The 114,890-nt window shown below is 62.3% G+C and carries 113 protein-coding genes, 3 tRNA genes and 3 pseudogenes (2 of these 119 only partly in view); 62 read left to right on the forward strand and 57 right to left on the reverse strand.

The annotated features are described in order from the left end of the window. Positions 1–364: the 5' portion of an acyl-CoA thioesterase gene (locus FHG09_RS05525; protein WP_227492558.1), read on the reverse strand. 191 nt of this gene lie to the left of the window's left edge; 364 of the gene's 555 nt are visible here — the first part of the coding sequence; it begins with the start codon at positions 362–364; its stop codon lies off the left edge, out of view. Positions 365–447: 83 nt separating this feature from the next. On the opposite strand from FHG09_RS05525, the gene FHG09_RS05530 reads away from it, so the two are divergent. After that, entirely contained in the window at positions 448–1,356 is a 909-nt protein-coding gene (locus FHG09_RS05530; RefSeq protein WP_152346676.1) for an acyl-CoA thioesterase, read from the forward strand. Further along, positions 1,353–1,598: a hypothetical protein gene (locus tag FHG09_RS05535; RefSeq protein ID WP_227492559.1), complete on the forward strand. Its 246-nt coding sequence runs from the start codon at positions 1,353–1,355 to the stop codon at positions 1,596–1,598. Before FHG09_RS05530 ends, FHG09_RS05535 begins: the two co-directional genes overlap by 4 nt. Before the next feature lie 183 nt (positions 1,599–1,781). Here FHG09_RS05535 and ettA read toward each other — a convergent pair whose 3' ends face one another. The 9 genes from ettA to FHG09_RS05580 all read right to left on the reverse strand — a co-directional run bounded on the left by ettA (position 1,782) and on the right by FHG09_RS05580 (position 10,747). Then, positions 1,782–3,464, reverse strand: coding sequence for an energy-dependent translational throttle protein EttA (gene ettA, locus FHG09_RS05540; protein WP_152346677.1), 1,683 nt, complete (start codon positions 3,462–3,464; stop codon positions 1,782–1,784). A gap of 108 nt (positions 3,465–3,572) precedes the next feature. After that, positions 3,573–4,295 (reverse strand): DUF6993 domain-containing protein, encoded by a 723-nt coding sequence (locus FHG09_RS05545; RefSeq protein ID WP_152346678.1) that lies wholly within the window; start codon positions 4,293–4,295, stop codon positions 3,573–3,575. Between the two features lie 104 nt (positions 4,296–4,399). Further along, positions 4,400–5,077, reverse strand: coding sequence for a single-stranded DNA-binding protein (locus FHG09_RS05550; RefSeq protein WP_193627288.1), 678 nt, complete (start codon positions 5,075–5,077; stop codon positions 4,400–4,402). Positions 5,078–5,267: 190 nt separating this feature from the next. Next, the gene (locus FHG09_RS05555; RefSeq protein ID WP_152346680.1) at positions 5,268–6,848 is read right to left on the reverse strand and encodes a GTPase; all 1,581 of its coding nucleotides are present in this window, start codon (positions 6,846–6,848) and stop codon (positions 5,268–5,270) included. Then, a complete protein-coding gene (locus FHG09_RS05560; protein ID WP_152346681.1) occupies positions 6,845–8,542 on the reverse strand; it encodes a dynamin family protein in 1,698 nt (565 codons plus the stop codon). The genes FHG09_RS05555 and FHG09_RS05560 overlap by 4 nt, the downstream gene beginning before the upstream one ends. 124 nt (positions 8,543–8,666) lie before the next feature. Next, positions 8,667–8,740: transfer RNA gene (locus FHG09_RS05565), tRNA-Arg, on the reverse strand. A gap of 120 nt (positions 8,741–8,860) precedes the next feature. Beyond that, complete coding sequence (locus FHG09_RS05570) at positions 8,861–9,067, reverse strand: hypothetical protein (protein ID WP_152346682.1); 207 nt, start codon at positions 9,065–9,067, stop codon at positions 8,861–8,863. A gap of 88 nt (positions 9,068–9,155) precedes the next feature. After that, entirely contained in the window at positions 9,156–9,470 is a 315-nt protein-coding gene (locus FHG09_RS05575; RefSeq protein ID WP_152346683.1) for an MTH1187 family thiamine-binding protein, read from the reverse strand. A gap of 86 nt (positions 9,471–9,556) precedes the next feature. After that, positions 9,557–10,747 (reverse strand): acetyl-CoA C-acetyltransferase, encoded by a 1,191-nt coding sequence (locus tag FHG09_RS05580; protein ID WP_152346684.1) that lies wholly within the window; start codon positions 10,745–10,747, stop codon positions 9,557–9,559. A gap of 232 nt (positions 10,748–10,979) precedes the next feature. Between FHG09_RS05580 and FHG09_RS05585 the strand changes: the two genes are divergently transcribed. Next, positions 10,980–12,620, forward strand: a complete 1,641-nt coding sequence (locus FHG09_RS05585) for a cell division protein (RefSeq protein ID WP_152346685.1) — start codon at positions 10,980–10,982, stop codon at positions 12,618–12,620. Positions 12,621–12,737: 117 nt separating this feature from the next. On the opposite strand, the gene FHG09_RS05590 is transcribed toward FHG09_RS05585, so the two are convergent. Next, positions 12,738–13,034 carry a hypothetical protein gene (locus FHG09_RS05590; RefSeq protein ID WP_227492560.1) on the reverse strand — a complete coding sequence of 99 codons (297 nt, stop codon included), beginning with the start codon at positions 13,032–13,034 and terminating at the stop codon, positions 12,738–12,740. Positions 13,035–13,064: 30 nt separating this feature from the next. On the opposite strand from FHG09_RS05590, the gene nucS reads away from it, so the two are divergent. Then, positions 13,065–13,760, forward strand: a complete 696-nt coding sequence (nucS, locus tag FHG09_RS05595) for an endonuclease NucS (protein ID WP_152346686.1) — start codon at positions 13,065–13,067, stop codon at positions 13,758–13,760. Positions 13,761–13,932: 172 nt separating this feature from the next. Here the strand turns inward: nucS and FHG09_RS05600 are convergent, their stop codons facing one another. From FHG09_RS05600 to FHG09_RS05745, 30 genes are all read right to left on the reverse strand, one after another. Beyond that, positions 13,933–14,625, reverse strand: a complete 693-nt coding sequence (locus FHG09_RS05600) for a hypothetical protein (protein ID WP_152346687.1) — start codon at positions 14,623–14,625, stop codon at positions 13,933–13,935. Between the two features lie 753 nt (positions 14,626–15,378). Continuing rightward, a complete protein-coding gene (murA, locus tag FHG09_RS05605) occupies positions 15,379–16,692 on the reverse strand; it encodes a UDP-N-acetylglucosamine 1-carboxyvinyltransferase (RefSeq protein WP_152346688.1) in 1,314 nt (437 codons plus the stop codon). Continuing rightward, on the reverse strand, positions 16,692–17,159 hold the full coding sequence (locus tag FHG09_RS05610) for a DUF2550 domain-containing protein (protein WP_139466987.1): 468 nt from the start codon (positions 17,157–17,159) through the stop codon (positions 16,692–16,694). Before FHG09_RS05610 ends, murA begins: the two co-directional genes overlap by 1 nt. A 22-nt stretch (positions 17,160–17,181) precedes the next feature. Next, a complete protein-coding gene (locus FHG09_RS05615; protein ID WP_101545515.1) occupies positions 17,182–17,442 on the reverse strand; it encodes a F0F1 ATP synthase subunit epsilon in 261 nt (86 codons plus the stop codon). A 3-nt stretch (positions 17,443–17,445) separates the two neighbouring features. Then, on the reverse strand, positions 17,446–18,894 hold the full coding sequence (gene atpD / locus FHG09_RS05620) for a F0F1 ATP synthase subunit beta (protein WP_152346689.1): 1,449 nt from the start codon (positions 18,892–18,894) through the stop codon (positions 17,446–17,448). Between the two features lie 26 nt (positions 18,895–18,920). Then, on the reverse strand, positions 18,921–19,853 hold the full coding sequence (locus FHG09_RS05625) for a F0F1 ATP synthase subunit gamma (protein ID WP_152346690.1): 933 nt from the start codon (positions 19,851–19,853) through the stop codon (positions 18,921–18,923). A gap of 31 nt (positions 19,854–19,884) precedes the next feature. Then, positions 19,885–21,519 carry a F0F1 ATP synthase subunit alpha gene (atpA, locus tag FHG09_RS05630; protein WP_152346691.1) on the reverse strand — a complete coding sequence of 545 codons (1,635 nt, stop codon included), beginning with the start codon at positions 21,517–21,519 and terminating at the stop codon, positions 19,885–19,887. Between the two features lie 81 nt (positions 21,520–21,600). Continuing rightward, complete coding sequence (locus tag FHG09_RS05635) at positions 21,601–22,407, reverse strand: F0F1 ATP synthase subunit delta (protein ID WP_152346692.1); 807 nt, start codon at positions 22,405–22,407, stop codon at positions 21,601–21,603. Next, positions 22,407–22,958 carry a F0F1 ATP synthase subunit B gene (locus tag FHG09_RS05640; RefSeq protein WP_152346693.1) on the reverse strand — a complete coding sequence of 184 codons (552 nt, stop codon included), beginning with the start codon at positions 22,956–22,958 and terminating at the stop codon, positions 22,407–22,409. The genes FHG09_RS05635 and FHG09_RS05640 overlap by 1 nt, the downstream gene beginning before the upstream one ends. 19 nt (positions 22,959–22,977) lie before the next feature. Continuing rightward, entirely contained in the window at positions 22,978–23,202 is a 225-nt protein-coding gene (gene atpE / locus FHG09_RS05645) for a F0F1 ATP synthase subunit C (protein ID WP_101572413.1), read from the reverse strand. A gap of 79 nt (positions 23,203–23,281) precedes the next feature. Further along, the gene (gene atpB, locus FHG09_RS05650) at positions 23,282–24,094 is read right to left on the reverse strand and encodes a F0F1 ATP synthase subunit A (RefSeq protein ID WP_227492561.1); all 813 of its coding nucleotides are present in this window, start codon (positions 24,092–24,094) and stop codon (positions 23,282–23,284) included. Between the two features lie 263 nt (positions 24,095–24,357). Then, complete coding sequence (locus FHG09_RS05655; protein WP_152346694.1) at positions 24,358–24,804, reverse strand: hypothetical protein; 447 nt, start codon at positions 24,802–24,804, stop codon at positions 24,358–24,360. Next, positions 24,801–25,910 (reverse strand): MraY family glycosyltransferase, encoded by a 1,110-nt coding sequence (locus tag FHG09_RS05660; protein ID WP_152346695.1) that lies wholly within the window; start codon positions 25,908–25,910, stop codon positions 24,801–24,803. The genes FHG09_RS05655 and FHG09_RS05660 overlap by 4 nt, the downstream gene beginning before the upstream one ends. After that, entirely contained in the window at positions 25,911–26,561 is a 651-nt protein-coding gene (locus FHG09_RS05665; RefSeq protein WP_152346696.1) for an L-threonylcarbamoyladenylate synthase, read from the reverse strand. Positions 26,562–26,631: 70 nt separating this feature from the next. Then, complete coding sequence (prmC, locus tag FHG09_RS05670) at positions 26,632–27,567, reverse strand: peptide chain release factor N(5)-glutamine methyltransferase (RefSeq protein WP_152346697.1); 936 nt, start codon at positions 27,565–27,567, stop codon at positions 26,632–26,634. Between the two features lies 1 nt (position 27,568). Then, the gene (gene prfA, locus FHG09_RS05675) at positions 27,569–28,645 is read right to left on the reverse strand and encodes a peptide chain release factor 1 (RefSeq protein ID WP_152346698.1); all 1,077 of its coding nucleotides are present in this window, start codon (positions 28,643–28,645) and stop codon (positions 27,569–27,571) included. 1 nt (position 28,646) lies between these two features. Further along, complete coding sequence (gene rho, locus FHG09_RS05680) at positions 28,647–30,653, reverse strand: transcription termination factor Rho (RefSeq protein WP_152346699.1); 2,007 nt, start codon at positions 30,651–30,653, stop codon at positions 28,647–28,649. 224 nt (positions 30,654–30,877) lie between these two features. After that, positions 30,878–31,780 (reverse strand): homoserine kinase, encoded by a 903-nt coding sequence (thrB, locus tag FHG09_RS05685; protein WP_152346700.1) that lies wholly within the window; start codon positions 31,778–31,780, stop codon positions 30,878–30,880. 2 nt (positions 31,781–31,782) lie between these two features. Beyond that, entirely contained in the window at positions 31,783–32,868 is a 1,086-nt protein-coding gene (gene thrC, locus FHG09_RS05690) for a threonine synthase (protein ID WP_152346701.1), read from the reverse strand. A 2-nt stretch (positions 32,869–32,870) separates the two neighbouring features. Continuing rightward, the gene (locus tag FHG09_RS05695; RefSeq protein ID WP_152346702.1) at positions 32,871–34,178 is read right to left on the reverse strand and encodes a homoserine dehydrogenase; all 1,308 of its coding nucleotides are present in this window, start codon (positions 34,176–34,178) and stop codon (positions 32,871–32,873) included. A 35-nt stretch (positions 34,179–34,213) separates the two neighbouring features. Beyond that, the gene (gene lysA / locus FHG09_RS05700; protein WP_152346703.1) at positions 34,214–35,653 is read right to left on the reverse strand and encodes a diaminopimelate decarboxylase; all 1,440 of its coding nucleotides are present in this window, start codon (positions 35,651–35,653) and stop codon (positions 34,214–34,216) included. Next, on the reverse strand, positions 35,653–36,483 hold the full coding sequence (locus FHG09_RS05705; protein WP_193627289.1) for a DALR anticodon-binding domain-containing protein: 831 nt from the start codon (positions 36,481–36,483) through the stop codon (positions 35,653–35,655). The genes lysA and FHG09_RS05705 overlap by 1 nt, the downstream gene beginning before the upstream one ends. Before the next feature lie 83 nt (positions 36,484–36,566). Next, a complete protein-coding gene (locus tag FHG09_RS05710; protein ID WP_152346705.1) occupies positions 36,567–37,742 on the reverse strand; it encodes a CynX/NimT family MFS transporter in 1,176 nt (391 codons plus the stop codon). Between the two features lie 49 nt (positions 37,743–37,791). Further along, complete coding sequence (locus FHG09_RS05715; protein ID WP_152346706.1) at positions 37,792–40,341, reverse strand: ABC transporter permease; 2,550 nt, start codon at positions 40,339–40,341, stop codon at positions 37,792–37,794. Next, positions 40,338–41,111 carry an ABC transporter ATP-binding protein gene (locus FHG09_RS05720; RefSeq protein ID WP_152346707.1) on the reverse strand — a complete coding sequence of 258 codons (774 nt, stop codon included), beginning with the start codon at positions 41,109–41,111 and terminating at the stop codon, positions 40,338–40,340. The genes FHG09_RS05715 and FHG09_RS05720 overlap by 4 nt, the downstream gene beginning before the upstream one ends. A gap of 120 nt (positions 41,112–41,231) precedes the next feature. After that, positions 41,232–41,307: transfer RNA gene (locus tag FHG09_RS05725), tRNA-Arg, on the reverse strand. Positions 41,308–41,421: 114 nt separating this feature from the next. Beyond that, the gene (locus FHG09_RS05730) at positions 41,422–42,459 is read right to left on the reverse strand and encodes a D-alanyl-D-alanine carboxypeptidase family protein (protein WP_152346708.1); all 1,038 of its coding nucleotides are present in this window, start codon (positions 42,457–42,459) and stop codon (positions 41,422–41,424) included. A 365-nt stretch (positions 42,460–42,824) separates the two neighbouring features. Continuing rightward, positions 42,825–43,886, reverse strand: coding sequence for a hemolysin family protein (locus FHG09_RS05735; protein ID WP_152346709.1), 1,062 nt, complete (start codon positions 43,884–43,886; stop codon positions 42,825–42,827). Beyond that, positions 43,883–45,214, reverse strand: coding sequence for a hemolysin family protein (locus FHG09_RS05740; protein ID WP_152346710.1), 1,332 nt, complete (start codon positions 45,212–45,214; stop codon positions 43,883–43,885). The genes FHG09_RS05735 and FHG09_RS05740 overlap by 4 nt, the downstream gene beginning before the upstream one ends. A 131-nt stretch (positions 45,215–45,345) precedes the next feature. Then, positions 45,346–46,803, reverse strand: coding sequence for a GuaB1 family IMP dehydrogenase-related protein (locus tag FHG09_RS05745; RefSeq protein WP_152346711.1), 1,458 nt, complete (start codon positions 46,801–46,803; stop codon positions 45,346–45,348). A 102-nt stretch (positions 46,804–46,905) separates the two neighbouring features. Here FHG09_RS05745 and FHG09_RS05750 point away from each other — a divergent pair, with 102 nt between their 5' ends. The 3 genes from FHG09_RS05750 to FHG09_RS20330 all read left to right on the forward strand — a co-directional run bounded on the left by FHG09_RS05750 (position 46,906) and on the right by FHG09_RS20330 (position 51,451). Next, positions 46,906–50,616, forward strand: a complete 3,711-nt coding sequence (locus FHG09_RS05750) for a multifunctional oxoglutarate decarboxylase/oxoglutarate dehydrogenase thiamine pyrophosphate-binding subunit/dihydrolipoyllysine-residue succinyltransferase subunit (protein ID WP_152346712.1) — start codon at positions 46,906–46,908, stop codon at positions 50,614–50,616. Beyond that, positions 50,613–51,227: a GDSL-type esterase/lipase family protein gene (locus FHG09_RS05755; protein WP_152346713.1), complete on the forward strand. Its 615-nt coding sequence runs from the start codon at positions 50,613–50,615 to the stop codon at positions 51,225–51,227. The genes FHG09_RS05750 and FHG09_RS05755 overlap by 4 nt, the downstream gene beginning before the upstream one ends. 149 nt (positions 51,228–51,376) lie before the next feature. Then, on the forward strand, positions 51,377–51,451 hold the full coding sequence (locus FHG09_RS20330) for a 50S ribosomal protein bL37 (RefSeq protein WP_098731028.1): 75 nt from the start codon (positions 51,377–51,379) through the stop codon (positions 51,449–51,451). Positions 51,452–51,551: 100 nt separating this feature from the next. Here FHG09_RS20330 and rsrA read toward each other — a convergent pair whose 3' ends face one another. Together rsrA and FHG09_RS05770 are read right to left on the reverse strand one after the other, a co-directional pair. Then, positions 51,552–51,809 (reverse strand): mycothiol system anti-sigma-R factor, encoded by a 258-nt coding sequence (rsrA, locus tag FHG09_RS05765; protein ID WP_152346714.1) that lies wholly within the window; start codon positions 51,807–51,809, stop codon positions 51,552–51,554. Further along, positions 51,806–52,462, reverse strand: a complete 657-nt coding sequence (locus FHG09_RS05770) for a sigma-70 family RNA polymerase sigma factor (protein ID WP_413773141.1) — start codon at positions 52,460–52,462, stop codon at positions 51,806–51,808. Before FHG09_RS05770 ends, rsrA begins: the two co-directional genes overlap by 4 nt. Before the next feature lie 155 nt (positions 52,463–52,617). On the opposite strand from FHG09_RS05770, the gene FHG09_RS05775 reads away from it, so the two are divergent. Genes FHG09_RS05775 through FHG09_RS05795 form a run of 5 tightly spaced genes read left to right on the forward strand, consistent with a single transcriptional unit; the run spans position 52,618 to position 57,622 of the window. Beyond that, positions 52,618–53,115 carry a DoxX family protein gene (locus FHG09_RS05775; RefSeq protein ID WP_152346716.1) on the forward strand — a complete coding sequence of 166 codons (498 nt, stop codon included), beginning with the start codon at positions 52,618–52,620 and terminating at the stop codon, positions 53,113–53,115. Continuing rightward, positions 53,108–54,451, forward strand: coding sequence for a 3-phosphoshikimate 1-carboxyvinyltransferase (gene aroA / locus FHG09_RS05780; protein ID WP_319803245.1), 1,344 nt, complete (start codon positions 53,108–53,110; stop codon positions 54,449–54,451). The genes FHG09_RS05775 and aroA overlap by 8 nt, the downstream gene beginning before the upstream one ends. A 1-nt stretch (position 54,452) precedes the next feature. Beyond that, positions 54,453–55,556: a ribosome small subunit-dependent GTPase A gene (gene rsgA, locus FHG09_RS05785; RefSeq protein ID WP_152346717.1), complete on the forward strand. Its 1,104-nt coding sequence runs from the start codon at positions 54,453–54,455 to the stop codon at positions 55,554–55,556. 9 nt (positions 55,557–55,565) lie between these two features. After that, entirely contained in the window at positions 55,566–56,357 is a 792-nt protein-coding gene (gene hisN, locus FHG09_RS05790) for a histidinol-phosphatase (protein WP_152346718.1), read from the forward strand. Continuing rightward, entirely contained in the window at positions 56,357–57,622 is a 1,266-nt protein-coding gene (locus FHG09_RS05795; RefSeq protein WP_152346719.1) for an aminotransferase class I/II-fold pyridoxal phosphate-dependent enzyme, read from the forward strand. Before hisN ends, FHG09_RS05795 begins: the two co-directional genes overlap by 1 nt. 196 nt (positions 57,623–57,818) lie before the next feature. Here FHG09_RS05795 and FHG09_RS05800 read toward each other — a convergent pair whose 3' ends face one another. Next, positions 57,819–58,367, reverse strand: a complete 549-nt coding sequence (locus FHG09_RS05800; RefSeq protein WP_152346720.1) for a YceI family protein — start codon at positions 58,365–58,367, stop codon at positions 57,819–57,821. 161 nt (positions 58,368–58,528) lie between these two features. On the opposite strand from FHG09_RS05800, the gene FHG09_RS05805 reads away from it, so the two are divergent. Continuing rightward, positions 58,529–58,605, forward strand: a tRNA-Met gene (locus FHG09_RS05805). On the opposite strand, the gene FHG09_RS20335 is transcribed toward FHG09_RS05805, so the two are convergent. Further along, complete coding sequence (locus tag FHG09_RS20335) at positions 58,562–58,888, reverse strand: helix-turn-helix domain-containing protein (RefSeq protein WP_098731027.1); 327 nt, start codon at positions 58,886–58,888, stop codon at positions 58,562–58,564. The genes FHG09_RS05805 and FHG09_RS20335 overlap by 44 nt on opposite strands. Positions 58,889–59,029: 141 nt before the next feature. Between FHG09_RS20335 and FHG09_RS05815 the strand changes: the two genes are divergently transcribed. The 28 genes from FHG09_RS05815 to FHG09_RS05945 all read left to right on the forward strand — a co-directional run bounded on the left by FHG09_RS05815 (position 59,030) and on the right by FHG09_RS05945 (position 89,537). After that, complete coding sequence (locus tag FHG09_RS05815) at positions 59,030–59,257, forward strand: helix-turn-helix domain-containing protein (protein ID WP_193338286.1); 228 nt, start codon at positions 59,030–59,032, stop codon at positions 59,255–59,257. Beyond that, positions 59,257–60,174: a hypothetical protein gene (locus FHG09_RS05820; RefSeq protein ID WP_152346721.1), complete on the forward strand. Its 918-nt coding sequence runs from the start codon at positions 59,257–59,259 to the stop codon at positions 60,172–60,174. The genes FHG09_RS05815 and FHG09_RS05820 overlap by 1 nt, the downstream gene beginning before the upstream one ends. Further along, on the forward strand, positions 60,174–61,274 hold the full coding sequence (locus FHG09_RS05825) for a DUF2637 domain-containing protein (protein ID WP_152346722.1): 1,101 nt from the start codon (positions 60,174–60,176) through the stop codon (positions 61,272–61,274). Before FHG09_RS05820 ends, FHG09_RS05825 begins: the two co-directional genes overlap by 1 nt. Then, a complete protein-coding gene (locus FHG09_RS05830; RefSeq protein WP_152346723.1) occupies positions 61,271–61,741 on the forward strand; it encodes a hypothetical protein in 471 nt (156 codons plus the stop codon). Before FHG09_RS05825 ends, FHG09_RS05830 begins: the two co-directional genes overlap by 4 nt. Beyond that, positions 61,738–61,944: a hypothetical protein gene (locus FHG09_RS05835; protein ID WP_098730973.1), complete on the forward strand. Its 207-nt coding sequence runs from the start codon at positions 61,738–61,740 to the stop codon at positions 61,942–61,944. Before FHG09_RS05830 ends, FHG09_RS05835 begins: the two co-directional genes overlap by 4 nt. 163 nt (positions 61,945–62,107) lie before the next feature. Continuing rightward, positions 62,108–62,470, forward strand: a complete 363-nt coding sequence (locus FHG09_RS05840) for a hypothetical protein (RefSeq protein ID WP_152346724.1) — start codon at positions 62,108–62,110, stop codon at positions 62,468–62,470. After that, positions 62,455–62,964, forward strand: a complete 510-nt coding sequence (locus FHG09_RS05845) for a helix-turn-helix domain-containing protein (protein ID WP_152346725.1) — start codon at positions 62,455–62,457, stop codon at positions 62,962–62,964. Before FHG09_RS05840 ends, FHG09_RS05845 begins: the two co-directional genes overlap by 16 nt. 519 nt (positions 62,965–63,483) lie before the next feature. Then, complete coding sequence (locus tag FHG09_RS05850) at positions 63,484–63,963, forward strand: hypothetical protein (RefSeq protein WP_152346726.1); 480 nt, start codon at positions 63,484–63,486, stop codon at positions 63,961–63,963. Positions 63,964–63,971: 8 nt separating this feature from the next. Beyond that, positions 63,972–64,838 carry an RNA polymerase sigma factor gene (locus FHG09_RS05855; RefSeq protein ID WP_180957446.1) on the forward strand — a complete coding sequence of 289 codons (867 nt, stop codon included), beginning with the start codon at positions 63,972–63,974 and terminating at the stop codon, positions 64,836–64,838. 395 nt (positions 64,839–65,233) lie between these two features. Beyond that, positions 65,234–65,791 (forward strand): hypothetical protein, encoded by a 558-nt coding sequence (locus FHG09_RS05860; RefSeq protein WP_152346727.1) that lies wholly within the window; start codon positions 65,234–65,236, stop codon positions 65,789–65,791. A 134-nt stretch (positions 65,792–65,925) separates the two neighbouring features. Beyond that, the gene (locus tag FHG09_RS05865; RefSeq protein ID WP_152346728.1) at positions 65,926–66,699 is read left to right on the forward strand and encodes a hypothetical protein; all 774 of its coding nucleotides are present in this window, start codon (positions 65,926–65,928) and stop codon (positions 66,697–66,699) included. Between the two features lie 69 nt (positions 66,700–66,768). Continuing rightward, entirely contained in the window at positions 66,769–67,095 is a 327-nt protein-coding gene (locus FHG09_RS05870) for a hypothetical protein (RefSeq protein ID WP_152346729.1), read from the forward strand. A gap of 239 nt (positions 67,096–67,334) precedes the next feature. Continuing rightward, positions 67,335–68,282 carry a hypothetical protein gene (locus FHG09_RS05875; RefSeq protein WP_152346730.1) on the forward strand — a complete coding sequence of 316 codons (948 nt, stop codon included), beginning with the start codon at positions 67,335–67,337 and terminating at the stop codon, positions 68,280–68,282. Between the two features lie 82 nt (positions 68,283–68,364). Beyond that, on the forward strand, positions 68,365–69,927 hold the full coding sequence (locus FHG09_RS05880; RefSeq protein WP_152346731.1) for an SCO6880 family protein: 1,563 nt from the start codon (positions 68,365–68,367) through the stop codon (positions 69,925–69,927). A 3-nt stretch (positions 69,928–69,930) separates the two neighbouring features. Continuing rightward, entirely contained in the window at positions 69,931–71,469 is a 1,539-nt protein-coding gene (locus tag FHG09_RS05885) for a conjugal transfer protein TraC (protein ID WP_152346732.1), read from the forward strand. Further along, entirely contained in the window at positions 71,469–73,400 is a 1,932-nt protein-coding gene (locus FHG09_RS05890; RefSeq protein WP_227492576.1) for a type IV secretory system conjugative DNA transfer family protein, read from the forward strand. The genes FHG09_RS05885 and FHG09_RS05890 overlap by 1 nt, the downstream gene beginning before the upstream one ends. Before the next feature lie 204 nt (positions 73,401–73,604). Continuing rightward, positions 73,605–73,802: a hypothetical protein gene (locus tag FHG09_RS19960; protein WP_227492562.1), complete on the forward strand. Its 198-nt coding sequence runs from the start codon at positions 73,605–73,607 to the stop codon at positions 73,800–73,802. 162 nt (positions 73,803–73,964) lie between these two features. Next, positions 73,965–75,023, forward strand: coding sequence for a hypothetical protein (locus FHG09_RS05900; RefSeq protein WP_152346735.1), 1,059 nt, complete (start codon positions 73,965–73,967; stop codon positions 75,021–75,023). A 27-nt stretch (positions 75,024–75,050) separates the two neighbouring features. Further along, complete coding sequence (locus FHG09_RS05905; RefSeq protein ID WP_152346736.1) at positions 75,051–75,350, forward strand: hypothetical protein; 300 nt, start codon at positions 75,051–75,053, stop codon at positions 75,348–75,350. A 33-nt stretch (positions 75,351–75,383) separates the two neighbouring features. Beyond that, a complete protein-coding gene (locus FHG09_RS05910; RefSeq protein ID WP_152346737.1) occupies positions 75,384–75,743 on the forward strand; it encodes a hypothetical protein in 360 nt (119 codons plus the stop codon). 170 nt (positions 75,744–75,913) lie between these two features. Further along, a complete protein-coding gene (locus FHG09_RS05915; protein ID WP_193627290.1) occupies positions 75,914–76,477 on the forward strand; it encodes a single-stranded DNA-binding protein in 564 nt (187 codons plus the stop codon). 125 nt (positions 76,478–76,602) lie between these two features. Next, positions 76,603–77,922: a hypothetical protein gene (locus FHG09_RS05920; protein WP_152346739.1), complete on the forward strand. Its 1,320-nt coding sequence runs from the start codon at positions 76,603–76,605 to the stop codon at positions 77,920–77,922. A 931-nt stretch (positions 77,923–78,853) separates the two neighbouring features. Further along, complete coding sequence (locus tag FHG09_RS05925) at positions 78,854–80,257, forward strand: hypothetical protein (RefSeq protein ID WP_152346740.1); 1,404 nt, start codon at positions 78,854–78,856, stop codon at positions 80,255–80,257. Positions 80,258–80,382: 125 nt separating this feature from the next. Continuing rightward, complete coding sequence (locus tag FHG09_RS05930) at positions 80,383–81,069, forward strand: hypothetical protein (protein ID WP_152346741.1); 687 nt, start codon at positions 80,383–80,385, stop codon at positions 81,067–81,069. Between the two features lie 18 nt (positions 81,070–81,087). Beyond that, positions 81,088–81,996: a hypothetical protein gene (locus FHG09_RS05935; RefSeq protein ID WP_152346742.1), complete on the forward strand. Its 909-nt coding sequence runs from the start codon at positions 81,088–81,090 to the stop codon at positions 81,994–81,996. A 210-nt stretch (positions 81,997–82,206) separates the two neighbouring features. Further along, positions 82,207–82,524 carry a hypothetical protein gene (locus FHG09_RS19760; protein WP_193627291.1) on the forward strand — a complete coding sequence of 106 codons (318 nt, stop codon included), beginning with the start codon at positions 82,207–82,209 and terminating at the stop codon, positions 82,522–82,524. Positions 82,525–82,745: 221 nt separating this feature from the next. Beyond that, positions 82,746–88,196 carry a helicase-related protein gene (locus FHG09_RS05940; protein WP_193627292.1) on the forward strand — a complete coding sequence of 1,817 codons (5,451 nt, stop codon included), beginning with the start codon at positions 82,746–82,748 and terminating at the stop codon, positions 88,194–88,196. A gap of 456 nt (positions 88,197–88,652) precedes the next feature. After that, the gene (locus FHG09_RS05945) at positions 88,653–89,537 is read left to right on the forward strand and encodes a hypothetical protein (RefSeq protein WP_152346744.1); all 885 of its coding nucleotides are present in this window, start codon (positions 88,653–88,655) and stop codon (positions 89,535–89,537) included. 21 nt (positions 89,538–89,558) lie between these two features. Here the strand turns inward: FHG09_RS05945 and FHG09_RS05950 are convergent, their stop codons facing one another. Then, the gene (locus tag FHG09_RS05950) at positions 89,559–90,215 is read right to left on the reverse strand and encodes a recombinase family protein (protein ID WP_152346745.1); all 657 of its coding nucleotides are present in this window, start codon (positions 90,213–90,215) and stop codon (positions 89,559–89,561) included. 595 nt (positions 90,216–90,810) lie between these two features. On the opposite strand from FHG09_RS05950, the gene FHG09_RS05955 reads away from it, so the two are divergent. The 8 genes from FHG09_RS05955 (at position 90,811) to FHG09_RS05990 (ending at position 97,000) form a co-directional block, all read left to right on the forward strand. Beyond that, positions 90,811–91,299 carry an SRPBCC domain-containing protein gene (locus FHG09_RS05955; RefSeq protein WP_152346746.1) on the forward strand — a complete coding sequence of 163 codons (489 nt, stop codon included), beginning with the start codon at positions 90,811–90,813 and terminating at the stop codon, positions 91,297–91,299. A 483-nt stretch (positions 91,300–91,782) separates the two neighbouring features. After that, positions 91,783–92,022 carry a DUF2180 family protein gene (locus tag FHG09_RS20340; RefSeq protein ID WP_165770810.1) on the forward strand — a complete coding sequence of 80 codons (240 nt, stop codon included), beginning with the start codon at positions 91,783–91,785 and terminating at the stop codon, positions 92,020–92,022. Between the two features lie 101 nt (positions 92,023–92,123). Then, positions 92,124–93,092: a thioredoxin-disulfide reductase gene (gene trxB / locus FHG09_RS05965; RefSeq protein WP_152346747.1), complete on the forward strand. Its 969-nt coding sequence runs from the start codon at positions 92,124–92,126 to the stop codon at positions 93,090–93,092. Further along, entirely contained in the window at positions 93,089–93,412 is a 324-nt protein-coding gene (gene trxA, locus FHG09_RS05970) for a thioredoxin (RefSeq protein WP_009885351.1), read from the forward strand. Before trxB ends, trxA begins: the two co-directional genes overlap by 4 nt. Beyond that, entirely contained in the window at positions 93,409–94,503 is a 1,095-nt protein-coding gene (gene arsB, locus FHG09_RS05975; protein WP_009885352.1) for an ACR3 family arsenite efflux transporter, read from the forward strand. The genes trxA and arsB overlap by 4 nt, the downstream gene beginning before the upstream one ends. Continuing rightward, positions 94,500–95,501 carry a metalloregulator ArsR/SmtB family transcription factor gene (locus FHG09_RS05980; RefSeq protein WP_029417800.1) on the forward strand — a complete coding sequence of 334 codons (1,002 nt, stop codon included), beginning with the start codon at positions 94,500–94,502 and terminating at the stop codon, positions 95,499–95,501. The genes arsB and FHG09_RS05980 overlap by 4 nt, the downstream gene beginning before the upstream one ends. A 20-nt stretch (positions 95,502–95,521) precedes the next feature. Then, positions 95,522–95,932, forward strand: a complete 411-nt coding sequence (locus FHG09_RS05985) for an arsenate reductase ArsC (protein WP_009885354.1) — start codon at positions 95,522–95,524, stop codon at positions 95,930–95,932. Between the two features lie 9 nt (positions 95,933–95,941). Then, entirely contained in the window at positions 95,942–97,000 is a 1,059-nt protein-coding gene (locus FHG09_RS05990) for an ArsO family NAD(P)H-dependent flavin-containing monooxygenase (protein WP_227492563.1), read from the forward strand. Between the two features lie 73 nt (positions 97,001–97,073). On the opposite strand, the gene FHG09_RS05995 is transcribed toward FHG09_RS05990, so the two are convergent. Continuing rightward, positions 97,074–98,249, reverse strand: coding sequence for an MFS transporter (locus tag FHG09_RS05995; protein WP_319803246.1), 1,176 nt, complete (start codon positions 98,247–98,249; stop codon positions 97,074–97,076). After that, positions 98,246–98,596, reverse strand: coding sequence for an ArsR/SmtB family transcription factor (locus tag FHG09_RS06000; RefSeq protein ID WP_413773142.1), 351 nt, complete (start codon positions 98,594–98,596; stop codon positions 98,246–98,248). Before FHG09_RS06000 ends, FHG09_RS05995 begins: the two co-directional genes overlap by 4 nt. Positions 98,597–98,800: 204 nt before the next feature. Between FHG09_RS06000 and FHG09_RS06005 the strand changes: the two genes are divergently transcribed. From FHG09_RS06005 to FHG09_RS06015, 3 genes are read left to right on the forward strand one after another with little or no spacing between them, the layout of a single operon-like run. Continuing rightward, entirely contained in the window at positions 98,801–100,204 is a 1,404-nt protein-coding gene (locus FHG09_RS06005; RefSeq protein WP_152346749.1) for an FAD-dependent oxidoreductase, read from the forward strand. Continuing rightward, positions 100,201–100,611 carry a low molecular weight phosphatase family protein gene (locus FHG09_RS06010; protein WP_152346750.1) on the forward strand — a complete coding sequence of 137 codons (411 nt, stop codon included), beginning with the start codon at positions 100,201–100,203 and terminating at the stop codon, positions 100,609–100,611. The genes FHG09_RS06005 and FHG09_RS06010 overlap by 4 nt, the downstream gene beginning before the upstream one ends. Continuing rightward, complete coding sequence (locus FHG09_RS06015) at positions 100,608–101,114, forward strand: GNAT family N-acetyltransferase (RefSeq protein ID WP_152346751.1); 507 nt, start codon at positions 100,608–100,610, stop codon at positions 101,112–101,114. Before FHG09_RS06010 ends, FHG09_RS06015 begins: the two co-directional genes overlap by 4 nt. A gap of 10 nt (positions 101,115–101,124) precedes the next feature. Here FHG09_RS06015 and FHG09_RS06020 read toward each other — a convergent pair whose 3' ends face one another. From FHG09_RS06020 to cmtR, 7 genes are all read right to left on the reverse strand, one after another. Continuing rightward, positions 101,125–101,745, reverse strand: a complete 621-nt coding sequence (locus tag FHG09_RS06020) for a recombinase family protein (protein WP_152346752.1) — start codon at positions 101,743–101,745, stop codon at positions 101,125–101,127. A 411-nt stretch (positions 101,746–102,156) separates the two neighbouring features. Further along, positions 102,157–102,783, reverse strand: coding sequence for a vitamin K epoxide reductase family protein (locus FHG09_RS06025; RefSeq protein ID WP_062862468.1), 627 nt, complete (start codon positions 102,781–102,783; stop codon positions 102,157–102,159). Continuing rightward, positions 102,764–103,384: a DsbA family protein gene (locus FHG09_RS06030; RefSeq protein WP_062862467.1), complete on the reverse strand. Its 621-nt coding sequence runs from the start codon at positions 103,382–103,384 to the stop codon at positions 102,764–102,766. The genes FHG09_RS06025 and FHG09_RS06030 overlap by 20 nt, the downstream gene beginning before the upstream one ends. A 492-nt stretch (positions 103,385–103,876) precedes the next feature. Continuing rightward, positions 103,877–104,401: a signal peptidase II gene (locus FHG09_RS06035; RefSeq protein ID WP_009885364.1), complete on the reverse strand. Its 525-nt coding sequence runs from the start codon at positions 104,399–104,401 to the stop codon at positions 103,877–103,879. Further along, entirely contained in the window at positions 104,398–104,997 is a 600-nt protein-coding gene (locus FHG09_RS06040; RefSeq protein WP_009885365.1) for a cadmium resistance transporter, read from the reverse strand. The genes FHG09_RS06035 and FHG09_RS06040 overlap by 4 nt, the downstream gene beginning before the upstream one ends. Then, on the reverse strand, positions 104,997–106,913 hold the full coding sequence (locus FHG09_RS06045) for a heavy metal translocating P-type ATPase (RefSeq protein ID WP_227492564.1): 1,917 nt from the start codon (positions 106,911–106,913) through the stop codon (positions 104,997–104,999). The genes FHG09_RS06040 and FHG09_RS06045 overlap by 1 nt, the downstream gene beginning before the upstream one ends. Beyond that, positions 106,910–107,269 (reverse strand): Cd(II)/Pb(II)-sensing metalloregulatory transcriptional regulator CmtR, encoded by a 360-nt coding sequence (gene cmtR, locus FHG09_RS06050; RefSeq protein WP_009885367.1) that lies wholly within the window; start codon positions 107,267–107,269, stop codon positions 106,910–106,912. The genes FHG09_RS06045 and cmtR overlap by 4 nt, the downstream gene beginning before the upstream one ends. A gap of 293 nt (positions 107,270–107,562) precedes the next feature. On the opposite strand from cmtR, the gene FHG09_RS06055 reads away from it, so the two are divergent. Both FHG09_RS06055 and FHG09_RS06060 read left to right on the forward strand, forming a co-directional pair. Continuing rightward, positions 107,563–108,192 (forward strand): TlpA family protein disulfide reductase, encoded by a 630-nt coding sequence (locus tag FHG09_RS06055; protein ID WP_152346753.1) that lies wholly within the window; start codon positions 107,563–107,565, stop codon positions 108,190–108,192. Then, positions 108,189–108,968 carry a cytochrome c biogenesis CcdA family protein gene (locus FHG09_RS06060; protein WP_152346754.1) on the forward strand — a complete coding sequence of 260 codons (780 nt, stop codon included), beginning with the start codon at positions 108,189–108,191 and terminating at the stop codon, positions 108,966–108,968. The genes FHG09_RS06055 and FHG09_RS06060 overlap by 4 nt, the downstream gene beginning before the upstream one ends. 221 nt (positions 108,969–109,189) lie before the next feature. Here FHG09_RS06060 and FHG09_RS19965 read toward each other — a convergent pair whose 3' ends face one another. After that, positions 109,190–109,630, reverse strand: coding sequence for a hypothetical protein (locus FHG09_RS19965; protein WP_227492565.1), 441 nt, complete (start codon positions 109,628–109,630; stop codon positions 109,190–109,192). Positions 109,631–109,632: 2 nt separating this feature from the next. Between FHG09_RS19965 and FHG09_RS06070 the strand changes: the two are divergent. The 3 pseudogenes from FHG09_RS06070 to FHG09_RS20210 form a co-directional block, all read left to right on the forward strand. Continuing rightward, a pseudogene (locus FHG09_RS06070) lies at positions 109,633–109,830 on the forward strand (arsenic resistance protein); the annotation flags it as partial. An 817-nt stretch (positions 109,831–110,647) separates the two neighbouring features. Beyond that, positions 110,648–110,803: pseudogene (locus FHG09_RS20345) on the forward strand (recombinase family protein); the annotation flags it as partial. A 103-nt stretch (positions 110,804–110,906) separates the two neighbouring features. Beyond that, a pseudogene (locus FHG09_RS20210) lies at positions 110,907–111,362 on the forward strand (recombinase family protein); the annotation flags it as partial. A gap of 79 nt (positions 111,363–111,441) precedes the next feature. Here the strand turns inward: FHG09_RS20210 and FHG09_RS06085 are convergent. After that, positions 111,442–112,020, reverse strand: a complete 579-nt coding sequence (locus FHG09_RS06085) for a CueP family metal-binding protein (RefSeq protein WP_152346755.1) — start codon at positions 112,018–112,020, stop codon at positions 111,442–111,444. 199 nt (positions 112,021–112,219) lie between these two features. On the opposite strand from FHG09_RS06085, the gene FHG09_RS06090 reads away from it, so the two are divergent. The 5 genes from FHG09_RS06090 to FHG09_RS06110 form a co-directional block, all read left to right on the forward strand. Then, on the forward strand, positions 112,220–112,432 hold the full coding sequence (locus FHG09_RS06090; RefSeq protein ID WP_152346756.1) for a heavy-metal-associated domain-containing protein: 213 nt from the start codon (positions 112,220–112,222) through the stop codon (positions 112,430–112,432). Positions 112,433–112,549: 117 nt separating this feature from the next. After that, a complete protein-coding gene (locus FHG09_RS06095; protein WP_152346757.1) occupies positions 112,550–112,918 on the forward strand; it encodes a metal-sensitive transcriptional regulator in 369 nt (122 codons plus the stop codon). A 75-nt stretch (positions 112,919–112,993) separates the two neighbouring features. After that, positions 112,994–113,335, forward strand: a complete 342-nt coding sequence (locus tag FHG09_RS06100) for an NADH-quinone oxidoreductase subunit A (protein ID WP_152346758.1) — start codon at positions 112,994–112,996, stop codon at positions 113,333–113,335. Further along, positions 113,326–114,543, forward strand: a complete 1,218-nt coding sequence (locus tag FHG09_RS06105; protein ID WP_152346759.1) for a hypothetical protein — start codon at positions 113,326–113,328, stop codon at positions 114,541–114,543. The genes FHG09_RS06100 and FHG09_RS06105 overlap by 10 nt, the downstream gene beginning before the upstream one ends. Continuing rightward, positions 114,536–114,890 carry the 5' portion of a complex I subunit 1 family protein gene (locus tag FHG09_RS06110; RefSeq protein ID WP_152346760.1) on the forward strand. 578 nt of this gene lie beyond the right edge of the window, so only the first 355 of its 933 coding nucleotides appear in the window; the start codon lies at positions 114,536–114,538; its stop codon lies beyond the right edge, outside the window. The genes FHG09_RS06105 and FHG09_RS06110 overlap by 8 nt, the downstream gene beginning before the upstream one ends.

A 114,890-nucleotide genomic window follows, 5' to 3' on the forward strand; every position in this document is an offset into this window, starting at 1 on the left:
TGACCTCGCTGATGACGAGATCGACGGCGATGGGTCCGGTGCGATAGGGAATCGGGGCACGGTATTCGATCGCATGGGAGGCCACGAGCAGCTCGGTCGACGCCGATGCGGCGGCGAAGATCGTCGGAATCTCCACCCCGCTGACCGTTTCGGTCACCCCGTGCGCTCCGGGAGTGGTCGGTGCATCCGAGCTGTGTGTGGGAGAGCCGAGGGCACGGACGCGCGCTTCTTCCAGAAGTTTGAGCTGGGTGACGTTGTTGACGTGGCCGTACGCGTCCATATCACCCCATCTCAGTTCCAGCAGCACACGGGTGAATTCTTCGAGAAGGGGGTTGGTGGCGCCTGAATGCATGTTTCCCATCATGCCACCTTCATCTTGCCGATGCCGCACGCGATAGGATCGTGACTCGTACGCATCATTGGCACAGTCATCCGAGGGAGAAACCCATGACCGACGAAGCATCCACCGAAGCGGAGGCGAACGTAGCACGGTTGCACGAGATCCTCGATCTGCGCAAGCTCGAATTCACCGCGGCTTCCAGCGAAACGGACTTCTTCATCGGGCACAGCCAGTACAAACCGGACGGTCGGGTCTTCGGCGGGCAGGTGCTCGCGCAGTGTGTCGTTGCGGCTGCGGCAACGCTTCCCAGCGACCGGCTGATCCATTCCCTTCATGGGTACTTCCTTCGCGCCGGCGATGTCAGCGAACCCATCGAATTCGGAGTCGAGCGGCTGCGGGATGGTCGTTCGTTCTCGGCGCGCCGAGTGCATGCGTATCAGAAGGGAGCGCCGATCCTGTCGTTGAGCGCTTCCTTCCAGGACGACCAGCCCGGACTCAGCCACGCCGAACAGATGCCGACAGATCTGCCGGCTCCCGAGGACTGCCCGGAGCTGCTCGACTACATCGGCGACGAGGATTCTCCGCTCGTCAGCGATTGGCTGAGGAAGCGTCCTTTCGAAGTCCGTCCTGTCGAGCCGTCTCTGCACACGTCCGGCATCTCCGATCCTTCGGTCACCGAGCAGCATTCCTGGTTCAGGGCCAGTGCTGCCTTCGGAGACGATCCGGTGCTCAATGCCGCTGCGCTGGCCTATGCCAGCGATTTCAATCTGCTCGAGCCGGTTCTGCGTCACCACGAACTGACGTGGCGCACGCCAGGGCTGCGGGTGGCGAGCCTCGACCACGCCATGTGGTGGCACCACCGGGTGCGAGTCGACGACTGGATGCTCTATGTGCAGGAGTCCCCTGCCGCGCAGGGCGGACGCGGACTCGGCTATGGACGCATCTTCGCTCAGGACGGGACCCTGCTGGCGACCGTGGCCCAGGAAGGCATGGTCCGGGTCAAGGAGGGCCAGTGACGCGTAAGGATCCGACGATGATGGATATCATCGGCAGTATCCTCAGTCGGCTGGTGAACGTGGCGCTGTTCCTCGTCATCGGGCTCCTCGCCCTCGTCGCATTCATGGGACGCACCGATCTGCATGTCGCGGTCTGCGGGCTGCTTGCCGTCGTGTGCGGAATCATCGGCACGTTCCTCCTCCGACTCCTGTTCAGAGGGATCGCGACCCTCGGCGGTCACAACAGCCGCTCAGGAGACTGACTCCTGTCGCACCTGGGGTGCGGCGCAGGCGAACTCAATTGCGCAGGCGAAGGCGCCTGCAGCTACTGACCGACTCCGAAGAATCGAATCAGCACAGACGCAGTGATGCCCCGGTCGATCTGACCGGGGCATCACTGTCTGGAGCGAAGAGTCGGAACCGAATCGGCTCAGACCGGACGAAGATCAGTCGCGGGTGAGACGGCGGTGCGTGACTCGATGCGGACGGGCCGCATCTTCGCCGAGGCGTTCGACCTTGTTCTTCTCGTAGGCTTCGAAGTTGCCTTCGAACCAGTACCAGCTCGCCGGGTTCTCCTCGGTGCCCTCCCAAGCGAGGATGTGGGTGGCCACACGGTCGAGGAACCAGCGATCGTGCGAGACGACCACGGCGCAGCCGGGGAACTCGAGGAGAGCGTTCTCCAGGGAGCCCAGGGTCTCGACGTCGAGGTCGTTCGTCGGCTCATCGAGCAGGAGGAGGTTTCCGCCCTGTTTGAGCGTGAGGGCGAGGTTGAGTCGGTTGCGTTCGCCGCCGGAGAGGATTCCGGCTTTCTTCTGCTGGTCGGGGCCCTTGAATCCGAACGCGGAGACATAGGCGCGCGACGGCATCTCGACCGAACCGACCTGGATGAAGTCGAGTCCGTCGGACACGACCTCCCACAGCGTCTTGTCCGGATCGATGCCTCCACGCGACTGGTCGACGTAGGAGATCTTCACGGTGTCGCCGACCTTGAGCTCGCCGCCGTCGAGTTCTTCGAGGCCGACGATGGTCTTGAACAGCGTCGACTTTCCGACGCCGTTGGGGCCGATGACGCCGACGATGCCGTTGCGCGGCAGCGAGAAGCTCAGACCATCGATGAGCAGGCGATCGTCGAATCCCTTCTGCAGGTTGTCCGCTTCGATGACGATGTCGCCCAGACGCGGTCCGGCCGGGATCTGGATCTCTTCGAAGTCGAGCTTCCGAGTCTTCTCCGCTTCGGCGGCCATCTCCTCATAGCGGGCCAGACGAGCCTTCGACTTCGTCTGCTTCGCCTTCGGGTTCGAACGCACCCAGTCGAGTTCGTCCTTGAGGCGCTTGGCGAGCTTCGCGTCCTTCTTGCCCTGCACCTGCAGGCGTTCGCGCTTCTTCTCGAGGTATGTCGAGTAGTTGCCCTCATAGGGGTAGAGGTGACCGCGGTCGACTTCGGCGATCCATTCGGCCACGTGATCGAGGAAGTACCTGTCGTGCGTAATCGCGATGACTGCGCCGGGGTAGGTCTTCAGGTGCTGCTCGAGCCACAGCACCGATTCTGCATCGAGGTGGTTGGTCGGCTCATCGAGGAGCAGCAGGTCGGGCTTCTCAAGCAGCAGCTTGCACAGTGCCACACGGCGGCGTTCACCGCCGGAGAGCACGGAGACGTCCGCGTCCGGCGGCGGACAGCGCAGTGCGTCCATCGCCTGCTCGAGCTGGGAGTCGAGATCCCAGGCGTCGGCGGCGTCGATGGCTTCCTGCAGTTTGCCCATCTCTTCCATGAGGGCGTCGAAGTCCGCGTCGGGGTCGGCCATCTCCTCGGAGATGGCGTTGAAGCGGTCGACCTTAGCCTTGATCTCGCCGACGCCTTCTTCGACGTTGCCGAGCACGGTCTTCTCTTCGTTCAGTGGCGGTTCCTGCATGAGGATGCCCACCGAGTATCCGGGGCTGAGTCGAGCTTCACCGTTGGACGGCTGCTCGAGTCCCGCCATGATCTTCAGAATCGTTGATTTGCCGGCGCCGTTGGGGCCGACCATACCGATCTTCGCTCCCGGATAGAACGACATCGATACATCGTCGAGGATGACTTTGTCACCGTGCGCTTTGCGCGCCTTGTGCATGGTGTAGATGAATTCGGCCATAGTGGACTCAGGCTATCGGTTCGGCGCCCTCCAGCGCTACTTGACGCTCTGGCCCCACCGGGGATGTCGAACTTCCACCGAGGTTGCACAGCCTCCGCCGAGGAACGCTCAGCCTCCGCCGAGTGACGGGGCCTCTCCTGAGGTGTCGCCTTCGTTCGAGGTCTCTCCCGATCCGCCGTCCCCTGACGTGCCTTCGGTGTCAGAGCCGTCAGTGCCTTCAGAGCCGTCGGTGCCTTCAGAGCCCGAGGTCCCTTCGGGTCCCCCGGTGCTTGATGATTCGGCGTCGTCTCCGCTCGGCGCGGGGCTCTCGGTCTCGCCGTCTTTGCCGTTGATGTCCTCGCCCGGCAGATGACCGGCACCGTTGGAATCGCCGTCTTCGTCGCGCTTCTCACCCTTCGGCGCCTTGACGCCCTTCGGCCGTTCGACCTCGCCGAACAGGCAGGAACCCGTCGACTCCGTGGGCTGGACGAGGTCGGCACTGGCTTTGCCCGCCCGGATCTCTCCGACGACGCAGCCTTTGTCGGTCTTGACTCCGAACATCTTCGAGGGAACCTCGTTGCCCAGCGGCGATTCGTCGATCGTGGCCTCGAGCTGCTCGGGCTCGTATCCGGCGTCGAGCATCGTGGTGAAGAACTTCTTCGTCGACGGCACCGATTCCTTGTCTCCCGTCAGCGGTTTGAGCGCCTTGAGCACCTTGTCGACTTCAGCGACGGGCTTCGCCTGTGTCTGCTTCGGCTGGGGCTGCGGATCATCGGAGCCGAAGCCCAGAAGTGAACAGCCCGACAAAGCCAGTGTCAGTGCTGCGGCACCCAGCACAGGAACGAGACGCATCTACAACCTCGGCGAGAGGGGACGATTGACAGTCTCACTCTAGCGGATCAGTTGTGCCGAGCGCGGCATCGAGACGAGCTCGAAGCGAGGAATCCAGGCGATGATCAGAACGGTGCTGCCGCGTTCGCGGTCTCGCGTGCGATCGGATCGTCTTCGCCTCCCGCGGCCCTGTCGGCGCCGGTGCTGCTTTCGGAGGAGACGCTGGTGTCGGCATCGGCGCCGCCCTCGGAACCGGCGCGGCCATCATCATCCGAATCCTTCTGGGCGAAGCTGCCTGTTCCAGTCGCACTGGCGACATCGCCGTGCCCGCCGCCGGGCACCGCGGCAGGCGTTTCGGCAGGGCCCAAAGTGTCCCAGACCCCATCATTCGTTCCGGAGGACTCCGTGTCCGCCTGTCCGGCAGTGGACTGTGAGCGTTCGGATGCTTTCGCTCGCCGGTAGTGTGCGGTGCCGTATCTCAGATCGGGGCCGATATGCTCGGCGACCACCGTCGGCGAGATTCCGCTTCGCTCTTCAGTGGCCCATTCCCGGTTCCTCAGGTTGCCCGTCACGATCACCGCGGCTCCGGTGCTCAGCGACATTGCGGAATTGCTGGCCAGTTCGCCATAGCAGTCGATGCCGAACCATGAGGTGCCGTCGGTGACGAACTCCCCGGTGTTCTTGTCGACTCGCCAATGGTTCACGGCGAGCCGGAACGAGGCGCAGGCGCGCCCGGACGGCAGCGTGCGCGCGGTGGGGTCTGTGGCGATTGTGCCGGTGACGGTGATCGGGATTGCGGACATCGGAGTCTCCAAATCGGTGCGATGAAACCATACGGTCGTCTGCGTCCGCATGGACCTCCAGTCAGCCCGATGCTGCGGTCCGGTGTCGAGGCATGCGAAATGCCCTGTGGACAGAGGTTCTGCCTCCACAGGGCATCACAGCCTCAGTGGCCGGCGCGGTGTGTTTGAGTCGAAGGTGCGCGCCGGCGTCTCAGCCGAGCATCTCATAAGCCTGTCGATGCTCCCCGATGACAGTCTTCACCGGGTTGAGGTATGAGCTCTGGGCGACGCGACCGACCGCGTCTCGCAGCCTTCCGTCGACCTCAGCGGCCGCCTCTTCGGCACCCCTGGTCCGCGCCGACTTCGCCATCAGCGAGGTCACAGCAGATCCGATGACGCCGATCACGAGCAGTCCGATGCTGACGATCCAGCACCAGGTCGGCAGAGCACCGGAACCGATCGCGGCGACGAGTGCGGAGGCGATGAGGCCGAGGACCCCGATGATCGAGGCGACGAAGAAGATGATCTGCAGTGCGTGCGCCAACGACCACCAGCTCGGGGCCTGTCGGGTGATCTCCACAGCTGTGACGGCCGAGTCGAGGTTCTCGGACAGTTCGTCCGTGCTCTTCTTCTCTGCTTCTGCGGCCTCGTTCTGCCAGGCCTGTGGCATGGTCGACACGGATTCTGCGATGAGTTCGTGAGCCATGAGCCGCACATGCGAGCTCTGTGCCCTGGTCGTCGCCGGCACCGAGGCACGGACGAGTTCGTCCCGGTCCTGACCGTGTTTGGCGCCCAAGGGGTCGGGCGCATTGCGCTGTGCCCACGCGAGGACGGGATACCCGGTCTTGCCGTAGGCCCGGCGGATGTAGTCGTCGTGAACGGTCTGTGCCACGGCTTCGACACCGGCCGCTTCCGACATCGTCTCGACGAGTCGGGACGCGCCAGCCAGTTCGTCGGGTGAGGCGACCGGTTCACCGAGCTCCTTGCGGATCCGTTTGGCCATGGCCTGCATATCGGCCAGCAGCCTTTCGGCGGCGGCGTCGTTCGAATCGACGGTGTCAGCGAGGATGCTGCGGATCTCTGGGATGCCTTCTCGGGTCGCTGCCGAGGAGATGCGCACATTCGTCTCGCTCAGCCCGTCCTCGTTGAGCAGCTGGCGCAGATGGTCAGCTGCGGCCTTCTGCTCCTCCGGGCTGAGTTTGTCGATCTGGTTGAGGACGACGACCATGTTCGCGCTGTTCTCGGCGAGTTTGGTCAGGTACTCGGAGTGGAGGGAGAAGTCGGCGTACTTCTGCGGGTCGACGACCCAGAAGACGACGTCGACGAGTCCCACCAGCCGGTCGGATTCGACGCGGTGTTCGACTGCCGTGGAGTCGTGGTCGGGCAGATCGAGGAGGATCAGCCCGTGCAGGCGCCGCTGGTCGTCACCGTCGAGTGCCGATTCGCGCCAGGTGCGGCTGCGTTCGGGCACGTGCAGCCAGTCGAGGACATCATTTCCGCCCTCTCCCCAGACACAGGCGGTCGGGCGTGAGGTCGTCGGTCGGCGCACACCGACTCGGGCGATCTCGAGACCGGCCACCGCGTTGAACAGCGAGGACTTGCCTGAGCCGGTGGAGCCGGCGAAGGCCACAACGGTGAAGTCCTCCCCCAGGCCCAGGCGATCTTCTGCCCGATCGAGCAGATTCTGGGCATCGGTGCGGACGTCTCCGGCGAGTTTGTCATCGCTCAGCGACAGCGCATGTCGGATGCCTTCGGCCAGATTCCGGATCTCGGTCTGTGCAGAACTGTTCACAATGCCACCTCAAGTCGTTCACCGGAGGCGCGCAGGGCGCCCGCTTGCCGCGCCGGTACCGCGGATAGTCTCAGAGCGTTGTCGAAAGGGGTCCGGCAGCTCGCGACGATTCCCACAGCTGCATCGAGGAAGCGCTGGCGGATCGAGGAAATGAGCCCGGCTGCCTCGTCCTCTCCGAAGATCGTCTCTGCGAGGTTGAGTGCGACTCCGGCTCCCTGCCGGTTGCCCTGCCCCACATCGCGGCTTTGCTGCGGATCCCAGAAGGCGGCGTATTCGGCGACTGCGCAGACGCCGGCGACACCGAAGGAGAGGATTCGGGCCTTGGACTTCTTGCCCTGACCGATATCGCGCACGAGCGCATTGACTTCGTCGGACCAGGTGCTCACGGCCGACTTCACCGCGTCCTCGAGACCTGCCCCGACAGTTCGCAGTTCAGGCTGGTCCTCGATGAGGGCGGCTCCGGCGGCCGTATTGCGCCATTCGGCGTTGACCTCATCGACCACGTCGATGGCCTGTTCGCGCAGTGAGACCGCGGCACTGCGCAGAATCGCCACGTGCAGAGGAGTGGCCGCATCATGTTTGCCGGTGACCGCCGCCGAGATGCGATCGCGCATTCGGGCCATGGTCGGCTCCAGTCCGCGGAACAGCTGCCCGGTGCCCACGAAGTCCTGCCAGCGGGCATTGACCTCCCCGTGCAGGACGCGACCGTCAGAGAACACCTCGACGAGTCCCGACTGCGCGGATCGGAAGCTCTTCTCCAACGAACCGGCCAGAGCGGAGTGCGCCTGTTCCTGAGTCTCGGCGAAGTCCGCGAGTTCGCGGACCCGCAGCGGCAGGGCCGCGACGGCGCCGGTGAGCGTGCGGTTGCGGATGCGTTCGAGGGAGGTTCCCTCTGTGCCGACCTGGGAGATCCATGAGCGTATCGGATAGATCGCCGAATGCGGGAGCAGTCCGTCCTCGAGTTCGAGCTCGGCGACGGAGAAGATCGGTGAGTTCGCCAGTCCCGCTTCAGAGAGCAGACTCGACAGATGATGCCTGACTTCGCGGTTGGCTTCGGGCGGAACCCGGTCGAGGACGATGGCCACGGAGGTGCTTCGCGCCGCCGCTGTCTTCAGCAGCGCCCAGGGAGCGGCATCGGCATACCGGTTCGCCGTGGTCACGAAGAGCCACAGATCTGCGCTGAGCAGCACCCTGTGCGACAGCGCACGGTTCGTCTCTGAGATGGAGTCGATATCGGGGCAGTCGAGGATGGCCGTGCCCGGTTCGATGTTCTCATCGGCGATGAGAACGACTCCGGGCACGCTCGACTGCGGATCGGAGCTGCGGGGCAGGTCCGGCAGGTAGTGTTCTGATTCGAAGAATTTGGAATCGGCCGGGTTGAAGATGACGACCGGGTTGCCTGTCGTCGGTCGACGCACTCCGGCAGGACTCACGTTCCGGCCCACGAGCGAGTTGACCAGTGTCGATTTGCCGGCACCGGTCGATCCGCCCACAGCGATGAGGAACGGCGTCCGTGAACTGTTGATCCGCGGCAGCAGGTAGTCGTTGAGTTCTGCGGTCAGCGTCGAGTGTGCTGTGCGAGCGTCGGCGAAGTCTTCGCTGCGCAGGGTGAAGCGCGTCTCCGAGACTCGCTTGACGATATCGTTCAACGCTTGGCCGACCGGCGGCGTCACGGCGCTCTTGCTCTCAGTCATCACGCCTCCACTCTCTATGTTTTCCCAGCTCGGCACCAACTGCCACGCCGTATCGGCGCGGATTTGCTCACGGTCAGCACGGCTCAGGCATTCGCGTCTCAACGGCGCGTCCGGACATGAGAAGCGCCCCCGGCGGGGCTCGAACCCGCGACCTACCGCTTAGAAGGCGGTTGCTCTATCCGACTGAGCTACGGAGGCTCAAATATCGTAACCGATGCTCGGATGAGAACAGAAAGCGGCCCCGGTTCAGGCTGGCTGTCTCAGTCGCCGCCTCGAACCGGGGCCGGTTCGCTGCCGTGGAATACCGGCAGGGACATCTCAGTAGTGACGGGCCGCGTTCTCCATCGACTTGCGTACTGTCACAAAGGACACGACGACCACTCCCGTCATCGCAAGGATGACAGCCACAGCTTCGATGCCGAAGGCGAAGTCGACGATGATCGGGAAGAACCCCGCGAGCATGAAGCCCAGCAACGCGACCAGCGTGAGTGCCGTGGCAATTGAGAAGAGCTTTGCACCATTCATTGTCCATCTCCTTCGATCGGCGCATCCGATGGAAAAAGACTAACGCCAGACACGGCTCACGTCACTGAAAATTTGAGAAGAATTCGCCTCAGTCGTCTCCGCGGGCGTCGATCGCCTTCTCCAGGCGCTCGAGTTTGCCGTCGATCTCGCCGGAGTAGCCGGGCCTGATATCGGCCTTGACCACCAGCGACACCCGGGTGCCGAACTGGCCGACGGCCTCGGTGGCGTCTCTGATGACCGCGAAGACTTCGTCCCATTCGCCTTCGATGGTCGTGAACATCGAGTCCGTGCGGTGCGGCAGACCGGAGTTGCGGACGATCTCGACGGCCGCTGCCACGGCGTCGTGGACCGAAGCATCGGCCCCTTCTCCCCCGCTGGGGGCGACTGAGAAAGCTGCGAGCATGGTGGTGATCCCTTCTTTCCGATGCGGTGGGGAACCGATCGGCTCCCCACCGCTCTTTCTGTCTGACTCGGGTCGGTCGGCTCTGCTCAGGCCTGAGCAGGCACTGTCACGATGAGCGAATCGCCCTGCCCGCCGCCGCCGCAGAGGGCGGCGATTCCCGTGCCGCCGCCTCGGCGCTGGAGTTCGAGGGCAAGGGTGAGGACGACTCGTGCTCCCGAGGCGCCGATCGGGTGGCCCAGTGCGACGGCCCCTCCGTTGACGTTGACCTTGTCCTCGTCGACGCCGAGGTCCTTGGCACTGGCCAGGCCGACGGCGGCGAAGGCCTCGTTGATCTCGTAGAGATCGAAGGAATCGGCTGCGACGCCTTCGCGTTCGGCAGCGGCCCTGATGGCCTGTGACGGCTGGTGCTGGAGAGTCGAATCGGGCCCAGCGGTCCATGCGTGGGACCGGACTTCGGCGAGGATCGGAGCGCCCAGCTCTTCGGCCTTCTCACGCGACATGACGACGACAGCGCAAGCCCCGTCGGAGATCTGGGAGGCATTGCCGGCGGTGATCGTTCCGTCTTTGCGGAAGGAGGGGCGCAGCTTGGACAGGGACTCGACGGTCGTATTCGACCGCACTCCCTCATCGACGGAGACGGTGACATCGCCCTTACGCGAGCTGATGGTCACGGGAACGATTTCGTTCTCGAACGCCCCGGACTCCTGCGCCGCGGCGGCTCGCTGGTGCGAACGAGCAGAGAACGCGTCCTGCTCGGCGCGGGAGAATTCGCGGTCACCGGCGTTGGCCTCTTCGGTCAGTCCGCCCATGGCCTGATCGGTGAATGCGTCCCAGAGACCGTCGTAGTCCATATGGTCCTTGACGACGACGTCGCCGTACTTGTAACCCGAACGCGACTTCGTGAGCATGTGCGGAGCCTGGCTCATCGACTCCTGCCCGCCGGCCACCACGATGTCGTACTCGCCGGCCCGGATCAGCTGAGCGGCCTGGGTGATCGTATTGATCCCCGACAGGCACAGCTTATTCACCGACACAGCCGGAACGGACATGGGAATACCGGCCTTGACCGCCGCCTGACGACCGGGACCCTGACTGTTTCCGGCCTGCAGAACCTGGCCCATGATCACGTAGTCGACGTCAGAGCCCTGAATTCCGGCGCGATCGAGTGCACCGGCGATGGCTTCGGCGCCGAGCTCGACGGCGCTGAGTTTCGACAGCTCTCCCTGCAGTCGCCCGAACGGTGTGCGCGCTCCGGCGACGATCACTGCATCAGCCATATTTCCTCCTCGGATTTCCGCGCCCGGACTCTGTCCGCGACACGTAAGCATTTCGACATCCACCAGCCTAGTCGAGGCCCATGTGGCCTGCATCACGGGGTCCGCTCGGCCCTGCCGGCGGAGCCTCGTCCACACTCTCGCATTCGCACCCAACACTCATGGAGTCTCCGTTAGAGTAGGACGAGGACAGCCTAAGAACACCCCCTTTCCAAGATGACAGGAGTTCGCTTCAGTGACGCCCACCGAAGAATTCCGCACAGCGATGCGCGGCTACGAGAAGAGTGAAGTCGATTCGCGTCTGCAGCAGCTGCGCACCGAGGTCGAGTCGGTTCGCAAGGCGTTGGCCGATGCGCGCAGTCAGGTCATCAATGCAGATCGGGCGAAGCTGCAGATCGCCGGAGAGCTCTCTGAAGCCAAGGCACAGCTGAAGAAGGCTGCCAACGACAACGCAGAGGCCGCCGGTCCTCCCGGCAGCCGCATCGACCATCTCCTCAAAATCGCCGAATCGCAGGCCCGCGAGACCCTGGCTCAGGCCAATTCCGATGCTGAGACGATCCGGAACAAGGCCCGCGCCGAGGCGGCTTCCGCTCGCGCTCGGATGCACACCGAGAGCAATGACACCCTGTCCAATGCCCGCTCCGAAGCCGACGCGATCACATCCTCGGCAGAGCTGCGCGCCGAAGAGACGATCAAGGCCGCTGAGAAGCGCGCAGCGGAGCTCAGCGCGACCACCGAACGAGAGACCAATCAGGCCAAGGAAGCGAATGCCGCTTCCGCGAAGGAAGCTCGCGAGAGCCTCGATCTCGAACTCTCCGAACTGCGGGCGACTGCGGAGAAGGAAGCTGCAGATCTGCGCGCAGAAGCCAAGGCCGAGGCCGAGGAGACCGTGGCTGCCGCACAGGCACAGGCCGATGAGCTGCTCAAGGCCGCGAAGGCCCGCGATGAGGCGTCGAAGAAGGCCGGAAACGAATTCGACGTCGAACTCGCGAACAAGCGCAAAGAAGCCGAAACCGAACGCAAGAAGCGCTACGAAGAGGCTCAGGCTGAGAACAAGAAGCTCATCGACGAGGCTCAGGCACGCGCGGCGAAGGCCGACACCGAGGCGAAGGAGGCTGCCGAGCGCGCGGAGCAGACCCGCACCGACGCGGTGAAGAAGGCTGACGAGATCATCGCCGATGGAAAGTCTCGCGCCCAGACGCTCATCGCCGAAGCTCGGGCCACCGCAGAGGCGACCATCGAGGAATCCGCGGCGGAAGCAAAGCGCAATGTCGCCTCGGCACAGTCGCAGGTCGATCTGCTCACGAAGCAGCGCAAGACGATCACCGCTCAGCTCGATCAGCTCCGCTCCCTGTTTGCGATGCCCGGAGTCATGGGCGGCGACTCGGTGGATCCGGCGAAGGCCGAATCGGCTTCTCACGCCACTGAGCAGATCGCCGACGGTCAGGAACTCGAAGATCTGCTGGCCGACGATGACTCATCGGATGCGGCGAAGGACGACGATTCCGCGGAGTCGACTGGGACTGCGAAGTCGACCGACGCCGAGGCTGATTCGGCCGGGGCCGCCGAGTCCGAGGATTCGAAGGCGACTGGAGCTTCGAAGGCGACCGGAGCTTCCAAGAGCGACGGCGCCGGAGCCGAGGAGAACGGCTCCGCGAAGTCCGGCGCCGAGTCGACTGATGATTCGCAGGCGACTCCTGATTCGAACACTGCTGCAGAGTCGGCTGCTGACTCCGCCGACGATGATGAGGACACGAAGGGCGAAGACCTGCCCAACGGCGCCACTGACGAGGACACCATCTCGATCGACGCTCAGGTCTCCGGCTCGAAGAAGAACAGCTCGAAGACGTCACGCTCGCGCAACTCGCTTCGCTGAGACCGACTGAGACGAATATGAGGAAGGGGCCCGCTGCTGCGGGTCCCTTCCTCATTGACGGCCTCGGAGCTCGGTCGACCGAAGACATTCAGCCGACGGACCTCCGACCGTCCGAACTCACCTGAAGCGGTCGAAGCAGCGCTGATGCCAGTGTCGTCTGCTCTCGACTCCGATTTCGATTCCGTGTGGGGCGTCCTGACGCCACGCCACGATATGGCTGGCATCTGCGCTGACGTCGCGACCACAGCCCGGGCAGACATAGACCTTGCCGGAGTCGTTTCCCTTCACGGTCTGCACAGACCAGGTTCCGTCCGGCAGCGTACGGCTCGTCCTCATGCCTGCCACCGACGAAGACAGGTCGCGGGGAGCCTGCTGCCATTTGTTCTTGCGACGCGAGGATGAAGATCGTGGCATTGAGCCATTGTCTCACGTAGGCTGAAGCGCGTGCGTCTAGTCATAGCCCAATGCTCCGTTGATTATGCCGGTCGTCTGACCGCCCACCTGCCGATGGCCACCCGCCTCATCATGCTCAAGTCCGACGGCTCGGTTCTCATCCATTCCGACGGCGGTTCCTACAAGCCGCTGAACTGGATGACTCCCCCGTGCACGGTTCGGCACATCGAGCCCGATGCCGAGCAGACAGAAGCCGGGCTGACCGAGCTGTGGGAAGTCTCGCAGACGAAGACGGGCGACCGCTTGGTCATCTCAATCGCTGAGGTCCTCGCTGACGACACCTATGAGTTCGGTGTCGATCCGGGGCTGGTCAAGGACGGTGTCGAAGCACACCTGCAAGAGCTGCTCGCCGAACACATCGAAGCCCTCGGCGAAGGCTACAGTTTGGTTCGCCGCGAATACATGACGGCGATCGGACCGGTGGACATCCTGGCTCGCGACGATGGGCAGAAGTCGGTGGCGGTCGAGATCAAGCGCCGTGGCGATATCGACGGTGTCGAGCAGCTCACTCGCTATCTCGAACTGATGAATCGCGATCCTCTGCTCAGCCCTGTCCGGGGAGTCTTTGCAGCTCAGGAGATCAAGCCGCAGGCACGTACGCTCGCGGAAGACCGCGGCATCCGCTGCGTTGTCCTCGACTACGATGCCCTCCGCGGTATGGACGACCCGGAGTCACGCCTCTTCTGACCACCCGCCGTGAGCCACCTGCTCACTCCCCGGCACACACTCCCTTCGTCGATCAAGCCTCCCCGCATCCGTCCGCCCTCCCCACGCACTCTTCTCGTCGATCAAGCCTCCCAGCGTCTATCAGCCGGTCTGCCGATCGATATATGCGGCCCACCTTGAACGACGGCAGATATTACGCCCCGCCGCGACGCCTGTCGTTCACAACGACACGTCGTCGAACCGCCTCCTTTATCCGCAGGAAGACGTCTGCAGCGAACAGGTCACTCCGTCTGATGCGGAAGACTGCCCACCCCTCATTGCGCAATGAGTACTCCCGACGTCGTTCGAGTTCGAACGTCTCCTCCGGATTCGCGCCGTCGAGATAGTATTTGCCCGCTCCGTCGAATTCTGCGATGACCTTGGCACGCTCATTTGCGAAGTCGGTCCGGCCCAAGTGCTTGCCGTGTTCATCCCAGACGTCGACTTGCGGTACGAAATCGGGGATGGAATGTTCGACGAATCGCACCGCACAGATCGACTCTGCCACGCTCTCCCGTCGACTGTCGACATTGTCGAGCGCTCTGCGGATCTTCCGGGCGCCTGTGCGCACCGGATGGGATTCGCAGTAGGACCGGATCTCTTCGATAGTCACGACGGAACTGCGCACAGCCGAATCCAGCACTGCAACGGAGAACGCGAGCGTGCTGTCCCGAGCGACGTCGAGCAACGTCTGCAGAACCGTCGTGACCGGGGCCCCGTTGACGATCTCTCGGGCACTGCGATCGTGGGAGCGTCGTCGCACCAGCATCTTCGCAAGACGCACACCGCTGCGCGGACTCACCGATTCGGCAAACACATCGTCTGAGTCGACAAACGGTATCGACAAGCCATGAACGATCAGTGCGCTGCGGTGAGAGAACACCGCATCCGGCGGCAGCCGATCGACATACGATCTGACGAGGATTCTCAAGTCCTCCGTCCGCTTGCGCAAGCCTGTCGTCTCCTTCGGCAGCGTGGTGGTGGGGGCCACCGCGATCGCATTGACGAAACCGTGGTCCGGGTCCGCGCACTCCGCTGTGACAACGTACCTCCCTCGTTCCAGACGTCGCAGACAACATCGTTCGGCCGCTTTGATTCGGTGACAGTCCCATCCTGCCGCGAGCAGCTCGGCCGTCGACACACATCCGTACATGCCATCAAGCATGACCGACCGGCACCGAGGGGGCCAGAGTGAGAAATAGCCCTGTGGACAACCGGCGACTGAACGTCACAGGCCACACGATTCTCTACGTGGTCCTCACCGCGGGTCTAGGCTCCGGCTCGAACATCCGCCGGCGACACCGAATCTGCTGTCAGGTGTGTGTACCGGAGATGCCGAATCCCGTCACCGGTCAAGCGTCAGCGCCGATGTAGTGCCGTAGACCTATGGACGAACGGGGGCCGACGTGAACGGGCGAGGAGAGTACGGGTAGACGGGCCGACGCTTGAACGAGATTCGTTCGGCGGAAGCGATCTCGCGCAGCGAAGTAGAGTGCGGCGAGCAACGGGGCCAACGGCCGAGTGCACCCATGGGCGTGTCGAGAGGCAGAAGGGGTGAAACACTCACGATCGTACGAACGTGCGCACCGTCCGAGGTGGCCTAATCGAAGCTGAGAACGTCTCGCTTCTCGACTCGCTCGATGTGGACACCCAGACTGCGCAGATTCTGGACGAAGTTCTCATAGCCGCGTTCGATGTGATCGATTCCCGACACTTCGGTCACTCCCCCGGCTCGCAGAGCCGCCATGACCAGGCCTGCTCCTGCTCGGATGTCGGAGGCCTCGACTTCGGCACCGGAAAGGCTCTCGCTGCCGGTGACGAGCGCATGATTGCCGTCGATGCGCACTTTGGCACCGAGTCGGGCGATCTCCTGCACAAAGCGCCAGCGGGCTTCGAACAGGTTCTCCGACAACAGGCCGATGCCGTCGGAGACAGAGTTCAACGCGATGACGAAGGGCTGGAGGTCGGTCGGGAACCCGGGGAACGGCATGGTGGCGACCCGGATGGCATGAGGGCGCTCCGCACCGATGACGCGGAACCCCCGACCCCGTGTCCCGTCACCGAGAATGATCTCTCCCAGGTCTTCGACCGTGGCTCCCGAATCCCGCAGCTTCATCCCGATATTGGGCATGATGTCGAGTCCGACTCCGCGCACGGTCACGTCGCCGGCGCTCAGAGCAGCGCCGAAGGCATAGGTTCCCGCGACGATGCGGTCCCCCACGGTCCGGTGGGTGACCGGGTGCAGCGAGTCCACACCCGTGATGGTGAGGTCGGAGGTGCCGATTCCCTCGATCTGCGCGCCCATTTCGACGAGCATCGTGCAGATGTCGACGATCTCGGGTTCACGCGCGGCATTGGCGATGGTGGTGGTGCCATGGGCGAGGGTCGCGGCCATGACGAGGTTCTCGGTCGCGCCGACAGACGGGAATTCGAGGACGATCTCGGTGCCGCGCAGACCGTCCGGTGCTTCTGCGACGAAGTAGCCGTGGTCGAGATGGACGACAGCGCCCAGCGCTTCGAGTCCCGCCTGGTGCATGTCGAGCCCGCGGGAGCCGATGGCGTCACCGCCGGGAAGAGCCACATGTGCGGCTCGCATCCGCGCGGTCAGCGGACCGAGGACGGAGATCGACGCCCGCATTGCGCGGACGAGCTCGTAGTCGGCCTGGATGCCGACTTCGGCGGGGACGTCGATGCTCACGACGCCGTCTGCGGCATCGTAGTCGACCTCGCAGCCGAGGCGGACGAGCAGTTCGACCATGATCCGCACGTCGAGGATGGCAGGGACGTTGGTGATGGTGGTGCGTCCCACGGCGAGGAGACTTGCGGCCATGAGTTTGAGGACGCTGTTCTTCGCGCCTCTGACATCGATGGTTCCCGCCAGCTGTGCGGGCCCGGTCAAGCGGAAGACATCCATCAGGTGAAACGTCCCATCGTCGGATTGAAGCCAGGGGGTGAGGATTCGAGCCACGAAGCCATCGTGGACAGGGATTCGGTGTCCATTGCCAAGGACACGGATCTCGGACGACCGTCCGCTTTGCCGTAGGAACAGTCGACGACGACTGCCTCCGGCAGAACCGAGTACTGCTCTCCGGAAGTGGGCTTGCGCCGCACGAGGATGTCCAGATCCGCTCGCGGCAGCCGGAAAGCCGCGCGCCGAGTCAGAGCGAAGACGGGGTACCAGTCCAGGGAGGCGACCGAGAACACAGCCACTCCCAAACGCCAACGTGGGCGAGAAGAATACTCCTCGCCCACGTTGATGGAACAGTCAAAGGCACCCGAGAGCTTCGAGATCGACCTGCGTCGGATCGTGACGACCACGATCAGAGCAAGCGCGAGTCCTACCAACGAGAGCAGAACGATCAGCAGGACAGAAGGGTTCACGGTTGCCAGTGTAACCTGCGGATCAGAGAAGTTCGGCCTGATCAGCGGCAATGATCACACGGTTGTTCTCCACCGACAGGAATCCACCATCGGCTTTGACCCTGATGGTGTCCTCTCCGGGGGTGAGAATCCGCGCTTCGCCGTCGGCGACGACACCCAGCACGGGCTCATGGCCCGGCAGGATGCCGATCTCGCCGTCGAGTGTGCGGGCGATGACGCGCTTGGCCTCACCGACCCATACCTCGCGATCAGCAGCCACGACATTCACTTCGAGTGTCGCCATGGCTTACTTCTGCATCTCTTCGTAGTTGCGCATGACATCGTCAAGGCCACCGACGTTGAAGAATGCCTGCTCCGGGATGTGGTCGACTTCACCGGAGCAGATCTTCGAGAAGCCTTCGATCGTGTCGGCCAGCGGCACGGTCGAACCGGGAACCTGGGTGAACTTCTCAGCGGTGTAGGTGTTCTGCGAGAGGAACTGCTCGATGCGACGCGCGCGGTGAACGACGAGCTTGTCCTCTTCACCGAGTTCGTCGACGCCGAGGATGGCGATGATGTCCTGCAGTTCCTTGTTCTTCTGCAGAATCGCCTTGACCTCGTTGGCCACGCGGTAGTGCTCGTCACCGACGATCAGCGGATCGAGGATGCGCGAGGACGAAGCGAGCGGGTCGATCGCCGGGTACAGACCGCGCGAGGCGATGTCACGGCTGAGCTCGGTGGTCGCGTCGAGGTGGGCGAAGGTCGTCGCCGGTGCCGGGTCGGTGTAGTCATCGGCGGGAACGTAGATCGCCTGCATCGACGTGATCGAGTGACCACGCGTCGAGGTGATGCGCTCCTGCAGCAGACCCATCTCGTCAGCCAAGTTGGGCTGGTAGCCCACGGCCGAGGGCATGCGACCCAGCAGGGTCGACACCTCGGAGCCGGCCTGGGTGAAGCGGAAGATGTTGTCGATGAACAGCAGCACGTCCTGGTTCTGCACATCGCGGAAGTACTCCGCCATGGTCAGCGCCGACAGCGCCACGCGCAGACGGGTGCCTGGGGGCTCATCCATCTGGCCGAACACCAGGGCGGTGTCCTTGAAGACTCCTGCCTCATCCATTTCCATGATGAGATCGTTGCCCTCACGGGTACGCTCGCCCACACCGGCGAACACCGAGGTGCCCGAGTGGTTGTGCGCGATGCGGAAGATCATCTCCTGGATGAGAACGGTCTTGCCGACGCCGGCGCCTCCGAACAGACCGATCTTTCCACCCTGGACATAGGGGGTCAGAAGGTCGATGCTCTTGATCCCGACTTCGAGGATCTCGGTCTTGGACTCGAGTTCATCGAAGGCCGGAGCCTGACGGTGGATGGGCCACCGCTCAGAGATCTCCAGCTCCTCGCCGTCGGCGAGGTTGAGGCAGTCTCCGGTGGTGTTCCACACATGGTGCTTGGTCACGTCTCCGACGGGGACGGAGATCGGTGCGCCGGAGTCGACGACTTCCTGTCCGCGGATAAGGCCGTCGGTCGGCTGCAGCGACACGGCGCGGATCAGTCCGTTGCCCAGGTGGAGCGCAACCTCGAAGGTCAGCTTCCGAGTTCCTTCGGACAGTTCCACCGACGTGGTCAGTGCATTGTAGATCTCGGGCACGGAGTCGAGCGGGAACTCGATGTCGACAACCGGGCCGATGACTCGGGAAATCCGGCCGAGGGCAGTGCCCTGTGCCGGAAAGGTTTCCGTTGCTGTGGCAGTCATGGTCTCTTTCTCTCTGCTCTCGCCGGTCAGTCGCCGGCTGCCGATGCCGCGAGGGCATCCGCCCCACCGACGATCTCGGTGAGTTCCTGGGTGATTTCCGCCTGGCGAGCCGTATTGGCCAACCGGGTGTAGGTCTTGATGAGATCATCCGCGTTGTCCGTGGCTGTCTTCATCGCCGCCTGTCGCGAGGCCTGCTCGGATGCCGCTGCACTGAGCAGCGCAGACAGAATGCGCGAATCGATGTATCGCGGCAACAGGGCGTCGAGTACGGCCTCCGCACTCGGTTCGAACTCATAGAGCGGGAACGCGGGTGCTTCGGACGCGCCGCCGGTCTGTCCGCCGGTCGATGCCTCGTCGGCATCGACGACCTCCAACGGAAGCAGTCGCCGGTATTCCGGATCGTGCGTGACGCTGGAGACGAAACGGGTGAAGACGATGTAGATCTCATCGATCCCGGAGTCCTCGGACTCTGGGTCGAAGTTCTCCAACAGCGCCTCACCGATCTCGCGGGCATGCTCGGCCAACGGGTTCTCGGAGATACCTGTCCAGGACTTCTCGATCTTGCGATCGCGGAAGGTGTAGTAGTTCTTGGCCTTGCTGCCGACCGAGAACAGATCCACACTCTTGCCCTCGCCGCGCAGAAGCCGAATGAGTTCCTCGGCTTCGCGCAGCAGGTTCGCCGAATAGGCACCGGCGAATCCGCGATCGGGACCGATCACGAGTACGGCAGCATGCTTGACGTTGTCCGACTCCGTGGTCAGAACGTGGTCGACGTTCGACTCGCTGGCCACTGCCGAGACCGCCCGTGTCAGGGCGTTCGCGTAGGGGCTCGCGGCCTGCGAGCGGGCAATGGCCTTCTGAATCCGCGAAGCAGCGATGAGCTCCATCGCCTTGAAGATCTTCCTCAAGGACTGAGTCGAGCGGATCTTCTGCTTGAAGACCCTCTGCTGGGCTCCCATCAGTTCTTCCTTTCGCCGTTACGGAACAGGTTCAACGCTTCTGCCGAACGATCTGCTCCTGCTCGACCTCGTCAGAGGACGCGGCTGCGGTGTCTTCGCTGCCGGCCTTCGACCCGCTCTGATCCGAGCTGGCGAAGTTCTGCGAGAACTCGCCCAGGACGCTCTTCAGCTCTTCGGACGTGTCGTCGTCGAGCTTCAGCGTCTCACGGATGGTCGTGAAGATACCGGTCTTGCGTTCGATGTGATCGTGCAGTTCGGACTCGAAGCGGAGCACGTCTTCGACCGGAATATCGTCGAGGAAGCCGTTGGTTCCGGCGAAGATCGACACGGTCTGCTTCTCGAACGGCATCGGCGCGTACTGACCCTGCTTGAGCAGTTCGGTCAGGCGGGCACCACGAGCCAGATCGCGCTTGGTCGCATCGTCGAGGTCGGATGCGAACATCGCGAAGGCCTCGAGCGAACGGTACTGAGCCAGCGAGATCTTCAGCGTGCCCGAGACTCCCTTGAGAGCCTTCGTCTGAGCGGCACCACCGACTCGCGACACGGACACGCCGACGTCGACGGCAGGACGCTGACCGGCGTTGAACAGATCGGACTGCAGGAAGATCTGACCGTCGGTGATCGAGATGACGTTGGTCGGAATGAACGCACCGACGTCATTGGCCTTGGTCTCGATGATCGGGAGACCGGTCATCGAACCGCCGCCGAGCTCGTCGGAGAGCTTCGCGCAGCGCTCCAGCAGACGCGAGTGCAGGTAGAAGACGTCACCGGGGTAGGCTTCACGGCCCGGCGGACGACGCAGCAGCAGGGACACGGCGCGGTAGGCCTCAGCCTGCTTCGACAGGTCGTCGAACACGATGAGGACGTGCTTGCCGTCGTACATCCAGTGCTGACCGATGGCGGAGCCTGAGTAGGGAGCCAGGTACTTGAAGCCTGCGGGGTCCGAAGCGGGCGAGGACACGATGGTGGTGTACTCGAGCGCACCGGCTTCTTCCAGCGAACGGCGGACGCCGGCGATGGTCGAGCCCTTCTGTCCGACGGCCACGTAGATGCAGCGAACCTGCTTCTTCGGGTCTCCGGTCTCCCAGTTGGCCCTCTGGTTGATGATCGTGTCGATCGCCAGAGCGGTCTTGCCGGTCTTGCGGTCACCGATGACCAGCTGACGCTGACCACGGCCGACGGGGATCATCGCATCGATGCTCTTGTAACCGGTCTGGAGCGGCTCACGCACTTCCTGGCGGTCCATGACGCCGGCGGCCTGGAGCTCGAGCTCACGGCGACCGACGCTGTCGATGTCTCCGAGTCCGTCGACGGGCCGACCCAGCGGATCGACGACTCGACCGAGGTATCCGTCGCCGACCGGGATCGAGAGGACCTCGCCGGTGCGATAGACGTTCTGTTCTTCAGCGATTCCGGAGAACTCGCCGAGGATGACGACGCCGATCTCGCGCTCGTCGAGGTTCTGCGCCAGGCCCAGGGTGCCGTCTTCGAACCGCAGGAGTTCGTTGGCCATGGTGCCGGGCAGACCCGAAACGTGAGCGATACCGTCACCAGCGGTGACGACCTTGCCGACCTCGGCCTTTTCCGAGCTCTCAGGGTTGTACGAGTCAACGAACTTCCCGAGAGCGTCCCGGATCTCTTCCGGGCGAATTGTCAGTTCCGCCATCTGGTTTCCCTGCTTCCTTTTCTCAAATCTTGCGTCCGGCGACCGGTGGGCCGCCGATGCCGGAGAAGCCGGCCACTAGTGTCAACCTGCGAGCTTGCGCTGCACATCGGCCAGTCGATCGGCCACGGTCGAGTTCATCATCTCGTCGCCGACCTGCACCCGGACTCCCCCGATGACCTCGGGGTCGACCTGGACATTGAGGACGAGTTCGCGACCATAGCTGGCCGACAATGCCGCCTGCAGCCTTTCGGTCTGCGACTCGCTCAGCGGTCTGGCGACGGTGACGTCCGCAACCGACCGCTGCTGACGGGCGGCGAGGATATCGCTGTACTGATCGAGCGCCTTCGCCACACGGAGACCGCGCGGGTGCAGTGAGGCCTGTTCGACCAGCGTGATGGTGTCGGGCTGTGCCTTGCCGGAGAGCAGGTCAGACACCAGAGTGCGTTTGCTCTCGTCGGTGGCCTGCGAATCAAGCGCGCGGGACAGCTCGTGGTTGGATTCCAGCAGACGCGCGAAGCGGAAGATCTCCTCTTCGACCTGTCCCAGCTGTCCAGCTGCCTGTGCGGCAGCGGCAATCGCTGTCACACCGGCGACTTCGAGACTGGTGACGAGGTCCTGGGTCCGAGCCCAGCGGCGGCTGACTGCCTTATCGCTGATGCGCAGAACCGCATCCGTGATCCGAGTCGAGAACAGAGTCCGCAGCAGCTGCTGCTTCCTCTCGGCCGACTCGGAGGAGTCTGCCAGAGCCTTGCGCAGTCCGACGTTCTCGGCGAGGACGCCGACGACTGCCAGGGTCTCCTCACCGATCTGTCGAGACTCTCCCCCGGAGATCTCGGAATTCGCGGTCTCGAGGACGGCCTGCAGGGACAATCTGCTCGACTGGAGCATCACGCCCCCTTGACCGGCTGCGCGGACGTGTCGGACTCGAGATCGGAGATGAAGCGATCGACCACGTTGGCCGAACGCTGATCATCGGTGAGAGACTCACCGACGATGCGCGAAGCCAGGTCCGTCGCAAGAGCGCCGACCTCGGAACGCAGCTGCACCATGGCCGCCTGACGTTCGGCGTCGATCTGAGTCTGTGCCTGAGCGATGATGCGATCAGACTCGGAATGAGCCTGGGCCTTCATGTCGGCGATGATCTGGGCGCCTTCTTCCTGAGCCTCGGCGCGCAGTCGTGCCGCTTCGGCACGACCGTCGGCGAGCTGCTTCTGATACTCGGCCAGAGCCTGATCGGCTTCGGCCTGCACCTTCTCTGCCTTTTCAATTCCACCCTGGATGCGCTCGGCGCGCTCGTCGAGGGTCTTATTGAAGGCGGGAAGGACGTACTTCCAGACAACCAGGAAGACGATCAGCAGACAGACGGCACTCCAGACGATGTCGTACAGCGCCGGGAGAAGCGGGTTCTCCGCGGAGGCGACGATGTTTACCGGAGTCATCTTTCAGTCCTCTTCGAGATCAGGGCAGGAAGAACGGGGTGGCGATACCGATGAGGGCCAGGGCCTCGATCAGAGCGATACCGAGGAACATGTTTCCGCGCAGGGCGCCGGCCATCTCGGGCTGACGAGCGGTTCCTTCGATGGTCTTGCCGATGACGATACCGACACCGATACCGGGACCGATGGCGGCGAGGCCGTAACCGATCGTCGAGACGCTACCTTCAACTGCGGCGAGCATATCCATAGGATGCTTTTCCTTTCATAATGAAGCCGGGTGGTTGGCCCGACCGTGCAACTCGTGAGTTACGGTTCTGGTTGCGATCTCAGTGTTCGTCCGAGATCGCGGCATTGATGTACACACAGGACAGAAGAGCGAAGATGTAGGCCTGCAGCACGACGATGAGCATCTCCAGGATGAAGACGAACATGCCGCCGGCGAAGGTGACGATGCCGAAGAACTGGAATCCGTTCGAGGCGTCGAAGAGGAAGAAGCTCGTGGCGGAGAAGCAGAGGACGAGCAGGAGGTGGCCGACCATCATGTTCGCGAAGAGTCGGATCGCCAGTGTGAACGGCTGGGTGACGAACTTCGTGATGAATTCGATCGGAATGAGCAGGATGTGCATCGCCGGCGGGACGCCGGGCAGGATGAGCGAATCCTTGAGGTAGCGGCCGAGTCCCTTCTCTGCGATGCCGGCCCAGTGGTAAGTCACATAGACAACGAGGGTCAGCACGATCGGCATACCGATGACGCCGGTGCCCGGCATATTGAGGAACGGAATGAGCTTCGTGACGTTCCAGAAGAGGATTCCGAAGAAGATCGCCACGATGAGCGGCATGAACTTCTTGGCTTTCTCCTTACCCATCGTGTCCTCGGCGATGCCGACGGTCACGAATTCCATGGCGAGCTCCATGCTCGACTGGAAGCGGGACGGAATGAGCTTCATGCGCTTGGCCCAGACAGCCAGAAGCACAACGACGGCGACGGTGGCGATGATGCGGATGAGCATCACGCGGTTCATTTCGAATGGTGTGCCCTCAAAGAGGAACGAGGCTGGAAAGAACTCAGCCATCGACGGTGCGTGGAAGCCGCCTTCTGCAGCACTGACTGTTGTGTTCGCGGCGTTGAGTGTTCCCACGTTTTTACTACTCTCCCATGGTCAAGGGCCCTGATGGCCTGGCCTTGGCCCCGCACTGATGGCGAGGCTTGAGGTTCAGGAGCGACAAAGGGCGAAGATCCGCCCAAGCACCGGAACTACTCTACCAACTGTAGAGAGTGACCGACAAATTCATCAGGCTTCTCTGTGCAATTTCTGTCAACGATCTTATCCGACACGTCATTCGGCTCGAAACGCACCCCGCGACTTGTCTCGGACGGGCGCGGAGACGAGGTCCCGGGCGCCTATTTCGCTTCCGGGTCGACATAGGGAACGCGTCCCTTGACGACCGTGATCGCCTCGACGAGCGACGAGCCGATCACCGCGACGACGATCGTGAAAAAGGCGACCGTGCCGTCGAGCCAGACAGCATCCTTGATCCGCCAGATGACGATCATGAAGATGAAGGCCTTGAACAGGAATCCCATGCCGAGGAACCCGGCGATCGCGGTCAGTCCCATATTCCGGCCCACGTACATGATCACGAGGGTGATGATGATGAAGACGGCGGCCAGTCCCCCGCCGACGGCGCCGCCGACTAGCCCGGGAGTGCCCGAGACCAACCAGCCGATGCCCATTCCGAGGGCAGCGACAACGAGGACGAGGATGATGCCGCGGATGAGCAGCGTCCTCCACACGCGGGTCCATGCTGCTTCGACTTCGGTCTCTCGGCGCGGAATCGGGTCGGTCACGAGATTTCCTCTCTGGCTTTCTGACGCATGCGAAGGGGATAGAAGGTGAAGATCAGGGTGATGGCCACGAGACCGCCGATGACCCAGGCCACGAACAGCCAACCTTTGAACAGCAGGAGCACGGAGCCGAAGGCGATGAGCGCCGTCCACGTATAGAGGATGAGCACCGCACGTGCATGGGAATGCCCCAGACGCAGCATCCGGTGGTGGAGATGTTTGGCATCGGCGGAGAACGGAGACTGGCCGGCGCGCAGTCGACGCACCACGGCCAGACCGAGGTCGAGCAGCGGCAGGAACATCACAGCCACCGGCAGGATGATCGGCATGAACGTCGCGAAGGCTCGCTCCTGGCCGATCAGCGCAGGGTCGACCTGCCCCGTGACCCGGATCGTCGAAGCCGCGAGCAGCAGCCCGATGAGCATCGAACCGGAGTCGCCCATGAAGATCCTGGCCGGATTGAAGTTGTGCGGCAGGAAGCCGAGGCAGGCCCCGACGAGGATCGCAGTGATGAGCGAGGCGAGGTTCGCATACGACTCCGGCGAGGCGTCGCGTGCCAGCCAATAGGAGTAGATGAAGAACGCTATGCCGCCGATGGCGACGACTCCCGCGGCGAGCCCGTCCAGGCCGTCGACGAAGTTCACCGCGTTGATGGTCACGAGGACCACGAGGACGGTGACGATGATCGACATCCTCGGTGAACCGATGATCACTCCGCCGAAGGGTATCGACAGCAACGCCACACCCTTGATCGCCATGAAGCCTGCGGCGAGGGCCTGGCCGGCGAGCTTCGCCATCCAATGCAGATCCCAGATGTCGTCGATGACTCCGAGCAGACACAGCAGACCGGCGGCTCCTGCGATGCCGATGATCGGACCCAGGTCGACGAAGATCCGGTTGAGGAACGGCATCTGGGAGGCGAAGATGAGCCCGGCCAGGAGCCCGCCGAACATCGCCACTCCGCCCAGCCTCGGCGTCGGAACGGAATGGACGTCACGGGCACGCAGAGGTGAGAAGATCTTTCCTCGTTCGGCCACCCGCTTGACCATGGGAGTCAGCAGGTACGCCACGAGGGCGGAGACGATGAGGATGAAGAGGTAGGCGCGCACTCAGCCGTCCAGGTCGATGAGCTCGGGCACGATCTCGCGCAGCTCCTCGGCGGTGATCGGGCCGCGCCGCAGGATGCGGGGCACGTCCCCGCTGAGGTCGATGATGGTCGAGGACATCCCCGTTTCCCGCACTCCCCCGTCGACGTAGATGTCGACATCGTCGCCGAGCATCTCCTGCGCTTCATCGGCGTTCTGGGCGGCGGGCCGTCCGGAGATATTGGCACTCGACACGGCCAGCGGTCCGGTGCGGCCGAGCAGGGCCAGGGCTGACTCGTCATCTGGCATGCGCACGGCCACGGTTCCATGGGTGTCGCCGAGATCCCAATCGAGGGAGGGCTGAGCGTTCGCGATGATCGTCAGCGGTCCGGGCCAGAACTTCGCAGTCAGCGCCAGCATGGTCTCATCGACCCCGTCGACGAGACCGAAGACGGTCTCCGCACGCGGGACGAGAACCGGAGGCGGCATGTCTCGACCGCGGCCCTTGGCCGCGAGCAGCGCCGCCACGGCCGAAGCACTGAAGGCATCGGCGGCGATCCCATAGACCGTGTCGGTGGGGATGACGAGCAGATTGCCTGTGTCGACGACTCGAGCGCACTCGTCGAAGACGAGCTCACGGATGTCGGCTTGGCTGACGTCGAATCGTCTCGACACGAGTTCTCCGTTTCGAATGTTCGGGTTGTGGTCTGGGCCGTGCACGGCACGGATTCGTCTCCGGTGTCTCCTACGACGAGCGGCGTGCCACCGTATAGCGGTCGCGTCCAGTGTAGTCCTGGAGCGTGGCGGCATCTCTCAGACTGGCCGTAGCTGCCAGCAGTTCACGCGCCCGAGCGCCCTGCTCCTCACTGTGTTCCATGAGGAAGAGTCCACCGGGTCGGAGCATCCGCTCGGCCTCAGGGATGATCAGCGCCGGAATCTCCAGACCCGAATCCCCGCCGTAGAGCGCGACAGCCGGATCGTGCTCGGCGACTTCCGGATCCCGCGGGACTGCCGCATCGGGAACATAGGGCGGGTTCGTCACCACGATGTCGGCACGGTCGCGCAGATCGGGTCGCTCCTCGGTGACCTTCGTCGCATCTCCGGCGATGAACTCGACGGTCGACTCGCCGAGGCGGCTGTGGGCGAGGTTCTCCCGGGACCATTCGAGCGCTGCCGGTTCTAATTCGAAGCCGAGGACGTCGACTCCATCGAATTCGGTGGCCACGGACAGCGAGATCGCTCCCGATCCCGAGCACAGGTCGATGACGAAGGGGCGTCGCTCACCGTCGTTCGACGGCGTTGCATCGAGGCCGGCTGCTGCGGACAATTCGACGAGTTCGGTCAGGACAGCTCCAGCGAGGAGCTCGGTCTCCGGCCGCGGCACGAAGACCCCGGGGCCCACCTTCAGCTCCAGGTGCCGGAAGTGGGCGATGCCGGTGAGATGCTGCAGCGGAATCCGTTGCCGACGCAGGTCACAGAGTTCGGCGAATCGCCTGCTCACACCGGCAGGCACGGGGTCGTCGAAGAGTCGGCGGCGGCTCAGAGCCGACCGATCGATCTCCCAAGCGTGAGCGAGCAGTTCGACGGCGTCTGCTTCGGGGGTCGCGATTCCTGCGTCGGAGAGCAGATTGACGGCCCCACGCAGGATCTCCGAGACGAGAGTCGGCCTGACGGTGTCCAGGTCAGTCCCCCAGCGCGTCGAGGCGAGCGGCCTTGTCGGCGTCTCGGCAGGACCCGATGACGGGATCGAGGTCGCCGGCCAGCACCTGGTCGAGGTTGTAGGCCTTGTACCCGGTGCGGTGATCGGTGATCCGATTCTCCGGGAAGTTGTACGTGCGGATGCGTTCCGACCGGTCGACCGTACGCACCTGTGAGCGGCGGATGTCTGCGGCTTCCGCCGCGGCCTCCTCCGCCTGTTTGGCTAGGATCCTGGCGCGGAGCATGCGCATCGCCGCGTCCTTGTTCTGCAGCTGTGACTTCTCGTTCTGGCAGCTCGCGGTGATTCCGGTCGGCAGGTGGGTGATGCGCACAGCGGAGTCGGTGGTGTTCACGGACTGGCCGCCGGGGCCCGAGGAACGGTAGACGTCGATGCGCAGATCGTGCTCGTCCAGCTGGACCTCTTCGGGCTCATCGACTTCGGGGAAGACGAGCACTCCGGCCGCCGAAGTGTGGATGCGGCCCTGGGATTCGGTGACCGGAACTCTCTGGACCCGGTGCACTCCGCCTTCGAACTTCACCCAGCCGTAGGCGCCGTCATCCTTGGCTTTGACAGCAAGGGTGACGTCTTTGTAACCGCCGAGATCCGAATGAGTGGCGTCGAGGATCTGGCTCGACCACCCCCGCGAATCGATCCACCGCTGATACATCCGCAGCAGATCGCCGGCGAACAGTGCGGATTCGTCTCCGCCTTCGCCGGCCTTGATCTCGATGATCGCGTCTCGGGAGTCATCCGGGTCGCTGGGGACCAGGAGATCCTTGAGCTCACCCTCGGCCGTGTCCATCTCTGCCGACAGCCGCTTCGCCTCGGCGGCGAAGTCGGCATCGTCCTCAGCCAGTTCCACGGCGGCTGCGTGGTCGGCTTCGAGTTGGGCGAAGTGCCGGGCGGCCGCGGCGACTCTGTCGAGTTCCGCGTACCGCCTGGTCAGCTTCTTGGCCCGGCCGGCGTCGGCGTGGACCGCGGGGTCGGAGAGCTCCTCCTGCACCCGCGCATGCTCATCGAGCAGAGCGCTGACGCTGGCCGAGAGGGTGTCGTCGACCATCTCAGCTGTTGTCGGTCGAAGACTTCGGCAGCGGGGTCGTCTTCTGCACCTGCATGAGGAACTCGACGTTCGAGCCGGTCTCCTTGAGCTTCGACATGAGCAGTTCGACTGCCTGCTGCTGTTCGAGGCCTGAGAGCAGTCGGCGCAGCTGCCACATGACCTTGGTCTCCTCGCCGGTCATGAGCATCTCTTCACGGCGGGTGCTCGAGGCGTTGACGTCGATGGCCGGGAAGATGCGCTTGTCGGCGAGCTGACGGCTCAGGCGCAGCTCCATATTGCCGGTGCCCTTGAACTCTTCGAAGATGACTTCGTCCATCTTCGAGCCGGTCTCCACGAGAGCGGTGGCCAAGATGGTCAGCGAGCCGCCGCCTTCGATATTGCGTGCGGCACCGAAGAACTTCTTCGGCGGGTAGAGCGCATTGGCGTCGACACCACCGGAGAGGATGCGCCCGGATGCCGGCTGGGCGATGTTGTAGGCACGGCCCAGGCGGGTGATGTTGTCCAGCAGCACGACCACATCGGAGCCCATCTCTACGAGACGCTTGGCGCGTTCGATGGCGAGTTCGGCGATCGTGGTGTGGTCGTCGGCCGGACGGTCGAAGGTCGAGGCGATGACTTCGCCCTTGACCGCCCGCTGCATGTCCGTGACTTCCTCGGGACGTTCGTCGACGAGCACGACCATGAGGTGCGCTTCGGGGTTGTTCTCGGTGATCGCGTTGGCGATCTGCTGCATGATCGTCGTCTTGCCCGCCTTGGGCGGTGCGACGATGAGTCCGCGCTGGCCCTTGCCGATGGGGGTGATGAGATCGATGAGGCGGGTCGAGTGCAGCTTCGAGGTGGTTTCGAGGCGCAGACGATCCTGCGGGTAGAGCGGGGTCAGCTTCGAGAATTCGACGCGGCTGCGTGCATCGTCGACGGTGAGACCGTTGACGGAGTCGAGACGGACGAGGGCGTCGAACTTCTCGCGCTTGTTGCCCCGCTGCTCGTTCTCACGCGGCTGGCGGATCGCGCCGGCGACGGCATCGCCCTTGCGCAGTCCGTTCTTGCGCACCATGGATGCCGAGACGTAGACGTCGTTCGGTCCCGGCAGGTACCCGGAGGTGCGGAGGAAGGCGTAGTTGTCGTGGACGTCGAGGATGCCGCCGACAGGGATGAGGACGTCGTCGTTGCGGATTTCCGGCTCGTCGTTGCCGCGGCCGCGGCGCTTCCGATCCCGGCCTCGTCCGCGACGGTTGTTCCCGCGGTCGTCATCGTCGTTGTTGCGGTTGCGACGATCATTGCGATCGTTGTTGCCGCCGCGATCGTTGCGGTGTCCGCGGTCGTTTCCGCCGTTGCGGTCGTTTCCGCCGTCCCGGTCGCTGTTGCCCCGGCCGTTGCGGTCGTTGCCGCTGCGGTCGTTGCGATTGTCGTCGGAACGCTCGTTGTTCTTGCCGCGACGGTCATTGTCGCGTCCTCCGTGGTCCTGGCCGCCGGATCGGTCCTGGCCGCCGGAGCGATCGGAGGTCTCCTCGCCGCTGGTGTCGCGGTCGTCGGTCTGGGACTCGGAGCCCCGCGAACGCGAACGGCTGCGGCGGGAGCGCTGACGATCCTGGTCGTCGTTCGCTTCCTCGGTGGGTGCTCCACCGGACTGGTCTGCACCCGACTCCTTCGCCGACGAGGCGTCGGAGCTCGGTTCGATGATGAGCGCCGGAGCGTCCTCGGACGCGGATGCGGCCGAACGACGCGAAGAGCGACGGTTCGTCGACTCCTGCTTCTTCTCGGCCTGCTTCTCCGCCGACTTCTCGGCCTTCGCGGCCGGCTCGGCGGCAGACTTCTTCTCGGCGGGGGCAGACTTCGCCTCAGCGGATCCGCCCGAATGGCTGTTGATGGCGTCGATCAGTTCGCTCTTGCGAAGGCGACGGTAACCCTTGATTCCCAGCCCGGCAGCCATTTCTTGGAGCTGAGGCAGCCGCAGCGCTGTGAGGCTGCCGCTGCGCGGGGTGGAATCCTGAGTGGTGGTTTCAGACACGAAGGTCCTTCTCCCTCTTTCGGCCGTGCGGCATGTGCCGTTTGCTCACGGCGACGGAAACACCATTGACGGTGCGTTGTGAAAGAAAACCTGCTAAAGAATGAGCAGGAGATGTTCCAGAATGTGTGACATCGGCGACGGACCTGTGAAGAACAGCGGGAAGCCGTGCCCTGTCGGAACACCCACAGTCTACTTGTTCGGAGACGATCTTGCGAATCGTTTCCTCAATTTTCTCGGCTCACCCGATAACCACCGAGGTCAATCGCGGTGCGCTGAGCGACGACGCCTGCCGGAACGAGGGCCTCGGGCACCGCCTCGGCGAGGACGAGCACTGTCGGCCCGGCTCCGGAGATGACGGCCGGAAGCCCCTCGGCCCGCAGCGAATCGACGAGTGCCATCGACTCCGGATAGGCGCTGCGACGGAACTCCTGATGGAGCTGATCGCGGGTGGCTTCGAACAGCACCCGCGCGTCATTGCTCAGTCCGTGGACGAGCAAACCGGCCCGCGCCGAGTTGTCCGCCGCGATCGCATGATCGATGCCTGCGGGGATGAGCCCCCGGGCGACCTCGGTGTCGAGGCGGAAGGAGGGGACGAGCACCGTGACCGTGTCGAGTGTGCGCACGGGCACCTGCCAGGACTTCACGGGTGCAGACAGCGAGACGGTGAGGCCGCCGAAGATCGCGGGCGCAGCATTGTCCGGATGGCCTTCGACGGCCGTGGCGATCTCCAGTATCCGCTCCCGGCTCAGCCGCACTCCCGTGGTCGAGGCACCGAGTTCGGCGGCGAGGCCGATCCCGGCCACGACCGCTGCCGCCGATGAGCCCATCCCCCGAGAATGGGGAATCCGGTTGACGCAGTCCAGCGACACACGCGGGCCCAGTTCGGCCGCGGCGGAGGGGAATTCGGAGTCCAGCACCTCACCGATGATCCGCATGATCAGGTGCGTGCGATCCCGCGGCAGCACCTCGGCGCCCTCCCCCGTCACCTCGACGCAGCGGTGCGGGTCCACCGCTTCGTCGTGGACGGTGAGAGTGAGGGTGTCGACGATGTCGAGGGCCAGCCCGTACGAGTCGTAGCCGGGTCCCAGATTCGCCGAGGTGGCCGGGACCTCGAGTCGGACGCGCACGCTCAGCTGTCCTCGAGACCCAGCGCGCGGGCGGCACTGACGGCGTCGATGGAGACCCGCTCGGGCTCGATATCGGATCCGTCCGCGGTGTGCAGGGCCCAGCTGGGGTCCTTGAGTCCGTGCCCGGTCACGGTGACCGAGATCGTCGCATCGGCGGGGACTCTTCCCGCGTCGGCCATCTTCAGCAGTCCCGCCACCGAGGCGGCCGAACCGGGTTCGACGAAGATGCCCTCTTCGCTGGAGAGGATCTTGTGAGCGGCGAGGATCTCGTCGTCGGTGACCGAATCGATGACGCCGCCGGAATCGTCGCGTGCCGTTTCGGCCTGCGTCCAGCTGGCGGGGTTGCCGATGCGGATCGCGGTCGCGATCGTGTCGGGCTCGTCGACCGGGTGGCCGAGCACCAGCGGTGCGGCACCGGCAGCTTGGAAGCCCCACATCTGCGGCAGCTTCTGGGAGACCCCGTGTTCGCGGTATTCGCTGTAGCCCTTCCAGTACGCCGTGATGTTGCCGGCGTTGCCGACGGGCAGAACATGGATGTCGGGGGCATCGCCGAGGACGTCGACGACTTCGAAGGCCGCGGTCTTCTGACCTTCGATGCGGTCGGGGTTCACCGAGTTGACGAGATGGACCGGATAGGACTCCGAGAGCTTGCGGCACAGAGTCAGGCAGTCGTCGAAGTTGCCGTCGACTTCGAGCAGGGTCGCCCCGTGGGCGATCGCCTGGCTCATCTTTCCCGGCGCGATCTTTCCGCTGGGCACGAGCACGGCGCAGGTCAGTCCGGCCTTCGTGGCGTAGGCGGCGGCAGAGGCCGAGGTGTTGCCGGTCGAGGCGCAGATGACGGCTTTGGCGCCATGGGCCACGGCCTTCGTGATCGCCATCGTCATGCCGCGGTCCTTGAAGGACGAGGTCGGGTTGAGGCCCTCGTACTTCACCCACACTTGGGCACCGGTGCGCGCGCTGAGCTTCTCCGCCCTGATCAGTGGGGTCCCGCCTTCGCCGAGGGTGACTGCAGGAGTGTCAGCGGAGATGTCGAGGAGGCTGCGGTATTCCTCGACGACGCCCTGCCACTGGTGTCTGGGGTAGTTCATTGTCACTGTCCTTCTACGCGGATCACGGATTTGACGGTGTGGACGACAGACAGATCGATGAGTCGATCGACCGTCTTCTGCAGTGCCGAGTCGGTGTTCGAGTGGGTGGCGAGCACGAGTTTCGCGTGCTGGACACCGTGTTCGTCGATATCGCCGATCGTCTGACGCATGAGTTCGATGGAAGCCCCCTCGTCGGCGAAGACCTCGGAGACCGCGGCGAGCACACCGGGACGGTCCACCACGTCGAGGGTGATGTGGTACCGAGTCGTGATCGAGGAGATGGGCAGGATCGGGTAGTCCTCGTGGAAGGGACGTTCGTACTGTCCGCGTCCGCCGAGGACCTTGCGGCGAGCCACGGACACGAGGTCGCCGAGCACTGCGGAAGCGGTCGGTGCTCCCCCGGCGCCCTGACCGTAGAACATCAGCTCGCCGGCCGCTTCGGCTTCGATGAACACGGCGTTGAAGGCGCCGCGGACGGACGCCAGCGCATGGTTGCGGTCGAGCAGCGCCGGGTACACGCGCGCCGAGAGTCCGGCCCCGGTCGGCGACGAGGCGACGCGTTCGCACACGGCGAGGAGTTTGATGACGAACCCCTGGTCCCGAGCGGTCTCCACCATTTCGGCGGTGATGTCTTCGATGCCTTCGACGTGGACGTCGTCGATCGATACAGGGGCGTGGAACGCCAGCGAGGACAGGATCGCAGCCTTCGCCGCCGCATCGTGTCCGCCGATGTCAGCAGTCGGATCCGCTTCGGCATAGCCGAGCTCCTGTGCGGCGGTCAGTGCCTCGTCGAAGTCCCAGCCTTCCGAGTCCATCTGGTCGAGGATGAAGTTCGTCGTTCCGTTGACGATGCCGATGATGCGTTCGATCCGGTCGCCGGCCAGAGAATCGCCGACGGGACGGATGATCGGGATCGCACCGGCCACTGCGGCTTCGTGCTCGAGACGGACACCGGCGGAATCGGCTGCGGACATGAGCTCGCCGTAGCTGGCGGCCAACAGCGCCTTGTTCGCGGTCACGACCGATGATCCCTGGCGCAGCGCCGAGGTGATGAGCGAGCGGGCCGGTTCGATCCCGCCCATCAGCTCAACGACGATATCGGCTCCGGCGATGGCCGCCTCGGCGTCGGTCGTGAGCAGCTTCTCATCGATTCCCGGCCGGGCCCTCGACGTGTCACGGACGACGATGGCGCTGAGCTCCAGCGGCGCACCGATGCGTTCGGCCAGGCCCTCTGCGCGGTTCTGAATGCGGGCGGCGACTTCCGTGCCGACGACTCCGCATCCGAGCATGGCAACCTTCAGTGCCTGCATTTCCTCACCTTTTCCGCTCTTGTCTCTCTGCCTCATCAGCTTGGCTGTCCTCCCCCGGCCATCCCCGGGTCGGTGGCGAACATCTGTGTGTGGTCCTCGGGGGTCACGATCCACTCAACTCTATCGGCCTCGACGGCGAGCACTCCCGGCCGGGGCAGGTGGTTGTAGTTGTTCGCCAGCGACCGGCAGTATGCACCCGTGGTCGGAACGGCGACGAGGTCTCCGGCGGTGACGTCGGCACCCATGTATTCGTCGCGGACGATGATGTCGCCGGATTCGCAGTGTTTGCCCACGACCCGCACGATCGCCGGTTCTGCGGCCGAGTTCCGGTTCGCCAGAGTGCACGAATAGTCTGCATCGTAGAGTGCGGTGCGGATGTTGTCGCTCATTCCGCCGTCGACGGCGACGTAGGTGCGGGTGCCGCTGTCGGTGCTCACCTGTTTGACGGTGCCGACCTCGTAGAGTGTGAACACCGTCGGGGAGACGATGGCGCGTCCGGGTTCGATGGAGATCCGGGGGACGCTCGTGCCCAGTCCCCGGCATTCCTTGGCCACGACGGCCGCAAGTTCCTCGGCCATCTCCGCCACCGGGATCGGGGTGTCCTGCGAGGTGTAGCGGATGCCGAAGCCGCCGCCGAGGTCGACGTCGGGCAGGTCGATGCCGTGTTCGCCCATGACTTCGGCACGGAAGGCCAGCACACGGGCCGCGGCGACTTGGAAGCCGGAGATGTCGAAGATCTGCGAGCCGATGTGCGAGTGGAGGCCGTCGAGGCGCAGATGCTCGGATTCGGCGGCCAGCCGGGCGGCCCGGGCAGCGGTCCCATCAGCGAGGGAGAGGCCGAACTTCTGGTCTTCGTGTGCCGTGGCGATGAAGTCGTGAGTGTGCGCTTCGACTCCGACCGTGACTCGCAGCATGACGGGTGCGACCGTGCCTCTGGCAGCGGCGATGGATTCCAGACGTGCGATCTCATCGACGCTGTCGACGAAGATCCGGGCCACGCCGTAGTCGAGGGCGTATTCGAGCTCTGCGGCGGATTTGCTGTTTCCGTGCAGGCCGACGCGATCGCCGGGGACTCCGGCGGTGCGGGCGATCATCATCTCGCCCAAGGAGCAGGTGTCGAGGCCGAGTCCGGCTGCGTGCACCCAACGGGCCACCGCCGTGCACAGGAAGGCCTTGCCGGCGTAGAAGACGTCGGCTCCGGCGAGTCCCTTCTCGACGGAGAATGCATGGGAGAACGTGCTCAGGTAGGTCTCGGCCCGAGTGCGGAAGTCCTCGACGTCCATGACGAGAGTCGGGGTGCCGTACTGCTCGGCCAGGTCGATCACGGAATGACCGGCGATCGTGAGCACTCCGTCGTCGGTCTTCGTGACGTTGTCCGACCACAGGCTCGGCAGCAGCGCATTGACGTCGTCGGGATACGGCAGCCACACCGGGGCCGGGGTCGCGTGCAGCGTCCCTGCGATATGTGCGGGCATCAGATCCTCTCCGGGGCCGAAGCGCCCAATTGTCTCAGTCCTGCGGCGAGGACGATGATGACGGCTCTCAGAGCGAGGAGCCGGGATGAATGGATGACGGTGATGTCCTCATCGACCGTCGGGGTGACCGCACAACGGTCGAGGAACTCCTCGACCGCCTCGCCGAGTTCGAGGAGGGCGGTGAGGAAGGGATCGACTTCGCCGAGGCGGCTCGACCGTTCCAGCGATGACGGCACTGCTGCCACGGCGATGAGCATCCGGGTCTCGTCCGGGTGTTCGAGCGTCGAGGCAGCGGCGGCGTCGGTCGAGATTCCCGCGCGGTGGGCTCGTCGCTGTTCGCGGCAGGCGGCGGCATGCCCGCGTTGGAGGGCATATAGTGCGGCCGGATCGACATGAGCGTTGCGTCCGTCGAGGAGGTGCGGCTCTGCCGAGCTGTGAGCCGTTCCCGGGTCCGGAGCGGCGAGCAGTGCTCGGAACCGGTTCCCGTCCTGTTCCGCTCCCCCGGCTCCCGGTGCTGCCGCGGCGAGGTCGAAGGCCACGAGAGCACGGGCGGCAGGGGTGAGGGTCACGTTGACGAACCCGGGACCGGCGATGTCTGCATCGGCCACCTCGGGAAGGGTGCGCAGCTCGGTGCACAGGTGCGCGGCGAGCTCGGTTCTCCGCTCGGGTGCGGCGGCGGCACGCAGCGCCACGGGCGTCGACCAGTCGCCGAGTTCGGATCGAGTCGGCGGAGAAACGTCGATGTGTGCGGCGAATCCCGGTGCAACAAGACCGGCTTCGGACGTCGCCAAGGCGCGCGCGAGTGCAGTCTGCAGGTCTTCGGGAGTCACTCGAACAGAGTACTCGGGGCCGGACGGCGAGGACGAATCCGATGTCATCTTCGCTCTCATGACGAGACGGATGCCGCTCTGGCTCAGATCGCGCCGGGACGGCAGGCGGCATGGCTGACGAGGAACTTGACGACCACCGAGGCGAGCACCACGGCGAATGCCGGCCACATGGTGTCGAAGCTCTGGATCAGGAAGGCGAAGAGCAGCGGCCCTGTGGCCGCCAGGAGGTACCCGCCGCCCTGGACGAAACCGGACAGTGAAGCCGCCGCCTCAGCGTCCCGTGCGCGCAGAGTAATCAGCGTCAGGGCGAGCGGGAACGTGGAGATGCCGATGCCCAGCAGCACAGTCCACAGGACCGGAGCCGCGGTCGGCAGCAGCCACAGACCCAGGTAGCCCACGGCCAGGCTGAGGCAGAAGCCGACGACGATGCGATACGCCGAGCTCATCTTCTGTGTCAGAGCCGGCAGGACGAAACCGAGGACGAGCGGGATGGCGGTGACCAAGGCCAGCATCGCTCCGGCGAAGGCCGCATCGAAGCCGGAGCGGGTCAGCAGGCTCGGCAGCCAGGTGAAGAGGATGAAGTTGTTGAACGAGGTCAGTCCCGTCATCGTCATCAGCGCCCACGCACGTCGGCTGCGCAGCAGACGGGAGAGCTCGCTGCCGCCGACCACGGCGGCGGCCACCTCGGTGGCCGGTGCGGGCCTGACGATGCGGATGATGACCCAGGCGATCACGCCCAGAGCGGCGAATCCGGCCCACACGAGCAGCGAGCCTCTCCATCCCACACCGCCGGCGAGAGGCACCGCGACCAGCGGCGGGATGAACGTGCCGAACTGAAGCAGCCCGACGTGCACGGTCGACATGAGCGCCACGCGGTCGGGGAAATACGATTTCACCAGGGGCGGGAGGACGACATTGCCGATGCCCATGCCCAACAGGGCGAGCACGCTGAGGGCGAGGAACAGAGCCGGCGAATCGATGACCGCGCGCACCCCCAGACCGATCGTGACCATCAGCATCGCGGCCAGGGTGAGGCCGAGTCCGGAGAAGCGGGCGTAGAGTCGCGGGGTGAGGAACCCGCTGAGGCCGTAGAGCAGCGGCGGCAGCATGCCGATGACCGCGAGGAACACCGCGCTCAGATGGATCTCTTCGCCCATGGCGTCGAGCAGCGGTGAGAGCCCGGTGACTCCGGGGCGCAGATTGAACGCGGCGATGATGATTCCGAGGACGATCAGAATGCGGATGCGCGCGGAGTTCATGAGGTCTTTCCTATCAGACACCGACCCGGCGGCCGGTGGCCGGGGCGGATCAGAAGTCGAGTTTGAGGCCCTCGACGGGCGAGAGTCGAGATGCTCGCCTGGCCGGTGCCAGAGCGGAGAGGATGCCGGCGATGACCGCCACGCCGAGGATGCCGAGGAAGGACGGGGCGGAGAAGTCGACGATGAGGTCGCTGGAGTAGTCATGGGTGACCAGCCGCGTGCCGACGATTCCCAGGGCTCCGCCGAGGACGAGGCCGAAGAGTGCGGCCACCGACGAGATGAGCACCGCCTCGAGTGCCAGCAGGGACCGCAGCTGCGAGATGCTCAGCCCCAGCGCCCGCATGAGTGCGTTCTCCCTCCGACGTTCGATGACGGAGAGGCTGACCGTGTTCGAGACTCCGATCAGCGCGATGACCACGGAGACGAAGAGCAGGGCCACGGCTCCGGCGAGCATGACGTCGATGAGTTCGGAATAGGCGCCCCGAGCGACGGCGGAGCCGCCGACCTCTTCGCTGGAGACGTCGAGCGCTTCGGCCACTGACTGGCGGATGCGTGTGATCTCGTCGACGTCGACGTCCTCATCGAGGCGAACGAGCACGGCCGTCGTCGTTGCCGAGATGCCGAGGTCGTTGCCGATCTCCGGGGTGGTGAAGAAGGCGAGACTGGAGAGCCCGTCCCTGTACACGGGAACGCTCATCTCGGTGAGTCCTCTCACGCGCACAGTCGGGTCGGGATAGTCCTCGGGAACGGTGACCCGACCGGAGACGATATCGGCGGCTGCGTCCCCGAGCACGGTCTCGGCACTGTCCGGGTCGAGGACGAAGACCTCGGGTCGGGAGCCCTTGAACTCCTCGACCGCCTCGGCGCGGTGGGCGATGACCGCGGTGGACACACCGGGGATCTCGCGCACGTCATCGAGTTCGCCATCGTCGACGAGTCCCGACAGCGGCACGGAGATGTCGACGGGATAGCGCTGGTCGAGTCCGTGGCTGAGGGTCGCCTTCGTCGACATCCCGCCCACGAGGATCGTCGCCACCAGGGTCACACCGATGATCAGAGCCGTGGCCGTGGCCGCGGTGCGCCGCGGATTGCGCAGAGTGTTCAGGGTCGCCAGCTGTCCGGGCACACCCCAGGGGCTGAACAGCACCTCCCCCGTCCACGCGACGACGGGCGGGATGATCTTCGCCGAGCTGATGACCAGTCCGGTGACGACGAGTCCACCGCCCAGCGCTCCGCCGAGGATCCAGAACTGCGTCGTCGACACCGCATAGACGGAGACGATGACGAGGACGATGCCCGCACCGATGAAGCCCAGGCCCACGAGGTGGCGCGGTCGAGCGCGGGTCCTGGGTGAGATAGAGACGTCGAAGGGCTGGAGCGCTTCGAGCGGCGTCACCGCAATGGCGCTGCGGGCCGGGCGGATGGTCGCCACGATCGTCAGCAGGGCACCGACGACGACGCCGCTGACCAAGGCGGAGACGGGAACGGTGAGCGTGTCGTAGGGGAACTCCTCCGGCCAGTAGCGCACGGCTGCGGCTATGAGTCCGCGGCTGATCGCGACCCCGGCGAGGACGCCGAAGACTGATCCGAGGACTCCGACGAAGAGTCCCTCGGCCACGACGGAGCCGTACATCTGCACACGGGTGGCGCCGAGGCAGCGCAGCAGGGCGAATTCGCGGCGGCGACCGGCGACGATGACGGAGAAGGTGTTGGAGACGACGAGGATGGCCACGATGACGGAGATCCCGGCGAATACGAGCAGAATTCCGGTGACGACGGCGTTGCCGCCGGAGAGCCGGTCGGTCTTCGCCTTCACGGCGTCGTCCACGGCAAGTGCTTCGAGGCTGCCGTGCAGTTCCGAACCGTCGATGACCTTCTGCAGCTGAGCACGCACCGTCTCCGGATCCGCGCCGTCATCGAGGGCGATCTGGATGGCGATGACGTCACCCTGCTGGGCGAAGTACTCCTGATAGCCCGACGCCGTCGTCAGCGCCCGAGTGGCCCCCGGCAGTGCCGGGTCCTGGCCCATTTCGGCGATTCCGACGACCGAGAAGGTGACACTGCTCTGACTCGGACCCCGATAGATGGGCATGTCATCGTTCCCGCTCTCCACCGGGACCGCATCCACGGTGAAGCGGATCTCATCACCGGTTCCGACGTTGAGATCCCTCGCCGTGCGGGTGTCCAGCACGAGGTCGGTCGTCGCTTCCGGTCGCTGGCCGGAGACCATGTCGAAAGTGTCGAGTCGCTCATCGGCAGACACCGGAGACAGTGCGAAGGAGCTTTCGGAGAACGCGGCACCCCGCCCCGTGCTCACGGTGCGCGCCGACAGAGACGCGGTCTTCACGCCCTCGACTTCGGCAAGGGGCGTGAGCAGCGGGGCGGCCTCGTCTCCGCCGACGAAGACGTCTCTGTCCGGGATGACGGTGAGGTCGGCTTTCTCGAATGAGCGGCCGACGGCGTGTTCGAGGCTGTCCTGCAGCGAGGAGTTGATGATCAGGGTCGTCGCGACGAATCCCGCCGCCAAGGCGATGCCGAGGCCGATTGCGAGGAACCGGGCCCAGTGGATCCGAATCTGCGCGAGGGCGACTGCGATCACAGAGAACTCAGTTCACTCAGCGCCGTGACCACGCTCTCTCGGGTCGGCTGATGGACTTCACCGGTGGCACGCCCGTCCTTGAGGAGAACGACCCGACCGGCGTGGGAGGCCGCCACGGGATCGTGAGTGACCATGATGATCGTCTGACCGTAGAGAGTCGTGGCACGCCCCAGAAGCGAGAGAACCTCGGCCCCGGCATGCGAGTCGAGGTTTCCGGTGGGCTCGTCGGCGAAGATGACGTCCGGTCGAGTCAGCAGGGCCCTGGCCACGGCGACTCGCTGCTGCTGACCGCCGGAGAGCTCATGCGGTCGATGCTGGAGACGATCACCGAGTTCGAGCCGTTCGACGACTTCTGCCTTCCACTCGCGATCGATCTTCTTTCTGGCCAGAGACACCGGCAGCTCGATGTTCTGCTCTGCGCTGAGCGTCGGCACGAGATTGAAGGCTTGGAAGATGAAGCCGACCCGGTCACGGCGCAGCTGAGTCAGCTGACGGTCGTTGAGCCGGGTGATATCCCTGCCGCGCATGATGATCGACCCCGAGTCGACGCGGTCGAGGCCGGCGAGGACATGCATGAACGTGGACTTTCCGGAGCCGGACGGGCCCATGATGGCGGTGAAGCGCCCCGATTCGAAGTCGACGCTGATGTCGTCGAGCGCATCGACTGCTGTATCGCCGCGGCCGAAGCTCTTGCGCAGGCCCTGCGCCCGGAGGACGATGTCGTCATCGCCCGCGCTCGTCCAGCCGGGCTCATCAGCAGGTTTCGACATCGCATGCCTCAAATCACGGTTCGGGTCTCGTCTCCGACTACCTTAGATCCTGTCTGCGGCGCCGACCACTCGGGCCGCGAATGCAGAACCGCCCACCTCAGCAGTTGAGATGGGCGGTGGTGGTGCCCGCGACAGGATTCGAACCTACGACCTTCTGCTCCGGAGGCAGACGCTCTATCCACTGAGCTACGCGGGCAACGGATGCAACCCTATCACCGTCGGACACCGCCGACCAAAACGAGACCGCGTGCAGTCCTCGCAGGATTGCACGCGGTCTCGTGGGGGCTGTGGTCAGCCGTGTTCGGGAGGATCAGGCGCCTTTCATGGCCTTGCGTCCGGGGACGTATTCCCAGTGCCAGAGCTCATAGGAGTTCCGCTTGGCCCAGTCCGGGTTCTCCCACCCGTACTTGTCGGCGTTGGCAACGAGCCATTCGTACTGCTGACCGGTTCCGTTCTGCGTTCCGGCACCGAGGTCCAACGCCAGTCCCCAACCGTGGTTCGAGGTTCCGGGGCGGGCTGCGAAGCCGGGTTTGCGAGCGGCGACCGAGACCTGCGATTCCAGCGACCGGTAGGAGTCGGTGACCGCGAGATCCTTCCCGGTGTCCTTCTTGAACGCGGCGTTCATCTTCGCGAACGACACGGCCGCGTCGGAGCGCAGCTTGTGGTTGCCCACGCCGATCTCGCACAGCCACTCGTCGGGCAGTTCGCCGTTGCCTGCATCGCCTTTCGGCGCCGCCTCGTCACAGCCGGGCAGAACGGTCTTCGTGATCGCACGGGACGCGGCGTCGACCTTGGTCTGCTTGGCGCTCGGGGCGCCGATGGTCATCGAGGTCTTGTCGTCATCGTCGACCTTGATGTCAGCGGAGACCGATTCGGCGTTGATCGCGCGCGGCTCGGACTGAGCGGCGGTCTCATCGACCTTGACTTCCTGGTTGCCGCTCATGTTTCCGGCGACCATCACAGCGGCGATGGCGGTACCGGTGACCGAGACGGTGGCCAGAGCGGAGAAGGTCGTGACCTGGCGACGACGGACCGAGCGCAGCAGCGAACCGTCCGAGCCGCGGGTGCCGAGCCGGGCCGCGGCCAGCGTCGAGGTGTGTCCCGCGGGAGTCAGCGGCCGCGAAGCCTCTTCGGTCATCGCGGCTCGCCGCGGTGAACCCGCGGCGGCGCGGGCCTCCGCGGCCATGGCCGCACGACGGGGCGAGAGGGCGGCGGATGCGCTACGCGGCGACTGCGATGTCACGGGCCGCGAAGAGGTGATGGTCGAAACCTGCGAGGAGGCGTTCTGCTTGCGCAGATCACGTCGGCGAACCGGCGGCGCCTCGTCGGTCGAGAGCTCACTCGACATAGTGCTCCATACTGTTGGTGAAGATTGTGTGTTGGAGGCCCTGCACCGGGCAACCGAAAGCTTATGTCACAACACTATAACGACATCGTTACAGAATGTCACCTTCAGTTCATACACAGCGTGTGACCAGGTCATTCGCTGAAGATGACTGATTACGGATCACTACAGCTGCCCTACTCCAGGCGTTCTGAATCACTGTTTCGTTACCATCCGTTACACATTCGATTACGCCAGGGACTCCCCGTCGCACGGCGTCCTCCCCGACCTGCGCAGGCACAGCCGCGCGACGGCGGCCCCCTGCCTCTGACAGGGGGCCGCCGTCGCTGCGATCAAGTGAGCCGGGCGGCTCGGCCGATGGAGAATGCTCAGCTGCGGAAGTCGAATCGACCCCGCTGCATCGCATCCTGGACCTCGCCGACGAGCTCTTCGAGCACGTCTTCGAGGAACAGCAGGCCGAGCACCTGTGCCTGCGAGTCGATGACGCGGGCGACGTGGATTCCCACCTTCTGCATCTGTGCCAGAGCCTCTTCGACCTCGTCATCGGCAGTGACCGTGAACAGCGGGCGGAAGCGCTTGCTCTGCACAGGAGCGTCGAAGGCCTCATCGGTATCGGCGTAGAGAACATCCTTGATGTGGAGATAGTCCTGCGGATACCCGTCGTCACCGACGACGAAGTACCGAGAGAAACCGGTCTTTCCGACCAGGGTCACGAGCTCGTTCGGGGTCACCTTGTCCGAGATCGTGATCAGCTCGGACATCGGGACCATGATGTCGGCCGCGGTCTTGTCGCTGAACTCGATGGCGCCCTTGAGCAGTCCGGTGTCGTCGCTGAGCAGTCCCTCGCGCTTCGACTCCGCCACGATCGATTCGACCTGCTCGATCGTGAAGGCCTCGTTGACTTCGTCGCGAGCCTCCACCTTGAACAGATGGAGGATCCCATTGGCCAGTCCGTTGAGCGGACGGATGACGAAGCCGAAGACTCTGGCCAGGAACACCAGCGGTGTCGCCAGCAGCATCACTGCCTGACCGGATGCCGCCAGAGCCAGGTTCTTCGGCACCATCTCACCGATCACCACGTGCAGGTAGGTCACGACGCCGAGTGCCAGGACGAAGGAGATCGTCGAGGACAGTCCCGCAGGGATGCCCAGACCCTCGAGCGGACCGGCGAGCAGATGATGGATGGCAGGTTCGGCCACGTTGCCCAGGAGCAGGGAGCACACGGTGATGCCGAGCTGGCAGATCGCCAGCATCAGTGATACGTGCTCCATCGCGTAGAGGGCTGTCTTCGCCGCTGCAGAGCCTTCGGCCGCACGCGGTTCGATCTGTGAGCGTTTGGCCGCGACCACCGCGAATTCGGCGGCGACGAAGAACGAGTTGCCCAGCAGCAGAACGACCAGCCAGACCAGTCCGAACCAATCGGCGCTCATCGGGTCTCACCTCCTGCTTCAAAGGCTCCCGCATCGGCGGCGCGGAGCACCACCCGGAGGCGTTCGATGCGCCGGCCGTGCATCCGCTCGACCACGATGAGGGCATCCTCGGTGCGGACTTCATCACCCGGTTCGGGAATCCGTCCGAGTTCCTTGAGCACGAAGCCGGCAAGAGTCTCGTAGTCCGAGTCCTCCGGGATGGTCACGCCGATCGTCGACGAGATCTCATCGGGTCGCAGCTGACCCGGCACGATCCAGGAGCCGTCGCGTGCCGGTCTCGCCGCGACACGCATCCGATCGTGTTCGTCGGCGACCTCACCCACGAGCTCTTCGACGACATCTTCGAGGGTGACGACTCCGGCGGTGCCGCCGAACTCATCGACGACCACAGCCATCTGCAGGCCGGTGGCTCGCAGCTCCAAGAGGAGCGGATCGAGACGCTGAGTCTCCGGGATCTCACGGACCTCGGTCATCAGTCCTCCTGCGTAGGCGTCGTCGCGGTTGCCCGGAGGCACGGCGAAGGCCTGTTTGACGTGGACGACGCCGACGATGTGGTCTTTGTCCTCCGCGGCCACGGGGAAACGGGAGAATCCGGTGTCCCGGGCCTGTTCGATGATCTGTCGGGCCGTGGTGTCCTTGTCCACTGTGGACATGCGTGTGCGCGGGGTCATGACGTCTTCTGCGGTGCGCTCGGAGAAACTCAGGGTCCTCTCCAGCAGACCTGCCGTCTGTTCGTCGAGCACGCCTTCTTCGGCGGAGTGGCGCACGAGAGAGGTCAGCTCCTCCGGAGAACGGCCCACCGAGCCCTCTTCCTGCGGTTCGATGCCCATCGACATGAGGATCTTGTTCGCTGTGCCGTTGAGGACCACGATAACGGGTTTGAAGACGATCGAGAACGCGTACTGCATCGGAGCTGCGATGCGGCCGGTCGCCAGGGGCACGGCGATGGCGAGGTTCTTCGGCACGAGTTCACCGAAGATCATCGATCCCACGGTGGACACGATGAGGGCGATGGTCAGCGCCATCGGTGCGGCGAGGCCGGGACCGACGCCCCAGGCTTCGAACAGCGGCGCCAACAGTCTGCCCAAGGACGGCTCCATGAGGTAACCGGTCAGCAGTGTGGTGATCGTGATGCCCACCTGCGCCGCCGAGAGCTGGGTGGACAGGTGGGTCATCGAGCGCCGCAGCGTCTTCGCGCCGACGACGCCCTCCTCGACCGCCTTATCGGCGGTATGGCGGTCGAGAGTCAGCAGTGAGAACTCGGCTGCGACGAAGACTCCGGTGCCGAGGATGAGCAGCAGCGCGAGGGCGAGGAGTATCCATTCCATCAGTGACTGTCCCCGCCGTTCGCGATCTGCAGAGCAGAGCAGGTGAAGTGTGAGACCCTCGCGGGGTGAGGGTCATCATCTGGGGTGCCGGCTTCCCGCCGGCCGGGACTGTCACTGTGCATGAGGAGATCTTACCAACTTCCCGACAGCGGTCGGCCCTCTTCGTAGCCGGCAGCGCTCTGGACTCCGACAGCGGCCAGGCGCGCGAACTCCGCGAGATCACCGGCTCCGGCGTAGGTGCAGGAGCTGCGCACACCCGACGTGATGCCGTCGAGCAGGTCCTCGACCCCAGGAGATTCAGGGTCGATGTACATGGTCGACGAAGAGATGCCTTCTTCGAACAGTCCCTTACGTGCCCGCGCGAATGCCGACTCGGTGCGGGTCCGGTTGGCCACGGCCCGAGCCGAAGCCATTCCGAAGCTCTCCTTGAATTTCCGGCCCTCGCCGTCGACGAGCAGGTCGCCGGGGGATTCATGAGTGCCGGCGAACCAGGATCCGACCATGACCTGCGAGGCTCCGGCCGCCAGCGCCAGGGCCACGTCGCGGGGGTAGCGGACTCCGCCGTCGGCCCACACATGGGCACCCAGCTCGCGAGCCGCCTCGGCGCATTCGAGCACTGCGGAGAACTGCGGACGACCGACTGCGGTCATCATCCGGGTCGTGCACATCGCTCCCGGACCGACCCCGACCTTGACGATCTGAGCACCGGCGGCGACGAGGTCGCGGACCCCTTCGGCGGTGACGACGTTTCCGGCCACGATCGGCACCCCGAGCTCGGCATCGGCGATCGCCGAGAGCGTGTCGAGCATCTTCACCTGGTGGCCGTGGGCGGTATCGACGACGAGGACATCGGCGCCGGCCTCGACCAGAGCCGTGGCGCGTTCGACCGCGGCGCCGTTGACGCCGATGGCCACGGCGATCTTCAGCCGTCCCTGATCATCGACATTGGGCGTATAGATGGACGAGCGCAGCAGCGAGTTCGGAGTCAGGCTGCCGAGCACCGTGTCCTCATCGTCGACGACGGCGGCGAATTCCGCACGTGATTCGGTCATCGACTCGAAGAGCGACTCCAGCTGTGCAGCGTCCTCCCAGTCGACCTCGGAGGCGCGGATGACATGGGGTGAGGAGTCCGACAGCTCCGCCACCGAAGTGAAGCGGTCGACGCCGCGCAGATCTGCGGCATTGATGATTCCCTCGAGGCGTCCCGCGGAGTCGACGACGACACCGAAGCCGTGGGGACGCTTGGCGAGCACGTGCAGAGCGTTGAGCACCGTGTCCTCGGGCGCGAAGCGAAGTGCGGATTCGAAGATCCGGTCGCGGCTCTTCACCCAGGCGATGGTCTCCTCGGCCGCGGTCAGCGGGATGTCCTGGGGCAGCACCGCCAGACCCCCGCGACGTGCCATCGTCTCCGCCATCCGACGACCGGACACGGCGGTCATATTCGCCGCGACGAGCGGGGTCGTCGACCCGGTCGGATCGGTTGCGGTGAGGTCGACGTCGAAGCGCGACGTCAGCGCCGAAGAATTCGGCACGAGGAAGACATCGGAGTAGGTGAGATCGTTGTTCGGGTCATTTGAGATGAAACGCATAACACTATTGTCCCTTAACTGCACATTCGATGGCACATCACGTTAGGCTTGGAGATGTCGTTAAGCAGCAAGTCTTGAATCAGGAAGTAGGCGATCAACGCCGTGTCCGTCAATACTCCGAACCGCACCGTTGAAGACTTCGGGTCGAATGAGTGGCTGGTCGAGGAATTGTATGAGCAGTACAAGTCAGATAAGAATTCGGTCGACCAGTCCTGGTGGCCCTTCTTCGACAAGTACGAGAAGAACGGCGGAGGCGCTCAGTCCGCTGCCGAGCCCGCTGCCAAGCAGGAGGCGAAGCCGGCTGCGAAGAAATCGGATGCCAAGGCCTCTGCCCCCGCTGCGGCGCCGGCGACCTCACGCGGGGTCACCCCGTCCTCGGCTGAATCCGAGACGCTGAAGGCCGAGACCAAGTCCGTGCCGAAGGTCACCCCGAAGGAGACCGCACCGAAGCCCGCACCGGAGGAGACGATCACTCCCCTGCGCGGCCCTGCGAAGCTCATCGCCAAGAACATGGATGAGTCGCTCGAAGTCCCGACCGCCACCTCGGTCCGGGCACTGCCTGCCAAGGCGCTCATCGACAACCGGATCGTCATCAACTCGCACCTCAAGCGCACCCGCGGTGGAAAGGTCTCCTTCACCCACCTCATCGGCTTCGCCGTGATCCGCGCCCTCCGGAACTTCCCCTCGCAGAATGTCTCCTACGACGTCCGCGACGGCAAGCCCGTGATGATCTCGCCCGCCCATATCAACTTCGGTCTCGCCATCGACGTGCCGAAGAAGGACGGATCCCGCACTCTGCTGGTGCCCAATGTCAAGAAGGCCGAAACACTGACCTTCCGCCAGTTCGTCGATGCCTACGACGGTCTCGTCGACAAGGCGCGCCAGGGCAAGCTCACCGCCGACGACTTCGCCGGCACCTCGGTCTCGCTGACCAACCCCGGCGGAATCGGCACAGTCCACTCCGTGCCGCGTCTGACCAAGGGTCAGGGCTGCATCATCGGCGTCGGCGCGCTCGACTACCCTGCCGAGTTCCAGGGCGCCAGCCAGCAGACCATCAATTCCCTGGCCGTGTCCAAGGTGCTGACCCTGACCTCGACCTACGATCACCGCGTGATCCAGGGCGCCGGCTCGGGTGAGTTCCTCAAGCTCGTGCACAGCTACCTGCTGGGCGAAGACGGCTTCTACGACGATGTCTTCGAATCCCTGCGCCTGCCCTATGAACCCGTGCGCTGGGTTCCCGACGTCTCCGCAGAGGACCAGGACGACGTCAACAAGACTGCGCGCGTCATCGAACTCATCGACGCCTACCGCACGCGCGGCCACCTCATGGCCAATATCGATCCCCTCGTCTACCGGCAGCGGTCCCATCCGGACCTCGACATCAACCAGCACGGTCTGACCCTGTGGGATCTCGAACGCGAGTTCCCCACCGGCGGCTTCGGCTCGAAGCCGATGATGCCCTTCCGCAACATCCTCGGACTGCTGCGTGAGAGCTACTGCCGCACCACGGGCTTCGAATACATGCACATCGCCGACCCGGTCCAGCGCCGCTGGTTCCAGTCGAAGATCGAGGTGCCCCACCAGGAGCTGACCCGCTCCGAGCAGGGACACATCCTCGGACGTCTCAACGCTGCTGAGGCCTTCGAGACCTTCCTCCAGACGAAGTACATCGGCCAGAAGCGCTTCAGTCTCGAAGGCGGCGAGTCCGCGATCGTCCTGCTCGACGAGATCCTCAACCAATCCGCCGACACCGGTCTCGACGAGGTCGCCATCGGCATGGCCCACCGGGGTCGTCTCAACGTGCTCACGAACATCGCCGGCAAGTCCTATGCGCAGATCTTCCGTGAGTTCGACGGCACGATGTCGCCCGACAGCGTGCAGGGCTCCGGCGACGTCAAGTACCACCTCGGCACCGAGGGCTCCTTCACCTCGCCGTCGGGGAACACCACCGGCGTCTACGTCGCGGCCAATCCCAGCCACCTCGAGACCGTCGACCCGATCCTCGAAGGCATCGTCCGCGCCAAGCAGGACCTCGTCGACCAGGGCGAGTCCGGCTTCACCGTGCTGCCGGTCCTCGTCCACGGGGATGCCGCATTCGCCGGTCAGGGCGTGGTCACCGAGACGCTCAACCTCTCCGAGCTGCGCGGCTACCGCACCGGCGGCACCGTCCACGTGATCATCAACAACCAGGTCGGATTCACCACTCCCCCCGCCTCGGCGCGGTCCTCGTTCTACTGCACGGACGTGGCCAAGTCGATCAACGCCCCGATCTTCCACGTCAACGGCGATGATCCCGAGGCCGTTGTCCGGGCCGCTCGCCTGGCCTTCGAATACCGCCAGGAATTCAACCGGGACGTCGTCATCGACCTCGTGTGCTACCGCCGCCGCGGCCACAACGAGGGCGACGATCCGTCGATGACCCAGCCGACGATGTACTCGCTCATCGAGAAGAAGGGCTCGGTGCGCAAGCTCTACACCGAATCGCTGGTGGGCAGGAAGTGCATCACCGACGAAGAGGCCGCCGAGGCGCTCAAGGACTACCAGTCGAAGCTGGAATCGGCCTTCGCCGAGACCAAGGAGGCCGAGACCGGCCCCTACGACGGAGAAGCGTTCAACGCTCCCTACGAGCCCAGCGATATAGAGACCTTCAACGATGCCGAGACGGCCATCAGCCCCGAGATGCTCCAGCGCATCGGCGAGGCCTTCACCGAGATTCCCGAAGACTTCACGGTTCACAAGAAGCTGCGGGCGCTGCTCGAGAAGCGCAAGGAGATGTCGCTGTCGGGCGGAATCGACTGGGGCTTCGCCGAGCTGCTGGCCTTCGGATCGCTGCTTATGGACGGCGTGCCGGTGCGTCTGGCCGGCCAGGACTCCCGCCGCGGAACCTTCGTCCAACGCCACTCGGTGCTCATCGACTCGACCAACGGCAACGAGTGGACCCCCCTGCAGAACCTCACTGAAGATCAGGCCCGCTTCTGGGTCTACGACTCCCTGCTCAGCGAGTACGCAGCCGTCGGCTTCGAATACGGTTACTCCGTGCAGCGCAAGGACGCCCTCGTGGCGTGGGAGGCTCAGTTCGGCGACTTCGCACAGGGTGCGCAGACGGTCATCGACGAGTTCATCTCCTCCTCCGAGCAGAAGTGGCAGCAGAACTCCGGTGTCGTCATGCTCCTTCCCCACGGCTATGAGGGGCAGGGACCTGACCACTCGTCGGGCCGCATCGAGCGTTACCTGCAGCTGTGCGCGGAGAACAATATGACGGTCGCCTATCCGTCCTCGGGCGCCTCGTACTTCCACCTGCTGCGTCGCCACGCCACGACGACGAACAAGCGTCCGCTCATCGTCTTCACCCCGAAGTCGATGCTGCGCCTCAAGGCCGCGGCGAATTCGCCGGAGGAATTCACTTCGGGCAAGTTCCAGGCCGTCATCGACGATACGGATGTCGATGCCTCGCAGGTCGAGCGCGTCGTCCTCGTCTCCGGCAAGCTCTATTGGGAGCTCAAGGCCAAGCGCGAGAAGGACGACGACACGAAGATGGCTCTCGTCCGCCTCGAGCAGCTCTACCCGCTCGACGAGGCAGGAATCACCGCCGTGCTCGACCGCTTCCCGGCCGATGCCGAGATTGTCTGGGCTCAGGAAGAGCCGGAGAACCAGGGTGCATGGCCGTTCATGGCCCTGCATCTGCCCGAGCTCCTCGGCGGCCGTGAGGTCAAGGTCATCTCCCGTGCAGCCTCTGCAGCCACCTCGACCGGGCTCAAGCACTTCCACGATGTGCAGCAGAAGGAACTCGTCGACCGGGTCTTCAGCCGGTGAGCAGCGACATCACCACAACCATCGCCGTGGTCGGAGGCCCTTTGGTCGCCGGCCACGGCGATGGCCGTGGTCTCGGGTGGGTCGGTCGGGTGACGGCGAGGACTCTGCCGAGCGTGCCGGAGCTCAAGGTGTATCCGCTGGCGGTGCCGGCTGAGGACACCGCCGGGCTCCATGCACGCACCATCGCCGAGGCGTCTCTGCGGTTCACTCCCGACGGAGACAATCGTCTGGTGCTGGCTCTGGGCTCCGGGGATCTCGATTCGGGTCGTTCGGTGGCCCGGGCTCGCCTCGATGTGGCCAACATCCTCGACGAGGCCTTGGCCCGGAAGGTCTCGACCTTCGTGCTCGGCCCACCGCCGGAGCACGACGGGGACCGCAATCGTCGCATCGCCGAGCTCAATGCCAGCTTCTCCGATGTGGCCAAGAGGCGCGGTATCACCTACGTCGACACCTTCACTCCGCTCCTCGGTCATCCCGTATGGCAGCGTGAGGTCGCCTCGTCACGGAACCATCTGCCAGGGCAGGAAGGCTACGGTCTGCTGGCCTGGCTGGTCCTGCACCGCGGCTGGTTCAACTGGCTGGGGGTCCAGGACGTCCTCGGCGACAGCTGAGCAGCGTCTGCGCGAACAGCCGAGCAACCATCCACGGCGCGCGAGCGCACCATCTCCTCGAGCCGTTTCGGCAAGGTCTGTGACCAGGTCCGACTTTGCTCTGCTCGGGCGATCATGAGACAATTAACCGTCTATCAAAGGAGGGCACAATGAGCAAGCGTGGCCGTAAGCGTCGCGATCGCCGCCGTAAGAAAGCAAACCACGGCAAGCGTCCAAACGCATGATTCGCTGATTCGCTCAGTGAATGACGAAGGCGGGAAGAGATTCGATTCTCTTCCCGCCTTCGTTGTGTCCGGTGTTCCCGTGGTGGGTCCGGGTCTCCGGTCAGGAGTTCTGTTCGAGAGCGATCCGCTGCCGGATCTTCTCGCGCAAGCCCATCGGTGCCCGATCGTGACTGCATGACCGTCGTACGAGTTCCTTCAGCAGCGCTTCGATCTCGTACTCGTCGTGACACGACGGGCACTGTTCGAGGTGGATAGAGATCTCACGGATCTCCGTCGTCGTCAGCTCTCCGTCGAGGTAGTGGTAGATGCGCGTCAGAGACTCGGCCCTGACGCTTTCGCAGCATCCTTCGTTGCTCATTTCGCACCTCCCTCGGTATCCACGAAACCGCGTTCGGCAGCGTAATCGGCCAGCATCTCCCGCAGCTGTCGACGCCCCCGGTGCAGTCGCGACATCACCGTGCCGATCGGCGTCTCCATGATCTCGGCGATCTCCTTGTACGGCAGGCCTTCGACATCGGCATAGTAGACGACCATGCGGAAGTCTTCGGGCAGCGCCGAGAGCGCCTCCTTGACGTCGGTGTCGGGAAGGTGGTCGAGGGCTTCGAGTTCGGCGGAACGCCCGTCAGAGGACGAGTGGCTGTTCGCCTGCGCGATCTGCCAGTCCTCGATGTCCTCGCTGCCGTGTTCCTTCGGCTGGCGCTGCTTCTTGCGATAGTTGTTGATGAAGGTGTTCGTCAGGATCCTGTACAGCCACGCCTTGAGGTTGGTTCCGGGCTTGTATTGGTGGAAGGCCGCATAGGCCTTCGCATAGGCTTCCTGGACGAGATCCTCGGCGTCGGCCGGATTGCGGGTCATGCGCAGAGCAGCCGCGTAGAGCTGATTGACATATTCCAGAGCATCCCGCTCGAAACGAGCCGACCTCTCGGCCTCGGTTTCGGGGACTTCTTTGACTGATTCGGTCATCGCAGTCAATGGTACGCCCGTTCTCTCCAGGACGGCAGTGGCGCTCATAGACTTCTCCTTCTGCCTGTCGACTTCGCGACGGATGCACCCGTCTGCACCCGTCGAATGGCTTCACCCGGTACAACATCGGACTGGCGTCCCACTATTCCCGCCGCAGCAGTTATGCTTGCCAGTGAGATGACCGCCACGTAGGAAGGACCACTGTGTCTCCCATTCGTCTTATCGCACGGCCCATGCTGGCCGCCGGCTACATCCTCAACGGCGTCGACCGACTGCGCAAGCCGGAGGCAGCGGCCGCATCCGTCGGCCCGCTCCTCAACCAAGCCCGCAAACAGGTCGATGTCCCCGTCGACGCAGTGACTCTCGCCCGTGCCACCGGAGTGGCCCAGGTCGCCGCCGGTTCGCTGCTGGCCATCGGCCGCTTCCCGCGCCTCAGCGCTTCGATCCTCGTCGGCACCTACCTGCTCGACACTGTCGGTGAACGTCTGTCTGCCGACAAGGCGACGTCGAAGGAGGAGAAGCAGGCCCGCAACGAACGCACCGTGCTGCGCACCTCGATGCTCGGCGGCGCCCTGCTCGCTGCCGTCGACACCGCAGGACGTCCCGGTCTGTGGTGGCGCACCCAACACGCAGCCGAAGACCTCTGGTCGAGTGTCGAGGACACCTCGAAGCAGGCTCTGAGCGCGCTCGGAGTTGACTGACATCTCCACGCACACTCCCCCGGTGACCGGCGACTGGCAGGCGCCGGTCGCCGGTTCCGCTGTCTCTGCCACTGTCTCCGTTCCCGGTTCCAAGTCTCTGACGAACCGGTATCTCATCCTGGCAGCGCTGGCCCGTTCAGACTCCGACCTCAAGGGATGGCTGCGCAGCCGCGATACCCTGCTCATGGTCGAAGCCCTGCGCCGCCTCGGTGCCGTGATCGACGAGGACGGCGATGTGCTCCATATCGAGCCGATCCCCTTCACCGGTTCGGATGTGCCCGCAGACGGTGCTGTGCGGGATTCGTCTCCGATCACCATCGACTGCGGTCTCGCCGGAACCGTGATGCGCTTCATCCCTCCGCTCGCCGCGCTCACCGGGCGTGAAGTCGTCCTCGACGGGGACGAGCAGGCCCGAGTGCGGCCGATGTCGGTGACGATCGATTCTCTGCGGGAACTCGGTGCATCGATCACGTCTGCCGAGGGTACGCTGCCGATGACGATCCATGCCGACTCGCAGCTGCGCGGCGGCCATCTCGGCATCGATGCCAGCGCCTCCAGCCAGTTCGTCTCCGGTCTGCTGCTCGCCGCACCCGTCATGCCCTTGGGCCTCGAACTGACGAATACTGCCGACACGGTGCCCAGTCGGATGCATGTGGATATGACGATCGAAGTCCTCCGGGACGCCGGCGTCGACATCAGCGAACCCGAGCCCGAACACTGGATCGTCGAACCCGGACTGCCGCGCGGACTCGACGTCCAGGTCGAACCCGACCTCTCCAACGCCGCCGCCTTCGCCGCAGCCGCCCTTGCCACCGGCGGTTCCGTGACCATCGCCGACTGGCCCGTGCACACGACCCAGGCCGGCGACGGCTTCCGCGACATCGCCGAGGCCTTCGGAGCGACGGTGCGCCTCGACCGGGACGGACTGCATGTGCAGGGACCGGAGAGGCTCACAGCGGTCGATCTCGACCTGTCGGCCGTCGGCGAGCTCACCCCCGTGGTCTCGGCCCTCGCGGCGCTGGCCGAAGGCACTTCGCAGCTGCGCGGGATCGGACACCTGCGCGGGCACGAAACCGATCGCCTGGCGGCTCTGACCAGAGAGTACGGTGCCATCGGCGTCGATGTCGTCGAGCATGCCGAGGCGCTGACGATCACCGGCACCACCCAGCTTCGCCCGGCGCTGTGGCACACCTACCACGACCACCGCATGGTCATGGCGGGTGCCGTCCTCGCCCTGCGCAACAGCGGAATGGTCATCGAGAACGCCGGCACCGTGGCCAAGACCCTGCCGGACTTCACCCAGCTGTGGGAAGACATGCTCACCCCCGGAGCCTGATATGGCGAAGATCTTTCGCGACGAGGACTACCGTCCCCGGCCGAACCGACGCGGATCACGTCCCCGGACGAAGAACCGCCCCGACCACAAGGACGCTGCGTCCGGCTTGGTCACCGCGGTCGATCGGGGCCGCTACCGCGTCATCCTCGCCGTTGACGACGGGAACTTCCCGTCGACTCCCCCGGCTCGGAGGAAGGGGAAACGGTCTCGCGGGGCCACCTCGGTGACCGCTGTGCGAGCCTCGCACCTGCGCAGACAGGCGATCGTGCCCGGCGACATCGTCCGCCTCGTCGGCGACACCTCGGGTGCGGAGGGCACTCTCGCCAGGTTGGTCGAGATCACCGAACGGCAGACCCTGCTGCGCCGCAGCGCCGATGACACCGACCCGACCGAGCGCGTCCTCGTGGCCAATGTCGATGTCATGGGCATCGTCACGGCCACGATCGACCCCGAACCCTCGTTCGGCCTCATCGACCGTGCTCTCGTCGCGGCTTTCGATGCGGGGATCACTCCCCTGCTCATCGTCACGAAGACCGATCTGCGGCCGGCGACGGAACTGAAGGAACGCTTCTCCGCGTCCGGGATCGACATCGTCGAGTCCTCCATCGATCCCGATGCTGAGCCGACCGATACGACAGTCGCCGAGAACGACGCGGCCCGGGACGAGGCAGAACCCCACGCCGAGGTGGCCGAACGCCTCCGAGGACGCATCAGCGTCCTCGTGGGCCATTCCGGGGTGGGCAAGTCCACGCTGACCAACGTCCTCGTTCCCGCCGCCGACCGCGCCACCGGCCAGGTCAACGACGTCACCGGCCGCGGACGTCACACCTCTTCCTCTGCCGTGTGCCTGCCCTTGGAGCGCGGCGGATGGCTCATCGACACTCCGGGCGTTCGGAGCTTCGGCCTGGCCCATGTGGATCGGGAGACCCTGCTCTCGGCCTTCCCGGAACTCGTCGCCGCCACGGCCGGCTGCCCCCGCGGATGCACGCACCTCGCCGACTCCCCCGGCTGCCGCCTCGATGAGTGGGTGGCCGACGGCAGAGCCGGGCCCGGAGGAGTCTCACGGCTGGAGTCCCTGCGCCGGCTGCTGCCCTCGACTGGATAGGCTGGAGGCATGAAAGACCTCGACTTGGCGATCGAACTCGCCGATCTCGCCGATGCCATCAGCCACCCGCACTTTCGAGCACAGGACTTCTCCGTCGAAACCAAACCCGATCTCACCCCGGTCACCGAATGCGACCGTGCGGTGGAGAAGACGATCATGGGCCGCCTCACCGAGGTCCGACCCGATGACAGCGTGCTCGGGGAGGAATTCGGGGCACATGGGGACTCATCGCGACGGTGGATCATCGATCCCATCGACGGGACGAAGAACTTCGTCCGCGGAGTGCCCGTCTGGGCGACGCTGATCTCCCTCTACGACGGCGACCGGCCGCTGCTCGGTGTGGTCTCCGCTCCAGCGCTCGGGCGCCGGTGGTGGGCGGAATCGGGTCAGGGCGCCTTCGCGACAGAACTCGGTTCCCCGGTCGAACGCATCACCGTGTCGTCGGTCGATGCCCTCGCCGACGCCTCACTGTCGTATTCGTCGCTGTCGGGCTGGAAGGAACTCGGGATCCTCGATGAGTTCCTCGGCCTCTGCGATACGCTGTGGCGCACACGCGGATACGGCGACTTCTACTCGTATATGCTGCTGGCCGAGGGTGCGGTCGACCTCGCCTGCGAACCCGAACTCGCGCTCTACGATATGGGCGCGCTCGTGCCCATCGTCCTCGAAGCCGGAGGCACCTTCACGAACACGGCCGGTGTCCCCGGTCCCTTCGGCGGCAATGCCTTGGCCAGCAATTCACGACTCCATGAGGCCGCTCTCGATCGGCTCGGCCGGGTCGCTCCTGCGGAGGTGTCGTGATGCCGGACATCATGAGGGCCCCGCTGTGGCATGCGATGGCCGACTCCGCAGGTCTGACGAACCCTGACGGGTCGATCGGTGAGACGATCTACGGGCAGATGACGAAGTTCGCTGCGGAGGTCGGTGCCGTCAACCTCGGTCAGGGTGCTCCGGGCACCGAACCGCCGGAGGACCTCATCGCCGCCACCGCCGAGGCGATGCGGGCCGGTTTCAACCAGTACGCCCCCGGTCAGGGTTTCCCGCGACTGCTCGAGGCAGTGGCTGCCCAGCGCGGTCGGGATTTCGGTCAGCAGGTGGCCCCGGAGGAGGTGCTCTACACCGCGGGTGCCACAGAAGGTCTGACGGCCGCGATCTTGGCTCTGCTGCCGCGCGGCGGCTCCCTCGTCGCATTCGAACCGTTCTACGATTCCTATCCTGCGGCGATCGCCGCTGCAGGCGGTGCGCTGCACACGGTCCCGATCCTGCCCGATGGGCACGGAGGCTTCGCCCCGGATTGGGAGGCCTTCGATCGGGTGGTCGCCGAGGTCGATCCTGCGATCTTCCTCGTCAACACCCCACACAATCCCACCGGCTTCGTCTTCTCCGGCACTGACCTCGCCCGGATCGGTCGTGCTGCCGCGGGGGTCGACGCCTGGGTGCTCTCCGATGAGGTCTACGAACAGCTCGTCCTCACCGATCAGGGGCATGTTCCTCCCGCCGTGGCGATCGGGGATTCCGCACGTGTCGTCACGGTCTCCTCGGCGGGCAAATCCTGGAACGCCACGGGGTGGAAGATCGGCTGGGTCATCGCCGCCTCCGAGGTGCGGCAGGCCATTCAGACGGTCAAGCAGTTCCTGTCGTTCACAGCCGGTGGTCCGATGCAGATCGGCATGGCCGATATGCTCACTGGCGATTCGCAGTTCGTCGCAGAGAATCGGGCTTCTCTGCGGGCGCGTGCGGAGGTGCTCGTGTCCGCCTGTCGCACAGTGCCCGGCGCGGGTATGTCGACCCCGCAGGCCGGCTACTTCACAGTGGTGGATTTCTCTGCGCTGACGGATCTCGATGCCTTCGAGCTCAATGCTCTTCTGGCTAGGAAGTTCGGTATGGTCGGAATCCCCGTTCCAGCGCTGTGCAGGCCGGGCAGCTCGGCCTACGAGGCCTATCGGTCCTCGATCCGGTATTCGTTCTGCAAATCGGTCGCCGACGTGGACTCGGGCGCACAGCTGCTCATCGCCCTCGGAGGGCATCTGCGCGAGAGCCCGGACGCTCTGCGGCAGCGGCCATGATCGGCTGACGGGCTCACCGCCGGGAGAGATGAGGCCGCAGCGATGCAGCCTGTGCTGGTTCCTCTGAGCAGGGACCGACGAAGGGGCGAACCGCTGATGCGGTTCGCCCCTTCTGTATCGGGCAGTGACACTGCCGGCTGAGTCTGGCCGCCTGACGGCGCTGTCGCCGTTCAGGCAGAAACTGCCTCAGTGCAGATCAGGCCTTGACGAGTTCGAGTTCGAGTTCGATCTTGATCTTGTCGGAAACGAGGAGCTCTCCTCCGCCGAGGACGGCCTCGAAGGACATTCCGAAGTCCTTGCGGTTGACCGTGGCGGTGGCCGAGAGACCGGCGACCTGGTTGCCGTTCGGGTCGGTGGCGACACCGGCGAATTCGGTTGCGAAGGCGACTTCCTTGGTCACGCCGCGCATCGTCAGCTCGCCGACGGTCTCGAACTCATCAGCGGCGTCGGCCTTGATCGCGGTCGACTTGAAGCTCAGCTTCGGGTGATCTTCGGCCAGGAAGAAGTCACCGCTCTTGAGGTGGCCGTCGCGCTGTTCGTTGCGGGTGCTGATCGAGTCCGCGGAGGCTTCGGCAGACACCGTGCTGTCTTCGAGAGTCTCACCGACGTCCACGCTGCCGGCGATCTCCTCGAAGTGGCCGCGGACCTTCGAGACACCCGCGTGGCGAGCGGTGAAGGTGAACTCCGAGTGGATGGGGTCGATGTTCCAGGTTCCGGCGGCGAGTCCCTGAGGCAGAGCAGTCATGATTTCTCCTTTTGGTTGAAATTTGAAGTACAAGAATGACTATAGTTCAACTTTCAACCACATGCAACCCCTGCAGGTGAACGGCAAGTGACCATGTGGCGGAGGTCACCTGTATTCGGTTTGGCCGTGCGGTGACCCCTCGTGTAAAGTTAAGAACACGCCGCGGGGTGGAGCAGTTCGGTAGCTCGCCGGGCTCATAACCCGGAGGTCGGAGGTTCAAATCCTCCCCCCGCCACCAAGGTGGCAGAACCCTCAGTCAGTTCAACTGGCTGGGGGTTCTTCTCATTCACAATCTCCTCACCGAGCAGCTGCGAAAGTGAGATGCCCATGTACCGGGCAATGGCGAGCAGCTCATCGATTCGAAATGGCATCTCGCCACGGATCCGCTTCGACACATTTCGCTGGGCAAACCCAAGGATCTCAGCAATGTCTGCTTGCCGCAGGTTGTACCGCGTCATCCACGCCGCAACCTCACGCCCGACTCTCTCGTTCTCAGTTAACTGCAGTTCTCCAATAGTCATGAGTCCAGCGTAGATCGAAACCGGCTCAATGTAAACGATATTGCGACACACCCAGAACCTATAGATCTACACGTCGTTGACCGGTAAAACCTATGTGTATACGGTGGCACCATGAGATATACAAGGCAGGTGCGAGCTAACGTGCTCGCCGAGATGGGCCGAAGAGAACTCAAACAAGGTGACGTTGCTCAGATTCTGAATACAAGTCAGCGTTCAGTGTCGAAACGCATGACCGGCGATACAGACTGGCGGATCGGGGATCTGCTGCGGCTGGCGCAAGCGTGGGATATTCCGATTGCAACTTTGCTCGAAGGAACAGAGGACGACCCGTTCGCTCCTAATGGCGATCCGAAGCCGGTAGGTGCATGATGGCCCTCGCACTGGAATCAAAATTCTCTGAAGCAGAGGCACGCGAGCTTACAGACGAACTGCGAAGTGACTACGGATCGCTACAGGTCAAGATCTCCACCGCGTGGCAGGGACGAATTTGGCTGGCTCTCGGGTACGACTCCTGGCAGGACTACCTCGACAATGAGTTTAGAGATGTCAGCCTGCGTCCGCCGAAGGACCTTGAAGAACAAGTGATCTCCGAGCTTCGGGCAGCGGGGATGAGCACCCGAGGGATCGCATCAGCGGTCGATATTAGTCACCCTACGGTGTACCGCCGTCTGCGGGATGCAGGTGTTTCAAATGAAACACCTGAGGACGCGGCCGGCGCAGGTGAGCGAAATGATCCACCCGCCGTTCGGGCCCCGGTCATCGGTCTAGACGGCAAGTCTTACCAACCTCAACGTCCCACTCCCCCGGCTGACCGGTCAGAGGACATCGTGGATGCCGAGGTCATTGTCGAAGAGTCATGGCGCATGACCGGTCAAGAACCGGACACTGACCGGCTGGCATCAGACCTTGGAATCGAGCCAATCACGGTCACCATGACCGGCACGGACGCTCCACTGTCCGGGGCGCACATAGTCCGGGTGGTCAACGAACTACACGCAGGCACACGTGCACCTCTGCCCCTGGTCAAGAAGAAGTCCAAACTCCTGGAACAAGCATTCGCGACCGGTCTGGCCAACAGCGACCAGTTCGAGCTGGAGCAGATCACCGACCTCGGTCAGGACGTCGCGGACACGGTCGCCGTGCTGACCGACCTGTTGACCGCGATGGACAGCAGCGGACCAAGTGTCCGGTCAGTGCTGACCGACCAAGATACTGCCGGTTCCATGCGGAAGGCGGTCAAGAACCTGAGCATGATCACGGGTGACCGGAACGTCGAGGACGACTGATGAAGGAGGCAAACGTGAGTAGCAGCGCAATCGCTGAGAACACACCACACGAGAACGAGGGAGCGGTCGCCCCTAACGAGACGACCGCCCTGCCTGAGAGTCATGCAAGAGCTATTACAGAAACTGCAGGCGAACACCAGAGTACACGTCGGGAGGCGACTATTTCTGTAACCCGCGCACGGTCGTCACGAATCAATCCCGACGACCCGAAATTCATCCGCATTATCACCATCGGAGTCGCGTTCGCGGGACTGGTAGCGTTCGCAATCTCGTTCGTGACGTTGATGGAAGTCGCGTCTTGGCTGGGACTGCCGACCTGGATGAACTGGGCAGTGCCTGCGTTCATTGATACCGCGATCCTCGTCTACGCCGGATCGGTACTGATCCATAAGACCCGCGGTGAACGCACATGGCCATCATGGATGCTCCTGGGCACGTTCACCGCACTGTCGGTGGTAGCGAATGCCTCCCACGCCCTGACGTTTGGGACCGCGAATCGCGACTCGTGGCAGGCCATCGTCGGGGCAGTCATCGCAGGCATGGTTCCCCTGGCCGTTTTCGCCGCCACCGAGCAGTTATCACGAGTGGCAGTCGAAGACCCCCTGTCTCGCCGTAGAGAGCTGCAAGAAGAGTCCGAATGGATGGCGGCACAAGCCGAGCGCGAGCGGAAGCAACTCGAAGTCGAAGCTGAACGTGAGCGAGCACGCCAGGAAACGGAGATTGCCAGGGAACAGCACGTGACCCAGCTCGAAGTGGTTCGTGCTCAGCGTGAAGCACTGGCAACTCAGGCGGCACAGGCCGCAGAGCGCGGCGAGGTCTTCGCACTGCCCCAGTCTCCCAAGCTGGCCAGCGTGCCAGAGCCATCAGCCGAAGAACCTCTAGCGGCGTCGTCGCCAGAACCGAAACCTGCATCGCCGAAGCCGAAGAACAGCGATCTCAACGAAGTGGTGGAGTTCATCGCCACGCGAACGGAACAGGGCCTTGACACGTCCGGGGCTGATCTCGCGAATGAATTCGGCTTCAGCGACAAGACCGGACGCCGCCGCCTATCGGCACTGCGCGAGTCCCACCCCCACATCTTCACAGAGAGTGAGTCATGATGCCGTCGTTCATGGAACCTGAGTTCTCACCGTGGTTCGGCACTGACTGGCCGACCACGACGGAGACGCTAGAGAACGTCCAGGAGGTGTCCCTGCTGTACCTGGCTGCGCTGTTCGCGGTGGCATTCATCATCTGGTGGATCCTGGCCATGAGTGCCCGGTCGAAGACAGGCCGCATTTCCACAAAGCGACTCCTGGTCCTCATCGGTATGGCCGGCATCGCGGTCACCTTGGCCCTTCTCTCGGGCGAAGGAGGCATCTCGCCTTGGATCGATGTCGCCATCGTGAATATCGGTTTTGTGCCGCTGTTCCTGCTGATCGTGGGTCTGTACATCGCGATGCCGTTTGCGGTGGCCAGTGCAGTCCTCGTCGTGATCGCGCGTTTGATGGTCCGTATCTGGAGCCGCCCGAAGCATCAACGGAACACAAGCGCTGCTGGGGCCTTGGGCAAAGGAGAGCAGGAATGAGGGGCATCAGTGCGATCGCGCTCGTGGCGGTCGGTTTCTTTCTCGGAGTTGGAACGTTCACGAACGTCTCCGAGACCGGCCCACAAATACTGTCGTTTCTCGACCTGAGGTGGTGGTGGGCCGTGGGAACAAGCTTCGTCGACTGGGTGACGTCACAACCGTGGCTGAACGGTACCCAGGCACCAGGCCGTATCGAAAACTGACCCAGACCGTGAGTGAGAGGGACCACCGAGGAAGTGATGACAATGCACTCACAGAGCACCGACGAAGGGATCGAAGTGCCAGGTCAACTCGATCTACTCAATGAGATTCCAGGTGAAACACGAGGCTCTGCCAACGGCAGTGAACACAGAGAGGACAGCAATCATGGCGGTAGCCAGCCAGCACGCCGACCGCATCACCATGGCACGGCGTGATGCCGCTGAATGGGTACACCGTCGAGGTGATGGGATCACGCAGTGCACCGAGCAGATGAGCCTGCTGCGCGTCCTGGCTGCGAGCGTGAACGAACAGTGGGAAAGCAACTGGACCACGAAAGACCTCGCGACAGCAATTGGACTGTCAGAAGAGGCAGTGAAGCACCACCTCGACATGCTCGGAGAACACCACGCGGTGTACCGATTCGCGATCAATCCGGACGGGCAACCGGCGAGCGTGCCGTTCACCTTGAACAGGTTCTACCCGCAACGAGCGAATGTTTGGGGGCGTGAACCATGGCTGTGGAGATGATGACCTGGGCCAGGCGGCAGGTATTCCCGGCGTATGACCTCAACGGGTCAGAACGCTTCGTGCTGTTCCTCCTGGCCGATAACGCGTCGTGGAGTGATGAGGTCGAACAGTGGTACGCCTATCCCCTGTTGAAGACTCTCGTGCGCGATTCCGGCCTGTCTCAGTCGACCGTGCAGAGAGCATTGGCACGGTTCGAGGAACTCGGGCTGATCTCAAGGCAGCGCCGCTACCGTCCCAGCGGAGCACCAGCTGGCAACGGGTACTTCCTCCATACGGAGGCCGTCGAAGCACCGATTGCCAAGACCAACGGGACCCCTGAGAAATCAAGAGTGGTCACCATGACCACTCCCGAGAATTCAAGAGTGGTCACCATGACCAGTCGCCAGAACACGAGAGGGGGCGAACCTGTGGATAACCCTTCCGATCCGCGAGAATTCAAGAGTGGTCACCATGACCAGTCGCCAGAACACGAGAGGGGGCGAACCTGTGGATAACCCTTCCGATCCGCGAGAATTCAAGAGTGGTCACCATGACCAGTCCCACGCGGGAGTGGGCACCATGACCACTGGTAGTGGGCACCATGACCAGTCCCACGCGGGAGTGGGCACCATGACCACTGGTAGTGGGCACCATGACCAGTCCCACGCGGGAGTGGTCACCATGACCACTCCCGAGAATTCAAGAGTGGTCACCATGACCAGTCCCACGCGGGAGTGGTCACCATGACCACTGGTAGTGGTCACCATGACCAGTCCCACGCGGGAGTGGTCACCATGACCACTGGTAGTGGTCACCATGACCAGTCCCACGCGCGGTACTCTTCCGCGCGCCCGTCTTTAACCATCAATGAACCGTCATCGTCGTCTATGAGTCCCAGCGCACGTGATGAGGACCGGTCACCGGCAGGAGCCGGTGAGACGACGACGAAGAACGAAAGCGATCCGAAAGAATACACACCCCCCACCTACCCCGTTCGGTTCGGTACGTGCCGAGTGGCGAATGCCCGAGGTGAGGTGGACCTGGACAAGCTGGTCGCGGTCGTGGCCGGACACTGGACGGTCACCCTTGACCGTGACCGGGCTGTGTGGCTGGCCGAGGCCATCATCGGTCGGTCAGCTCGCACGGTCGGCTCCCCGGACGCGTTCGTCCGCCGCAGCCTGGTCAACGACGGTCACGACTGGCAGGAAGCGGTCATGGACCACTTCGGTGCCGACATGACCGGCGACCGGTCATCCGGACATGACCGAGCAGATGACCGTAAGTGCCCGATCCCACACCACGCGGACTCGGGGTGGAGAGCTCACAACTGTCCCGGATGCCGGAAGCAACTCGACTTCCCCAAGATGCTCGACCGGTCGATCTATGAAGCCCTGGACCCTGATGTCCGCGACCTCATTGACCGGGACCAGACGGTCACCATCATCGACGTGCCGGTCAAACGTGACCGGACGAGATCACCGATTGGCCGGTCATCTGACCGGTCAATCGGATGAGGAGAGTCATGCAAGAGCAACCAGAGAACACAACACAGCAGGTTGGATTCACCAACGAAGAACTGTTGGCCGCGGTCAACATCGCCACGGACAGAATCATCCGGCCTCGGATGCGGTCATACGACCTCGGCCAGTGGGCTGATGACGTGGCCGGAGAGGTGATGTTGTCGGCGTGGAAGAGCCGGGAGAAGTTCGATCCCCAGCGTGGTCGTCTCCAGTCCTGGATCAACCAGATCGCGAAGTACCGCCTAGCTGATCGCGTCGACATTGAATCTCGCAAACATGGTCACCTGATCCTCGACGGTGATGACTCGATGTCACCCGACGAAATCCTCGAGCGCTTGGCCGCGACTGCAGCAGACCAAGTCGTTGATGACTTCGCGGTCGCGGTGGCCGAGCAGCTGGCCACTACGTCATGGCTCCAGCCGGTCGTCGCTGCGGCGGCATCGGTGATGGACACCGCGAGCTTCATCGTCGGGTTCCTCACCTACGTGCGTTTCGATTCTCACGCCGCCGACGCAGCAGAGAAGTTCGGAGTCTCAGCACAGCGGATCCGTGACTGCAAACGATCCTTCGAGCTGCACTGCCAGGTCATCCATCGTGCACAGCAGAAACGTGCCGAACTGGTCGGTCAGGTGCACCTGTCGGACCTGCTCGATTGCCTTCCCGAAGAAGGATCGGCAGGTGCGTGGACGCGACAGGTGAGCGCGGCCATTCAGACCTGGCCAGGACGCCTCTCGGAGGTCACTGTCGATCATGTGGTGGCCGAGACCGGGTGGAAAGCCAACACTGCCAGACAGTATTTGCCAATCACGAGAACACTTCTACAGGTGGCACTGGGTGTACTCGAAGCCAAGACGACCGAAGGAGAGTGACCATGAGAGGTCGACGGAGTAAAGCAACTGGAACAGAAACCGACGAGTCAACGACGAGTCTGTCGATTGATCTGGGAGACAGCGGGGAGGACACTCGCCCGGCCAAGCGCCCCTGGTGGGGTAAGCGACTGTGGATGCGATTCACGTATCTGCTGGGTGCCTGGTGGGATCAGTGGCTGGAAACGATGCCACGCGACGACGACGCACCGAAAGGTCTTCCCAGGTGGCTACACGGGCTTCGTGGCCGACTGATCATGGGAGCGGCGACCATCGTCGTTTTGCTGGGGTGGCTGATCGTCATCGTGCTCGTCGTCACTTAAGACCGGGGTGACAAACATTTATCGGGCATGTGGCGAATAGTCCGTAACGCCTACGTGTAGATGAGGGGAACGACGATGAAGTACGGAACTCAGTGGAGAGTCGAACGGCACTGGTCGCGGCGCGACTGGTTCGACGACAGATATGAATCGTCAGTTGTGGACGTGCGAGTGCGGAAGTCCACCCTGTGGCAGCGCCACGGTGGTGCAGTCGTGCTGATCGCGACGGCCGCAGTAGCCACCTTGGGGATCCTGCGATGTGCCAGCCTGGACGTACCCGCCATGCTGGCGGTGTCTGGCTTCGTCGTCACCGTGGGAGTGCCGGCTGGCATTATGTGCGTGATCTTCCATGTCTTCATCGATTCAGGGACGAAGAACAGCGACACGTGGTCAGTGCCCAAACAGTGGTGGAGTGTGGATGAACGGATCCTGACCGACGTGGCGGATCTCGGCTTCGGCGTCGAGACGCTACAGAACCGGCTCTACGCCTTTCATCGTCGTCGCCGCGACGCAGGTGGTCTCGGTTGGGAAGAAAAGATCCAGTTGCGGGCGCTGACCGATCAACTGGAACAGGCCAGAACAGACCTCATCGTCGCAATCGAAACACGACAGATGGAGACGACACTGCCAACGTGAGCGGCTGAACAGAAGGAGTCATGGTGGGTGCCCAAGGTAAGGGCACCCACCATTTGTGTGTTGACAGACATTGTCCAGGCCCAGCGCGGAAACACAGATGTCGGATGAAACTTCGATGGTCAAGGAGACCGTGAATGCTGGACATCAACCCGCCGAACTCAGACCTCGACACCGTCGCGGGATGGGTGCTTGGAACCTCACTCGTGATCATGGTCGCGGCAGCGGTGATCCTCGGCAATGTCTGGACCGGTGGTAAGGCATTCGGCAGTGCACGGCTAACGAGTAGAGGACAGACCGGAGTGGTTCTGGTCGTGATTGCCTGCGTGATCCTGGCAAGCATCAGCGGAGCAATCAAATACTCGACCAAAGACAGCATGACCGAAGACCTTCTGCCGGAAGCGGCGAAGCAACGCACCATTCGCGTCGACCGTGAATCCCAGTCATCGAAGTGTGAAGAGCTGGTCTCCATTGCCTCGGATAAGCATCTCGACGGGAAGAAGGATAAGGCCGACGACGAAGAGGGTATGCAGTACAAACCCACGGAAGCCGAGGCCGGAAAGATGGGCAAGGCTATCCGCGAGATCGGTGCCGACAAAATGGCGGCAGAGAAGGTCTGGACCAAGTCGATTGCCTGGGGCGGACGCTTCGGCGACATGCCCGACAAGAAGGACTGGAAAGAAAACCGCGCCAAGTACATGGAAAAGCACACTCCCATGTACTCGCGAATCCAGTGGTTGCCCGACGGGACGAAAGGCAAGTGCGACAACAAGAACTTCCACGCCGCTAAGGGTGCTCCAGTCGAAGTGATCTTCTGGGAGCTCTACAAGACCGGATCGGGAAGCAACCACGACCCCTCAGGCGGAGCAAAACAGTACGGGTACCGCATGTTCCGAATCCCAGTGCAATGACAGACCACAGCACACTCCCCAGATTTCCCGGCCCATCGGAGAGGACCGGGGCGAAGAAAGGAAAGCACAATGCACTCGCACACCACTGAACTCGTTGCAGCAACGACGAACCTGATCTCCAAAGGTACCGACACCGGCGTGAAGATTCGCATGGATGCCCCCTGGATGGGATTCATGCGCACCATCACCGGACAGATCATCGGTACCGGCGCAATCCTGACCGTCGCGTTCATCGTGATTGCGGCCATCGTCTGGGGTGCCTCGAAAGCCTTCGGCGCAGGTCGCGGGCAGAGCCTCGGAGTCATGGGCGTACTTGTCGGCATCGGCGTTTGCGTCCTGCTCGGATCGGCGGCATCCATGGTGATGTACTTCACCGGATTCAACCTGTTCGCCTGACCACCTGAGCACGATCTGCAAGAAAGGAGGTGACCGAAATGACCGAGATTATGGCAGCCCCAGAGAATTGGCTGGACAAGATCAAACTCCCGCTCGATGACTGGGGCGAGTCCTTCCGCGCTCTGCTGGCGCAAGCTATCGACGGATTCGCCGTCGGCGCGTGGGAGTCACTGAAAGGCGCATTCACCGTCGGAGGAATGAGCGAAGACGGAGGCGCGGCAGATTGGTGGGTCGCCGTCATGGGCGGCAGCATCGAGGTCTACACCGACGGCACCTACCAGCACACCGTCGAGTACCCCGGAATGCTCAACGTCATGGTCATGGCGATGCTTCCGATTCTCGTCATCTTCCTCGTATTCCAGGTCGTCACCTCCGTGGTGCGGTCCTCAACGGCAGGCATGCTGCGAGCATTCGCTGGATCAATCCTGGCGGTCCCGGCCACCTACGCAATATCGGGCATCGTGTACATGCTCCTGCTGGCTTTCGACCAGATCTCACTATGGATACTCGAGGTCGGTAAAGGGGACACATCCGGTGACGACGTTGGTGTAGGTGCCATCCTGCGGCTCTTCGGACTCTGGTGGGATCCGACTGCCGATGACGGCAAGGGCAAAGTCATGGTTGATGCCGGCTTCGAGGTCTGGCGCTGGGGCACCATCGAGAACGAACCAGGCAAGATCATTCTGCCGTTCATCGTTGCCTTGGTCGTCTTGGCCTGTTGCATCGTGCTGATGCTGATGATGCTGCTGAGAACGCTAGTCATTCTGGTCTCGACCACGTTCCTGCCAGTGGCGGTGTTCTCCCTGACGTGGGAGGTCGGCCAAGGAATCTTCACAAAGTGGGCCAGCTTCGTGAGTGGTTTGCTGCTGGCGAAACCGATAGCGGCCGGGATAGTGAAATTCGGAATCACCATGGCCTCGATTGGCACCGACTGGGTAATGATGATCGCCGGAATCGCACTGGTACTGCTGGCGGCACTGGCACCGGTCTTCGTCGTGGCCATGATCAGCTTCATGACCGGAGGCGGCACACATCAATTCGAGAACGCGGCAGGCGGAATGATGCGCGGAGGTCAGCAACGCCTGGCCAACTCCACCCGTTCTGTCGTCCGCTTCACCAGTAACGGGGCCAGGAAAGTCGGCGGCGGTGTCCGCCAAGGCGGTCGAATCCTGACAGGAGGAAAGTGACATGAGTTCGACACAACCCATCGAGAGCGAATGGGACGGCGCGAAGTACGGACGCGAAGAATCAACGGGCGTCATCTTCGGGATGGAGACCGACCAGGTCATCTTCATCTCTTCCGGGGCCGTCGTGGGAATCATCGTGGTGATGATCAATGGCTTCCCCTGGGGCTTGGCCGCAGCCATTGGTTTAGTCATCGTCTCCGGCGGAATCGGCATCCCCCGGATCAAGGGCAATTCGCTGATCGGGTGGGCACGGATCTTCACACGTTCGAAGTCGCGGCAGAGGTCTGGCAACGACCAGTTCGTGCAGAAAGACGACGGTGTTGAAGTCGACTTCACTGACGATGGAGAAGTTGAGATCGTGGAAGGACCCGAGTTCGAAATCATGGACGGACCGGTTCGCCGGGGAGATGACACTCCCCGCGATAAGAAGAACCGCATTCGACCAGGAAAACCCATTCGCATGTCTCTGCCGGGTGAGTTCGGTGAATTGCTGGTGTACCAGCTGCCCGGTGGTGGAGCCTTCATTTATGACCCTGTTCTCAAAGTCGCCACCATCGTGGCTGAAGTCATGACGGAGAAGGCGTTCCAGCTGAACTCGTTCGAAGAGAAGGAAGATCGGCTCAGAGAATGGGTCAGCGTACAGTCGACGATTGCCCGTATCCCTGGTGTTGACATCGTGCAGCTGTCTGATCAGACGACGATGATTTCGGGAGCGTCGATTCGACATTGGTATGAAGAACAGATTCTCAAAGCCCCGACAGTGACCACAGAGGACGGAGAGACGGCACGTCAGGCCGGAGCCGATGTGGACCCGTTCATGCATCAGTCGTTGGTGGAGACGATCATGTCGGTGGAGAACCAGCCAGTGCACGATATGTGGATGGCTGTGGTGCTGAGCAAGGAAAAGCTCAACGAACGCATCGTCGCCGCCGGCGGCGGTGTCGCCGGGTTCATGGAGACAGCTCTGTCGATGATGGGCACGATCGAGAACGCGATCCCCACCTCCGGGGCGTACGTCACTAAGTGGCACTCCCCGCATACTCTGGCTGCACGCACTCGCACAGCGTTCGATCCCGACTCCGCAATTCAGGTGTCCGAACGTGGAGAAGCTGGTGTCGCTGTCCGGCAGGCAGGCCCGATGTACGCAGCCCCGCGAGACATCAAGACCTATGAATCGGACGGAGCGTTGCACCGGACGTACAAGATCTCCGAGTGGCCGCACTCGCAAGCACGTCTGGGATTCCTGGAAAAGCTCGTGTTCGCAGGAGACTTCCGGCACACGGTCAGTCTCTACATCAAGCCGCGAGATACAGCGAAAGCACTGAAAGCCAACGAGCGAGACCGTGCGACGTGGTCGTCCAATGACAAGATCCGCGACAAGATCGGCAAGCAGCAGACCGCGCGCAAGGAACGGCAGATCCAAGACCTCGTTCAGGAAGAGGATGAGGTCACAGCAGGTCACGCACCGTTAAAGCTCAGCTGCGTCATCACCGTCACAGCAGAGACCGACCGTGAGCTCAACGCCAACTGCGCGGACCTGGAGACCCGTGCGGCGGAGGCGAATCTGGAACTGCGCATCCTGTATGGGCAGGCCGAGGAAGGGTTCATGGCTGGCGCCCTGCCCTTTGGAAAGCTGGAGGTGTAACCGATGCGAAAGCGCAAGCACGGCGCGTTTGCCGTCATCGACGGGGACCGCAAGACCCGTCGCCGTCAGCGCCGCGAAGTCCGTGACCTGATCAAGGACAAAGAGTGGGAAGACTCGCAGGCGTCCAGGGTCAAGAAGGACGATGACCTCCCGAAGAAGAAATTCAAAGGCGGCGGGGATCCATCGCCGAAGTCCGGGTTCGGGGCGATGACGCTGAAAGATCGTGGAGTCAAGGTCGCCGCACATACTGCCGCGACAGCATTTCCGTTCGTATCGGGACCATCTCTGGGCACGCGGGGAAACTTCATCGGCCAGGACCTCAACGGTGGTGGTGCCTTCAACTTCGACCCCTGGGAACTCTACGACAGCAAGATCATCTCCGGAATGTCGATGATCGTCTTCGGCACGGTCGGCACAGGTAAGTCATCGCTGGTCAAAGCGATGGCGATGCGCATGGTCGGGGCGGGCCGGAAGCTCGCGGTCGCATCCGACCTCAAAGGCGAGTGGACTCGCGTGGTCCGACGCCTGGGCGGTCCAGTTATCCAGGTCGGTCCCGGCTTGGGTACGTGCATCAATCCACTGGATGAGGGTGTCAGACCCAGTGTTGACCGGCTCGGGAAACCGATGACCGACGAAAAGTGGGCACTGGTTGTTCGCACTCGCAGGCTCTCAATCCTCGAAACGCTGCTCAAGGTACTCACGGGTGCGGACCAACTGACTCCCGCCGAGCATGCCGCCCTCGAACTGGGCGTCGATCAGGCCGTGGAGTATGCCGCCGACGAGAACCGGTCGCCGATCATCTCCGACGTCATCACTGGCCTGAAAGACGTCGAAGCCTCTGTGAGCGCGAAGATCGCGTCGGCATGTGAAGACATTGCCTTGTCACTGGGACGCATGACAACCGGCGACGTGGCCGGAATGTTCAACGGTGAGTCGACAGAGCGGTTCCAGTCAGAAGCACCAGCAGTATCCATCGACACCTCGGCAATGCGCGGGGCCACGCCGACGGCACGGCGAATGGTCTCGATCTGCTGCGCGGCCTGGTTGGAAGCGATGGTGTCGAACTCGGATTCGGGTAAGCGCATCGTCGTCTACGAAGAGGGCTGGGACTCGGTGACGAACCGGGCCGACCTCGAACGGATGGTCGAGAACTGGAAGCTGGCGCGTGACTACGGCATTTTCAACGTTCTGCTGATGCACAAGGTCACCGACCTCGACATGGCCGGTGATGCTGGCTCACAGATGGCGGCGATGGCGAACTCGCTGCTGGCCGACGCTGATGTGAAAGTGATCTACCGGCAGGACGCGGCCGCGCTGAAGGCCACGACCAACCAGTTGGAGCTCAACGAACGAGAGCGCACCAAGCTGCGGTCGTATCAGAAAGGTGAGGGCCTGTGGCGTGTGGGGCAGGCATCGTTCGAGGTCTACAACAAGCTCACGAGTGAAGAAGAACCTCTGTTGGATACTGACCAGCGCACTGGTGCTGAGGCGAAGACAGATGACTTCGGCAATGTCCTAGTCGACGATTGGGTGGCAGCGTGATGTTCGAAGAAAGAGAAGGCAGGCAGGGGTTCATCCACTCCGGCAAGGACCTCCTGGTCGTCGTAGTGGTTGGGGTGCTGGCGGTCCTGGCGGCTCTGACCGGGATAGCGATGGTGGTGAATCGCCTCGCGTGTGGTGCATGGGCGAAGCCACATGGCGTGTTCGACGTCCTGTCGTTCATCTCATCCGGCGACACCAGGGTGTTCGGCACTACTGCCGACGGATGCTCAGCACCAACATGGAGCATCATCACAGCGTGGGCGATCATCATTGGGCTGATTCTCGTCGCTGTCGTCGGCGGCATCATCTGGTACCAGATACGAGTCGAGTCAGACGAATACTTCGTGGAGGAACTGCGTCAGCGCCGCGGGATCGCCAAGTGGTGGGAAGTGCGACGGAACTTGGGCAAGCGGGCTGCGAAGAAGATGGCCCGAAAGGTGCGCCCCACGATCTCGAAGAAGCAGATCACTCCTGAGATGGGCACTGTGAAGTTCGGCATCAGCCAGGGTGTAACCATCTACGTGAGCATGGAAGATTCGATGATCCTCATCGGTCCTCCCCGCTCAGGTAAAGGCGTGAACGTGCTCGTGAGCGCGATCCTCGACGCTCCCGGCCCGGTCATCACTACATCGACCCGCGCGGACAACTACTCGATGACTGCTCCCCTGCGGGCGAAGAAGGGGCCGGTGACGCTGTTCGATCCGCAAGGTCTGACCGGTAAAGCCACGACCCTGAAATGGTCGCCTGTGACCGGTTGTGAACGGGGTCAGACGGCGAACCAGCGAGCGAACTCGCTCATCAGCGCGGCAGGCTTATCGGAGCACTCCCCGAACGCTGAGTGGAAGTCGCCGGCAGTGCTGATTATGCAGTCGCTGCTACACGCGGCAGCACTCGAAGGACTGGGTGTTGAGGCGGTCATGCGGTGGGGCAATTCTGCCCCCGAGGCCACAGAAGCCGTGCAGATTCTGCGGAAATGGGAGGACCGGGGACAGGCTGAGGCCGGATGGGCGACGTCATTGGAGTCCGACATCAACGAGGATCCGAAGATGCGTGGCAACAAATGGTTCGGTGTCTCGAACGCGGTGGCCGGTCTGTCCGTGTCCAGTGTGCGTGATGTCATCAATCCGAGGACGAAGGATGAAGAATTCGACATCGACGAGTTCATTCGCGAATCGGGCACCCTCTACATTATGGGGACGAAGTCCGGTGGCACCTCTGCGGGACCGTTCCTTATCGCGATGATGGACGCCATCACGGAGCGTGCGCGTGAGATCGCTGCGCAGCGGTACAAATCCAGGTTGGATCCCCCGCTGATGCTCGTTCTCGACGAGATCGCGAACATCACTACTGCGTGGGATGGACTGACAACGCTGATGGCCGATGGTGGTGGTGTCGGGATCTGTCCTCTGGCGGTATTTCAGTCAATGGCCCAGGTCCGCAATTCCTGGGGCAGTGAGGCCGCGTCGGCTCTCTACGATGCGGCAACGGTCAAACAGCAGCTCGGTGGTGCGTCGAACACTGACGATCTGCGGCAACTGTCGGATCTGTCCGGCGAACGGCGCGTGGTTCGAGTATCAAAGTCGCGTCAGGAATCAGGATCGAGTGAGTCCGACAGCATCGTCGATAAGGCGGTTCTACCAGTCGCCGATCTGCGACGGATCCCGTTCGGGTATGCGGTCCTGTTCTACCGGAATCGTCGTCCGATGGTCGTCAAGATCAGCCAGTACTGGAACCGCAAGGATGCCGACCAGATCGACTCGGCGTCGTCCTTGTTCGCGGACTCGATTCAGTCCGCTGATTCTGATCGGCAATGGAATGAGGCCGTGTCGTGGGAGGGCAGCACGGGCGAAGTTGTCGAATCGAGCGTGGTCGACGAGACGAAACCGGACGCCGCTGAGGACAAGCCACAGAAGTCAGTCCGGATGTTCTGACGGGTCATCATGTCCAGGCTGGGTTTACATCGCACACGGTCGAGCGGGTACAGGAAGTACCTGCGGACCCAGGCATGGCACTGGCGGCGGCAACGATGGTTCCGAGACCGTCGCGCCGAGGGGGTTGAACCCGCCTGCCAGGTGTGCGGGATCCGTCTCGAAGATGCAGGAACTCTCGACTTGCACCATGTGTCCTATGACGGAGTGACCGAACACAAGGATGGCACCTGGAGCGCACAGGAGGCCGATGGGGATCTCATGCCCCTGTGCCGGGAAGATCATCAGGCGGTGCATCGGATGATGGACCGGCGACGCGAATTCTACGGGTGGAACAGATACCGGGCGACAGTGGTCATCGTTGCCCATTTGAAGCGGCTGAAAGGAACGAAAAACGGTGGATAGAACAACAGGCGACCAAGGGATGCAGCGACCGATGCTGTGTCAAGTATGCGGGCGATTCGCTGAGGTTCAGTGGCACTCGATCAGTCGCGACGAAGACGACGCGGCGCGGTGTGAGACGGAGCGGACAGCCGATGATGTGGGCTATTGGCTGTGCACTGATGTGTGCCACCAGGCAGTCCACGAGCTGATGAAAGAAGACACAGGGCCGGGGCGTTCGGTCCGCGCCATCGGGCGCATGATCGAGCGACTGGCCTCGGCAGTGACAACGGGTCAACGCAGCTACCGTCGGCAAGCATTCGGAGAGAAGTGACAACGGTGAGTGACGAAGACGAGTTCAACAACGCGGAATCGGTCGAGTCAGGTGATCTGGAATCGACGGAAGCTGACAGCACTAAGGGCACTGGTGATGACGACCTCGACGAACTGCTGGGACGCTTGACTAACCCTGAACAGATCATGTCTGACACGTCGTCATACCAGGACCCGTTGCTGAGTGGGATGGGCGGACCGGAATACCCTGCATGGTTGGGGTTGCGGTGGCGAGAGATCCCCGAGGAACTGCAGCAAGAAGCGTGGGTCGGTCTGCGTCGTTGGGTCGACTGGCTGATCGCGGAGTTCAAAATCCCCTCGGCCATCATCCCCAACTGCTGGTTTCGGCATTCCGAGATCGTGGCCGAACTGCACGCGGCAATGAACTTGGAGTATAAGACCTGGGAAGAGAAAGCACCCACGGTCAATGCCATGTGGATGTGGCTTCCGCAGTTACAGTCGATGCTCGAATATAGGCTTCGACCGATGGTGAAAGAACTGGGGTCGTGCGGGAAAGGCGAGCACCGGGAACCGGTGGTCGAAACTCGCGATTACGACGAAGACCTGTGGGAACAGACAGTGTTCACACGCCGGTCAACAGCAACCATCGACCGTCCTGCTGTCGACGAAGACCCGTCATTCGGTCGAGTACGCCTCATCGCCGCCGAGGGCGAACTCATCGGAGAGTCCGACATCTTCGGAGTCGGACCCGTTCGGACGGGAACGAACACAAGCGAGGTGGAGCTCGACGGTGAAAGCATCGCGGGAGCGAACGATTTCAGTGTCACGGTGACCGCGACTCACGTGCCTGCGGGAGGGTCGTTCGTGTGGGAGGAAGCCGCGACACCCGATGGACCGTGGGGCGTACCCGACGACGAAGAAGACTCACCCGAGCCACCTGTGAACGATTGAGAAAACGAGTGGAAAGGGGAAGTCACGATGAAACAGAGAGAAACGTTCGAGCACCGGCTTGGTACGTGTTTTCGTACTGAAATCCAGGTTGCTGACGAAGACGGTGGAGCCTGGATGATTGAGGATCTCGACGGTCACGAGATCTGCTGGATCTACGAGTACTCCGATGGGTGGAAACGCAAAACCCCGTTGGCGAATTTCCCGCAGGGCCGTTATGAGAGCTTCAGAGCTGCGTTAGACGCTCACGTATCAGCGATCGATGCTTCCGGCGGCCACCAGACTGACGACTTGTTCTGGATGGGCACGGGCTTACCTCGGTGGGTATGAACGAGCAGCGAGAGTACGAGAAAGGAAGAAGCGATGGTGACAGAGACCGAATTCGCAAAAGCGGCGCGGGACTTGCGCCTGGCGGTTGACGCCGCTCGACAGGCAGAAGTGGAAGTCTCCGAGGCCCGATGGGCGTTGGAAGAAATGCAGTGCTTCAAGGAGTTCCAGCTCGTTGTTGCGAATGAGGACGGTGACGACTTCGCGTTTGTGTTGACCCTGTGCGGCCTTAGAAAGGGGCATGATGGGCCGCACGGTGAAGAGCCGATGCCGCCCGAATACGAATCGGCAATCATCCTCGACGAGGCCCATGCGATCCCAGAGAACTCAGGATGGATCCGCCAAATGGGTCGGAAAGCACGCGCGCTGTTTGAGGCGGAGCCCAACCGTAGTTGATCTGGTGAACCCAGCGGGGCTGAACGAGGGTAAGCGGTGGCCTGAAAGGACGGGCCACCGCTTTCACCGTTCTTCTGGTGGAAATGTTTGTCACCCAATGCTGACAGTGACTGTGACCGAACTCCCAGTGAGATGCACAGTGCATCCGACTGATGAAGGAGGCGGTCACAGTGGCCGACAAGCGAAAGATCACCGGGTATCTTGCAGCCGATCCGCGTCGTGTTGAACACAATGGCACACAGTTCGCGGCATTCGAAGTGCTGGAGAACAAACGGTACTTCGACGGAGACGAGCAAGTCTGGAAAGACGCGAAACCGACGAAATACGAGGTCACTGTCGACCAAGAAGGACTGCGCGAGAACCTGCTCGCATCGTTGGAAAGCGGTCAGCGGGTGACGGTGGAAGGCAATTACAAGCCGAAACCGTACGTCGACGGGGAAGGCAACCAGCGTGTGAGCAACAAGATCTTCGCCAAAGACGTGTCCGCGTCGTTTATGCACAATTCACTCGGACGCGGCGGCGTAGCACCAGGATGCGAGGAAGGCGTCGGATACGATCACGCGCCTGAGGCTCAGGATATGGCCCGTGCGGCGGCGGGACACGGTTGGGGCGAGAACCCTGACCCGTATCCGCAACATTCCCAGCAGTTCGCTGATCGAGGTCAGCCAGTCCAGCAGCAGTACACCGCTCCCCCACCCCCGAACCAGGCCCCTGACGCCGGTTTCAGCCGATGAGGCGCACCCAAGATGTCGAATCGATCGGTCGCCCCGGCACGCGACTCACACTCGGTGTCGGGTCGACCGATCAGCCACATCACCAAGTATCTGTGCAGAACTGAACACGAAAAGGTGAACTGACGATGGTTGACTCTCAGGACGAACTAAATCGGACCGCCGACATGCACGTCACGACGATGCGACGTCGAGTGATCCACGCTCTCGCCGACGCCCACGAACGACTCCTGAAGAATCCGGCCCGAGACCGTGACAGCCTTGACAAACGATTGCGCCATGACCTCCGAGAGGCCGTGACGGACAGGGCAGTCAGCCTCGCAAGCGACCACTACCAGGCAGTCTCCGAACTGTCGGGAGTCGAAGAAGTTCAACAGGAGATGAGCGCACGCGCGGCACATGTGAATGCGTTCAGAGACTCGGTCGTCAACGCTGTTGACGACTACCGACCATGGTTGGCTGCGATGTCGGTGACGACCGCCGAGGTGGTCAGTCCCGAAAAGCTTCCCGAGCTTCGTGAGACTCAAGAATGGGGGCTGATGCAACAGGCAAGCATTGAAGCCCCCGTGTCGTGCATGCCGCCTTCGCCGAAAGGCTGGTTAGCCGCTGACGGAGCAGGAGTCAAACGTTTGGTAGCCCACGACGCAGATGTCGCGGCGTGGATGGTGGCTGACCAGCCTCCGTTGTCGGAACTTCCCGATGAACAGCCGGTAGCGGCAGGGCATCTTTTGCGCGAAGCAATCGGGTCGCGGACCAAAGTCAGCTGCCAACGGACTGATCGAGATGCGATGTCCATGGAGGACGCGTATACCAAGCTCGAATACTCGGTAGCACACCAAACCAGATTAGTGTCCGAGGGTGTGCCTGAGGGCGCTGATCTCGAACAGGAATCGTTCGTGGAAGTCCCCTACGAAGTGCCGGCTGACTCGACGAGTGATTGGTGGGCATTGCGCAATGGCGTCCCGGTCGAGATTGATTCGTTCCCGGCTCCGAACGAGTCTGTTCAGCAGCACGCAGACGTGCGCTTCAAGCTGCCTCGCCCGGTGTGGGTAGCAAGCCGTGCATACATGGGACCGGCGTTCGACCACGCCGTGATCGAGGGCGAGAACGACGTCGACGTGACCGTCAGCGCACAACAACGCATCGAGCTGCGACAGCGAGCCGAGGACGTGCAGTTCAGAACTGTCTATGAGGCGGAAGAGCGTATCGAATTTATCCAGAGCGGCAACGACTATGGACTCGACGGTGGAGAGGCCGCACAGGAGGTGGAGGACGAGCGCGCCGTCGCTGAGCGGGTGGCTTACCAGTGCAGTGTCGTCGTCGGTGCGCTCAACTCAGCTAAGCCGGTGACGATGCACAACAGCGCACCGGCTCCGTCGGTGGCACCGCACCTAATCCCTCCCCCGACACCGGCGACTGCGGGTGTCAGTGCCGAACTGAACCGCTAAACGCAACTTAGGGGTGATTGAAATGTCAGAGCGAACTCAGGCGGCGTTCACCATGGGGGACGAACACGTCCGCGCTGTACGCCGGATGGCTGGCGCGGCATTAGCTGAGGCACGAGAGCTGAGCATCGATAGAAGCACACGTGCCATCGCGGAGGAATTCTTGCGCCAAGAATTCAAACGCACACTGCCGGTTCTAGACCGAGCACGCGAAGCCTACCGGAACGCAACAGTCGGTCCCAGCGGCGAAGAAGCACGACGACGCGCAGTCGAACTCGGCGCGGTTCGCAGGGCAATCGACGCCGGAGTGCAAGCACAAACCCCTCACCTGGCCAGTGTCGCGGCCACGTTGCAGGAGCGACTACCGGACACGAGCCGGGTGGTTCTGGATTCAGACGCAGGAGCACTCACGCGACGGGCGAGCTTGGAAACGGCAGCACGACTGATCCCACCCGACCCCGCCCGGTGGGATACGACCGTTGCGCATCGGATTGAAGCATCGGATCAGTTCATCGCGGACGTAGCGGCCCTGCAGGAACGCAATGAACGCGCCGCGACAGGTCTGCGGAGAGTCACAGGTACCTCAACAGCAGATCCACGCGGTGCTGCCTTGCAGATCGCCTGTTACGAACGCATGGACTCCCAGCAACTGCAAGACAGCGAGCGGTGGCGAGAACAGGTGCGAACCACTCACTCGGTGGCCGACCAGGAGATTGAACGAGCGCTGACGAAAACAGGAGTGCCCCCCATGCCGTGGGCCAGTGGGGCACCCCTGAGAACGAGAAACACACATGCGGGTACTCAACACGTCGCAATGGGACCGGGTGCGAGCGGGACCAGCCCAGCGCATTTGGTGCCTCCCCCGAAGCCTGCCCAAGCACCAAGCGTCGGAATGAACAGGCTTTGAGAGCCACGGGAATATACGGAGATCACGATGAAACAGGCAGAAGTTGTTGCGCTGCACTCGAAGATGCTTGACGCTTCACCGGGTGAGGCCCTGCGACTGGGCGTACCAGGGAACACACCCTATGACATCACGGTGCGCTGGGAACGGCAGAAGGCACTGACCGACTATGACTTCGTGCTGCGCCGACAGGCGAAAGCCGAAACTGGCGAGTACCCCCGCCAGCGTGTGTTCGGATTATCAGCGGTGGGAACCGCGTATGGGGACATCGACCGGCTGGAAGCGTCCGGGGTGCTCATGGGTCAGATGGAAGAACATCTCGGGTGGGACCACGGCGAGCTTAACGACGAAGTTCTTGAACGGGTCGTGGCCGATGCCATCGGAGATGCGCGCAACCCAGAGCGGCGCACTCGTGTCCCGGCGCGGGATCACATCAACCAGTGGTGGGCAGAACACCACGGACGGTATGAGAATCCAGGCGCGGAAGACATGATCGGTGCCGATCTGATCGAGGCCGACGATGAGGTGCATCTGCTACGCCGCCGTATCGTCGACGCCCTGCGCCACGGTCAACGGTTGGCAGAGAATCCGAGGCGGCGGGCCGAAGCCGAACAGTACATCAAGCAACAGGCACGCGAGGCCGATAAGCATGTACAGACGGCGATGGGCAAATATCGGCGGGCGTCACTGGACTTCAAACAGGCTCAACAGCGTCCCAACGCGGCCGAGGCTGCACGCGAACTCCTGGAAGTCAACGAACGTGCCGCGGCGAGCAAAGAAGCTGCGCTACAGAAATACTCGATTGTGCTGGCACTTGCGGCCAAACGGACAACACCGTTCATGGCAGGAATGCGGCGAAGCCTCGGAGAGCGATTCCCCCATGAAGAGCAGGCCATCTTGAACACCAAGGCTGGCCGTTTGGCCGAGGCCGCGAGCGTGGAAGCGGCACTGCGCCTGACTCCGAAAGTACCAGAGACGTGGGTCCCCGAACGAGACGACTTCGCAACACGGGTCAACGAATTCATCGAGGCCTCGGGGGCACGCGATGGGATGGACCTGACGGTGATGAAAGAGACACAGGACGGTAGTCCCACAGCGGCACTTCGAGGTCAGGCACTGATGCAGGCCTGCTACGACACGATGAGCGAGGAACAGCAGGCGATCAGTGACCGGTGGGGCAGGATCGACACGAAGGTGCCAGTGCGCGAAGACGGGCTTGGCCACAACAGCACAGAGGCCAAAGACTACTCAGCGTCGAACGGGATACCGCCGATGCCAGTGCCCCCTCCGACGGTGAGCGAGAGGTCGCCGGATGAGCTCGTTAGACAGCAAAAGCAGATAGTGACCGAGGTTGAGACGCAGACGTGGGTGTATGAGGTCCAACCGCCGACAGTGAGCGTTGACATTGAGACCTCGTTCGGGCTGGAGAGGTGAGCACAGTGGCTGAGACAGATATGAACCAAATCCGAGAGCGTATGGCCACGCGAGTGCGGGTCGTCAGACAGATGGGACAACGGGTTACCCGAGCACCCGAAAGTCAGATCCAATACATGGAAGACATGTCCAATCTGCTCACAGGTCAAGCCCGTGACGCACATGAAGCCGCGACGATCCTCGACAGCCAATCGCCTGAAGCTGGTGTGATGGAACGCTACGGCGATGCGCTGGTCGCCGCGAAGGACCCCACTACTGGAGGACATGAGTGGGCGATCATCCAGCGAGCGATGCGCGATGAGCTGTCTCACGCCCAACTTGCGAGTCTGGATGCAAGCGAAGACATGCGGACCGTGAAATCGGCCAGCAAAGAAGCCGCGCTGATGTCGTGGACACCCACCGCCGACGTGCAAACAGTCGACTCTGCCCTCGACCGATATTGGGAGGCATACGAAATCCAGGACCGGGCACGGACGGTCGACCTGGGAGAAGTCGGTTCCACCTATGACCGGTCACGGATGGTCACCGAAGCATGGACAGCCGCTAGCAGCGGTGCATCGGTGTCCGAACGAGTGCGGACAAGATCTGAGCAGGTAAACATTGCTCTCGCGGCCGAGGACTCCCCTGTCGCTGAGGCAGCGAGCAACCTCATCTACATTGACCGGTCAAACGGGACAACACAGACGAAGGCGTGGGACGAGCAGATGGGACGTGACCGGTCACGAGCGGTCACGACGCCCGGCCCCGATCTGGACATGATGACCGGTCACACCGTGGCGCGACCGGTCACAGACCCCGGTCTTGACCGGTGACTGTAGGAGGCGGTGGTCATGAATGAGTATGTTGATCGTGCTGACCGGATGGTCCGCGAGATCCGAGAACGAATGATGGACACGGTCCGAGAAGCAAAGAGAGCACAGGATCTGCGGATGAAGAGCAATGCCGATGAAGTTGTGCGCGGCGGGATGGACCCGCTGATCGACCGAAGCCGGTACACCGCAGAACTCTATCGAGAAGGTGCTGCCGAAGCTCACCGTGCCGGTGCGGACCGACGACGGGTGCAGATGCTCGAAGCACGGGCCGAGGCGATGCGCGCATATTCGGCTGTACTCACAGCCGCGACAACCGGGCGAGCACCGTTGGCAGCGTCGGTCAAGCGAACACTGCGGTCACAATACCCTGGCATGGATCAAGAAGTGCTGAATACCAAAGCGGGCCGACTGACTCAGGCAGCAGGCTTGGAAGAAGCCATCGCGCTGACTCCGAAAGACCCCCGCGAGTGGGACCCTGACCGAGAACAAGCTCTCGGACGTGCGCGCACCTACATCAGAGCAGTCGACGCGCTCCACCAAGAAAACCGATCCGTCTGCAAACGCACCAGGGACCGAGACGTGCAGGGAGGCGCACTTCGCGAACAGGTGACGATGCGCATGAGTCCTGAACAGAAGCGCATTCAATCACAGTGGCAGAAGAACACGGTGGCCGATGCGCCTGGGACCGGAACTGCTGGGGGTTTGCCGCCACGCACGCGCGAAGCGCTGCGCAGTAGTGCGGCCCACGGGCATGTCCTGGGTATCCCGCCGATGCCTCCAGTCGATCCGCGCAGAGAGTTGTCCGACAGTGCTGTGATGGGGCGACAGTCGCAGATGCTCAGCCAATTGGAGACTCGGGTACGGGGAGCTGAGCACATGATTCCACCACGCCCGAGTGTGCGCCCAACGGTAGGTCTAGACCGGTAGCGCGACAACACCCCTGGGCAATCAAGCCCACTATTGACGTAATCGTATGTATGTTCTAATCTGTGAGGTAAGGCAGAATGGCGAAAAAAGAGTTTGACGACGCTGAGGGTCTGTTTGACCTCATTTTTTCAGATGATGCATCGGAACAGCCGGTGCTCAGTGTCAAACAGGAGCTCGTGTCGGAGCCACGAGCTGAGAGTGCAGGAGCAGGTGAGGAAGATGGCCGAGGGCCAGAGGATTCGGGAGTACGTGGAGAGGTTCGCGCCGAGCAGGGCAGCAGCGATCCAGAACCCGACGGAACACTATTCGGCGATGTTCGACGAGTACGTGAGCCGGCGCAGCCAGGTGATCGCGGATCTGGAGCCGGAGGGCGTGCAGCCGAGCGCGGAAGAGCGGGCGAATCCGTTGCTGCTGATCGGGAAGAGTCGGGCGAATCGGCGGCAGGCCGAGGAGATCGCGTGGCAGGAGGTCGTTCTCGACCGGTATCCACCGGAAGTCGACGAGAGCGGCAGTCCACTGGACGACTGAGACTGACCGACTTCCTCGAGTCGGACAATATCGAGGTGGTGTCCGTGACCGGCGACGATGTTCGTCCGGTCACGGACACCGGTCATGACCGGACAGAGGCGGACACGACACCGGACACTGCTGGGCCGAGGTTCGTCGTTGACCGGGACAAAGAGTATGTGCCCTCGGGGCCAAAGGCACGGTTTCAGGCGAATCTGGCCGCGATTGAGCGTGTCCGTGAGTTGACCGAGTCCGGTCGGACGGTGACCGGTCAGGACCAGGAAGTCCTGGCCGGGTGGTCATCGTGGGGTGCCGTGGCCGATGTCTTCGACGAAGCGAAAGAGAACTGGTCGAGCGAACGTGACCAGCTGCGGCATGTACTGACCGACGACGAGTGGGAAGCGGCACGGGCAACGACGCTCAACGCTCACTTCACCTCCCCTGCCATCGTGGCCGAAATGTGGTCATCGCTGGAGCGTCTGGGAGTCACCGAGGGCCGCGTCCTCGAACCAGGGTGTGGATCCGGTAACTTCATCGGCTCGGCACCAGAGTCAATGAACATGGTCGGAGTTGAACTCGACCCACTGTCAGCGCAGATCGCATCGTATCTGTATCCGCACGCCGATGTGCGCAATGAATCGTTCGGCAAGACCCTGATTCGGCCAAACCAGTTCGATGCCGCGATTGCCAACGTCCCGTTCGGCAACTTTCCCGTCTTCGACCCATCGTGGAATCCGGGTGAACGATTCTCCATTCACAATCACTTCATCCGCAAAGCCGTCGGGGGCCTCCACGACGGTGGTGTTGCGGTGATGATGACGTCGGCCTACACCATGGATGCGAAGAATCCGGCGGTCAGGGCAGAGATCGGCCGCGAGGCCGACTTCCTGGGCGCGGTGCGATTGCCGACTGGGGCACATCGCCGTACCGCGGGCACCGAAGTGGTCACCGATGTGCTCGTGTTCCGCAAACGCCTGCCCGGTGAAGATCCCACACCGGAGACTCTGCGGTGGGTGAAGACGCAGCCGACGGACCTCGGTGAGGCCGGTGCACGGCCCTTGATGAATCGGTATTTCCATGACCACCCAGAGAACATTCTGGGCGAGCTGGAGGCGAGCACGTTCCGGGAATCGCAGATCAACGTGCGTGCCGAAAGCCTGGAGCAGGTACCGGAGCTGCTGCGGCAGCGGCTGACCGCTATCGTCGATGCGGCCAACGAACGCGGTCGCGGGTATGTGGCTCCCACGGCGGAGATGCTGGCCGAGCGTGAGCGTGAGACTCCCGTCGAACTGGCTGAGGGCCAGTGGCCGGGAACGATCGTCGAAACAGAACCAGGTCATTTCGTGCGCGTCGTCGACGGCGAGAACGTGGACGTGAAGGTGCCGAAGAATGCCATGGCCGAGGTTCGGTCACTCATGGATCTTCGAGACCGTGCCGGTGCCCTCATCGAGGGACAGGTGGCCACTCCGGTCGATACCGAGGAACTGGTCGCACTGCGCGAAGACACACGGGCCGTGTGGGAAAAGCACGTCGCGAAGTTCGGTCCGATCAATCGGCACGGAACGAAGTGGCAGACGGTGACGGTTGACAACGACGACACCGGGGAGAAAGAAAAGGTCCGGGTGCAGGTGCGGCAGGACCCGAAACCGGCACAGGTCATGCGCGATGATCCGTTGTGGTCACTGACGAAAGCCTTGGAGACCTACAACGACGAGACCGGGGAGGCCGTCGCGGCAGACATTCTGCACCAGCGCACCGTCGAGCAGAACCGGCCCCTGTTGGGAGCGGACACGGCAGAAGAAGCCCTCGGGTTGTGCCTGGACGCCAAGGGCAAGGCCGAGATCGGGCGGATCGCGAATCTGCTGGGCACAGACGAAGCGACCGCTCGCGAAGAGCTCGGCGATCTCGTGTTCGACGATCCGACCAGCGGAGACCTGGCAACACGGGCGGAATACCTGTCCGGCAACGTGCGCAGGAAACTGGCTGAGGCCGAGGCGGCTGCGGTCAACGATGACCGGTACACGGTCAATGCCGAGGCACTGAAGTCGGTGATCCCGGAGGATATTCCCATTGAGGACATCACCCCGACTATCGGGGCGGTGTGGATTCCGGCGTCCGATCATGAGGCGTTCTTGCAAGAGATCGCCGGGGACTGGTGGGCGACCGTGCATAAGGCCGGCGCAGGCTATTGGGATGTGAAGTTCGGATATGCCGGTGCACGCCAGTCGGTGCAGGCCACCACGGAGTGGGGCACATCGAGAATGCCCGTCTATGACATCTACCGCCACCTGCTCACCGGTGCGGAGATCCAGGTCATGGACACGATGGAGGATAAGACCCGTGTCCTCAACCCGACCGAGACCGAGGCGGCACGAGCGAAAGCCGAGGAAATCGCCGAACGGTTCGAGGACTGGGTGTTTGCCGATCCTGCGCGTGCCGAACGACTCAGTGCCGATTACAACCGCCGCTTCAACTCACTCGTGCCCCGTGATTACACACCAGAGGCCGAGCGACTGACGTTCCCCGGCCTGGTCGATGATTGGGTACCGAAACCGCATCAGCGCACGGCGGTGGCGAGGATGATCGCCGAACCGGCAGTGGGGTTGTTCCATGTCGTGGGTGCGGGCAAGACCGGGGCCGCTGTGATGGGGATGATGGAGCTGAAACGGCGCGGTCTGGTCACCAAGCCTGCCGTGCTGGTTCCCGGCCACATGCTTGAACAGTTCACTCGCGAGTGGCAGGAGATGTACCCCAACGCGCGGCTGCTTGCTGCCGGAAGTGATGATCTGGCAGTGAAGAAAGGCAGTCTGGCTGGGCGCCGGGAATTCATGGCCAAGGCGGCTACCGGCGACTGGGACGGCATCATCATGACGCACTCGTCGTTCAAGATGCTGGGCGTGAAACCGGAGACCGCGAAGAGCTATTTCCGTGACATCACCGCCGAGCTCGACGAAGCCAAAGCGGCCATGGAAGCGTCGACGGAGAGCGAAACGAACCGCACGGTCAAGCAGATCGAGAACGCGAAGAAGAAGCAGGAAGCACGGTTGGAGAAGATTCTCGCCGCCGCTGACGAGACGAACCTGACGTTCGAGGCCACGGGGATTGACTACCTGACAGTTGATGAGGCTCACGAGTTCAAGAATCTGCACACGCCGACCTCGATTGCCGGTGCTTTCATCGAAGGATCCGAGAAGGCCACCGACATGGAGCTGAAGATCAGCTACCTGCGGGACACCTATGGTGAGCGGGTGGTCACGATGGCCACGGGCACCCCGATTGCCAACAGCATCAGCGAAGCCCACGTGATGACACGGTATCTGCGTCCTGATCTGCTGGAAGAGGCCGGAGTGCGCGCTTTCGACCAGTGGGGGTCAACGTTCGGTGAGACGGTGACTCGAGTCGAACGTGACGCGGCGGGTCGGTTGAAGCAGCGGACTCGGTTCGCGAAGTTCAAGAACGTCCCCGAAATGCTGGCGTCATGGCAGCAGTTCGCCGATGTGAAGCGTGCCGAGGATCTGAACCTGCCGGTGCCCGAACAGGTGGTCAACTCCAATGGTGACCGCCGTCCCGAGATGGTCGTCATCCCTCGCACCGAGGCTCACGCACAGTACATGGAGTACCTCGAAGAACGCTTGGATAAGCTGTCGGGTCGACCAGAGAAAGGCGAGGACAACCACCTGACCGTGTACAACGACGGCAGACAGGTGGCATTGGACCCTCGCATGGTCGGCCTCGAGTTCAGCGGTGATGTGAAGCTCAACTACGTCACTCGCCGAATCGCGTCGATTTGGCGAGAGAACCGCGACAACGAATACCTGGTTCCCGGCACAACTGATGTCTCCGAGAACAAGGGTGGGCTGCAGTTGGTGTTCTGTGACTTGTCGACGCCGACTGATGGTGAGTGGAATGCCTATGACCAGATGAAGTCCGATCTGGTGGCCAAGCACGGGATGGACCGGTCGCGGATCCGGTTCATCCACGAGGCCAAGGACGATGAGAAGCGGGCGAATCTGTTCCGGGATGCACGCGAGGGCCGGATCGACGTGCTCATAGGATCCAGCCAGAAAATGGGCACCGGAGCCAATATCCAAAATCGTGCTGTGGCGATGCACCATGTTGATTGTCCGTGGCGACCCGACCAGCTTGAACAGCGTGAGGGACGGATCCTGCGGCAGGGCAACGAGAACAGTGAAGTCCAGATCTACCGGTACGCGACGGAGAACACGTTCGACAGCACGTCCTGGGACATCATCGGGCGAAAGGCCACCGCGATCGCTCAGGTGATGCGGGGCCGGCTCGATGTCAGAGAGCTCGATGATCCCGGCGACCTGGCGCTGGATGCGCAGCAGATGATGGCTGGATCCTCCGGAAACCCGTTGCTCGTCGAACGTACCGAAGTCGATGTGACGGTGCAGAAGCTGTCGCGGCGTGCACGCGGTCATGACAAGGCGCAGGCGGCGTTGAAGTTCCGCCGCAGTTCGGCTGAGCAGCGGCTCGGGCAGATCAAGCGCATCCTGCCTGCCGTCGAAGAGGCACTGACACGGCGAATCGACACCCAGGGTGATCGTTTCCGAGCACGGGTCGCCGGTGTCGAGTACGACAATCGTGGGGATGCGTCGGAGGCGATCTACTCGCACATCAAGGGATTCACTCGGCCCGGTGGCGGTTTGATCAATGGGGAGGGCAACCGTATTGAGATTGGTGGGTTCTTCGTCAACGTCGACTTCCGACACGATTACGCCACGGGTCGACGAGTCCTTCTGACGTTGGAAGACACCGGGGCGTTGCCTGAATCAGTGCAGGTGGAGATCGACTTCGACGCCGTGCTGGATCCGCAGAGTTCAGCGCCGCGGAATGTCGCGCAACTACTGGAGAACAAGGTCACTGGCCTGGACAAGGTCAGAGATCGGCTGGTGGCGAACCAGAACGAGGCCGAGCAGACGCTGGAGGCCGTGGGTGAGCAGTTGGGTAAGCCGTTCAAACATGCCGACGAGCTGGCCGAGGCGGAGGCGAAACTGGCTGATATCGACGCGAAGATCAAGGAGATGCAGGAGGCTGAGGAGCGCAAGAAGCGGGAGTCGGGACCAGAGGCGAATGGAGACGGGACCGAGGCCGGATATTCGGTGACGTCGGTCGCGGTGACTCCGACGAGGTCAGGCGTGACCGTGAGCGAACCGGAGACGGTCAAGTACACAGAGACAGGGCATCGACTGTCGAGCGTGTCTGAGACGGCGACGAACGAGACAGAGTCCGAAGCAGCCGCGACCGCTCAGAGTGCACGGATGGAACGGTCGCAGAGACTCGGCGACGAGGCGAAGAAGATCACGAGTCAGATCGAGGAAAGAACAGCAGCGGCGGTGGAGCGCGTGCGTTGTGAGGCCACGGATAAGCACAAGCTCTCTCCTGCGTTGAGTGTTTACCGGTATGAGCTGGAACGGGTGGCCACAATGTGCTCGACCGGATTGGAAGCGTTCTCGGCCGCTGTCGAAACGGCGGAAAGCTCAGCACACGAGGACGATCTGAAGGTCCACGAAGCACGATTGATCGATGCTCACGGCAAGATCAAGCAGCTCCAGGAGAACCTCAAGAGCGTCGAGGCCCAGGCGGCACGGTCCCCAGGTGAACCAGTATCACCGGACTTATATGCTCCGCCTTCGACACAGCCGGCGACTGCTGTGCCCAGCGTTGAGTGAAACGCTCGTGAGGTTGAAAAAAAATCGTGTCATGGGTCACCAGTACGATCGCTGACAAGTCAGAGTGAAAGGATTGACGACGTGAGAAATGCACGCATGGATGGCCGAATTTGTCTGGTGGAGCAGTGTACAAGGACTACGGAGAGCACGCGGTGTCGGTATCACGAGTGGGCAACAAAGAGTCGCCTGTCGGAGTGGCTGGCACGAGAAGAGCACTTCGACCCATTGACGACGCATGACATGGACTTCAACAGTTGGTGGACGGATAGTCAGCCACGGGTGTCGAAGCTCGAAACCATCTGGGATGGGGAGCTGCCAACCCGAAGCAAACGACATGCCTATCGAGAACTGAACGAAATTCGCCTCTATGGGGCTACGCAGTTAGTCGCCCCCTTTGTTTCACAGTGGCGCGCACAGAGGGGTGCTCGAGGGTGGAGGTTGCCACCGGACGGGTGGTTGGCCAAGACCATGATTGAGCAGTATCCAGCAATGCAATTCGATGAGATCTCACTCGTGCCGCGCGAGGACGGGCCGATGATGCCTGTGTACTCGTTCGAGAACTGGGTGGATTCTCAGGCGCGGAAGATTCAGGAGAGGAAGTCTCCGACTCCGAGCCCTTTTGCTCCAGTGACGCAACGGCGACTGGTGAGTGCTGATGCGGTGGAGAAGTTGGGACGGCAGGAGATCGCGAATGAGGCAGTCATTGAACGATATAAGTCGGTGATACATGCGTACAAGCATCACCAGCGTCCACCCGAGATCCAGGACGTCTTCGACGACCCCGAAGTAAATTTGGAGATTGAGGACGGGATCGTGGTCTACCACCAGGAGATGCGGCCTTATGGGGTCTCTTCTGAATTTGTCCGCCAAGGACTGTGGGATCAATGGGCGCAGTGGTCGTTCGAGCAGCACCAGTCGCTGCAAGTCGGGGACATTGTGCGGTATGAGCACGCACGATCGGCTACGACCAAGATTTGGTGGTTTGGAAGCCTCGGTGGGGAACCGCGGTGGCTCAATGATCACGTGGAGGAAAACGGTCTGCGTCTCGAGCTCTCGCCGAAGCGGGGCCTGTTCCTGTCCGAGCGATCTGAACCTGTCGTTGAGTCACACCTGATGGGCGAGAACGAACTGATCTTGCCGGGCGACACGTGGTGGCAGGTTGTTGGCGTCGGCGACGTCGTTCAGGCAAACTCGCGGAGTGGAGACTACAGCTCAAATGAGCGGTTGTGGGGAATTCAGATGGTCGAGGTCAATCCTGAAGACGTCGACCAGACCAGCAAGGTCAAGCTACTGACGGCAACGTCGGACGGAGAAGGAAACGCCATGTATCCGGGCACGTGAGAACTGCACTGAGTCACAGCGTCAGTCAGGCCCCGGTCCACCTACAGCAGGACCGGGGCCTGGCTTGTTCCGGTGCCGCGTGAGGATCCTGTAGAGCGTTGACCTGGAGATGTTGAAGTCATCGGCTATGGCTGTCAGGCTCTGCTGTCCGCCGTCGACAACGGAAAGAACCGCCTGTTCCTGCGACGGCGTCAGTCGTGGCTTGCGACCACCGATACGTCCTCGGGCGCGCGCGGACTTCAAACCAGCGTTGGTGCGCTCGATGATGAGGTCGCGTTCGACCTCTGCCATAGCCGCTGTGACGGCGAGTAGGATCTTGCCCCCCGGTTTGCGGCGGTCGGTGGATAAACCGTCCAGAGTCTCTACGGAGACGTCTTCCTCGGCGAATTCGTGGATGAGGCTGAGAATGCCCGACATTGAGCGTCCAAGGCGGTCGAGGGATGTGACCAATACGGTGTCACCCGGGCGCACGTGGTCACGCAGGGCCGTGATCCCTGGACGATCCGCCTTTGCCCCCGAGCCGGTATCGGAAAAGATTCGTGAGCATCCGGCCCGTTTGAGGGAGTCGAGCTGCCGCTCAAGGTTCTGACCGACAGTGGAGACGCGACCATAACCGAGCCTGCGGGAACTGGGGTGAGACGAACTCATGGGTTCAGATGTACCATAGGTTGGCGACATCAGCGATGTCCACAGACCATTGCAAACTAGGGTGTGTCTCCTATGCACGAATCGCGAAGTCAGTGCAGCGCGGAGGGCAGTACGTACTTGCTGGGAGCGGGTAGATGTGCTGAAAGCGACTTCTTCGTAGACTTGACCTATAGGTTCTGTTAGTTATCAAACCAGGTTCGTACGCGATCTTCACACGTTGTTAGATCGAGATACCGGAGAATGGTCCCGGCGTGAGAAATTGCAGCATATTTCCCGACGGGCACGTTCATGACTGGGATGGCCCAACGTGCTTCATTGTCGATGCGGTAAGTCGATAGGTCGTCAACCAATAGGACTGGGCCGGGTCCGAGGTCACGCTCCGTGGAATCGTCCTCCACCATGACGCACGCACGCTGATCTGCGCCCAACAGGGTTGTTTGAGAGTCGGGGTGCCAAAGCACTGTGAGCCCTGCCGCAACATGAACCGCAACGGATCCATTGATGTCGTTCGTCGGTACCATGGTGAAAGCGTGCGAGATGACTCTCATTTCCTACCTTCAGGTTGATTGACTTACGAGATCGATTTTGTCCCCACGGCGATGATAAGTAAATGTAGTGTAGATTTATGCCACTCACTTTGCTTCAGACAGATGAATCGTTCCTGCGCCTAGAATGGTCGGTCTATGCTTCAACCTCGCGTGTTTGGGGGCAGCTGACTGAATCGTCCTACCTTAAACAATGGCTCGGCGAACTCGTGCATGGAGCGGTGGCATCAGGAGCCTCCTTCATTGTGGACCACGGCGACGGCTATCACTGCACCTCATCAGTTGTCGATTATGAAGTCGAGCGCACCCTGAGCTACACCTGGAAGTTTCCGGATGAGCCAGCCACCAAAGTCTCGTGGAGCTTGTCTTCATTTGACGGTCAAACGAAGTTGACATTGACTCACTCCGGACTCTCGAAACTTCTTGCCTCGTATCGCGATGGCTGGCTCGTGCATCTAACTTTCCTGGAAGCATCCGCCCTTGGAACGCCCCTGCCTGCCAAGATGTTTTGGAACTTACATTCGACATTTGCACACATCAATGCAGGGGCTCATCACATATCGCACTGATGACTTTGCGCTCGGCTGAAGCAGAGCTTTGGTTAGTTTCTCTCCTATTTGGGAGCCAGATCAGGACGGGACATGATCCTCGCGTGCTGGTTCGCACGGATCATGTGTCAATTCCCGTCAGAGGTTCGTCTTCACTTGTGGAACACGTTTGTGCAACATCGCAGATGTCAGATTCAGAAGGCGGCTGCACATCTTTCAGATGTCGACTGCACGCACTTTCCTAGGGCCAGCTTCAGACAGCTACCGTGTTCCGCTCACATTCTGGCAGCAACCTTGCCGGATGCGGGGGCTTCAAACCCGAGCCGCTTAGGCTGAGATCTCAAACTTCCCGCAGTGCCACCGCCGAGAATGCAATTGTGCGAGCGGCCGCCTCCGCGGCACTAGCGAACCGGATGGCTCAGTCGCATCAGCGCTCTACATTGACGGTTATCGATGCGCCAATTAGGCTCTATATCGATAGTTCTCAAATCAGGGAGGATGACTATGAATTGCTGGGAGCACGCGAGCAGCGAGCAAATCACGGCGAGGGCAGTCGCGGTGTGTGTCCATTGCGGTGTCGGCCTGTGTCTAGAACACGCAACGATCTGCGAAGAAGTGCGAATTCATCGAAATGGTACCGGCGCCCCCTCGAGGCTGCTGCCGGACGGGCGGGAGATCTGTTGCTCAACCTGTCACGCGGCATTTTCTGAAGCAGTCCCCGCACATGAGGCACTCCCTCGGTAGGCATTGGCGCTGAAGATGAGCCAGTGCATTGGCAAAGGGTATGAGAGTTGGTGGAAGATCTAGCAGTTGCGCTCTATATTGATCTATGTCAATATAGAAGCATGTCGATTCAAGAGTTAGTGATTGTCGGGTCTGGCCCTGCCGGCTATACCGCCGCTGTTTACGCAGCCCGGGCCGGTTTGTCTCCGGTGGTCCTCGCTGGTTCCGTCACCGCTGGCGGATCACTGATGACCACGACCGAAGTAGAGAACTTCCCTGGCTTCATCGATGGAATCCAGGGCCCGGAACTGATGGAGGCAATGCGTGCGCAGGCCGAACGGTTCGGTGCACGCATCATCTTTGATGACGCCATCCGTCTCGATCTGACTGGTGACGTCAAGACCGTCGAAACCGGCCTGGGTGAAACATTCCACGCCCGCGCGGTCATCCTTGCTACAGGATCGGCCTACCGCAAGCTCGGCCTGCCCGAAGAGGATCGATTGAGCGGCCACGGCCTGTCCTGGTGCGCAACCTGCGACGGCTTCTTCTTCCGACAACAAGAGATCGCCGTCATCGGCGGTGGCGACTCTGCCATGGAAGAGGCGCTGTTTCTGACTCGTTTCGCCTCCAAGGTGACAATCGTGCATCGGCGCGAGGAGTTTCGCGCTTCGAAGGTCATGGCCGACCGAGTCATGGCCAACGAGAAGATCGAGGTCGCCTGGAACAGCGAGGTCTCCGAGATCATCGGTCAAACTCAAGTCGAGGGGCTGCGATTGCGCGATACCGTATCCGGGGCCGAACGGACCCTGCCGGTGTCGGGGGTATTTGTAGCGATCGGCCATGATCCGCGCTCAGAGCTCCTGACCGGACAGGTCGTCCTGAACTCCGATGGATACGTACAGGTCACTCACCCGTCGACAGCCACGAACCAAGACGGAGTGTTTGCCGCCGGTGATCTCGTCGATAGCCGGTACCGGCAAGCGATCACCGCTGCTGGCACAGGCTGCTCAGCAGCCATAGATGCCCAACACTTCCTCTCTGCCACACCCGACATATCCCACACCGAAACACTGTTGGAGGTCCCAGCATGAGTACGACGACTGTCACAGACGCCACATTCACAACCGAGGTCATCGATTCCGACATTCCCGTGGTCGTCGACATCTGGGCGACTTGGTGTGGACCGTGCAAGCAGATCGCACCGATACTCGACCAGCTCTCTGACGAATACGAAGGACGAGTCAAGGTCGTCAAGATCGACGCTGATACCAATCCCGAAGCGGTCACAGCGGCTGGAGTGACATCCATTCCTACGCTCGGCTTTTACCGTAACGGCCAACGACGCGACGTCCTCATCGGTGCACACCCGCGCCCTGACATCGTGAACAAGATCGAGGAGCTCCTGGCATGACTGCAGATACCACCACACAACAGACGACACCTGCACGCCTGTCGACATTAGACAAGTGGCTGCCGGCCTGGATTGGCCTGGCCATGATCGCAGGCCTCCTCCTCGGCCGCCTGATCCCCGGGGTCTCCGAGCTTCTTTCACATTTGGAAATCGGCGGCATCTCAGTACCCATCGCCCTCGGCTTGCTGGTCATGATGTACCCCGTCCTCGCTAAAGTCCGTTATGACAAGGTCGCCGCCGTCACCGGCGATAAGAAACTGCTGATCTCGTCCTTGGTCCTCAATTGGCTCGCAGGACCCGCAGTCATGTTCGCTCTGGCCTGGACGTTCCTGCCAGACCTCCCCGAATACCGCACGGGATTGATCATCGTTGGCCTGGCCCGATGTATTGCCATGGTCGTGATCTGGAACGACCTCGCCTGCGGTGACCGAGAAGCAACGGCCGTATTGGTCGCGATCAACTCAGTCTTCCAGGTCGTCATGTTCTCAGTCCTCGGCTGGTTCTACCTCACCGTCCTACCCACTTGGTTGGGACTTGATACTCAAGGCCTGGAAGTGTCAATGGGCCAGATCGCTCTCAACGTGCTCGTCTTCCTCGGCGTCCCACTGATCGCCGGATTCGCCTCCCGATGGATCGGTGAGAGACGTCGCGGCCGTCAGTGGTATGAGGAGAAGTTCATTCCCCGTGTAGGACCGTGGGCGCTCTACGGTCTCCTGTTCACAATCGTTTTACTCTTCGCACTCCAGGGCGAACAGATCACCAGCCAGCCCTTGGACGTCGTTCGAATCGCACTGCCATTGCTGGTCTACTTCTCGCTGATGTGGTTCGCCGGGCTCCTGCTCGGCAAGAGCCTCGGTCTTGGCTACGCTCGATCCACAACACTGGCCTTCACCGCAGCAGGCAACAACTTCGAACTCGCCATTGCCGTCGCCATCGGAACTTTCGGTGCTACCAGTGGACAGGCCCTGGCTGGGGTCGTTGGCCCTCTCATCGAGGTTCCGGTTCTGGTCGGACTCGTCTATGTTTCGCTCTGGGCCGCGAAAGCATGGTTCCGCACTGACCCCTACGCTGTGGAGGCGAAATCGTCATGACTGAAACCACTATGATCCCCACTGACGATGAAACGTGTGCCCCAGATCCATCCCACGCCATTGCTGTCGACGTCGCGACGACGCTTGCCGGAACACTCAAAGCACTCGCTGACCCTCTGCGGTTACGGATGCTCTCAGCGATCTGTACCGACCCTCGTGGAGAGTCATGTGTCTGCGATCTTGCAGAGCTGGCCGACGTTTCCCAGCCCACTGTCTCTCATCACTTGAAAGTACTGAAGACAGTGGGGCTGCTCGAGTCTCAACGTCGCGGCACCTGGGTCTGGTATCGCATCGCAGCCGGACGCCAGGCCGCTGTGAGCGCTCTACTGGAAGGTTTTGCCCCTACCGTCATCGCACCAAACCCGCAGCCTGAGGCGACAGTGGCTGTCAGTGCCTTCGACATGGATGCCCACATCAACCGTTTGATCACAGACCTATCGGCAGCGTCAGCTGGTGTGTCGCCAGAGACTGTCACCGGCATCGTGCGCGATTCCTACACGGCGCTGGCTCGATCGGCGAAAATCACTCGCTACCTCGTCCCCTTGACCGAGCGCTTCGCGAAGCAACGCTTGGCTGACATCACCCGGGACAGAGCCAGCGCGCCTCCGCAGGTGCTCTTCATCTGTGTCGCCAATGCCGGCCGATCCCAACTCGCCGCGGCCCTGACACGCCAACTCTCAGGGGGCCGCGTAATCGCCCGATCCGCTGGTTCGACTCCGGCGGCAGGACTCAACTCGCATGTTGCCGAACTCATCAGCGACATCGACGGGGAGAACGTCGAGGAATTGTTCCCGAAGCCACTGACCGATGACGCGATCCGTGCGGCTGATGTCGTGATCACGATGGGTTGTGGTGACGTCTGCCCCATCGTGCCCGGCCTGCGCTACGAAGATTGGTCAGTCGCCGACCCGGCATTGGCCTCCCCCGAGGGCGTGGCACTCATCCGCGACGACCTTGCTACCCGCGTCCAGGCCCTACTTGATTCCCTCACTAACTGATCGAAAGAGAGACCACCCCTATGGCTGACCAGAAACCCTCTGTCTTGTTCGTGTGCGTCCACAACGCTGGCCGTTCGCAGATGGCTGCCGGCTATCTGCGCCATTTTGCGGGCAACCGCATCGAAGTCCGCTCGGCTGGATCGGTCCCGGCCGAACACATCAATCCAATCGCTGTCGAGGCGATGAGCGAAGTCGGCATCGACATCACCGCCGAGCAGCCGAAAGTTCTCACAGACGAGGCTGTGCAGGACTCAGATGTGGTCATCACCATGGGCTGTGGCGACGCATGCCCCTTCTTCCCGGGAAAGCGCTACGAGGACTGGGAACTCGATGACCCAGCAGGCCAGGGCATCGAAGCGGTTCGCCCGATCCGCGACGATATCAAGACCCGCATCGAGGCGCTTGTGGCTGACCTACTTGGTCAAGATTGAGTGCATCGGGTGACTGATGTCGTGGTCATCGGCGGTGGGCAGGCGGGTCTCGCAGCAGGATACTTTCTTCGCAGGACGGGTCTCGAGTTCGTCATTCTCGACGACCACGCCGGCGCCGGCGGAGCTTGGCAGCACGGGTGGCAGTCGTTGCGTCTGTTTTCACCGGCCGGGTACAGTCCGTTGCCGGGCTGGCCGATGCCTGCGCAGAAGGGCGAGTCGTTTCCCACCGCCGATCATGTCATTGATTACCTGACCCGATACGAACACCGCTACGATCTACCGGTTCACCGACCGGTCCACGTTAGCAATGTCTACCAGGACCGGGGGCAACTGTTCGTCGATACCGATACCGGCACCCTAGAGACCACGGCGGTCATCAGCGCCACCGGAACATGGCAACGCCCATATGTTCCGGCCTATCCGGGCTGTGAGGATTTCACGGGACGGCAGCTACACACCGTGGAATACGATTCGCCCGAGGACTACACCGACCAACGGGTCGTCATCGTCGGCGGTGGGAACTCCGCCGCTCAGATCGTCGCGGAAGTCTCGACCGTGGCGCAGACACTGTGGGTGACGCAGCGCCGACCACGGTTCATGCCTGACGACGTCGATGGACGAGTCCTCTTCGATGTTGCCACCGCCCGCGAGGCGGCCCAGCGGGCCGGGCGCGACCACGATGGTGTGTCGGGGCTCGGCGATATCGTCATGGTCCCGCCCGTTCGGGCTGCACGCGACCGTGGTGACCTGAACGCTTTGCCGATGTTCGAGCGATTGACCTCGGCTGGGGTCTCGTGGGCCGACGGTAGCGAGTACAGCTGTGATGCCATCATCTGGTGCACCGGCTTCAAACCACACCTCAACCATCTCAATGGGCTCGAATTGACCTGGAAGAACGGGCATCCAGTCACAGAGGGGACTCAAAGCATCGATGCTTCTGGACTGCACCTGTTGGGGTATGGCGATTGGACGGGGTTTGCCTCCGCGACCATCATCGGTGCCGCCCGCACAGCGAAGTCTGCTGTCGCGGACGTGAGCAAACACGTGTTAAGCACTCAAGCACAGTAGCTACCACGGTACCAATACGGATCGAGTACTACCGCTGGCAACACCGTGGACGAGAGAACCCTGGAACTTCACATCAGGATCGAGTCGTCAGCCCGACAGCACCAATGAGCAATACCGCCATCACCATTGCCATAGCAGGATATCCGCCCAGCAAACCTGCTAAAGCGGGTCCGGCCACAGGGGCAAAGGCACCGACAAACGTCATCGGTGCGGTGAAGACTGCGTTGATCGTCCCGAAGTTTTTCGTCCCCCATCTGTCCGAGACCGCTGTGGCCTGAAGCAGCGTGTGACAGCCCCGCACAGCACCGGCAAGTATCGCAACCACGATCAGCAGCCATGACGGACCAGGCACGAGAGCCAGCGTCAACAGGCTCACTGCACCCATAGCAAAGATGGTGACCGTGCGTGTGCGTGCCGAGGTCGATCGTGCGAACTGGGGGTATCCGATCCTGCCCACGACCTGTCCGGCACCGATGAGCCCGAGGGCCACAGCGGCGAGTGAATAGCCCATGCCACGTTGAAGAAACAGCGGAATGATGTTGATCGTCACCGCGAACAAAGTGAACGTGGCCACTGCCATGGCGATTTGCAAGATGATGAACTTCGGTGTGCGAGTCACCTGCCTCACCTCGGCCTTGGAGACCGCAGCAGACTGCGAGGAAACATTATCAGACCAACGCCCATTGAGGAAAAGAGCATGCAATGGCACCGTGACCACAGCCAGAACACCGGCCATCACCACGTAGCTGCCGCGCCAACCGAGACCATCAATGAGGGCGACCACCAAGGGCGCGAACACCGTCGATGCCAGGCCTCCGACCAATGTCAGCGTCGTCAACGGCCCGACTCGATCGGGCCCATACCACCGAGTGATGACAGCAAATGCCGGAGGATAAAGAACCGCGGACTGTGCAAATCCAGCAATGATCCACGCCGTGAAAAACACGGGAAGCGACGGCGACCACGCCACCAGCAACAACGCCACAACACCGATGACCGAACCCGCCGTCATGACCGTTCGCGGACCGCTGGCATCGAGGATGCGCCCGACTCGAATGCCTGCCACAGCTGAGACGATGAGACCAGCAGAGAGAGCAGCAGTGATCACTGTGGGGCTCCACCCCGTGTCCTGGGAGATCGGCGTTACCGCAACTGGAAGCGAATAGTACAGCAACCCCCAGCTGGTGATCTGCGAGGCAGACAGCGCGGCAAGACCACCTCGCGGTCGCCCAGTCACCCGATTGGTCACGCGGGAGAGAGGAAAGCAGCCAGCTTGTCCAAAGTACTCGCCTTGATCGAATAGTACGACCAAACGCCGCGCTTCTCGCGGTCGAGTACCCCAGCATCGACAAGGATCTTCAAGTGATGGGACACGGTTGGCTGGCCCAACCCGACGGGTTCGGTGAGGTCACATACGCACGCCTCGTTGCTCGCATTCGCCGCCACCAGCGACACCAGCCGCAATCGGGTCGGATCCGCCACGGCCTTGAGGAGCCGAGCAAATTCCACCGCGTCGTCCTGGTCCAAAGGTCTCATCGTCAGCGACGGGCAGCACGAGAGCGGCTCTGCGGCCGGGAGAGTCTGTTCAGTCGTCACATCTCTATTATGCCAAGACATTGACATTTGTCGATACGTGGTGCTTGAATACATATCGACACACATCGATGTTTGACGGTGGGAGTTTGAGACTTCGTCGGCGATTGTCCGTGAGGAGACTTCGTGGATACGGTCTCCGCGGAAAAGTGGTTACTCGCCCGGTTTTCATCGATCAATTTGCCACTGCTAAGAAGGAGATTCATTATGCCTGAGAACTCGACCCTCGCTGATCTTCCGGTCGTCGTCATCGGCGCTGGCCCGGTTGGCTTAGCTGCTGCCGCCCATCTGGTCACGCGTGGGATGAAACCACTCGTCCTCGAAGCCGGTGCTGCACCGGCAGCAGCCGTCAGCGAATGGGGCCATATCGGTCTGTTCTCCCCGTGGAAGTACAACATTGATCACGCCGCTCGGACTCTCCTCGAAGGCACTGACTGGCAAGAACCCGACAGTGACTATCTGCCGACCGGAACTGAACTCGTCAACGACTACCTTGCCCCCTTGGCCGCGACTCCACAGCTGCGCGATGCAATCCGCACTCAGACACGTGTCATCGCTGTGAGCCGTCTTGGTATGGACCGGACACGCACACCAGATCGCGATGCCACGGCTTTCCTCGTCCGCACCCAGACTGCCGACGGAGTGATCGAAGATCATCACGCACGTGCCGTCATCGATGCTTCCGGCACATGGGCAACCCCGAACCCTCTCGGCCAAGCGGGCCTTCCAGCTATCGGTGAGGCTGCGGCAAGGGAAGCCGGACTGGTTACCTCGCCTTTGCCCGATGTTCTTGGACGAGACCGGGATGAGTTCGCCGGCCGACACGTCCTCGTCGTCGGAGCCGGGCACTCGGCTGCAAATACGCTGCTGGCTCTCGGGGAACTCAACGAAGCAGAACCGACCACACGTATCAGCTGGGCAATTCGCGGAGCCGACCCCGCCAGCGTCTACGGTGGCGGTGACCAGGATGGGCTCCCGGCTCGTGGAGCGCTGGGCACCCGTCTGCGCCACCTCGTCGAGACCGGGCGCATTGACGTCCACACGTCAGTGACCATTACGGAGCTCAACACCACTGATGGACTCACTGTCTCAGGGACCACGCCCGACGGGTCAGTCTCGCTCAACGTCGACTGCGTCGTCCCGACCACCGGATTCCGGCCGGACCTCGACTTCTTGCGCGAGATCCGCATCGAACTCGATCCTGTTGTTGAAGCACCGACACAGCTGGGTCCGCTCATTGATCCCGAATATCACAGCTGTGGAACCGTTCCGCCCCACGGAGCCAACCTGCTGGCGCATCCGGAGAAGGACTTCTATATCGCGGGCATGAAGTCCTACGGTCGTGCGCCCACGTTCCTGATGTTCACCGGATACGAGCAGATCCGCTCCATCGTTGCAGCCCTGGCAGGCGATCAGGCTGCCGCAGAGAGAGTCGAATTGGTTCTTCCTGAAACAGGCGTGTGTTCAGCCGACGTTGGGTCCTCTTGTGACGCACCTGTTGCCGATACTGTCGAGGCTGATTCGTGCTGCGGTGCGCCCGCTGAGCCGGTCTCGATTGGCATTCCGACCGGCTTGGAGCACGGACGCAGTGCATACCAGGAGACACGATGACAACTCCACCACGCGTTCTCTTTGTCTGTGTGAAAAACGGCGGAAAGTCCCAAATGGCCGCGGGGCTCATGAGCGATCTCGCCGGCGACACGATCGATGTGGTCTCTGCTGGCATAAAGCCCGGTCAATCACTCAACCAACTCTCGGTGCAGTCGTTGGACGAGCTGGGCATCGATATCAGTCACGGCAGTCCAAAGCCTGTCAACGAGGCTGAGCTCAAAGCGGCCGATATCGTCATCACCTTGGGACGTGAAGCGACCGTGGAGGTGCCTGCGGGCACAGAATTGGAGAACTGGGATACCGACGAGCCGTCTGAGCGAGGAATCGAGGGCATCGAGCGCATGCGCCTCGTGCGCGACGACATCCGCAGGCGTGTCGAGATACTTCATTCGCGCCTGATGTCATGAGTGACCTCCATGTTCGAGAGATGGTCAGCTCTGACTGGTCCGAGGTCAAGGACTTGTATCGCACGGGAATCGAGACCGGCCACGCCACCTTCGAAGCTGCTCCACCAGCCGCCTGGGAGGACTTTTGTGCAACCAGGCGGCTGGATCTGTGTCGTGTCGCCGTGGATGCAGATGGGAGAATTCTAGGATGGGTGGGCGCTGGGCCGGTATCGTCTCGCGAGGTCTATAGAGGCGTCGTCGAACACTCGATCTACGTGCACCCCGATGCTTCAGGCAAAGGTGTCGGCACTCAGCTATTGTCTGAGTTCATCAGTCTCACCGACCAACGTGGCATCTGGACGATACAGTCGTCGATCTTTCCCGAGAACACCGCCAGCCTTCGTCTCCACGAGCACGCTGGCTTTCGAACTGTCGGACGGCGAGAACGTATTGCTTACATGACCTATGGTCCACTTGCCGGCCGCTGGCGCGACACGATTGTCGTCGAGCGACGACGGCCCTGAACTGGGTTGACTATCGTTTGGTTGCCGACATGACGTCGCGGCCAGCGTCGCGCAGTTCGCCTGTCGGTGACACATGTCGATACAAGGTTTGGCGACTGATCCCGAGCTCCTGGCACAGTGCACCCACGTTGGTTCCTGGTTGGCCCATGGAAGCCATCGCGAGGCGTACTTTGGCCGGAGTCATTTTGTAGGGACGGCCACCGTTGCGTCCTCGCGCTCTGGCAGATTCAAGGCCGGCTTTCGTGCGTTCGGAGATGAGTTCGCGCTCAAACTCGGCAAGGGCAGCAAAGATCCCGAACACGAGCTTCCCTGACGCGGTCGTTGTATCGATGGCCGCGCCTTGGCCGGTGAGGACTTTTAGCCCGACGCCGCGGTCAGTGAGATCGTGAACGATGTTGACCAGATGTCGAAGGTCTCGACCGAGCCGGTCGAGTTTCCACACGACCAGGGTGTCTCCTGAACGTAGGGCCTTGAGGCATGCGATCAGTTGTGGTCGGTCGTCCTTCTTGCCTGAAGCTCTGTCTTCATACAATTGCGCATTATCGACGCCAGCAGTAGACAACGCGTCTCGCTGGAGATCGGTTGTCTGTGAACCGTCAGCCTTCGAGACTCGAACGTACCCAACCAGCATCTACACACTCCATCACTTATACGTTCGTTTACGTGACACACCGGCTGTCATTGTCAGAAGCCGCCTGCACGTTCAGTCCCGTGTTCTCGGTGTTTTGCAGTCAGCTATTGAATACTGGTCGTTCGGTACTCGTGTGCACAATGCTGCGGAATGTCAGAAGTCGCCTGCGCGAAACGTCATCCCAGGGTATAAAGCGCCGGTGTCAGTTGAGGATCCGCCTGCGGGACAGCAAAGCCGCCAACCCAAGCCGCATACCGCTAATTGTGACTGTGAACTTCAGTGATAAACGACGGCTATTTTACAGACTGAGATGGCGGCTCAAGTCGAGAAGGATTAATAGGCGAGTCTCTTCCGGTCCATATCGTGGTCGTCGAGACTACCTAGAGCGGTGACGACTCATCGCGTTGAGGATCACACGAGAGTGGACCAGTAGTCCCAGAAGCGGTTGGCGATCAAAACGATGATGAGGAGGTACCAGCCGGTCAGGATCGCTCCCCGGTATTCGTTGAGCGCAGTGATCCATTTCGTTTCCTTGCTCAGTGATCTGAGGTTTCGGGTAGAGGCGTACCAAAAGATGGGGATCGTCACTGCCCACACTGCCATGCAGTAAGGACATAGAGCCCCGATGACGTAGAGGCTCTGATAGATCAACCAGTGCACGAATATGACCGCGAACGTTACACCGATCTGAATGGTGGCCCAGTACCAGGCTGTGTATCGCCCTCCAGCGAGAAGACCTACGCCGATAGCCGCGACGATGGCGAAGCCTGCGACGCCGATGATCGGGTTCGGAACACCAAATGCCGCGGCTTGCGGAGTCGCCATTACCGAGCCACAGGAGAGAACTGGGTTGACGTTGCAGCTGGGGATATAGTCCGGATTGGCTGCCAGTGTCATTTTCTCCACCAGCAACACCACAGCCGCTATCAACCCGATGAGCCCGCCTACGACGAACAACGCTGCCAGGCCATGGGGCGAGGTGACCGGGGCTTCTTGTGTCTCCGTCTCGTTGCCGGTCTCAGTCTTGGAGGGCAGCATCGAAGGCTTCCTCCAGGTCAGTGACGCTTTCGGGTTGGAGCTTCTCGCCGTCGAGGAAGAACGTTGGCGTGCCGGTGACACCGAGGGCCTGCCCGTCCTTCTGGCTCTGCTCAACGCGTTCGAGAGTGGCCGGATCATCATAGGATGCGGTGAATTGGTCCATGTCCAGGCCGAGTTCCTTGGCGTAGCCGTAGAACTTCTCGCGTTGTGATGTCTCTTGGTGGCCCCATTCGTCTACCGTTTCGAACAAGCGTTGATACATCGCCTCGAACTCGCCCTGTTCAGCAGCCGCCTCGGCGGCCAGGGCTGCGTTGACGGAGTTGTTATGTAAGGGCATATGTCGCACGACGAATGTGACACGGTCCCCGTATTCCTTTCGCAGGTCCTCGATGACCGGGTAAAGAGACAGGCAGCCTTCGCACTCGAAGTCGAGGAACTCTACGAACACTGCTTCGCCTCCCTTAGACAGGCGGGGGCTGTCATCGCGGACCAGTAAGTCGGCGGTGTCTGCACTGGTGGGTGCGGTGTCCGATTGTGGTTCGTTGCTGTCGTCATTGAACACCAGCAGACCGGCGAGGACGAGGGCGGCGACGCCGATCATTGCTAGGGAGATTTTCACGCTGCGGCTCAACGGTCGCTCACTTTCACGTAGGTCTTCGAGGATGGCATCATGCTGGCATCACTCACATCGGATGGGTGGAAAAACTGCGGTTCGTGTAAACGGTTCTGCGCTCAATGACAATGACAACCGCCCTTGCAATCTCATGCACCAGTCTGGAAGCCACAATATTGAGAACAGCGATGGAGAACGGAAGGCATCATGATGCTATCCAGAACCCAAAAGACATATCCAGTCACTACTGGTCGCCCAGTCTTGGCTGGATCCAGGCTTAGGGCATCGTTCTCACGATTGTGATTGTAAATTCGACCGCGGCTGACTTCACTGTAAATGCTGATCCGCCTGCCGGAACTCTCGATGCTCTTTTGCTCGCGTTGGTGCGCACGTACAGTGCTTCGGCGATCCTGCGGTCGAGCACCTCCCAGTACGAGCGGCCGTCGAGATACTGCAGCCTGATCTCGATTGGTCATCATTTCAATTCTGGTCGTCGCGGATCATGAAGAGCGTTCCTGCAACCGCTACTATGACGATCACGATGTCAGCGATGTTGCCGATGAACCAGTTGCCGTAGGCGAGGAAGTCCACGACGTGCCCCTGCGCGAATCCTGGTTGGCGGAAGAGTCTGTCTCCGGCGTGCGAGGCGGCGGCCCCGCCGAGCGCACCGATCCCCACCGCCCACCCGGGCCGTCGGACACGAAACGCGAAGACAAGCGCGGCAATGGCGACGGCCACGGCCACCAGAGCAAACACCCAGGTGAACCCCTCGCCGAAGGAGAACGCCGCGCCGGGATTGTAGGCGAGCTGCAAGCCCAGCAGGTCACCGACCAGCGGGATTCGCTCACCCTCGATGAGCGTGGCCTGGGCCCACGCTTTCGTTCCCTGATCGATTAGGACGACGACCAGGGCCAGCAGGAGCGACGCTGCGGTGAGCCGCCAGCGCCCCCTCTGCGGCGGCTCTACCGACGCCGGCTCAATGTCGGAGGTCGCGTCCGGGGTCATGCGAGGGCCTCGATGAGGCGGATGATGACGCCGGACTCGACCAGGATGAACAGGCCCAGTCCGATGAACACGACCGGGACGAGCCAGTGCTCGACGCGTTCGAGCGTTTCGGTGACGGCCTTGTGAGTTCCGATTAGGCGTCCGGCCGCGCACCACACGGCGACGAGTATCAGGAATACGACGATCATGATCGTGACGTCGCCGGGCGAGCTGGTGCGGAAAATGGGCGTGTAGAGCGAGATATTGTCGGCCCCGTTGGCGATCGTGATCCCGGCGACGCCCCACAGCCCGACCGCGGCGATCTTGTCATCGTCATCGCCGTTGCGGCGCAAGCCGCGCACGAGGGCCCAGATACCGATGCCGAGCGGGATCAAGCCGAGGAATCCCACCCACTCATCCGGGATGATCGTGAGACCGAGCGCAGCGACCACGCTGATCACGACGAGGGTGATGAACCCGAGGTACTGGCCCACGACGATCTGCCATGGACGAAGCTGGCCTCGGCGAGAGGCGAGGAACAGCACTGTGAGCACGACGATGTCGTCGATGTTGGTCGCAGCGAACAGTCCGATCGCTGATCCGATGGTCGTGAGCATCAGCTCTCCAATCGTGATCTGCGGGTGCGGGCAGCACGCAGACCGTTGAGGATCACGACGACCTCCGCGACCTCATGGACCAGGACGACAGTGGCGAGCCCCAGGACCCCAAACAGGGCCAGAGGGAGCAGTACGGCGATAATCAGCAGCGACAGAATGATGTTCTGATTAATGATCCGCCGACCACGGCGGGCGTGATCGAACGCACGCGGGATCAGGCGGAGGTCGTGGCCGGTGAAGGCGACGTCGGCGGACTCGATCGCTGCGTCGGAGCCGGTAGCTCCCATCGCGATGCCAATATCCGCGGCCGCGAGAGCCGGGGCGTCGTTGATGCCGTCACCGATCATCGCGACTGACCCCACCTTCGACAGATCACCGATCGCAGCAGACTTGTCCTCGGGACGCAGCTCCGCGCGCACGTCATTGATGCCCGCCTGGCCAGCCAGCGCACCAGCGGTCCGGGCGTTGTCTCCGGTGAGCATCGTCATCCCAATGCCCTGATCCGCGAGCGTGCCGACGACCTCGGAGACTTCAGGGCGCAGCTCATCACGGACACCAACCGCCGCGGCCGGGAAGCCGTCGCGGTGGACGATCACGACGGTCATGCCTTGCTCTTCCAGGGTTGAGACCTGGCCACCGAGCTCGCCGGCGTCGAGCCAGCGGGGGCTGCCGACGGTGATACGAGCGCCGTCGACAATGCCTTCGACGCCGTATCCGGTCTGCTCGGTCACGTTCGCAGCTGCGGGCACACCGGGTGCAGATGCCGTGATCGCTGCCGCGAGGGGATGCGTGCTGTGCTGCTCCAGCGCCGCCGCCCAGGCCAGCGCCTGCGTCTCAGCAACGGCGTCCACGGTCAGGACGGCGGTGACCGCGGGCTCGTTGCGGGTCAGGGTGCCGGTCTTGTCGACGGCGACGTGCCGGATCGTGCCGAAGCGCTCGAAGACGGCACCGGACTTGATGATCACGCCGAACTTGCTCGCCGCACCGATCGCGGCGACGACCGTCAACGGCACCGAGATCGCCAACGCACATGGAGAGGCGGCGACCAGCACGACGAGCGCACGCGTGATCCACACATCCGGGTCACTCAACAGCGACCCAAGGATCGCGACCACCGCAGCGAGGATCAGAACGCCGGGCACCAGTGGACGGGCGATCCTGTCCGCGAGACGAGCACGCTCGCCCTTCTCCGTCTGTGCCTGCTCCACCAGCTCGACGATCGTGGTCAGCGAGTTATCGGTGCCCGCCGCAGTCGTCTCGACCTCCAGCGCGCCCGAGCTGTTGATCGCGCCCGCCGACACCTCATCACCCGGATCGACCTCGACCGGAATCGACTCCCCAGTGATCGCCGACGTATCCAGGCTGGAGCGCCCCGAGCGGACGATCCCATCGGTCGCGATCCGCTCGCCTGGGCGGACGAGCAAGATTTGCCCGGCAACCAGCTCCTTCGCGGGGACCTCGACGGAGACGCCGTCGCGCAACACGATCGCCGTCTCCGGCACGAGCTTCAGCAACGCCCGCAACCCGCCCCGGGCGCGGTCCATCGCCTTATCCTCCAGCGCCTCAGCGATCGAATACAGGAACGCCAGAGCCGCAGCCTCCTCGACATACCCGAGGATGACAGCGCCGATCGCACTGATCGACATCAACAGCCCGATACCGAGCTTGCCCTTGAAAAGCTTCCGGATCGCTCCCGGAGTGAACGTCGACGCGCCCAGCAACAGACCGATCCAGAACAGCACAAGCCCCAGGATCTCGAGGGCGGACCAATCGAAGATCAGCCCGGTCAGGAACGCAACGCCGGAGAACACCGGCACCATGATTCCGCGATCCTTCCACCAGGGCCTCTCTACTTCTTCGATTTCCTCTCCCGCCGTGGCAGCAGGCTCGTGCTCGCAGCCGCACGCCGCGCTCACGCGTCGGCCCCCGCTCCGCAGCACCCCGGCACTATGCACGCCGAATCCACGCACGGCGCGTGCTCATCCACGGCCAGCGTCACGTCCACCAGCGCGACGAGCGCAGCAGCGAGGTGCGGATCGGCGATCTCGTATCGCGTCTGTCGGCCCTCCGGCTCAGCGACCACGATCCCGCAATCGCGCAGGCAGGTCAGATGGTTCGACACGTTCGAACGCGTCAATTCCAACTCTCGAGAGAGCACAGCCGGGTAACTCGGAGCGTCGAGCAGCGTCATCAGAATCTTGGAGCGCGTCGGATCCGCCATAGCCCGGCCGAGCCGGTTCATGACGTCGAGGCGTGAAGCAATAGTCAGCATGTACTGAACTATACAGTGCCAGCTGACCTATGTGTAATCTAGAGTCGCATGCTTGGTCACCGATACCGTGAAGCCGTTTTTGACCCACAGTGGTACACAAAGAGGCTCAACGGTAAGCGCTGCGGCGCGGAAGCGGATATGCCCAATAAGGAATGGCCATCACCCTCCTGCCTGCTCGGCGGTGAGCTTAGACAGCTGTGATCCATATCCCCGCTGGCAGGCCATGTGATTCGAGTCTGAATTCTACGAATTGTAGAATTATCTTAAGAATTCATACTGCCCAAGGAGCCAACGTGCAAAACACCTATGCGCAGCGATCGCGACTTCGATCCTTTTCCCGCCTGGCCTACGGGAGCGCTTTGCTCGCTGTCATGCTGGCAGCGATCACCGGATGCGCACCCTCCGACAAGAACGCTGGGGACTCTTCGGGATCAAATGATCAGGGGTACGTGGCAGGCACGGGGGTGATCACGCAGATTCCCGAATCGAAGCGCTCAACACCTGTGCAGTTGGCCGGAAACACGACGAACGGGGATGCCTTCGACTTACAAGAATGGCAGGGTAGCCCAGTGGTATTGAACTTGTGGTACGCAGCGTGCCCACCGTGTCGAGAAGAGGCTCCAGACCTTCAGGAAAGCTACGAATCGTTCCGCAAGGAGGGAGTGCACTTCCTGGGAATCAATGTCCGAGATGAAGCTGCCGCGGCAAACGCATTTGCTCGACAATTCGGCATCACCTACCCGTCCATGCTCGACAAAGAAGGGCGGGCAGTGGCGGCCTTGAGCGGTCTTCTTCCACCGCAGGCCGTACCGTCGACGGTGATTCTCGATTCCAAGGGCCGTCCTGCTGCTCGCGTCGTCGGGATCGTCGATCGCTCGACTCTCGACGGCCTTATTTCCGATGTAATCACCAAGGACACGTGATCGCTGTGGCAACGATCGGTGAACAGTTCTCACAGATAGCAAGCTCGGGCCCGATGCTGCTGGCAATCCCGATTGCAGTGATCGCCGGGATCATCTCGTTCCTGTCGCCATGCGTGCTACCCCTGGTGCCTGGCTATCTTGGCTATGTCACTGGACTTGCCGGGAAGTCACTCGAAGATCAGAAGACACTCCGCGTGGTCATCGGTGTGTTCTTGTTCATGCTCGGCTTTTCGGCAGTCTTCGTCTCAATTGGACTCGTCTTTTCTCTCACAGGGATACTTCTCAGCGCCTGGGCGGACGTGATCAATCGCATCATGGGTGCGATCGTCATCGTGGCAGGGATCATCTTCATGGGCGGGTTGAGTCTCCTCCAGCGGGAGTGGCGTATCAAGAGCCGCCCTCAGGCGGGACTGTGGGGAGCACCGCTTCTCGGCGGAACGTTCGCGTTCAGCTGGGCCCCGTGCATGGGGCCGACATTAGCGGCAGTACTTGCCTTGACGACCAGTTTCGGGCCGACAGCATCCGGTGCCTTGCTTCGCGGAACCATATTGACCCTCAGCTATTGCCTGGGTCTTGGCATTCCCTTCCTGCTTGTCTCTTTGCTACTCATCAGAGGAGGCGGCCGCATGAGGTGGGTCAAAGATCACCACGTCGCGATTACCCGTGCTGGAGGGGCCGTTCTCATCGGAATCGGAATACTGCTGATCACTGGAGTCTGGACTCAATGGGTCAACGGACTGCAGGGGCTCATTGGCGGATTTTCTACCGTGGTCTGAGGTGGATGTTCACTGACACATCTGCCTCGGAGGACTCAAGAGGCAGCAAAGACCTGCTCGAAAATCTTTAGTTTTATGAGACAGGAGACTCGCTCGGTCGTGGCAACTCTCGCTGTCGTTTTTAGGAGCCGACTGCACATCCAGCTCCGTGTTTTCGGTGTTTTGCTGTCGGCTATTGAATACTGGTCGTTCAGTACTCGTGTGCACAACGCTGCGGAATGTCAGAAGTCGCCTGCGCGAAATGTCATCACCCCGCCGTAAAGCGCCAGTGTCAGCTTGCAATCCGCTTGCGCGACAGCAAATCCGCCAATCCAAGCTGCGATTAACCGCCATTTGTGAGTCGCAGCGGTAAATGGCACGTTTCTCGCGGCGTTTAGTGGCCGATAAGGAGAGCCTGCCGAGCTGCCTCTGACAACCTCGGGTGTCAACTCGTTGAGGTCGTTCACGGTCTGCATGCGTTCGATCTGAGGGAGTAAACGGTCGACGAGTCGGAAGTTGCCTGCGGTGATCCGGACGATGGTCGGGATAGCACAATACTTCGCGGCCCAGCGTGACAATGTTCGCACTGGCACGCATGATTCGGCCGCGATCTGTGTCCAGTTGACGCGCTCGAACGTGTCGAACCATCTGGCGTGCCTGCGGGATTGCGAGTCGGGCAGCACCGGCGACGCGAGCGTTGGTCTTCTCCGGGGCGACCCGAAACTCCCTGGTTATACTGCCCCTCGCCCTGGCACTGCCCGACTCGCTGTCCCTGGTCGCGGTCGTCGTGGTCACGCAGACACTGGTCGAACTCGTCGGCATGGTCACCTACGTCCGACTCATTCCCCGGGTCGTCGCGCACCGCCCGACGCCGTCGCGTTGAGCGCCCATCACGACGGGGGCTATTCGCCCGCAGTGTCACCGACTTGCGCGACCGGCACATCCCGGCAGCAACAATCTGGATGGCGATCGCAAGCGTGCACGATTATGCCGCGTTGAACCACACATCCACAATCTGCACAGGCCATTTCCATAAGTTCAGGCTATCGCAAGACTATTGGGACATCGAGCGGCATGCCCACTCCGTTGGGGGAACCCCGCCATGGGCCTTGCGTCCGATGGCGGCAGCGGTGCCGCCCCCGGGAAAGAGCGTCGAGCGATGCCATCAGCCACTTCGGGGCACGGGATCCCTCCCTGGCCAGGCGGACCAGGCCGCGCCCATCCGAGGCGCGCACGCGTACAGCGTGTAGGTGCGTTCGCCAAGGCTCGCCTCCGCCGCGACCACTTCATGGACGTCCGCCCCACCTCCCCTTCATCGGAGGCGGTGCCGGTCCAGAAGTACACCCTGTACCGCGCGGACTCCAGTTCCGAGGTTTCGGCGCGTGGATTAACACCCATGGTTTGCATGCTAAGAGTATGGGGCGACCGGAAGCCCGAAGGTCATGCGCTGTGACAGCATTCCTGGCGGGGTGGTCGTGATGGATGACCACTCGGCGACAGCATGGCCCGCCACATAGCTCAGCAGAAGTACCGCCATCTGCGAATAACAGCTACACATCTCGATGAAGTGTCACAATAACTCTCGTCAGTATCGTCTGTGCAACGTAGAATAAGTAACGGGTTAAATGACAATTTCTGACGATCAGAGAGGTTCCCCAGGAGTGTCACACAAACGAACGTATAAGTGGTGAGGTATGGACATGCTGGTTGGATACGTTCGAGTGTCGAAAGCTGATGGATCGCAGACCACCGATCTCCAGCGGGACGCGTTCTCTGCTGCGGGTGTCGATGATGCGCAATTGTATGAAGACAGAGCTTCAGGCAAGAAGGACGACCGACCACAACTGATCGCATGTCTCAAGGCTCTTCGTTCAGGAGACACGTTGATCGTGTGGAAGCTCGACCGTCTTGGCCGAGACTTGCGCCATTTGGTCAACATCGTCCATGACCTCACCGANTCTCAAGGCTCTTCGTTCAGGAGACACGTTGATCGTGTGGAAGCTCGACCGTCTTGGCCGAGACTTGCGCCATTTGGTCAACATCGTCCATGACCTCACCGAGCGGGGGGTGGGGCTTAAGGTGCTTACTGGCCAAGGTGCTGCGATCGATACGACCACGGCGTCGGGCAAACTGGTGTTCGGAATTTTTGCGGCGTTGGCCGAATTTGAACGTGAACTCATCTCTGAGCGCACCAAAGCTGGTCTGGCCTCGGCGCGCGCGCGGGGTCGTAAGGGAGGTAGGCCTTTTAAGATGACCCCGGCCAAAGTTCGCCTCGCAATGGCATCGATGGGACAACCCGGCACCAATGTCGGTGACCTTTGCGTGGAAATTGGGGTAACTCGTCAGACGTTATACCGCCATGTTTCCCCAACTGGTGAGCTCCGCACCGATGGGGCCAAGCTCCTCGAGCGGTAAAACGAAGCGCAGACTGAGGAAAGCGGACTTCGCTGGCCGCTGCTTCTGGATCAAGTAGCCGCAAGACGGCGAATGCGGCCTAAGTGAGATGAAGATCAGTGACGCAGGTAGCACCATCTTCGGTGGTGGAAAAGGTGGTAGAGCCAGTCTTGCCTTCATGGCTGACTTTGATGGTTCCCTCGATATCGCTCGGTACCCAGAAACCGACGAAACCGTTATCGAAGGTCGTCGCTGGTTCATCGACGACGACGTCGCCGGTGGACTTATCGGTGATCTGGACGTCGAGGTCCTCGTTGCCGAGTTCTCCCTGGCAGGTGGTGAGGCTGTGATAGAAGCACTCGTGAGTGGTGTTCACATAAGGGGCAATCGACACATATGATTTCTCTGCTGGTAGATCGAGTGTCACCTCCTGCGCTTCGCCCGCTAGCACGAGTTCATCAGGATAGATCGATGCCATCAGATCGCTTGGACGATCGGTGACTGCGAGCTGGTCAAGATGGTCGATGGCCTCAACCGCGTCCATTCCTGCCAGTCCGTGATCGGAGAGAAATTCCTCCGACGAGACCGGATCGACCTCTGACCTTTCTTGAGAATCGTCGGCTGCACAACCAGCCAGTAGCAGTGTGAGCGCTGCAATGGCAATTCCTCGTCGTTTCACATCATCTCCTTACGTCCCACTCGGGGCTCTGCCTCATACGGTCATGATCGGATACGACTGATCGTTGCCGCAGGTCACATTCGTGTCATGTGCCACAAAATATAACTGGCCTGATTTCCATTGACAACCATACCCTCTATGGGTATATCGTCAGCCCCAGATAATACCTACCCTAGGTATTCAATGATGGAGGTCCAAGATGAGTGAGAACAGTGAGTTCATCGTTTCCGGGATGACGTGCGGTCATTGCGAAATGTCTGTGCGTGAGGAAGTCCAGGAGATAACGGGCGTGACCAACGTCGAGGTTTCCCACCAGACCGGAAGGCTCGTCGTGACGTCGGCAACGAACGTTAACCCTGAGGCCATCGTGAATGCGGTGGAGGAAGCCGGCTATCAAGCGGTACCGGCATAGAGCCGATGATTTCTAGCATCCCTACCTGCAGCCCTTCGGGCACCACCTGCCCTGATTCATATTCGGTTCGGGTCAATCACGACTTTCCAATATGGAATGAAGTCTGAGGAGCAACCAATGGCGAAATCGCAAGACTCGATCGACATCACACCCCCACAGGAAAACGACGTTGAAGAGGCTTCCGCTTGCCATGGTGCTGGTCATGAGCACGGATATATTCGCGACAAAGCGCAGTACCAACGACGTCTGGCGCGCATCGATGGCCAGGTGCGCGGTATCGGACGGATGGTCGATGAAGAGCAGTATTGCATCGATATTCTTACTCAGGTCTCGGCCATCCAATCCGCGTTGCGCAACGTTGCCCGAGGTCTCCTCGACGACCATATGCGCAGCTGCGTCGTCGACGCGGTCAAAGACGGTGGAGCAGACGCTGATGACAAGCTCGACGAAGTGTCTGAAGCCATCAGTCGGTTGATGCGCAGCTGAGCCAGCCGCACGCTGTTGACCCGACTGGTCAGTGTTGGTTGTGTTTGCCTCAATGGCGGGGAAGGACGGTCTCTCATGTACGGGATCCTAGGTATGGGTCTGTTTGCGATGATCGCTGTCGTGCTCATCTACGGTCTTCACCGAACTACCAGCGTGCATGCTCAATCGTTGACAGTGCTTCCAGCACAGTCTGGGTGGTTTCCACAAGAACACGCCCTGTCCCGATTTCATGTGCGTTGGTACCTGGCCTCAATCGTCTTCCTCGCCTTCGATGTCGAGATGTTGTTCATGTATCCGTGGGCGGTCGTTGTGGCCGAGAAGGGCATCTCTGCTGTGATCGAGATGTTCCTGTTTCTTGGAGCGCTCCTGGTTGCCGTCGCGTGGGCCTGGCGGGAAGGGGCCTTCCGATGGGTATAACCCAGATGCTGGCGAAATTGGCGGTGCCCGCCATTCGGGTGCTCGTCGTCGAGGTGCCGGGTCAGTGGTCGACGCGGGTGGAACTCGAAGACCAGATGCTGCGTCGTGGCTGGCGGCGTGCATGGAGTCCAGCAGATGCGGACGTGCTCGCAGTTTGTGGGGTGCCGGGGCCCGAGCTCACACAATTGGTGGACCGACTCTGGGAACAGATGCCCGGGCCCCGGGTTCATGCCGATATGCCCTCAACCAGTACTGTCAGCTCTGCTCTCGACGATGCCATAACCCTCTACATCGACACCACGCACCACAAGCATGACGCGAGTTCGCGGCCACAAGAACCTCGGCTTCCCCACGATGACACGGACCACGGCAGCGATGACGCCATGAGCCACAGTAGCCACGACACCATGGATGACGATCACGGCGGAATGGACCACGACAGCCACACCGACATGGACCACAATGGCCACGGTCACATGGGCCACAGTGACCACGCCGACATCGACGATAGCGGCCACGGCGGAATGGATCACAGCGATCATGGTGACATGGAGATGTCTCCCGGCGGGATCCCCTTAGCTCAAGGCGGGCCGGATCGAGACGGTCTTGAGATGGATGTCTTGCACCTCACACTTGGCCCGATCCTCGCCTATTGGCCAGCCGGTCTGGCCATGAACTGCACATTGCAAGGCGATGTGGTCGTCGACTCCGACGCCTCCATCGTTGATGGTCACACTTCACCTGTGCCTGCTCCTGGACTCAGCCCTGCAATGCTGTGCGACAACGTGATGTCGCTGCTGGCCCTTGCCGGAGCTGACGATCTGGCTGCTCGAGCCCGCCAGACCAGGGACCACCTGTTGCGCGGTGATCATTCCGAGGCCCATGATGGGCTCGAACGCCTGCAGCGTGCGATCCGGAGATCGTGGTTGTTGCGCGGGTCCCTGCGCAGAGTCCTCGTCCTTGATCATCTCGAATGTCAACGATACGGTTTGCCTGCTAGTTGCCGGGGAGATGCCTATGATCGAATGCTTCGCACCCTCACTCGAATTCAGGTCGCAGTCGACGGTGGGGGCCCGACGGTTGACGACGACGTTTCCTGGCAGGTCCTGCCAGACCTGGTCATCGGTCTCGAACTCGCGACCCTGCGGCTTGGCGTTGCCAGTGTGAATCTGCAACCCCTCCCGGCTCATGGGGTAGCGCATGACTGAGAGTAATCTAGTGACCGTTCCTGCCGTGTGGTCTGTGGTAGCCGGGGCCCTTTTGTGCGGACTCGCGATCTTCGCTGTCGCACTCGATGCGGGTCTATCGGCCCGCGCTCACGGTGCTCACGGCGGATGGGTGCACAATCGCTTCGCTCGGCTACTGCGTCAGCGCAGGCGCACCACCGTGGCCGCAGACACCATGCTGTGGAGAACCGGTGGGATGGGAATGTTCACCGGCGCGTTCCTGATGATTGCTGTCATCCCCTTCGGCTCTTGGACGCTGACCGATCTCGATGTCGGTGTGGTGTGGTTCAACACCATCGACGTTATGGTCTGGGCGCTGGTGTGGATCA

The organism is Brevibacterium sp. CFH 10365 (assembly GCF_009299785.1).
Taxonomy (GTDB): Bacteria; Actinomycetota; Actinomycetes; order Actinomycetales; family Brevibacteriaceae; genus Brevibacterium; species Brevibacterium limosum.

What these genes read in the sequence shown, in the direction of transcription:
- FHG09_RS06025 (WP_062862468.1), bottom strand. Translation starts at nt 102,783, where the DNA reads ATGCTGCCCTCCAAGACTGAGACCGGCAACGAGACGGAGACACAAGAA.
- FHG09_RS06090 (WP_152346756.1), top strand. Translation starts at nt 112,220, where the DNA reads ATGAGTGAGAACAGTGAGTTCATCGTTTCCGGGATGACGTGCGGTCAT.
- FHG09_RS05590 (WP_227492560.1), bottom strand. Translation starts at nt 13,034, where the DNA reads ATGCCACGATCTTCATCCTCGCGTCGCAAGAACAAATGGCAGCAGGCT.
- FHG09_RS05880 (WP_152346731.1), top strand. Translation starts at nt 68,365, where the DNA reads ATGGAGACCGACCAGGTCATCTTCATCTCTTCCGGGGCCGTCGTGGGA.
- cmtR (WP_009885367.1), bottom strand. Translation starts at nt 107,269, where the DNA reads ATGCTGACTATTGCTTCACGCCTCGACGTCATGAACCGGCTCGGCCGG.
- FHG09_RS05530 (WP_152346676.1), top strand. Translation starts at nt 448, where the DNA reads ATGACCGACGAAGCATCCACCGAAGCGGAGGCGAACGTAGCACGGTTG.
- FHG09_RS05740 (WP_152346710.1), bottom strand. Translation starts at nt 45,214, where the DNA reads ATGGAATGGATACTCCTCGCCCTCGCGCTGCTGCTCATCCTCGGCACC.
- FHG09_RS05830 (WP_152346723.1), top strand. Translation starts at nt 61,271, where the DNA reads ATGATGCCGTCGTTCATGGAACCTGAGTTCTCACCGTGGTTCGGCACT.
- FHG09_RS05710 (WP_152346705.1), bottom strand. Translation starts at nt 37,742, where the DNA reads ATGAACTCCGCGCGCATCCGCATTCTGATCGTCCTCGGAATCATCATC.
- FHG09_RS05580 (WP_152346684.1), bottom strand. Translation starts at nt 10,747, where the DNA reads ATGGCTGATGCAGTGATCGTCGCCGGAGCGCGCACACCGTTCGGGCGA.
- FHG09_RS06100 (WP_152346758.1), top strand. Translation starts at nt 112,994, where the DNA reads ATGTACGGGATCCTAGGTATGGGTCTGTTTGCGATGATCGCTGTCGTG.
- rsgA (WP_152346717.1), top strand. Translation starts at nt 54,453, where the DNA reads ATGGCGAAGATCTTTCGCGACGAGGACTACCGTCCCCGGCCGAACCGA.
- FHG09_RS05870 (WP_152346729.1), top strand. Translation starts at nt 66,769, where the DNA reads ATGCACTCGCACACCACTGAACTCGTTGCAGCAACGACGAACCTGATC.
- FHG09_RS05720 (WP_152346707.1), bottom strand. Translation starts at nt 41,111, where the DNA reads ATGTCGAAACCTGCTGATGAGCCCGGCTGGACGAGCGCGGGCGATGAC.
- rsrA (WP_152346714.1), bottom strand. Translation starts at nt 51,809, where the DNA reads ATGAGCAACGAAGGATGCTGCGAAAGCGTCAGGGCCGAGTCTCTGACG.
- FHG09_RS05950 (WP_152346745.1), bottom strand. Translation starts at nt 90,215, where the DNA reads ATGTCGCCAACCTATGGTACATCTGAACCCATGAGTTCGTCTCACCCC.
- FHG09_RS06030 (WP_062862467.1), bottom strand. Translation starts at nt 103,384, where the DNA reads ATGATCGGCGTCGCCGCCCTCGTCCTCGCCGGTCTGCTGGTGTTCAAT.
- FHG09_RS06095 (WP_152346757.1), top strand. Translation starts at nt 112,550, where the DNA reads ATGGCGAAATCGCAAGACTCGATCGACATCACACCCCCACAGGAAAAC.
- prfA (WP_152346698.1), bottom strand. Translation starts at nt 28,645, where the DNA reads ATGGTCGACGACACCCTCTCGGCCAGCGTCAGCGCTCTGCTCGATGAG.
- ettA (WP_152346677.1), bottom strand. Translation starts at nt 3,464, where the DNA reads ATGGCCGAATTCATCTACACCATGCACAAGGCGCGCAAAGCGCACGGT.
- FHG09_RS05770 (WP_413773141.1), bottom strand. Translation starts at nt 52,462, where the DNA reads ATGAGCGCCACTGCCGTCCTGGAGAGAACGGGCGTACCATTGACTGCG.
- lysA (WP_152346703.1), bottom strand. Translation starts at nt 35,653, where the DNA reads ATGCCCGCACATATCGCAGGGACGCTGCACGCGACCCCGGCCCCGGTG.
- FHG09_RS05920 (WP_152346739.1), top strand. Translation starts at nt 76,603, where the DNA reads ATGGTTGACTCTCAGGACGAACTAAATCGGACCGCCGACATGCACGTC.
- FHG09_RS05800 (WP_152346720.1), bottom strand. Translation starts at nt 58,367, where the DNA reads ATGACTGCTCTGCCTCAGGGACTCGCCGCCGGAACCTGGAACATCGAC.
- FHG09_RS05905 (WP_152346736.1), top strand. Translation starts at nt 75,051, where the DNA reads ATGAAACAGAGAGAAACGTTCGAGCACCGGCTTGGTACGTGTTTTCGT.
- FHG09_RS05875 (WP_152346730.1), top strand. Translation starts at nt 67,335, where the DNA reads ATGGGCGGCAGCATCGAGGTCTACACCGACGGCACCTACCAGCACACC.
- atpA (WP_152346691.1), bottom strand. Translation starts at nt 21,519, where the DNA reads ATGGCGGAACTGACAATTCGCCCGGAAGAGATCCGGGACGCTCTCGGG.
- thrC (WP_152346701.1), bottom strand. Translation starts at nt 32,868, where the DNA reads ATGAACTACCCCAGACACCAGTGGCAGGGCGTCGTCGAGGAATACCGC.
- FHG09_RS20340 (WP_165770810.1), top strand. Translation starts at nt 91,783, where the DNA reads ATGAATTGCTGGGAGCACGCGAGCAGCGAGCAAATCACGGCGAGGGCA.
- FHG09_RS05545 (WP_152346678.1), bottom strand. Translation starts at nt 4,295, where the DNA reads ATGCGTCTCGTTCCTGTGCTGGGTGCCGCAGCACTGACACTGGCTTTG.
- FHG09_RS05820 (WP_152346721.1), top strand. Translation starts at nt 59,257, where the DNA reads ATGGCCCTCGCACTGGAATCAAAATTCTCTGAAGCAGAGGCACGCGAG.
- FHG09_RS06105 (WP_152346759.1), top strand. Translation starts at nt 113,326, where the DNA reads ATGGGTATAACCCAGATGCTGGCGAAATTGGCGGTGCCCGCCATTCGG.
- FHG09_RS05980 (WP_029417800.1), top strand. Translation starts at nt 94,500, where the DNA reads ATGACTGAAACCACTATGATCCCCACTGACGATGAAACGTGTGCCCCA.
- FHG09_RS05910 (WP_152346737.1), top strand. Translation starts at nt 75,384, where the DNA reads ATGGTGACAGAGACCGAATTCGCAAAAGCGGCGCGGGACTTGCGCCTG.
- FHG09_RS05935 (WP_152346742.1), top strand. Translation starts at nt 81,088, where the DNA reads ATGAATGAGTATGTTGATCGTGCTGACCGGATGGTCCGCGAGATCCGA.
- FHG09_RS06010 (WP_152346750.1), top strand. Translation starts at nt 100,201, where the DNA reads ATGACAACTCCACCACGCGTTCTCTTTGTCTGTGTGAAAAACGGCGGA.
- FHG09_RS05955 (WP_152346746.1), top strand. Translation starts at nt 90,811, where the DNA reads ATGCCACTCACTTTGCTTCAGACAGATGAATCGTTCCTGCGCCTAGAA.
- FHG09_RS06020 (WP_152346752.1), bottom strand. Translation starts at nt 101,745, where the DNA reads ATGCTGGTTGGGTACGTTCGAGTCTCGAAGGCTGACGGTTCACAGACA.
- FHG09_RS05885 (WP_152346732.1), top strand. Translation starts at nt 69,931, where the DNA reads ATGCGAAAGCGCAAGCACGGCGCGTTTGCCGTCATCGACGGGGACCGC.
- FHG09_RS06015 (WP_152346751.1), top strand. Translation starts at nt 100,608, where the DNA reads ATGAGTGACCTCCATGTTCGAGAGATGGTCAGCTCTGACTGGTCCGAG.
- atpE (WP_101572413.1), bottom strand. Translation starts at nt 23,202, where the DNA reads ATGGATATGCTCGCCGCAGTTGAAGGTAGCGTCTCGACGATCGGTTAC.
- FHG09_RS05615 (WP_101545515.1), bottom strand. Translation starts at nt 17,442, where the DNA reads ATGGCGACACTCGAAGTGAATGTCGTGGCTGCTGATCGCGAGGTATGG.
- FHG09_RS05930 (WP_152346741.1), top strand. Translation starts at nt 80,383, where the DNA reads ATGTCCAATCTGCTCACAGGTCAAGCCCGTGACGCACATGAAGCCGCG.
- FHG09_RS20335 (WP_098731027.1), bottom strand. Translation starts at nt 58,888, where the DNA reads ATGACTATTGGAGAACTGCAGTTAACTGAGAACGAGAGAGTCGGGCGT.
- trxB (WP_152346747.1), top strand. Translation starts at nt 92,124, where the DNA reads ATGTCGATTCAAGAGTTAGTGATTGTCGGGTCTGGCCCTGCCGGCTAT.
- FHG09_RS06035 (WP_009885364.1), bottom strand. Translation starts at nt 104,401, where the DNA reads ATGACCCCGGACGCGACCTCCGACATTGAGCCGGCGTCGGTAGAGCCG.
- FHG09_RS06005 (WP_152346749.1), top strand. Translation starts at nt 98,801, where the DNA reads ATGCCTGAGAACTCGACCCTCGCTGATCTTCCGGTCGTCGTCATCGGC.
- FHG09_RS05745 (WP_152346711.1), bottom strand. Translation starts at nt 46,803, where the DNA reads ATGCGTTTCATCTCAAATGACCCGAACAACGATCTCACCTACTCCGAT.
- atpD (WP_152346689.1), bottom strand. Translation starts at nt 18,894, where the DNA reads ATGACTGCCACAGCAACGGAAACCTTTCCGGCACAGGGCACTGCCCTC.
- trxA (WP_009885351.1), top strand. Translation starts at nt 93,089, where the DNA reads ATGAGTACGACGACTGTCACAGACGCCACATTCACAACCGAGGTCATC.
- arsB (WP_009885352.1), top strand. Translation starts at nt 93,409, where the DNA reads ATGACTGCAGATACCACCACACAACAGACGACACCTGCACGCCTGTCG.
- FHG09_RS05625 (WP_152346690.1), bottom strand. Translation starts at nt 19,853, where the DNA reads ATGGGAGCCCAGCAGAGGGTCTTCAAGCAGAAGATCCGCTCGACTCAG.
- FHG09_RS05795 (WP_152346719.1), top strand. Translation starts at nt 56,357, where the DNA reads ATGCCGGACATCATGAGGGCCCCGCTGTGGCATGCGATGGCCGACTCC.
- FHG09_RS05855 (WP_180957446.1), top strand. Translation starts at nt 63,972, where the DNA reads ATGCAAGAGCAACCAGAGAACACAACACAGCAGGTTGGATTCACCAAC.
- hisN (WP_152346718.1), top strand. Translation starts at nt 55,566, where the DNA reads ATGAAAGACCTCGACTTGGCGATCGAACTCGCCGATCTCGCCGATGCC.
- FHG09_RS05925 (WP_152346740.1), top strand. Translation starts at nt 78,854, where the DNA reads ATGAAACAGGCAGAAGTTGTTGCGCTGCACTCGAAGATGCTTGACGCT.
- FHG09_RS05560 (WP_152346681.1), bottom strand. Translation starts at nt 8,542, where the DNA reads ATGACTGAGAGCAAGAGCGCCGTGACGCCGCCGGTCGGCCAAGCGTTG.
- FHG09_RS05825 (WP_152346722.1), top strand. Translation starts at nt 60,174, where the DNA reads ATGAAGGAGGCAAACGTGAGTAGCAGCGCAATCGCTGAGAACACACCA.
- FHG09_RS05640 (WP_152346693.1), bottom strand. Translation starts at nt 22,958, where the DNA reads ATGACTCCGGTAAACATCGTCGCCTCCGCGGAGAACCCGCTTCTCCCG.
- FHG09_RS05550 (WP_193627288.1), bottom strand. Translation starts at nt 5,077, where the DNA reads ATGTCCGCAATCCCGATCACCGTCACCGGCACAATCGCCACAGACCCC.
- FHG09_RS05840 (WP_152346724.1), top strand. Translation starts at nt 62,108, where the DNA reads ATGGCGGTAGCCAGCCAGCACGCCGACCGCATCACCATGGCACGGCGT.
- FHG09_RS05860 (WP_152346727.1), top strand. Translation starts at nt 65,234, where the DNA reads ATGAAGTACGGAACTCAGTGGAGAGTCGAACGGCACTGGTCGCGGCGC.
- FHG09_RS05695 (WP_152346702.1), bottom strand. Translation starts at nt 34,178, where the DNA reads ATGCAGGCACTGAAGGTTGCCATGCTCGGATGCGGAGTCGTCGGCACG.
- murA (WP_152346688.1), bottom strand. Translation starts at nt 16,692, where the DNA reads ATGGATGTCTTCCGCTTGACCGGGCCCGCACAGCTGGCGGGAACCATC.
- FHG09_RS05735 (WP_152346709.1), bottom strand. Translation starts at nt 43,886, where the DNA reads ATGAGCGCCGATTGGTTCGGACTGGTCTGGCTGGTCGTTCTGCTGCTG.
- FHG09_RS05635 (WP_152346692.1), bottom strand. Translation starts at nt 22,407, where the DNA reads ATGCTCCAGTCGAGCAGATTGTCCCTGCAGGCCGTCCTCGAGACCGCG.
- FHG09_RS05890 (WP_227492576.1), top strand. Translation starts at nt 71,469, where the DNA reads ATGTTCGAAGAAAGAGAAGGCAGGCAGGGGTTCATCCACTCCGGCAAG.
- FHG09_RS05845 (WP_152346725.1), top strand. Translation starts at nt 62,455, where the DNA reads ATGGCTGTGGAGATGATGACCTGGGCCAGGCGGCAGGTATTCCCGGCG.
- FHG09_RS05730 (WP_152346708.1), bottom strand. Translation starts at nt 42,459, where the DNA reads ATGTCGAGTGAGCTCTCGACCGACGAGGCGCCGCCGGTTCGCCGACGT.
- FHG09_RS05985 (WP_009885354.1), top strand. Translation starts at nt 95,522, where the DNA reads ATGGCTGACCAGAAACCCTCTGTCTTGTTCGTGTGCGTCCACAACGCT.
- FHG09_RS06040 (WP_009885365.1), bottom strand. Translation starts at nt 104,997, where the DNA reads ATGCTCACGACCATCGGATCAGCGATCGGACTGTTCGCTGCGACCAAC.
- FHG09_RS05835 (WP_098730973.1), top strand. Translation starts at nt 61,738, where the DNA reads ATGAGGGGCATCAGTGCGATCGCGCTCGTGGCGGTCGGTTTCTTTCTC.
- FHG09_RS05865 (WP_152346728.1), top strand. Translation starts at nt 65,926, where the DNA reads ATGCTGGACATCAACCCGCCGAACTCAGACCTCGACACCGTCGCGGGA.
- FHG09_RS05575 (WP_152346683.1), bottom strand. Translation starts at nt 9,470, where the DNA reads ATGCTCGCAGCTTTCTCAGTCGCCCCCAGCGGGGGAGAAGGGGCCGAT.
- FHG09_RS05570 (WP_152346682.1), bottom strand. Translation starts at nt 9,067, where the DNA reads ATGAATGGTGCAAAGCTCTTCTCAATTGCCACGGCACTCACGCTGGTC.